Origin of the sequence: Nitrosophilus alvini, from assembly GCF_015100395.1 — a bacterium.
Classification (GTDB): domain Bacteria; phylum Campylobacterota; class Campylobacteria; order Campylobacterales; family Nitratiruptoraceae; genus Nitrosophilus; species Nitrosophilus alvini.
This window is the reverse complement of record NZ_AP022847.1, coordinates 458474-573816: the sequence shown is the minus strand read 5'-3', so window position 1 is coordinate 573816 and position 115343 is coordinate 458474. Positions and strand designations below refer to the sequence as shown.

Below are 115343 nucleotides of genomic sequence, written 5' to 3'. Positions count from 1 at the left end.
ATAACCCGTTTTACATATCTTCTTATAGCTGCTGATGTCAACAGTACCGGCGATACCTGATTTAAAACAAACTGCTCCATATGAGTACTGATATCTTGTATAATTTTATGCAGTATTTCGGGCTCTAAAGGGGGAATACTCCCTTCATACTCTTTTATTTTTGAATGAATATAGTTTTCCGCTTTCACTCCCAATGCCAATGCATAGAGTGTACCATCTTTTGCATAAATAGAAGTTATAAGCCTTGAAAGCGACTGTCTTACAAGTTCAGTCAAAATATCAGGATCGTTTGTTTTGGAAATATTGTCAGAAAGCGCTTCTATGATAGAGAGAAGATCTTTTATAGGAATATTCTCTCTCAAAAGATTTTGCAAAACTCTGTGCAAAACAGAATAAGACACCTGCTCTGGAACAATATCTTTGACTATCGGATATTTCTTTGCCAGCCCTTCTACCAGTTCCTTTGTCTCACTTCTTCCGAGTATTTCGAATGCGTGCTGCTTTATGGTCTCTGATATATGAGTTATTATTACAGTCGGAATATCTACTACCGTATAGCCCAACATTTTTGCTTTATCTTTAAAATCTTCGTCAATCCAGTATGCCTTTAAACCGAAAGTGGGCTCCTTTGTCTCGATTCCTTCTATTTTTCCCTTGGTAGAACCGGTGTCTATAGCCATCACTTTCCCGGGAATCACTTCAGAACTCGCAACCTCTATATCTTTTATGAGAATCCTGTAGCCACCGGGTTTTAGTTCAAGATTATCTTTTATATGTATGAGAGGCACGAGCAGTCCCAACTCTTTGCTCAACTGTTTTCTCAAGGATTTTATTCTTTTAATAATCTCCCCGTTTTGTGTCTCGTCAACAAAGGGAATCAAAGAGTATCCGATCTCCAAAGTAATAGTTTCGGGCTGAGCGATAAGATCTTCCGGTTTCTCTTCCTCTCTTGCCTCTTTTATAAGCTCTTTGGCTTTCTTCTCCGCCTCGGCTTTTTCTCTGACTTTTATATTTTTTTCCATCATATAAGCCGAAAGAGCTATTATGGAGCCCAGTATCATAAAGGGAAGAAACGGCATTCCGGGAACCAGTGCCATTACGATTATGGCAAATGCAGCCATATAGAGTGCTTTTGGATATCCGGTCAACTGTGAAAATATCTCTTTTCCGAGATTCTCTTCGGAAACTGCTCTTGTCACCATAAGTCCGGCGGCAGTGGATGTAATGAGTGCAGGTATCTGACTAACAAGCCCGTCACCGACTGTCAGAAGAGTGAAGTTTGCTGCAGCCGTTCCAACATTCATACCATGCTGGAAAACACCTATGGCAATACCCCCTATAATGTTAATCAGAGTTATTATGATACCGGCAACCGCATCGCCTCTTATAAACTTGCTGGCACCATCCATCGCACCATAAAAATCAGCCTCTTTTGCAATATCTTCTCTTCTTTTTTTGGCCTCCTGCTCATCTATAACGCCTGCATTTAGATCCGCATCTATACTCATCTGCTTACCCGGCATCGCATCAAGGGTAAATCTTGCTCCCACTTCGGAGATTCTTTCCGTACCTTTTGTAATAACAATAAAGTTTATTGTCACCAAGACAATAAAAACAATAATTCCCACTACATAGTTACCGCCGACTACAAACTGACCAAAACTCTCTATCACTTTACCTGCAGCATCTGGCCCTTCATGCCCATGCAGAAGTATTCTTCTTGTAGATGCAACATTCAAAGAGAGTCGAAAAAGCGTAGCCATAAGTAAAAGGGAAGGGAAAGAGGTTATCTGCAAAGGATTGCCCACATATACGGTTGACATCAGCATTATAAGAGAAAACGTAATACTGCCGGTTAGCAAAATATCAAGCATCCATGGAGATATAGGAAGAACCATAGATGCCAAAATAGCCAGGATCAAAACTACAATAATAGCATCTGAATGTTTCTGAACTTTATTGAAAAAAAGAGTCAAAGTTTCTGCCATCTATTTCTCAACTCTTTTTACTGTTTGTCTCATACGCTTTTATAGCCTCTTCTATATACTCTTTGATTCCAAGTCCCGAGCTGTCTGCAATTGTCTTTGAAAGCTGCATATCAAACATATCAAGATACATTTTTGAGGAAAAAGAGGACCCGACAACTCCTGAACCCAACTCTTTTCTTACCTCTTTTAAAAACATCCTGATAAATTCTGTTTCAAAGGCTTTTGCCGCTTCTGATGCGCTTTTTATCTGTGAAACGCTCTGTATATCCCAGTATGACGGTGAAACTTTTTCTATCATAAAATCCCCCCTACATTATGACTATTTTGGCGTGAAGTTTGCCGGCATTTTTGATAGCCTGAAGAATTGCTATAAGGTCTCTTGGAGAAATTCCAAGATCATTTAGAGCTTTTACCAGATCTTTCAAAGATGGGGACTCTATGGCAAAGATTCTGCCACTCTCCTCTTTTACCTCTGTGACCACCTCTTCTGCCTGTACCGTTTGACCTCCTGAAAATGCCGGAGGCTGTGAAACAACCGGTTTCTTTGTTATTGAAACATAAATATTTCCGTGAGACACATAAACTGGAGTATCTATCTTGATATCACCGCTCATTATAACTGTACCGGTTCTTTCATATATAACCACAGTGGGCTCCGACCTGCTTTCAACTTCGATGTTAAGTATACGTGATACAAAATCGACTCTGTCTGAACTTTCGGGAAACTTCACTGCAACGGTTGCCGAATCTTCAGCTTTTGCCAACTCTTTTCCAAACTTTTCATTTATACTTTTTGCAATAGTATCCGCTTTGGAAAAATCTGGGTGTTTCAGAGTCAGAACGAGCCTGTTCATCTCATAAAAATCAAAAGGAAGGTCTCTTTCTATAATCCCTCCGTTTGGTATAACACCCGTTGTAGTAAAATTCTTCTGAACTTTGCCGCCTTTGTTGGATTCACTGAACCCCCCTCCGGTAGAGACAGGACCCTGTGCAAAAGCATATATTTTCCCATCCGGACCTTTTAGAGGAGTTCTTATCAAAACACCGTTTCCTATATCTTTTGCATCTCCCAAAGAAGAGACCGTAACATCAAATGTCATTCCACTCTTTGCAAATTGAGGCATATTTGCAGTAACAATAACCGCAGCGGCATTTTTGGTTTTTACATCTCGTGGGTTTATATAAATACCCATCTTTTTAAGCATATTTGCAATACTCAAAAGTGTATATTTGCTTGTAGTACCGTCTCCACTGCCGTTCAGACCGACTACTATTCCGTATCCTGTAAGGTAGTTGGTTCTGACTCCGACAATATTGACTTCGCTTCCAATTTTTACTTTTTCGGCAATAAGAGTTACGGAAAAAAGAAAAAACAGTAAAAAAAGAGTTTTGGACAATCTTTTCATTTTGACCTTTACAATACTGTCTTAACACATTTTTTTATAAATTATATCTAAAACGGCCATATTTTCATAATAAACTGGGAAAGCCATCCGGGCTTTTGATTATCCGCCATAAAGCCTTCTCCGTTATATTCCACATACATATCAGAAATTTTTGACGAATCCACAGAGTTGTCCTGTCCAATGTCATTCGGTTTTATTATACCTGAGATCACAAGAACCTGTGTATCCTCGTTTATTTTGATATATTTTTTACCTTTTACATAGAGGTTTCCGTTCGGATAGACCTTTATTACCCTTGCAGAAATTGTTGCTATAAGTTTTGCGTTTCTTTTTGTATCTCCTGAACCCTGAAAACTGTTTTTTGATCCCTGCTTAAGCCCAAAAACTGTTGTTTTGTTTGGTACCTGCTTATCCATAACGGTAGCGGAAGGAAAACTCATGTCCATATTATGGTCCCTGGAGGCTTTCGTATTTGCACTACCCGAACCGCTTATATTTTCAGAAATTTTTATCGTTATTATATCTCCCACGTTATGTGCTTTGTCATCAGAAAAAAGATTATCATACCCGCTATACAATGAACCAGGCGTTTTGTCTCTTTTTTGTTCCTCTACTTTGGGTGGAGTCAGATCTACCGGCGCAGGAGGATTTTTTTTTGAAGAACATCCGGCAAATAAAAAAGATAATGCCATTATGGCCGATAAGCAGAAAACTCTACTTTTCCGGGTCCCGTAACTTTGCATAGTAAAACCTTGTTCGTTGAAATATTTTTAACCCTTATTATATCCCCTTTACTTCCGTTTTCCAAAGCAAGTCCTACAGTTTCTATATGTATCGGGCCGTTGATATAGACTATTTTTACGTTTTTTCTTTTAAAAACAAGATAATTTGGAGATATATGGTAGGTTTTTATAACACTTCCCCTTTTTATATCTCTTTTTGCTCTTTTACCCACTATATCATCTACTTTCAGATTTGTATCTCTTCTGCCTTTGCTGATTACTTCAATACTTTCTATATCCGCCGGGTCTATCACTTTTCCTTTTGGTATATCCCTTTTTGCCACAACTTTTTTTACAACTTTTTCTACCTGTACGGTTACGGGAACCAATTTGTACAAAATTCCGTCTGCATATATTCTGTATTCAAGATAAAGGTGTGTAGAGGTAACCGATTTTGTCAAAATCTTATTTGAAATTTTTTCACCGGAAATTTTAAACTCTTTTCTCGGAACAGAAATGGAGACAATTTTTATATTGGGGTATTTTTTTACAATAAACCTCTCTATATCTTTTTTTATATTTTGAGGCGTTATATTTTTTGAAACTCTTGATACTATAGCATAGTCTGAGCCTTTTAAAACCACATTATTCAATTCTATATAATTTTTTTTCAGAACCTCTGAAACGCGTTTTTTTTCTATTTTTATCTTTTTTCCGGTTTTGGGAGCTTTTGAGATTTCAAGATTTTTTATGAAATCTACAAAATTTCTTTTCTCGGGAGCTGCTTTTATATCTGCGATATCACCTATATAAACAGACTGTTTTTTTACTTCTGCAAAAGGTTTTATCACTATCTCTATTTTTGCAAAAACAGATGTGTTGAAGATTAGCAGAAGGAGAAAAACAAAAAATGTTTTTCCCCAAAATATATTACGATTTGAGTGTAGATACAGTTCTAAGCATTTCATCTGCAGTCGTTATACCTTTTGAGTTTATCTCATATGCCCGTTGTGCGACGATCAGGTTTACCATCTCATCGACTATATTTACATTCGAGTTTTCCAAAAAACCCTGAGAAAGTTTACCAAAACCGTCTGTATTGGGATCCCCTTCAATGGCTTCTGCGGAAGCTTGCGTAGGTACGAAAAGATTTTGTCCCAGAGCTTTGAGACCGGCAGGATTTATAAACCTGTAAAGTTTGATATCGGCAAGTTCTTCAACCGTTTGGACTCCACCTTCATTTCTTACAACTGTCACTTTTCCATTAGGGCTGATTGAAAGACTTATCATCGTCTCGGGAGCATTTATCTGAATATTGGGTGTCAACCTGTATCCTTCCGGATTTACAAGGTATCCTTCGTTATCTATTTGGAAATTACCAGCTCTGGTATAAGCTTCGCCTCCTCCCGGCAATTCTATCTTGAAAAATCCCTTTCCTTCTATCGCCACATCAAGATCTCTATCGGTTTTTTTAAGACTCCCCTGCGAAAATATCTTGCTTACATCGGAAAGTTTTACACCCAGACCTATCTGTATGCCTGAGGGCACTCTATTCTCATTCGAACTCATTACGCCCGGGTCTTTTATATTTTGATATATAAGATCTTCAAAATTCGCCCTGCTCTGTTTGAATCCTACCGTATTTACATTTGCTATATTGTTCGAAACCACATCCAGATTTGTCTGCTGTGCCTGCATTCCCGATGCGGAAGTCCATAATGCCCTGATCATCTTCTCTCCTTTTTTACTGTCTGTTGTCTACTCACACCCACACTCGATTTACGCTCTTCCTATCTCGTTTGTTTTCTGCTCAAGCGCATCCAGTGATTTCATCAGAGTTGCATATATGCCAAATCTTCTTTGCGCAGTTATGAGATTTGTCATCTCCGTTAACGCATTCACATTGGAACCTTCCAAAAATCCCTGAAGCATTTTAAAATCGGCCTCGGTCTCTTCTCCCTTGGGTCTGTAGTATGAGTCTCCTACAGCTTCAACACCATCATAGTTTCGTACCGCTATTTTTGATATAACTTCACCCTTTTGAAAAAGAGTTCCGTCTTCGGTAACCGTAAACTCTCCTTTGAGTTCAAGCTGAATGTTTTCCCCCTCTTCATTCAAAACGAAATTTTCTTTAGCATCTATCAGATAACCCTCTTCATTTAGGAAAAAGTGGCCGTTTCTTGTAAGCATCTCTTCGTTTCCCGCTTTTACTACAAAAAAACCGCTTCCTTCAATCGCAAAATCAAGCCGATTTTCTGTCTTTTTCAGTGCTCCTTGTTCAGTTATCACAGGAGTATCTTCAAATCTGGAAAAAACAAAAAGATGGTTTGTATCTCCACCATTTTGCGGAATTCTCTGGCTCATCTCTTTAAGCAGCAGTTTTTTAAAACCCGGAGTATTTACATTGGCTATATTGTTTGCGGTAGTATCGGCCTGCTCCATAGCTCTTGCGCTACCGGTTGCCAAAACATACAATGACTGGATATTGAGTGCCATTTTTTTCCTTATTCTCTGTCGAGGAGTTTCATTCTCTCCTCAGGTGTTATAACATTTGTAATTTTAATACCGAAACTGTTTTTTACAGTATAAAGCTCACCTTTTGCTATCAATTTCCCGTTTACTTTAAGATCAACAGGCTCACTGATAAACTTATCAAGTTCTATAACGCTGTTTGGATTCAATTTCAATACCTCTTCTATAGGCATTTTGGTTGAACCTATCTCTACCGTAACTTCAAGAGGTATATCCATAAGGAGCGAAAGTCTTGAGTTTTCGCTTTTTTCATATCCTTCATAAGAGGGAGCTGCTTCCTGCCCCAGCGCTTCCTTTTCCCATTGTGCAGCAAGATCTTCCTGAGAGACCTCTTCGTTAGATTCTGTAACGGCTTCCTGTTCCCACTGGGCAGCAAGAGCTTCTTGATCAACACCCTCTTCTTCTGTACTTTCACTCATCTGCTCTTCCCATTGTGCAGCAAGATCTTCCTGGGAAATATCTTCGCTGCTCTCTTGCTCTTTTTCTTGCGTATCGTTTTCATTTATATTTTTTTCTTCACTCATCATTTTCCTTCACAATGGGTTCTTTAACAAGTGCCGCATATCTATCTTTTATTTTTCCCATCTTACAGTAAAATTTCGGGCTCTCTTCTATTCTAAGTTTAAGATCGCTATCTTTATCTTTATTGAGAATAAGCTCATCACCTTCATTCCAGCGGAGTATCTCTTTTAAAAGAAACGTCTGTCGGCAAAGTTCCAATGTTACATTTACCTCTAAAGAGTTTAGCTTGCCGATCAGATTCTCTTTCCATAAAGTATCTTCTTCACCGCCCATCTCAGTATAAACAATATCTTTTATAGGCAGAAACATGCCTTGCGGAAAACAGAAAAAAAGAGGAGCTTCATATCCGTCAATATCTATACTGCATTCAACTACTACAACTTTTTCATTTGGTGAAGCTATTCTTGCAAGTGTAGGATTTAGCTCTATAGCCTTTTTTTCAATCTCTATGGGATAGATTTTTTTCCATATCTCTTCAAAAGTAGAAAGAGCCGTATCAATAAAATCTGAAATAATCTGTATTTCAAGCTTGGTAAACTCTCTTCCTTCCACTTTGAAAGGCTTTGCAGGACCTCCAAAAAGCACACTTACAACAGTAAATACAAGTCTTGCATCAACAACAAAAAGTGCGTTGTCTTTAAGAGGTTTCATAGTAATATTTGTATAGCTTGAAGGCATAGGAATTTTTGACATGAAAGTATTAAATCTGGTTATATAGATATTCTCTTTGGAGACCATATTGATTCGCGGAAGAATTTTTCGGACTTCGTCTCTAAATAGTTTTATCCATCTCTCATAAATAAGTTCTAGACCTGGCAACCCGCCTTTTTTGATACTTTCGATTTCACTGAAATCAAAAGGAGCGGTATCGCTTTTCTCTTCAATGGTCTCTTCTTGGTCAGTGCCAAGAAGTGCGTCTATTTCATCCTGGGAGAGGAAATCCTGTTCAGACATTAAAACCCTTGCGAATTCTCAAAATTAACTTTATTATACAGATAATTTGGGGCATTTTCAAGGGTTTTAGGGGGAAAAACGGCTATTTTTCTTAAAAAAATCCACTATTTTATCACATTTTGTCTTTTTTATGTGAAAGTTGCTGTGAATTATCCGGATTTATTATATATACTCTTCGCCAGAACCGTAATCTATGATGCCTTTGTTGATAAGAGATTTTATCTCTTCTATGATTTTTTTCTGCGCTTTTTCTACATCACTCTTTTTCATCGGTCCAAGAACTTCCATATCTTCTACAAACATCTCTGCTGCACGTTTTGACATATTGGATAGGAATTTATTCAAGATTTCGTCAGGAGCTCCTTTGAGCGCAACGAGAAGCTCATTTTTATCAACATTTTTAAGAATTTCAATAATGGCTTTATTGTCAAGTTTGATAATGTCTTCAAATTTGAACATTCTCTCTTCGATATTGTTTGCAAGTATCTCGTTCTCTTTCTTGATATCGTCAAGAATTTCCTGTTGAATATCTTTCGGCAGAGAGTTCACAATCTCCGCTGCTATGTCTATACCGCTTAAAGCCTCCTCTTTTCCGGCACCTATTGTAAGAAGCTCTTCTTCTAATGTGCTCGCTACAACTTTTAGAGTTTGATTGGAGATTTTTTCTATGGAAGCGATTCTTTTTATAACCTCTTCCTGAACATTTGTAACACCAACTCTTTTGGGTATATATTGAAGTATTTCTGCCGCCTTGGAAGATTTTATCTGAGACAAGATAAGCGCAACCACCTGAGGGTGTTCATCTTTTATGATATTAGCTACTACTTTCGAATCAAGACGTTCCAGCTCTTTGAATATCTCTTTGCCTTCCTGAGAGTTGAAAGTATCTTCTAAAAGTTTTTCAAGAACATCGGGAGGAAGGGCTCTCTCTAAAATATTTTTAAGATGCTCCGGAGCCAGCTTTATAGGTGAAACCTCTCTTAAAAAAGCATAGGCCTCTTCCAGTATATTTTTCAATGTCTCTTTTGAGGGCGTTTCTATCGAAAGTAACGTTTTTATAATACGCTCTATCTCATGCTCTTTTAAAAGTTTAAAAATTTTTACGGTTTTCTCCTCCGGCAGTGCGGAAAGAAAAATCGCCGCTTTTTCTATTCCCTTCAGATTCGAGGTTTTGTTCTCTTCAGCCAATTTTATACCCTTTTTTCATAACATCTTTTGACATTTCTATATAAACTTCCGCCAACAGTCTCATCATATTTGTATTGGAAGAGAGTATTTTACCCCTTATAATAGTTTGGTCTTTATCTTTTTCGTATGATACCACATCAAGTTGAAGATTTATACGAAAATCCTCTTTTTTATTGTAAATATCTATCCTATCAACACTCTCAAGATCCAGTAACTCCTCTACGCGTATCTTAACACCGCATGCGGAGATATCATCGATATAACCTTTGTCAGTTAGTTTGATTCCTTCTTTGAAAATCTCTATAGCTCCAAACCTTTCGGGACATAAAGAAAATCTCTCAAACTCTCTTCTTTCTTTGAAAGTTCCGGAATCTGACATTTTGGCTTTTATCTTTTCACTCTCCTTATCCAATAGAATAAATTCATAAAATCTCTCTTCTTTTGGTAGATAAACATAAAATTTACTATTTTTTTTAAAAATCTTTATACTCTCTATGGGGTTTAGTGCAGTAAAAACAATAAAATCACTCTTTATATCGTAAACCTTGAGACTGAATAAAAAAACGAATTCTTTTAAAATATTTAACTCGTTGCACTTTCTGGGGATAAAAAATTTCGCACTGTATCTCTTTCCTATCTCAAACTGCATAAAATCCCTCTATCTTTTTTTCAGAATAGACTCTGTCTTTTCAAAAATATTTTCCACATTCTCTATTTGGGATCTTAAATCTGAAAAAACTTTTTTATCTCTTTTTACTTCTGTCTCTTTAAAACATTTTGATATTTTGAAAATGTTTTTTTCTATTTCATTAAAACTGTTTTCTAACTCATCAAAAAGATTCTCTTTTTCAGGCATATTTATAAAAACAGAGCTAAACTCTGTTCTGAGCCATTTTTCAAATTCGTCAATTTTCTCTTTTAAAACTTTCTCATCTTTCATAATTTTTGCAATAATCTCTAAAAAAAGAATTTTCCCTTTTGATACAACTTTTTCGTCAAAAGATTTATATTCTGATACTGTTTTTTCCAAAACAGCCATCCCATTTGCTATCTGAATTATTTCCTCTTCAAGAAAACTTAAAACATCAGCAAATTCACTCACTTCTTCTCTAATAGTGATTACACTGTCTTTAACAATGTCTAGCGCCCCTTTTTGTTCATCGACAAGTTTTGTTATATGTTCCGCAGTATGTGTAACTTTATCAATATTCTCTTCGATGGATTCAAAAACGTCACCGGTACTGTTAATACTCTCTTTTACTTCAATAGCTTCATTGCTTCTTTTTTCAAGTTCATCAGAAAGATTTACTATAGCTTCCGTTACGGAAACTATAATATCCGCAATCTCTTGAGCTGACACAGATGTACTGTTTGCCAGATTTCTTACTTCATCAGCCACTACGGAAAAACCTTTTCCATGTTCTCCGGCTCTTGCTGCTTCTATTGCAGCATTGAGGGCCAGTAGATTTGTCTGGTCTGCGATACTTTTTATAGTATCAGCCACTTCTTCTATTTTTTCAGACTCTTTTGTAAGTATTTGTGCCCTTTTTTTAAGCTCTATTACCTCGTCAGCAAGATTTTGTACATTTGAAATAGAGTTTTCTATAACTTTTGAACCGGTTTTTGCTTTGAGGTTTATATCTTTTACTGTATCAAAAACACTCTTTATCTGCCTGTTTACGTTATTTACGGAGTTTGACAACACTTCTGAAGACAATGAAAGTTCAAATGAGCTTGTATCTATCGCTCTGTTTTTCTCCTTCATATCGGCAAGGGCGTTTATCATCAATAAAGAGTCTTTTGAGACTCTGTTCAAGGTTTTGGAGACGGAGTTTAAAAAACCGCTAATCCATTTAAGAAAGGACTCGATCTCTTTTTCGAAAACTCCGCTTTTTTTACTATTTTTAAGCGTAAGATATTGTGAAATTTCTCCTTTTTCTATGTTTGATAAAAGATCTATGAGTTTTTTCTCGCTGTTTTGAGACTCTTTGGAAAATAATAAAAAAATGATTGCCATAAAAACGATAATAACAATAGTAAGCACGATTAAAATAAAATCGGCAACAGAAAATATCCGCGAACCATCCGCTTCTATTTTTTGCTTCAGTTTTTTTGTCTTTTGCATAAGATTTGATAGCTTGTTTCTGGCGTCAGCAGCGCTTAAATCACCATTTGCATAATTTTCAAGAATCGTTGATGTTTCTTTAAATAGATTGTGGATTTTTTCAGTATATTCGTTTTTTTCCAGTCTATCTATCTTTTTTACCAATTTTTCACACTCTTGTGATACATTTCTTGCAAACCTTTTATCTAAGACGGTTGTAGCAATTTTTCCTTTTTGTATTTCATGTTCCGTCAGTTGTGCTATTTTCGACAGATTCTCGATATACTTATATTCAGTAAATTTTATATGGACAAAACCTACAAGAAATAAAACCGCCAAAATTCCAGTTAACCAAAAAAATAACGCTCTGCTCCTGGTTTTCATAACACTAATTTTCCTTATATATTAGACTCTAAACATTAAATCACTGCTTTTCAAAAATTATACTGATTAAAAGTTTCAATATAATTTAAACATATAAAAACTCGTGCCTTTAGTTAAAAAAGTCTCTTTTTGATACTGTTTCCTTAAAACAACAATATATTCTCTTGATTTAATTTCAAGAAAATTTGTCTGTTTTATTTAAAATTAAATCTAATTATCCGATAATAGGGTAACCTACATCACATTTAGAGGCATTAATGGAAAATATCAAAAACAGCAACTCTTTGCCGCCTGTGGAAAAAATTGAAGATTTTAAAAAAATTTTTCTATCTCTGGCAAAAGAAAAAGAGTATATTGAAACGGCCTGCAGTCATCTGCAGCAAGCGGCACAGGAGAGTGAAAAAGCGGCTGAAAATATTTTAAAGTGTACAAATGAAACTTTAACACTTCTAAATAGCATAGAAAAAAATTTACAAAACACCCACACTGACAGAGAAAACTCCGAAGATATAGAAAAAATGAAAAACAACCTTACACGAATTTTATCGGAAGCACAGTTTCAGGACATATTTGCACAAAGACTCCTTAAAATCGACTCTTTTTTAAAGAGACTTGAAAAATTGATTGATGAAACAGGTACGCAAATTGGCATCTCAGAAAAAGACGTAGATACAAAAAGCAAGGAGTTTATAAAAAGCAAAGAGGAGTTTGCCTGGGAAAATGAGGTGGAGCAAAAGGACGTTGACGATATTTTAAAAGAATTTGGAATATAAAGGCGTATTATGAGAGTAGAATTTAGCGAAGATATGAAAGAAATTTTTGACGAATTTATGCTTGAAGCAGAAGAGATACTGGAGAGTCTGGACCAGGATCTGGTTGAACTAGAAGAGAATCCTACCGATAAAGATCTACTCAACAAAATATTCAGAGGAATGCATACGCTTAAAGGCGGAGCAGGATTTTTGGGACTCGAAAGTATAATAGAGCTTGCACACAAAATAGAAGACATCTTTAACAAATTAAGAAATGACGAGATGGAACTCGACTCCGATAAAATGGATATTATTCTAGAAGGTATAGATACGCTAAAAAACGGTATCATATCCCTTAAAGAAGAGGGGGTGATCCCTGATAAAGAGGATATCGCAGAAATTTTGAATAAGCTTGAAAAACTTCTTTCAGGAGAGATAGTCAGAACAAATCCCGAAACCAATTCTCAAGAAGAGATATTTTGGTCCGGTGATGAACGTATAGAAGAAAAAGTTGGCACAAAAGAGAAAGAGGAGCAGAAAAATATAAAAATTGTTTTCAAAGAAGGAGTTGATCCGGATATACAAAACCTCATTATTAAATATCCAGGTAAAAATTTTGCCCAGATACTAGATGAAATCATACTTCTTCCTCCTGATGAAAGGGATATGAGCGTAGTTGAAAAACTCGAAAAACTTGTTGAAGAAGGAAAAGAGGTTGAAGATCTGATCGAAGAAATGATAACCGAAGAAACAAAATCTGAAGAAACTCCTGAAATATCAAAGAAAGCAGAGGTAGAAGCCGTAGAGAAAAAAACTCCGAGTACCGAAAAAAAGAAAACAAAAAAACAGCCTAAAAAAGAAGAGGTAGAAACAATAAGAATAGATATTAACAGAGTTGAAATTTTAATGAATCTTGTCGGGGAACTGGTTTTGGATAGGAACCGCATAATTAAACTCGCTTCCAGGTTTTCCAATGTTCAGGGAGATATGGAAACAGCGGAAGAGCTTTCAGAAGCCATAGCCGGCATGAGCAGATCAGTGAGCGATCTTCAAGAAGCGGTTATGAAACTAAGAATGCAGCCGGTAAAGAAGATTTTCAGCAAATTTCCGAGAATCGTCAGAGACCTCTCTAAAAAACTTGGCAAAAATATCCGTCTTGAACTAGAAGGTGAAGATACGGAAATAGACAGATCAATTCTCAACAAACTGGAAGACCCGCTTATTCATTTGGTAAGAAACTCTATAGACCATGGTATTGAAACGCCTGAGGAGAGAAAAAAAGCAGGTAAAAGTGAAACCGGAACGATAAAACTCTCGGCTTTTCAGGAAGGCGACAGAATAATTGTAGCAATAGAAGATGACGGAAAAGGAATAGACCCAGAAATAATAAAACAAAAAGCTATTGAAAAGGGGCTTATAAAACCTGAGCAAAGTGTAAACATGAATGATAAAGAGGTTTTTGAGCTTATTTTCCTTCCCGGTTTCTCAACTGCTGAAGAACTTAGCGACGTATCGGGAAGAGGGGTAGGAATGGATGTTGTAGCCTCAACCATTCATTCTCTGAGAGGAACCATAGAGGTTGACAGTGAAAAAGGCAGAGGTACAAAAATTGTTATGAAGCTGCCGTTGACAGTCGCCATTATCAGAACACTTATGGTTGGTGTAAACAACAGGATTTTTGCAATTCCGCTATTTTCTGTGGCGGAGATAATAAAATATGACTCAGAAAAAATAAAAAACGTGGGACACTTTAAATCATTGATGCTTAGAGATGATGTATATCTTATGTTCAGTCTAAATGAACTGTTTGATATAGAAGAGAGCGGTAAAAGCAAGTTTATAATAATAGTTAATGTGGGAGAAAAAAGTCTGGCAATTGCGGTAGATGAACTGTACGGTGAAGAAGAGATAGTTATAAAACCTTTAGGTGAACTACTAAGTGATGCAAAAGGAATCGCAGGTGCAACAATTACGGGTGACGGTAAAGTTGTACTGATTCTGGATATTAACTCTCTTATAAACGACAAAAAAAGCGAACTGACAGGAGTGGTCTGATGACGGAAACGGAAGTACTCGGTATTAAAGAGGATATTGTTGAAGAGATCAATACAGAAGAGCGTGTCATATCCTTTAGATTAAATGATGAACTCGTAGGAATCGATATAAAAAACGTTATCAAAATTACTAAACATATGGATATTACTCCTGTCCCTAAAACAGAAGAGTATATTTTAGGAGTCATGAATCTCAGAGGAAGCATAGTTCCTGTTGTAGATCTTAAAAAGATGCTCGGGCTTGAAAGCGATAGCGAAGAAAGCAGAGAATTCATCCTCGTAATAGATTCTGATCTGGGAAATATTGGACTAACTGTAGATGAGATTGTGGGAGCAACTTCCATAAATCCTGAAGATATTCACTCTCCTCCTATGAACTCCATCGGTATAGACCCCAAATATATAACCGGCGTCGTTTTGGCAGACAATGAAGAGGGAAACCGGGATCTTCTGATAATGCTCGATATCGAAAAGCTTTTCAGCAAAAAAAACGAGGAAGAGGAATAGAAAAATTCACGGAAGAGGTTACTGATGAAAAATAAAGATCTTTTGCCAAAAATATTGGAAACAGGTGCAAATGAACTTGAAATTATCGATTTTAGAATGTTTGAAGTTATTGAAAACAACGATATTTACGAATGGGTTCTTGGAGTAAACGTTGCTAAAGTCAAAGAGGTGATACAAAAACCGGAAAATATCTTCAAATCCCCGGGAATGCCTGATGAAGTCGAAGGACTGGCAAAAATAAGAGACAATGTCATACCCATTATCAATCTAGCAAAATGGATGAAGATAAATGAACCTGAAAATGCCGGAAAATATGTAATTGTTATGGAGTTTTTAAGAGAAATAATGGGTATCGTTATTCATGAAGCAAAGAGAATAAGAAGAATAAAATGGACCGATATAAAAAAACCTCCGGCAAGTATAGATGAAAAACTGGGAGGAAAAGTAGTTGGTGTAATAGAGATAGAAGACGGAAAACTTCTGTTGCTTCTTGACTTTGAAGGAATACTCGACGAACTTGGAATGATAAAAGTATTCAGTTTAAGCGAAGAGATAGCTGAAGGAATAGAGAGAAAAGGACACTACAATATTCTTATTCTTGACGACAGTCCCGTAGCAAGAAGAATAATAAAAAATATTTTGGAAAAAGACGGCCACAAGGTATATGAGGTACAAAGCGGACTTGAAGGACTCGAATTTTTACAAAATATATATGAAGAGGCACAAAAAGAGGGAGTAGATATTACCGACAAGATTCAACTCATAATAAGTGATATAGAGATGCCCGGCATGGACGGACTCACTTTTACAAAAAAGATAAAAGAGCATCCGGAATTCTCCAAAGTTCCGGTTGTAATAAACACATCTCTATCAGATAAAGCAACTGTAGATAAAGCAAAATATGTAAAAGCAGATGCGCATTTGGTTAAATTTGACACAAAAGACCTATTACATATAGTACATGAATATGCAATAAAAAAATGAGAAATTCAGGAGGATAAATTGGCACTGCCCGATAGAAATATAAAAATTCTTGTAGTTGATGATATGAGCACAATGAGAAGAATTATAAAAAATCTTTTAAATCAACTCGGTTATAAAAATATAGACGAGGCGGAAGATGGACAAGTAGGTCTTCAGAAACTTCGTACAAAAAAATATGACTTTGTTGTTACAGACTGGAATATGCCCAATATGACCGGACTTGAAATGGTTCAAGAGATCAGAAAAGACCCTAATCTAAAACATCTGCCTATATTGATGGTAACTGCCGAAGCAAAGAAAGAAAATGTAATAATGGCTATAAAAGCCGGAGTTAACAACTATATAGTCAAACCATTCCCTGCAGAAGTTTTGAAAGAAAAAATGGAAAAAATCTTTGCAGCATTTTCTAAAAAATAAGGAGAAGTCATGGCAAAAACAGAAAAAGAGATGCAAGAAACTATCGACAAACTAAAATCAAAACTGGAAAAAAAAGAGTATGAGATAGAGCATCTGAAAAGGAAAATTGCCCAATTAGAAAAAGAGAATCAGGAACGACTGGAAGGAAACGAAGATATTGCCAAAAGCATATATAAAAATGCTGTTGCCTGTATCGATATTTTTCAACTCAAAAACAGATTTGACGGGTTTGAAAATATGTTTCAGAAAATAAACAATCTGTCAGGAGAAAACAAAAGCGTCTCTGAAAAGCTGCTCTATGCTATAAACGAAATAGGAGAGTCTCAGAAAAAAGCCAACGACCTTGTATCAGAAGGTGAAGAGACTCTACAGAAAACAAATAACAATATACTCAACTCTGTAGCGGTTATGGACAATCTAACTTCAACTACAGAAGAGCTAAAAAGAAGAATAAGCGGAATAGACCATGTTCTGAATGTAATACTGGAAATTACCGAACAGACAAACCTTCTTGCTCTAAACGCGGCTATTGAAGCTGCTCGTGCCGGAGAAGTGGGAAGAGGTTTTGCAGTTGTTGCTGATGAAGTTAGAAAACTTGCGGAAAAAACTTCTAAAAGCGCTTCAGAGATAAGGGATGTAACAATTTCCGTTATGGACGAAATGGACAACACGGCAAAGGTCGTATCCAAAGCGAAAAATATTGTTGAAGACAGTGCCGAAGGTGCCGCAAGCGTAGCAAAAATCTTCTCCAAAATAAAATATTCAAACAATATAGTAACGGATCTTATCGAACACCAGGTAGATCTTACATCAAAACAGAAAGAGAATGCAAAAGAGCTTCAAGATAACGTAAAAGTTCTTTATGATGAACTCAAAAAAGTAGATGAGCTGGCAGAAGATATAGAAGAGAAAATTTTTGAGTCAATAGATGAAACAAAAAATGCATGGGACAAATTTTCAAAAGCGGATGAAGAGATAGAAACAGAAATATTGAACGCTATAATAGAACACTCAACATATATCTCCGATCTGGCAAAAGTACTCGAAGGAGGCGCCGGTATCGATCTGGTTGACTATACTACATGTAAATTCGGTTCTTGGTTCTACTCAACAGAAGCTGTAAAACAGCTACAAAAATATGGTGACGAAGTTATATCCTTACTTGGCGAAACAGAAGATTATCATAAAAAAATACATAACCTTAGCCAAAAAGCAATATCAGAAAAAACAGATAAATATAGCGAAAAGGTTTTTTCAACAATTGATGAAATCACCAAAAATACGGAAAAACTTGTAAATATACTGACAAAAATATATATGATTGTCGCTACAAAAAAATAACAGAGGTTTACAATGTTCAATTATAACAGAAGAGGAATAGCTCCAAAAAATATCGAGTCAAAATTCGAAATAGATGAGCTTTTCTTTTCCACTACCGATAAAAAAGGTATCATTCTCTCAGGTAACGATGTCTTTATAAAAGTATCTAAGTTCCCTAAAGATGAGCTATTCGGAAAGCCTCACAATATCATAAGACATCCGGATATGCCAAGAGCTGTTTTCAAAGCGGTATGGGATACGATAAAAGATGGCAAACCTTTTGTCGGATATGTAAAAAATATGGCAAAAGACGGAAGCTATTACTGGGTTCTGGCGGTTATTTTCCCTCTCTTTGACAAAGAAGGGGATATAGAAAAATATCTCTCAATCAGACTTAAACCATCTTCTGAATACTTCAAGCTTATACCTTCGCTTTATGAAAAGATGAAAAATATAGAGATAAGAGAGGGTATGGAAAAAGCTCTCGAATATCTTATCGAGACATTAAATTCTCTCGGATTTTCAAACTATGAAGAGTTTGAAAAGAAAATCTTTTTTGAAGAGATGAAATCGAGGCAAATGCAGCTTGAAAAAGAGAAAAAAGACAAGCTATGTGGAATCGTAAGCCAAAAATCTATTGAAAGTGAAAAATTTGTAGATCTTCTCTGTTCAATTCAAACGGTTTTTTCAAGATTGGGAAGATATTTTGAAACAATCTTTTCAAAAGTAGAGATGTTTCTGGAACTGAACAACACTCTGGATAAAAAATCGAAATTTATATATGAACTCGCAGAAGAGATAAGACTTCTCTCTTTAAATGCTTCCATTGAATCATACAAAATCAAAAAAGAGGGTGTCTCTTTCTCTACACTTTCACAGGAAATGCGTAAAAATGCCGAATACAGTGAAAAAATCATACAAAAAATGAGTAATATTATAAAAGATGCCAATTCCGATATCGAAAGTATCGGATTTGAGATTTTAGCTTCAAAACTCCAGATTGAGATGATCCTCTACTTTATACATGAAATGCTAGAAATGGCGTATGAGGGAAATATAAATGAAGAAGAAGAACTTGAAGTTTTAGAAAATATTACAGATCTTTTCAAACTTCTAAAAAGCTATACAAGCGCCCTATCAAAGAGTGTAGATACTGCAAAAAACAAACTAAGAACTATATATTACAACCTCAAAGATCTCAACGTTATGATAAACAGACTCGATTTTATCCATATAAACGGTCTTATCGAATCTGCCCATACCGGCCAGGACGGCGGAGGTTTTACCATTATCTTTTCCCAGATGCTTTCACTTGTAGAAGCTGCAAAAAAAGAGACGATAAATCTCGAACAAAATATTTTTATGGCAAACGAAGAAAATCAAACAATAGATATCATAAACGAACTAATAGACCAGAGACTACAAAAAATGCAGAGCCAATACGAAGATGTATTATGTATGCATCATGACTGTTAAAAATCATGAAGATAAAATTTTTGGGAACAAAGGGAAAAATAGAGATAAAAAACAGATTCCACAAGTTTGAGAGTTCAGCTCTTATCTATTCCGGTAAAAAAAAGATAATGATCGATTGTGGAGAAGATTGGCTTGAAAAACTTCCCGAAATAGGACCCGACGCCATCATTATCACTCACGCACACCCAGATCACGCCTTCGGACTCAGGTGCGGCGCTCCCTGTCCTGTATACGCGACTAAAGAGACTTGGGAAATTTTAAAAAACTTTCCCGTAGAAAAAAAAATATCGATAGAAAAAAAGAGACCCTTTGAAATTTTCGAAACAAAATTTGAAGCATTCGACGTACTTCACTCTATCAGAGCCCCGGCAGTAGGATACAGAATAACACAGCAAAGTTCTATCTTTTACGTTCCCGATGTTGTCTACATTCCTGATATGGAAAAAGCGCTTAAAAATGTCTCATTGTATATCGGTGACGGTGCAGCACTGAAACATTCACTTGTCAGAAGAAGAGGAGATACGCTTTTTGGACACACTACCGTAAGCGCACAGATAGGATGGTGTGCCAAAAACGGTGTAAAAAAAGCTATTTTTACACATTGCGGTACCGAAATTGTCTCTATGGACCATAATGATGCTGAGGAGATTGTAAAAGATATGGGAAAAAAGAGAGGTGTGGAAGCAAAGATTGCATATGATTCTATGTTGGTTACGATCAATTAGTCAAAATTTTATCAAGGTCCCTAAAAGCTTTTTTCAGAATTCTTTCTTTATAACTTTCACAATCTTTTTTCAAAGCTTTTTTAAAGCTGATTTTTCTTATCTCATCTTTTGAAGCACCGTTTAAAATAGCTTTTTTCAACTCTTCATCTATATTTTCTTTGATATTTGCAAGTTCCCACAGAGTTATACCGAAACTTCTGCTGTATTTTATAGCATCACTATCCGCCAAAACACAGTAGTTTCTATCCTCTTCCTTTATATAGTTTATTATACCTTTTGTATCAAAAAGTCCGTACTTATCTCCCAAAAAAAGATCAAACTGAGAGTGTAAATCTCTTGTTTCATTCCATCTGTTGAGAACAAAAAGCGTTTTTATATCAGGATTTGCATCTTTTACTTTATGATAAATATTGAGAGCACTTACTGCGTCAAGTTCTCCATCCATAAGAGGTATCACTATAAGATCAAGCGTGTATATCATACCGCTGTCTATAAGCGCATCAAGAACATATACAGCGGTTTTATTTGCTCCAACATCCATACAGATGCAGTTTTCCAAAAGAAGAATATCTCTTAACTGATCTCTTAGATCATTTCCTTCCACTCGCACTTTTTCAAGCCATACAAGAGAGCATTTATCAAATGATATGGAATCTTCGTTTTCGTCATCAAACTCAAAATAAGAGACGGGCTGTAAAGTTTTTTGAAAAAGATAGGGAACCAGCAATTGCATGCTTATCGTACTTTTGCCAACTCCACCTTTCGTATTGAGAACAGCAATTTTGAGGTTTTTTCCCATTAAAAACGCCTCTTGAAGATTTTTCATATTTTATCAGGTTTTTATTAAAAAGGCTTTAGAGTGTTTACGCTGAAAAAAAGTAAATGAGTGATAATATACAAAAATATAAAAAACAAAACTAGAAGGGTCTCTTTGTCAAGACTTAATGAAAAAGTGTTGGTATAAAACCTGTAGCAAATCATAAATACTGGCGAGAAGGATTTCTCCTTCTAGCCTAGCTGCATCCGCCACCGTGTCCACCGGTCGAACAAGCACTTACACCAGGAGGGGTTGTCGGCTGTATCATTTCATTGCTCGACCCACCCTCTTCATTGACTTTTTCGATAAATTTCCAAAGATTGTCCGCCGCTTTGTGAAATCTCTTCGCCGTTTCGCTGTCCGGATAGTGATATACCACTGGCTTGCCGGTATCGCCGCCTTCTCTTATTGCAGGCTCTATCGGAATTTCGCCAAGCACTGTTGTCTGATACTCATTGGCAACCTCTTGAGTTGTACCTTTGCCGAATATATCGCTTTCTGTCTGACAGTTTGGACAGATAAAACCACTCATATTTTCTAAGATTCCGGCAATAGGGATATGAAGTTTTTTAAACATATCCAGACTTCTTCTGCTGTCATCAAGTGATACCATCTGTGGAGTTGTAACGGTTACGCCGGCTGTTACCGGAACGCTTTGTGCAAGAGTAAGCTGAGCATCACCCGTTCCCGGAGGCATATCTATAAAGAGAACATCAAGGTCGCTCCATAAAATATCTCTAAGGAACTGCTCGATAGCTTTCATTATCATAGCGCCTCTCCAGATAAGAGACTGACCCTCTTCCATCAAAACACCCATACTCATAACTTCAACGCCATAAGCCATGATGGGTTTTACCTTGTTCCCGACAACTTCAGGCTGAGCCCCTACTATGCCCATCATTCTGGGAATGTTTGGTCCATATATATCAGCATCGAGAATTCCCACTTTTTTGCCCTGCATTGCTGTTGCTATCGCCAGGTTTACCGTTGAAGTGGATTTCCCCACACCGCCTTTCCCGCTGCTGACCATTACAAAGTTTTTTATCTGCGGGGCTATATTTTTTCCTCTGCTGGACGTTTCTCTCGGCATTTGAGGCTGTTTGATAGCCACAACGACCTCTTTTGCCCCTTTCAACTCAAGTTTCTTTGTTATCTCATCTCTAAGCTGCTGGGCAACTTCCGGTGAGCTTGATGTAATATCAAGTTCAACCATAACCCTCTCACCAGAAACCTCTACAGCCTTTAGAAAGCCGAATGTAACGATATCTTTTGTAAAACCAGGATATGTTACGGTGGATAATACCTCTTTTACCAATTGCTCATTCAGCATTATGTATGCTCCTTCTGTTTTTAATTAGGAGTAATTTTATCCTATTTTATTTTAAACTTCATTGATTTTAATCAATTATGCACCATGCTCTTCCATAATAGTCTGCGTGATTTTATAGCTGCAGAACTTAGGACCGCACATAGAGCAGAATTCCGCCTCTTTGAAAACATCCTGAGGCAGAGTTTCGTCATGATACTCTTTGGCACGATCCGGGTCAAGTGCCAGTTCAAACTGCCTGTTCCAGTCAAATTTGTATCTGGCATCACTCATGGCATCATCTATATCTCTTGCCCCTTTTCTGCCTCTTGCTATATCCGCAGCATGTGCGGCTATCTTGTAGGCAATGATTCCTTCCCTTACATCCTGAGCGTTCGGAAGTCCCAGATGCTCCTTGGGTGTTACGTAACAAAGCATACTCGCTCCATACCATCCGGCCATTGCAGCACCTATCGCACTCGATATATGGTCATATCCCGCCGCTATATCGGTTACAAGCGGTCCCAAAACATAAAATGGAGCTTCATGGCAGTAGTCGCGCTCTATTTTTATGTTTCTCTCTATCTGGTTCATAGGAACGTGCCCAGGCCCCTCAATCATAACCTGAACATCCTTTTCCCAAGCTCTGAGAGTAAGTTCGCCCAAAACTCTCAATTCGCCTAGCTGTGCTTCATCGCTTGCGTCATAAAGACATCCTGGTCTGAGCGAATCGCCAAGAGATAGAGCCACATCATACTGTCTGCATATATCGAGTATCTCGTCATACGCCGTATAAAAAGGGTTCTCTTTATGGTAGTGCATCATCCATGCTGCCATCAAAGAACCGCCTCTACTCACTATTCCCATCTTTCTTTTTGCAACCAAAGGCATGGACCTTAGCAAAAATCCTGCATGAATAGTAAAATAACTGACCCCCTGTTTTGCCTGCCTTTCTATAACTTCAAGCATTTTATCGATTGTCAAATCTTCTATTTTATTATTACAGTCGTGAAGTATCTGATATATCGGAACAGTTCCGATAGGTACCTCCGCATACTTTATAACCTCTTCTCTGATAGCATCAAGATCTCCGCCGGTTGAAAGATCCATAATGGTATCGGCACCGTATTTCTGACAAACCTTTACTTTTTCAATTTCTCCCTCTATATCACTTGCAAGAGCGGATGAACCGATATTTGCGTTGATTTTACATTTGGCAGCAATTCCAATCGCCATAGGTTTTTGGTGTGTATGATTTATATTGGCAGGAATTATCATCCTTCCTCTTGCAACTTCTCTTCTTACAAGTTCCGGTGACAATCCTTCCGTTTTGGCCACATAATCCATCTCTTCGGTTATAATGCCTTTTCTTGCATAATACATCTGAGTTCTTACTTTATCATTTTTTCTTTTTTCTACCCACTCTTTTCTCATCTCTTTCATCCTTCGAACAATTTTTATCAATCCAACCTGTGACTCTTGCAAAATCTAACACAAAAAAGATAAAACAAAGCTTTAGTTGTGTATAATTTCGTAACAGTTTTTAGAAAAAGGATAAAATTTGTCTGATTTGTCTTTGGTGCTACTTGGAGCAGGCAGTTCGACAAGGTTCGGAAGCAGATGCAAGAAACAGTGGCTTATTATTGACGAAAAGCCTCTATGGCAATTTGTAGCTGAACGATTCGAGTCCTGGTACGATTTTGACAAAACTGTAATTACCGCCAGTGCTCAAGAGATTGATATAATGAAAAGCAGAGCAGGTTTTTGCTTTGTAAAAGGCGGTGAAACAAGACAAGAGTCGCTTAAAAATGCACTTGAACATATAAACACCCCATACGTTCTTGTAAGTGACATTGCCAGAGTCTGCATAAAAAAAGAGATAGTTGAAAACATGATATCTCAAAAAGAGGAAGCAGACTGCATAGTACCATATCTCAAAGTCAGCGATACTGTAGTGTATAAAAACGAAACAATAAACAGAGATGAAGTAAAACTGATTCAAACTCCTCAGCTTTCAAAAACAGAAATACTAAAAAAAGCCCTGGATCAAAAAAGAGTATTTACAGACGACAGCAGCGCCGTAAAATCGATAGGAGGAAAAGTAAAATATATTCCGGGTGACAAAGACCATATAAAACTTACATATCCTCATGATTTGAAAAACATGCCGTGCCTCAATCCGCCGGCAAATCTCTTTTTTACAGGTACAGGTTTTGACGTTCATCCTTTCTGCAAAGACAGAGCGCTTATGCTAGGAGGCGTTGAGATAACAAAAGAGTTCGGCCTGAAGGGCCATTCTGACGCCGACGTTGCTATTCATGCTCTTATAGACGCACTGATGGGTGCAGCGGCAATAGGGGATATAGGGGAGCTGTTCCCCGATACAAAAAAAGAATATAAAGATATAGATTCAAAGATACTTCTTCAAAAATGCGTTAAGCTTATCTATTCTATCGGTTATGAGATAGTAAATGCAGATTTGACGATAGCAGCTCAAAAACCGAAAATTTCGCCTTTTAAAACCGAAATGCAAAAAAGGCTATCCGAAGTTTTACAGATTCCCAAAAGCAGAATAAACATAAAAGCTACAACAACCGAAAAACTGGGATTCATAGGGCGAGAAGAGGGGATCGCTTGCCTGGCAACGGCAACACTGAAATTTTATGACTGGAGTAAGAGATGAGAATACTCATAGTAGAAAACGAAATATATCTTGCTCAGAGCATCGCATCAAAACTGACCGAACTGGGTCACACATGCGAAACGGCTGCAGGTATAGTAGATGCTATAAAAAACGAACAGTTCGATGCTGTTTTGCTGTCGACAAATATCAACGGACAGGATTTCTATCCTGTAATTGAACATTACAATAACTCAATAATCATCCTGCTTGTCTCATATATAAGCAACGACACCGTTTCCAATCCTCTTAAAGCCGGAGCCAATGACTATATCCTAAAACCCTTCATGATGGAAGAACTTATAAGAAAAATCGAACATTTCAGAGATTATGAAGCGCTTAAAAAACAGAATGAAACATACAGAGCCTATATAGAGTATACACTTAAAGGCATAAGTATCGAAAATATTTCCACCAAAGAGAAATTGCCTCTTTTTATAAAAACAGACTACCAGAAAAATGCCGACCTTTACGCCTTCAGATACGCCGAAAAGACAAACACGCCTTTTGTTTTTATCTCTTTGAACGATTCGAACGCTTTTAGCAGAATAAAAAAAATTTCAGACTCTTTAATGTATATAACAGATTTTCAAACATTGAAAAAAAGTGAGAAAAAGCTCTTTTTGGAACTTATAGAGGATAAGAATGCAATTGTTTCCACAACAGATTCCAGTGAAGAGCTTCCTTTCAACTCCATTGAGATAAAAAGTGACAACAAAATATTTGACAGAAACGATATTTTGCCTATCGACGATTATGTAAAATACATTATTATGAATTATCAAAGCAAATTCCCCGATACGACACTTGCAAAGAAACTTGGTATTTCAAGAAAAAGTCTTTGGGAAAAGAGGAAAAAGTATGAAATTTTCAAGAAAAAATAGAGCACTTTTTATTGACAAAGAAGCCATAGCCACTCTAGCTCTCGTACAAGAAGGTCTGCTTAACCCTGTTGTAGGACTTATGAATAAAAAAGAAGCAGATGAAGTCGATCGCACCGGAATATACAAAGGCAAAAGCTTTCCATTCTCTTTTATTCTCGCTCCAAGCGGAAAAAGAAACGAAGAGGTTTTAAAAACCGCACAAAAAGGCGAAACTCTAGATCTTATTATGAACAATACAAAATACGGAGAGCTGACTGTCGAGGAGGTCTTTGAGATAGATCCGCTAAAAAGAGTTGAAAAAATTTACGGCACAAGCGATATTTCACATCCAGGAGTCGTCGAAACTCTAAAAAGACTCGGAAAATATGCCATAAGCGGAAACTATTATGTTGATTTTGAAGATATCAAAAAGACAAAAGATATAATAAAAAAAGCAAAAAAAGAGATAGGTGCAAAACATGTCACCGCTATCATGATGGCGGCGAAACCACTTCACAGGGCACACGAACGACTTATAAGACTGAGTCTTGAAAAAACAGACCTTGTAGTCATTTTTTTGCTGAAGCCTTATAAAAAAGACAACTTTTCGTATGAGCTTAGATATAAAACCGTTGACTATTTTGTAAAAAACTATCTTCCAAAAAACCGCGTTATTGTCGTACCTTTGGAAAATACCTATATTTTTGCGGGATTCAATGAAGTTATCCTGGATGCAATCGTTGCACAGAATTTCGGATGCAACAAACTGGCAATCGGCCAAAACCATGCAGGAGTGGGTCTGTTTTATGACAAAAACTCCATAAAATCTGTTTTCGATACTATAAAGGGTCTTTCTATAAATATAGAAACGATAAGCGAGTTCGCATACTGTAACGAATGCAAAACCCTTGTAAGCACCAATACCTGCCCGCACGGAAGCCATCACCATATCTCTTACCACTCCGAGTCCATACTTGAACTTCTGAAGCTGGGAATTCTACCGCCTGCAGTATTGGTAAGAAAAGAGATTTCGGCCATAATACTAAGCAATCTCTTTCCAAACAGATTCAAAAACCTTGAAAAACTATATTACAATTTCGTTCCCTTTCCGGGCATCATGGAAGAACACAACGAAAAAGACTTCTATATAGAGCTTATGAAGCTCTACCAGACAACGTCTCTGACTTGAGTAAGGAGTGTGAGTGTGAGTGTGGGTGTGGGTGTGGGAGAAAACCAATCACAAATCACGAATTACGAGTTACGAATTACGAGACAGAGCAAAAAGGGGTGAAATGGATTTTCGAAAATGTTTTTTGACGGGCTGCTACAGCGGGCTTCTGCCTAAAGCTCCCGGAACCTGGGGAAGTCTGTTCGGTCTGGTTACAGCCTTTGCAATATTGCTGTTTCTACCGCAATCAACACTTTTTTTACTCTCTGTACTTTTAACGGTAATTGCTATAAAAGAGATAGACAAATATGAAAAAAAGACACGCAGGCATGACGGAAGCGAAATTGTCATAGATGAGATTGCAGGCATCTGGATCGCCGTGAGTATCCTGCCGGATACCTCTTTTGTATGGCTGGCATTTGCATTTGTTTTTTTCAGAATTTTTGATGTATTAAAACCCTCTTTGATAGGAAAAGCGGAAAAGAGACTAAAAGGCGGTCTTGCCGTAATGGCCGATGATATTCTGGCCGGATTTGCAGCTGGAATTTCCACAGGGCTTGTCTATGTTATCTATATGAAATTTTTCTGATCATATCTTTCTCTTTCCCCGTCTTTGCTACAAAATCGGCAAACTCTTTTTTGAAAGAGATTTTCAACTCCTCTTTTCTTTTCTGCATGTAACACAAAAGGCATCCTGCAGTAACCAATCCCTCTTTTTTTAAAAAATGCGGATTTTTTAAAATGTCGCACAGCAGATTATATTCAATATTCATATCATTGTATTCGCCTAAAATATCCTGTATACCTTTCAGTCTGGATATCAAACGCTTTGTTTTTTTGGTACTTAGAATAGAATGAAAAAACTCCAAAAGATATCTTAGTTTTTTGCATTCGATTCTGAGTTTATGAAAATCATTCTCATTGAAACTCTGCAGTTTCTTTTTCATTTTTAAAATTTTTCCATACCTCTTTTTTATATGTTTATGGACAATTTTTGATACAGGTATATTTTTCATATCCCTTTTTATCAATTTTTTTCCGAATATCATCTCTTCGTAATCTTTTTTAAAAGATGAAAACTCCCTACCTGATATTATATTTTTCAGTTTTTCAAACTCCTCTTTTTCCAGAAAATACAGCTCTTTTAAAAACTCTTTATATCCGTATCTGCACCGGTCTGGAAGAGAAGGGATAATGCTGTGCGTCTTCTGGATAAAAACATCGATATCTCTCTTTTTGTTTGTCGCTTTCGCTACCTGAGTCAGGCCCTTTTTGAAATGGGCTGTTTCGGTTTGGTCAAAAACCTCTTTCATCTCATTTACAAGCGTCCTGACTCTTCTAAGTGAGACTCGAAATCTATGTAAAAACTCCGGGTCTTCGTTTTTCAAAACTCCTTTCTCTTCTCTTGTCATCATAATATACAGATAGTATAGAAGTATACTCAATGCTTGGCCTACCGGCATTTTGGGATCTAATTTTATATCTTTGATAATTGAAGGTTTTGATGATATTTTCAGATATTTCTCAAAATCTTCGACGGAGAGTTTTTTCATCGCTTCTCCTCATATAATAAATTTATAAAACAGTCTACACCAAAAACAGTGTAGATTGCTTAAAAGTTTTAAATTGTATGGTAAATGATAATCGGCTTTTCCTTATATGCTTTTGGCACTATCTAAGAAAGCATATTGCGTTTGATTTGAGTAACTTGACCTTTGGGTAATAGAGTGATCATCGAGCCAACTTTCAATAGTTACAAGGCTTAAAATGTACCTTATTTCCTCCTCTTTCTTGCTTAACAACCAAGCTCACCTGCCACTATGAAGCGCCAGCGGAATAGCGATCAGGTGTAGCGATTTGTTATGTGTTTTATTTGAATTTTTCAAAATATTTGTCTATTTCTGATCGCAGTTCAATACCAACTTTTTCAAAACAATTTAATAGTTCTTTATAAGCACCAGTACCGCCTAAAAAATCCCAAAATTCATCAGCAACTTTTAATTCTTGATCTAAATCAAGCATTCCTTTTAATGTCCATCGTTCGTAGGGTTTGGGTTCATATGGATTATAAGGGATTGCAATGTATGAATGGACATTTGCTTCAGGATTTTCAGCTAAATAAATTGCTATCCATTCTAAAAGAGTGCGTTTGAAGTCTTTAAAATTACTAATATTAGGTTTTGCTGTTTTTATATCAAATAAATGAACATGGCCAGTTCTATCTCTTAAAAACAAATCTACTTTTACAGTTTTTAATTTATTCATTTTCCCAATAGTAGCAACATTGCGTATTCTCTCAATCTCAGTTGTTTTATCAGGGTCTTTACCGGTAGTTAATTCATTTATTATATGCTGAATTTCAAGTTGAGCTTTCTCACTAATATTCGTTCCTAAAACATATTGTTTTTTAGCTTCTGAAAAATTTTTGCTTGCTAAGGTCTCTGCAACTGGTTCAAAAATTGATGTTCCAAATGTTGTATTAAGAGAATGTATAAAAGAAAATAAAGCCATTCTATCTCTACCTAGTAGTCGGTAATGAAATGGCATATTTTTTGTCTCAGGGTTATAGTTTTGAAATTTTTTTCTTAAACTTTCTTTTATTACTTCTCCAATTTTGTAAACTTGTTCTTGAGTTAAGCTCACAATTAGTTCTCCTTTAGATGAAATATTATTTCTGCATAGGCTGATCTATCCTTTTCAACTCTGTTAAGAACTGGTCTTTTATATTGACTAACTATTTTCATACCAGCCAATTCAGCAATTCGTGGATATAGATTGTATTTGTCATTTGCTACGAGAAACACATTGTAATCTTTTCTTAAAAACTTTTTACAATTAATAAGCACATTAGCTATACCTTCAATGTATGACTCTCTCGCTTCTTTTCCCTGCCCTTTGAATAGAGGACCTATTTCTAACTCGTCTCTTCGCTCAAATCCAAAAATTTCATATGCATAAGCATGTTGCTCGTGATAATTTATTAAACCAACGTACGGTGGCGAAGAAAAAATACCTGCTATTTTTTGCTTGGAAATCAGCTCAGCAAATTGGGGGTTGTTTTTTCTAGCTTCCTCAATTATATTAATATTCCTACTATCACCAACAAGACAAATTTGCATTGTATTAGTTCGCAGTTTGTCAAATTGACTTAACCGATTCAACGTATCAATAGAATATCTACGCCACCATCCTATTATAGAAAATATTGGCTTGCAAATTTTGCCATGTTTTTTACAATAGTAAGTTGTAGTGACAGGTTCTTTCAAGGTTGCCAAATCTGCATGAGTTGTTGCTCTACAAGAGCGTACAGTTCTACTTAGAATTATTGCTAAAACTTTTTTTATTTTTGCATCTTTTATCTCCTTAATTTCTTCAAACAAAAAATCTATCTCTTCTCTTACAGGCGCTAAAAACCATTTATCAAGAAAATTTTCATCTTTATTCTGCTTAATCTGAATATTATATTTTCTGACCAAGTCCCAATAAATTGATAAAAATTCTTTTTCTTTTTTTGTAGAATAGTCTTTTTCATTTATTAATCCCTGCCTGATTTTTCTTTTATAATCAGGTGACGGAAAATATTTTTTATTAAATTCAGCCAACTTATTCAGTAACTGTTCTTCAAATTTTACATTATTTCTGTTTTGTTGAAAATTTTCTAATTTGGCAGTTAATTTTAAAATATTTTTATGAAGTTCGGCAAAATTTTGCTTTTCTATTTTTACATTGCTAATCATTACATTAAATGTGGAAATATCTATTCCAATTGCATGTATTCCAAGTTCATTTGCTTGAACAAGTGTGGTTCCACTTCCGCAAAATGGATCTAATACAATATCACCTTCTCTAAAGAAAACTTCCCTTTTAAATTCATCTGTATGTCCATCTAAAAAATATTCAACTAATTGAGGAATAAACTTTCCCTTATACGAATGCAATCGATGAACATGCTTTGTTCTTTCAGACTCTTTATATTCAACAAAAGACAGATGCCAATTAAGGTCATCTCCTAAAGCATTCTTCCATTCATTTTCTTTTTCGTTAATTTTATCGTAATATTCTTTTAATTCATTCTTATTGATTAGCGGATTACCATTATTACCATATTTTTTTATCCTTCCATATTGAATTAAATAAGAAATATTGGATACAGTTACTTTACGATTTAAATATTGAGAAGCCCATTTGCTTGCTTCTCGTAAATTTAATAATTTTTCGTCTTGTTCAAACAACAGCAATTGATTCATAGTTTTCTATTCTCCATGTCATATACACATAACAACTGAGTTTAGAAATATTTGAACCTAAAGTTCAAATATTTCTTTCCAATAAAAAGAATTTGTTATTATGTTAATATTTATCTAAACTTAAGATGTAGTTAGCTTTAAATACACCTTTTGAAATACCAATTTCTGCCACCTGACAATATCAATGCTGCTACTAATGCAATGATTGTACCACAAAATACCATTTTTAATGGTGAATGTTTCCAAGTTCAAAAATCAATAAATCATTGGAATATGAATATATTTTTCCTGAATAACTAAAATAATCATTTATTGTAAATTTAAATGAAATCGTAATTCTTCTTTCTGATTGATAAGATTATATATATCTACTTCATCTATATTGTATTCTAATTTAAATTTCATATAAAACATATTAAATAAAAAGCTTTATAAGTCGTTTGTTCATATAGAATCTTCCTCAGAAAATACTATTAACTGGCATTTATAAAAGTCGGTTTTATGACATTGTTATATTCATAATTCCCCTCGGTATGATATAGGGCTTTTATCTATTCCTATATCTTTCCGTATTTCATTAAGCAGATTGATTGCCAATTCTCTGACTTTTTTCCATTCATAGTCTACTGAGCCATTCGCTATCTTTATTAGATGATCCATAAGTTGATCCTGCGCATCCATTACAGATTGTGGTGCAAGCATTGCAAGATACCCATATACCCTCAATCTTTGTTCATTGAATTCATCAAAGCGGCTTCCAGCATCTTGTGGTTGTAACCTTCCCGTCTGGTATGCGTCAAAAGCGGAAAGAATTCGTGCGACGACATCAACTATGGTACGATAGATGAGAATTTTGTCGTTTTGAAACCTAAGAGTTGTTTCTTTAATAATATCTAATTCTCTTTTTGTCCTTTCCAATTCAGATTCTAATTTATGTTTTTCGCTACTTAGAATCCTATTAGCCCATAACTTTCCAAGCCATGATGACAAAGCAAATATTATTGCTCCACCTGCACCTATTGAGGTGACAAATGCGGTTACAAACTTAAAAACTGTTTCCCATTCCATTTATGATTCTTCTCGTAAATATAACAACTTATTCATAACAGATACTATCCTGCATATACTTAAATATACGTAAATAGTTACTTCATATGTATAAAAAATACTGATAATTGATAAGTAAGTAGTTTTGGTTAAAATAGACCATAATATGGAAGAAATTTTGAAAAAGAGAGAAAGCTTCTTGACCGACTGAAAGATAAAATTATAAAAAAGGCTATAGCCGTGCTACAGAAAAACATACGTATACTAGAACAAAGAGTTCATTTTATTTCATAACAAAAAACATCCTGCTAACATGGGTAAAGATGAGATAGAAGAGTTTTTGACACATTTAGCCGTAGAAAAAAGTGTTTCACTGACAACACAAAATCAGGCATTTAACGCTATTTTGTTTCTTTATAGAGAAGTACTTTGTATCGATACCGGCGATTGGAACATCCATGCACTTCAGGCAAAAAGAAAAGAGCATTTGCCAACAGGAGAGTTTTTTCATCGCTTCTCCTTTTGGCATACATTTTATAATAGTAATTTAAATATTTTAAAAGTATACTGACAGAAGATGCTTAAAAGGAAGCAAAATGAAAAAAACGCTCAAATCACTTCAACTCCTTTTGGCAGCTATGCTTCTGATACCACTTTTTTCATACGCTTCAGATTATAAAGGTTTTATGAAGCCAAAACCCGGTGCTTGGGCAAAGTATCTATCTATGTTCGGCCAGGACCGAATAGAGATAAAAAATATTTATGTTGGCGAAGAGGATATAGGCGGTAAAAAAGTCTATGTTATAGAGACTAGGACCAGAGGCGGATTCGGAAGCTCAACTTCACAAATATGGATGGATAAAAAAGATGAAAAAATCATCAAAATCGTTATGAAAAACAACGGTCAAATAAGTTGTATCTCAGGCAGTATAATGGATATGGGAGTCTCTGCAAAAAATGACAAACCATCTGTTAAGACTCCGAAAAAATTTGATCCAAAAAGGGCAAAAATAAAATATAAAACATACAAAACACCAAAAGGCAAAACCGTTAAAGCTGCAGTTTTTGAAGATAAAGATAATAAATACTGGGTGAGCAGTTCGGTTCCATTCGGTATTGTAAAGATATATGACAAAAAAAGAGGAAAAGATATAATGTATCTTTACGACTTTGGACTCTCGGATGCAAAACCTTCAATACCGATCTTAAAAGCCAGAAACTGCAAACCTATGAATTTTCCGGCAGGTATAATGGAGGGAAATATTCAGATACCGACGGATACGAAAAACCTACCCGGACTGCCTGATTTTTAAAAGTTGTCAAATTCATTTAAAATCTTTCTATACCTATCTTTGAGTTTTTCGCTTTTTTTGACCATATCCTCAAACACAGGTGCAGATGAAGGAAAGTTTTCAACAAGCTCTTTGTAAACGGAAACTTTCGAATCTATATGCTCACTGAAAATATCAAAAAGCTTTTTTAGGTCATCTTTTGATTTTATAGACTTCATAAGGTCTTTGAACATCTTTTTTCTCTCACTCACCTGTATAGATTCGCCAAATCTTCCCGCCATTACCTTTATATCCCATCTGGAAAAATAGAGACCACTTTTAGCCGGTGCCAGCATGTTTTCTATCAACTCATCCGTAAAACTCGGATACTCCTCTTCGATATCTTCACTCTGAGTAGTACAGCACTCCTGAATAAGGTTTTCAAACTCCTGTCTCAAATCATCATATTGACCCATTTTCTTCTCCTATTTTTTCTATAATTTTTATGAGCATACCGTCATCCACTATCTGTATCTCATCATTCAAAATGTGAAAAAAACCCTCCTCTTTTTTATACACAGCGCTTAAAAAACCCTCTGTTTTAAAATATCCGGCAGCCTTTTTTTGAAATTCAGGCATAAAAATCGTCGCTTCCACTTTTGAGTTTTTCAGATTCGATATAAAAAATCCGAAATCATCCTCTCTTATGTTGATGCCGATTATGCGCACATTGATATCTTTTTGCATCAACTCCCTGTTTACAATCTGTGCCGCTTTGTTCTGAGTGGCATTTTCGCCTGCAAGTGCCACTATTTTAACCCCTTTGGGCATAAAATTGTCATTCATGTCTCTATCCCCCACAAATTCATTGCCTCATCCTCTTCGATTTTGCATCTTTGGCATATTCTTTCGCCGCCAGTATATGTAAAATAGTTTCCGCACTCATCACATTTGACTACATTAAACTCTTTCAAAACTTTCACACTCGGCTCGAAAAGCTCTTTTGTGTCGAAATGTTCTGTTATATTTATTGAGTCTTTATCGCATACGTCATGGCACAAAGAGCATTTTATGCACAAATGGCCTTCAAAAAATATCCTGCTCTGCTTTTTGTCACTGCCTAGCGCTCCAGTCGGACAGATACGGTAGCATATGGAACAGTTATCGCAGCTGTCATCTATATTTTTGGATGATATAAAACTCAAATGTTTGTTTTGCAAAAATTTGTAAACATCGGGTTTGGCGGTTTTTTTCAATGCAACAAAAAGTATCTTTCTTTTGTCCGGAATCTTCTTTTGCCTAAGATTTTTTATATCCTCGTTTTTTATCTCTATCTTTGAAAATTCGCCGGCATTTAACGCTTCGTCAAACTCTTTTTTGCTTTTCAAAGCACCCTTTAACGTAAATCTGTTCAGAAAATCTCTTCTGCTGCTTTTCTTTTCGGATTCTTTTTTTTCGGCTCTGATATGTTTTGCTTCTATTTGTCTGTCTGAAATTGCACTCAAAACATAGTTTGCTTCGCTTATTTTGTTTTCTATCTCTTGAAAAAGCGGTACTTTTACCGGGCACTGGAAACAGTAGCCGATATCTATGACCAACTCTTTAAGCAAAGCGATTGATATCAGGTGTTCTGTACTCAAAGCAGCTATGCAGGGAACATTGGTTCTGCAAGAGATAACATTTTCGTTTGACTCAAGAAAGTCAAAAAAGAACCCGGTTGTATCAAAGCTTTCAAGACTTAATGCTTCTGTGGGACATACTCCCAGGCATCCTCCGCACTCTACGCAGTTATCCTGCTTAATCATCAAAGATGACTCTTCGGTTTTTATCGCCTTTTCGGGACATACCTTTTCACATAGATTACAAGATGAAAATTTTGAAAAATATCTTACACACTCTGTAGGATTTACTCTAAGTTTCATCTTTGGCTCAGATATTCATAATCTTCCAGTAAAAATTCGATTGCGAATTTTGCACTATCCTGGTAAAAAGGTGTTGCCGCTTCATTGGCAACATTTATCAGATACATGGGTGCCCACTTTAAAAGATGCTCTTCGAGAAACTTTTTTTCTATTTTTTTAAGCTCTGTAGCCGCGGCAAAATCTTCGGACTCTTCCGCTCTTATCTGTGATTGGATCAGAAGATGCATAAATTCGAGCTCAACGCCGATATGGTCGGGAGAAACGACTCTTGCTCTGTCCAGTTCCACTCTGAAACCATACTCATTATATATCTGAACCACCGGATTTGCCCCGCCGGACTCTATCATCTGGTCGTCCCTTGTATAAAATGTTTCATACGGTATTAGATGAAGAATAGCTATATTGGTATAGTCAACATTTAGATACTCTTCTATCAGCCTCTTTTTACCAACCTCTTTTCTAGTCTTCCAATCTTTGAAAGTTGGAAACAGGGAATCAAAATTTTCATCCTCTTCTATCTTTTTCAAAACCTCTTCGTCAATTTCTTGCAAAAAAATTCTTGAAGCGAGTGAATATAGAGAGTTTCTTTTTATTGTATCTTGAAATGCAGTCATCAGGCAGCCTTTTAATCGATATTGAAATGAATATTATAATATACTGTAATATACATTCAAATATCGATTGGACGGGGAAAACCCGCCAATCCTCACTCTTTTATCTCTACCTCATACGCTTTTCTGCTTAAAGGCACCCACGGCCTTTTTATATGCATCGGACGTCTGAGTTTGTCTTTTGCCGTAAGAGGACGAGTCAGTTTGTCTCTCCACGCCTGGTATGTTTTGAAATTATTTTCATAGTTAACATACACATCACCGATTTTATCTCCCGGTTGTGCCGGTTCCAAAAGGACTTTCTGATGCCAGCAATGCATACCGCTTATAGGGTCAGGATGTGTAGGTGCCACTGCATTTTGCCAGCTTCCAGTCAATCCGTCCCACCATACATCGTCAGCATCTTTGTTGTAGTCTTTGAACTGCCAGATGTTGTTTCTTGGATGTATGCCCTCTTTGTATTTAAGCTGACCGACTTTTCCGTCCATTTTCATATCTGCAAGAGGCGCACCAAATCCCAAAACACCTAACTCATGCTCAAATCCCGGGATTTTTACGCTGTTTTTTAGTTTCCATCTGCCCGCATGGTGAGAGTTTGCAAGAACTCCCGGTCTCATACCCTCTGTAGGCACTGCCATCGCTACAAAATAACCGCTCTCAAGACCGCTTACAGTATCAACAATCCTTACTCTTACAGGATCTCCTTTTTTTATGCCAAGCCTTTTTGCATCCTGCGTATTTATCCAGATAGGATTATGGTTCTGGCTTATCTCCATAAGATGTTTGGAGTTTACGCTCCTTGTATGTATATTGTAAGGCAGCCTGAATATTGTATTGAGCGCAAAAGAGTTCGGCTCTTTCATATATCTGTGATGTACATGGCTTACGATATGAACATACTTGTCCTTTTCACTCTCGGTTCTCGGATAAAAAGGAACAGCATATTCAGGCCATTTCCACTCTTTTGCGAGCCACTGACAGTAAAAATCCAGTTTTTTGTCCAGTGTTGCAAAACCTTCCATTTTTTTACCGTCTATTTCAATACCTATAGGTTTTTTCTCACCGTGATGCTCCACATAAAGAACACCTGTAGTATCGTCTTTTTCGACTTCGTCTGCCGGATATTCATGTCCATGCGAAATATAGGCATTCTTTTCAGGGTCGTACTTTATCTCTCGTTCCTGGGCATTGTAGATATTATCCTCCTCCAGCCATGTCCCCCTGTCTCTCATAAATTCATATACAGGATATTCGCTGTTTGGATATGCCGCTTCGGCAGCTTTTGTCAGATTTGGCAGATTTCTAAAAGCCGCATCATACCACTCGGCAATTGTAACAGGTCTTCCGGGATGTTTTTTGGATTCCCACTGCTCTCTTACGCCAAGGCTACCGTCAGGGTCGATTTTAAACGCCATATTAAACCAGAACTCGTTCTCTTCCCATACTTCGCCAAGTCCCGCTTTTATATGTGCTTCGAGTGTTGCTCTGGTCGGGTCTTTTGGTTTCCATCCCATTTTCTCAAGCGCAACCCTCAAAACCGGCTGTCTGAAAGATGTCCAGCGCGCAGGCATTGTAGCTTCCGAGTGCTGGTCGTGTCTCTCTCCTGCAAGACCGACAGGAAGTATATAGTCGACAAACCAGTTTGTTTCGCTCCAGATAGGGCTGAGATTAAATGTAAGCTCCATTTTTGACTCATCTTTGAGTACTTCTATCCATCTGAAACCATCTGGATTTATCCATACGGGATTGTACATTCTCGGAATCCAGACCGAAAGTTTTTCTGGAACTTTAAGTCCTTTGTTTCTCCATTTTTCCTGCCACTCTTTATCACTCAGTAGATGTGGAAGCAGATAACTCATCTCATATGTTGAAAGAGGCCACTCAGGAGGCCATGCAAGTTCATTCCACACATCTACTTTAGGCGCATTTTTACCATATACAGTTGATTTGTATCCTTTTCCGGCCACACTTATAACGTGCCAGTGGTGGAAGAAAGTACCTCCTTCACCGCCGATAGATCCTCTTAAAACGAGCGGTAGATAGCCTGTTCTTCCCGCATTCATCCATCCACCTCTGTTTCCTGCGGCAGTAGCCCTCCAGAAATAGGAAGTTACCTGATTTCCGCCCCAGATAAAGATATCATACAACTCTTCAAGTTTCTCTTCGGGCACCCTGCACTCTTGCGCAGCAAAATTGAGCGTATACGGAGCATAAAGGTCTTTTAAAAGCTCTATGAAACTCTCGTAACTTCTATCTTTCGGAAGTTTTGTGATATAGTTGTTTTTGAGCATATACTCAAGATACTCGTCATCATTCATAAGCACTTCCCAGTTGACCCATTTTCTTACAAATTCGTGGTCGACTTTATCTTCCTGTAGTATCCTGTTCGCAAGATACAGATATATCGCTCCTTCTGTTCCAGGCCAAGGCGAAATCCACAGATCCGCTATTCCCGCCGAGTTGGAGAGCCTGTTGTCCATAACTATAAGTTTTGCACCCGCTTTTCTTGCATCGGCTATGAATCCGGCAGACTGCTGGAAGTAGTGTCCGGCATCTGCTGCATGTGATGAGTTTAGAAAAACTACTTTCGATTTTGCCCAGTCCGGGCTAGTTCTGTCATCGTTTGCCCATTGAATGGTACCGGTCCTTCCACCGGAGCTACAAATATTTGTATGCGAATTGAATGCATCACATCCCAGTGTATGCCAGAAATGGCCGGTAAAACCGTTTTCATTCGGTCGCCCCACATGGAACATTACGGCTTTTTTGGATATCTCGTCGCCGCGTCTGAGAGTATCTCCCATCTTCTTTCCGATGGTATCCATAGCTTCGTCCCATGTAGTTCTTACCCATTTGCCTTCGCCTCTTTTACTTCCGGGGGCGCGTTTCAGCGGAAAAGGGATTCTGTCCGGGTCATACATCTGAGACTGTGCAGCATAGCCTTTTGCGCAGTTTCTTCCTCGACTCCCGGCATGTAGAGGATTTCCCATATATTTTTTGACAGTCATAGTATCTTTATCTATCCATGCCGTAAGTCCGCAGGATGCTTCACAGTTGCTGCAAGCCGTAGGAACTATCATATAGTTGTTAACTTTTATTCCATCCGGATTACTGTCGCTTTTTATGCCATGGCGCTCTATTCCGCCTCTTTTCCAGTCATCTCCATCAAGCTCTTTGAAATCATCCCACTGCTCAAGAGGAGGATAAAATTCAAGATTTGTAGGTGTATTCGTAAAGTTTTGGGCAGCAACCGCGTCTGTTTGGATAATAGTGCTGAAAACTCCCTTCGCAACACCTATTCCTGCAACCGCAGCGGCCGTTCCTTTTAGAAAATTTCTTCTGCTCTCTATAAACATATCAAAGCTCCTTTAGCTCAAAGGTAGTAGTTGTGGGATAATTAGCCACACATGTTTTGTCAGCCAAAGTCCGGCTATAGCCGAAACCGAAGCCAGATAAAGAAGCGGCGTGCTTCTGCTTTTAAGGCTGAAAAGTACAAGAACCATCGGTATGATGAAAGCGAGTGCCTGTGCAGCCCAAAATACCGAATGCATCACACCTCCCTCTTTTACATATGAGATGATTGCTCCTACTTCTTCGGCTTTCATCGCTCCGAAATAATACTCTCCCATATAGATAACAAAGGACAAAAACGCGCTAAGTCCCAATATAGCCGCCAGGTCTCTTCTCACCTCTTCTCCCCAGTTGCCACTCATAAGCAAAAACACCGCTGAGCCGCATAAAGTTGCGGCAAGCATCATCTGTACAAGCTCTGTGGGTGTCTGCCAAAGCTCTCTTGCAGTTGATTCGCCCATAATAGTCGCCGTATAGAGAGTAACGGGAATAGCGAGTATAACGGCAATAGTAAGTAACTTGTCATATAAAGGCTCAAGTTTGCAAGAACCGGTAAATTTTTTCTTGAGGACTATCAGTGCCATCAATGCAACTATACCGGTAAAAACAGTTGCAATCCATGCTCCTACCGTAATTGCCGAAGTAAAATTTGGATACAGGAATATATGCCACATTCTAAGGGGCTGATGCAAATCAAGAAGCGTAAAAAGAAGGAAAATATTTAAAAATATAAAAGATATTATAGGCATTGCAAATCTGACCGCCTGGACTCTGTCACGATATTTATACAGAAGATAAGCGCCGATAAATATTACGCCTGTCCCTATACTTTTTGCCCACATATTAAGTGTTATCATCCATCCCCAGATTATTTGAGGTATGGCAACATCGAGAGTTACCACTGCATTTGTTGCAGGAATTGCATGCTCAACCATTAGTGACCTCCGATATGTTTTAAGTGCGTAATATTGTTAAAGAGGCTGAAACCCTCTTCTCTTCTTGATGCCAAAGGATTGAGGTTCACCTCTCCCGCGCCTACATAGAAATGTTTCGGATTGGTGTTTTTCTCCGGTTTTCTCACCTTCACCCCTTTGCCGTTTTGATGCCTCATAATGTATTGGCTTATAGAGCTTGCCGGGTCTTCAATGTCACCGAAAATGTTCGCTTCGACAGGACATGCAACAACACATGCCGGCATCATACCGCCGGCTACCCTGTGCGCACAGTAGGTGCACTTATCCGCAGTGTTCGTTTCAGGATCCATATAAATCGCACCGTAAGGGCATGCCATCATACATCCGGCACAACCGATACATCTCTCTTTGTCTATATTGACAATACCGTTGTCCAGATAATGCAGAGCACTTACAGGACATATTCTCTCACAAGGTGCATCCTCGCAGTGATTACACCTTAAGGGAGTGAATGTTCTTTTTGTTTCAGGGAAAGTACCAACATCAACATACTTTACCCTTAGCCTCCAGCTGCTTAGCGGAACATTGTTTTCCACTTTGCAGGCTATTTCACACCCCTTGCATCCCATACAGAGGGAAAGATCGACCAAAAAGCCTAGCTTCATGAGCTTCTCCTTTCATTTTATAAGCAAAACTTACGAAAAACATAAGAAGCACTATAGCGCGTCGTTAAGCGTTTTCCTGTGCCTGTTTATAGTCTATCAGAGAAACTTTAACGATAACTAAAAATTATAAAATTTCCAAAAACATTTCCATTACAGTAAGAAAAAAACGGGTTTTTGGAGTGTGGGTTAAGATAGTTTTAATTCATCCATCAAAAAAAATGATTAAAATAAATAAAACTATTTAATTATTTTGATTTAAATGGAGGCAGCATTAAAAGCAGATATATTTTTTTGTTATATCTTAAAAGAAAATTCAGAACCCTCGCCAAAACGGCTTTTGATGAGTAGTTCGCTATTGTGCAGTTTCAGGATATAGGTGACAAAATAGAGACCCAGCCCCATGGAGTTGTCCCAGGTATTCCTTCTTGCCCTGTAGAATTTTCGGGTAATTTTCTCTATGTCACTCTCTTTTATGCCTATACCTTTATCAATTACTTTTACCCAATTTTCATCTACTTCTACAATCACCTCATCTTCCGAATATTTCAAAGCATTGTCTATCAGATTTATCAAAACTGTCTCTATCATTGTTTTGTCGGCCTCAACGATTCTGCTTTTGCAATTAAGCACAATCTTTCTCTCTTTGTATTTGTCTCTGAGCATTTTAACCGCTTCATTTGCAACTTCACATATATCAAACTCTGTTTTTTGCAAAGCCAGATCGTTGTTTTCAAATTTTATGGCAATTGCCAGTCTGTCTATCATCGAAGAGATTTTTTGAGCGTTGTCATGGATTTTTTGAAGAAATTTTTTTCTTATTTTATCGTTCATGTTTTCATCTTCTAGAAGCGTTTGCGAATATCCGGATATTACAGCAACAGGATTTTTGAACTCATGGCTTATGGCAGAGATAAGTTCGCTTCTTTGTCTGCTGATATTTTTCAGCTTTTCTGTATATTTTTTCTTTTTCATCTCCCTTTTTTCAAGTTTTTTGGCAAGATTTTTAAGATGCTGGATAATCTCTTCAAACTCTTTTGCAAAACCGGCAGAGATTTTTGCCTTATAGTTTTTGTTGGAAATCTCTATCAGATAATCGAGGATTTTGTCTATCTCTCTTTTTATATTTTTACTGAGCAGATAGGAAAGTATCAGTCCTACAAATATAGAAAAAGCGAAAATCAGCGTCAGTTTTATCCATAGTCTATAAAAATCGTCAAGTATCTTGTCTGTAGATATGGCGAGTCTGATAAAAATCTCTCTGTTTTTGTATTCGCTTTTTTTGGCTACATATAAAAACTGGCTGCGAAGAGTGGAAGAGTATCTCAAAGAATAGCCGTAGCTGTTTTTTCTCGCACCTATTATCTCCGGCCTGTTTGCATGATTTTCCATCTCTTTTTTGTCAAAATGGCTTTCGGCAATAACCTTACCGCTTTTATCTATGATGGTTACCCTGTCGCCTGTTTTTTCTCTGATTTTTTTTGCAAATTCGTCAAAATTATCAACAAAAGGGAGCTCTGTCTCTATAATCTCCACATTTGTAATAAGTCTGTTTTTGAAATGCTCTATCTCTATCTCTTTTAGAGCGAAATAGCTTACAATGGAAGATACTATAAGCGTAGCGACAAAAAGTATTACGAGATTTACAAAAAAGAGCTGGTGGAGTCTCAGCATAGTTTATATCCGACTCCCCTGACAGACTCGATGTAGTTCTTTGTCTTTTGCGGGTCTATTTTTTCTTTAAGCCTTTTTATAGCCACATTAACGGTTTTGTCCTGAAAAACTTCATCTTTTCCCCACACTTTTTCAAGCAGATATTCTCTGTTCAAAACGATATTTCTGTTTTTTATAAATTCAAACAAGAGGTCAAACTCAAGTTTTGTCAGATCGACCTCTCTCTCCTCTACAAAAACTTTTCTGCTTTTGGGAAACAGTTTCAGGTCTCTATACTGTATGACTTCACTGTACTTTTGGGGATTTGCTCTTTTCAAAAGAGCTTTGATTCTCAAAATCAGTTCGTTCACATTGAAAGGTTTTGTAATATAGTCGTCACCGCCTCTTAAAAAGCCTTCTTCTATCTCTTCGTCTTTTGATTTGGCGCTTAAAAATATAACTGGTATATCCACGCCCTTGAGTCTTAGCTTTTTTACAAACTCGCTTCCTTCAACTCCTGGAAGGTTTCTGTCAACTATAAGAAGATCGGCTTCCTCTTCTTCAAGAAACTTTTCTACATTTTTGACTGAGAGAAAACCCTCCGCATCAAACCCCTCTTTGGAAAGTCTGTATTCGAGAAGTTCCAAAAGATCTTCTTCATCTTCTATTATAACTATTAAAGGCTTTTCCACCTTTTCTCCTAAAAACTGTAATAGCCGGCAAAAAGGCTAAATTATCTCCCGCACACTGTGCCATGTTTTTAAAAACTCTCCAGTTCCCCGCCTTTTTTGGCAAACAGAAGAAGTTTTGCAATGTCTACGGCCCTATCTGCAGCGCGCTCTATCTTTCTTGCAGTTGAGATAATATTGAGATAATCCAACATTTTATCGGGATCGTCGCATAGATTTGCAAGAACCTCTTTTTCCAGAAGTTTAAAAATATCGTCGGTTTTGCTCTCCTCAACCATAGTGATGCGGTAGCACTCTTCAAATTCGTCAACCTCTTTTGCATTTATGGATTTCAGCGAATTTGAAAGTGCTTTTATAGCGCTTTGATGAAGCTGTATTATAAAATTGTCAAGAGTGGCAAAGTCAACTTCGCTCTGGATATGCGCTCTCATGCTTTTTGCATATGTTTTGGCATAGTCACCCACGCGGACTAGTTCGTTGGTTATTTTCAAAAATGATATCAGTTCTCTAAGCTCAGTAGCTTCCGGACCGTAAAGAGCCAATGTCTTTACTATAAGATTATCTATATTGTTTGCTTCGGAATGGATGTTTTTTATAATCGGAAAAACTTCATCAAACTTTTCAAGCTCTCTGTTTTTAAAAGCGCTTAGGGCCGTTTTATGAGCTGTAAGTACGTTTTGCCCCAAATCTTCTATCAGAGACTTTATCTCTTTGAGTTTCTGTTCGTAATTTGTCAGCATTTTTTTCCTTTTCATTATTATATTAAAAATTTCGGTGAAGTATAAAAAATTTTGGTTACAAAACAGTAACCTGAGACAAAAAGAGTTGTAACCGTATCGTTACCCTTTATTTATACAATTTCGATGATAAAAAAAACGGTAACCATGAAGGAGAAAAAATGTTGAAAAAAAGTTTACTGGCTCTGCTCATTGCAGGAAGCGGCCTTGTTGCAGGCGATAGGATAAGCGGCGCAGGCGCATCATTTCCGGCACCGCTCTATTTTGACTGGGCATATGAATACCAAAAAGTCACAGGAAACCAGGTAAATTACCAGTCTATAGGTTCCGGAGGCGGAATAAAACAGATAAGCAAAAGAACAGTAAACTTCGGCGCAAGCGACAAACCTCTGAAACCGAAACAGCTTGACAAAAAAAGACTTTATCAGTTTCCGGCAGTCATAGGAAGCATCGTCGCGGCATACAATATACCTGGCATAAAAGATAATGAACTTAAACTCGAAAATAAAGATTTAGCAGATATTTTCCTCGGAAAGATAGAATACTGGGACGATAAAAGAATCAAAGAAGACAACCCCTCACTCAATCTTCCTCATAAAAAAATAACTGTTGTAAGAAGAAGCGACGGCAGCGGCACAACATTTAATTTCAGCTATTTTCTAAGCCATGTGAGCGATGAGTGGAAAAACAACGTGGGTATAGGAAAGTCTCTCGACTGGCCTGTAGGTCTCGGGGGTAAAGGAAACGAAGGAGTCTCCTCGCTTATCGCGCAGACTCCGTACAGCATCGGATATATAGAGTACTCATACAAACTCAGAAACAATCTCTCCGCGGCTGTTCTGCAGACAAAAAGCGGCAAGTGGGTTGAAGCGAACGAAGAGAACTTCAAAGCGGCGGCAAAATACGCCAAATGGTCGCCAAAAGAACACTTCTATCAGATACTCGCTCTTCAGCCCGGGGACAACAGCTATCCAATAGTTGCGGCAACATTTATCCTTCTTCCGAGAGAGGCGACCCAGATGAACAGAAAAGTTACCGCATTTTTCGACTGGGCATTCAGAAACAAGGACGATTCTGCAAAAAGACTCGGATACATTCCTCTTCCCGAAGAGACCAAAAACATGATCAGAGCATACTGGAAAGAGCACGGTATAGAACCCAAATAAGAGAAGATATCACGAAAACCAACAATACGAAAGGAGCTTAAATGAAAAAAATCGTACTATCAATGGCAGCGGCGGCTCTTACAGCCGGCAGTCTGAGCGCAGGAGCGATAACGCTTTATCAGGACAAAGATACAGGAGCTATATATACAAAACCGGGACCTAACAGAGTGGAACTGGGAGATTTTATCTCTGCAAAAGAGGTCTATATCCAGAACGAAACCATAAAAAGCAAAATGGCGAAGGCTTTGAAAGGGACAACAGTCAAGTCGAAAGTAAAAACGCTCAAATTCAGCGGAAAACATTATCTGGGATTTACAAGTATAAATTATGACGATAATAGAGACAGTATAAACAGATTCGAGACAAGAAGAAACTACCTACAGGTAAAAGCGTACTGGAACAAGAAAGATTATGCAAGAATCACCCTTGATACTTTTCAACAGTATAAAGATACTGGTTCAAAAGATGACGGAAGCTGGCTTGTAAGACTCAAATATGCCTATATATATCTTGACAATATTCTTCCCTACACCGGAGTGGAGTTTGGTCAAGCCCACAGACCGTGGATAGACTGGGAAGAGCATCACGGATGGTGGTATAGAAGCATCAACAAAGTTTTCGTGGAAGACAAATATATGGGCGCACATATGACAAACTCTGCCGATATAGGTTTCAATCTTAAAACAAAGACCGAATATTTCTCAAGTGAAGTGGGCCTTTTCAACGGCGAAGGGTATCATGACGCTTCAACTGAAGAAAATCAGCAGCTCTCTTTCGAGTGGAGACTCACCGCAAATCTTCTCGGAACAGGCAAAGAGAAAGTGCATATGGATGATGAATACGCCGATATCTCTTTCTTCGGACAGGTAAATCCGGAATATAAAAACAATGTAAAAGATTTCAAATGGTACGGTATTCACGGTGTATACAACAGACCTCTTTTCCTTGTTGCGGCACAGTATGTAAAGTCTGACTATGAAGGCGACGGAGCGTATGAAGGAAACGGATGGAGCGTCAACGGTGAGTTCAGACCTGTCAAAAAGTGGTCGATTCTCGGAAGATATGACAACTGGAACGTAGAAAACGACGATCCTGCAGTAAAAGATTATACAAGAAAAGGCTACATTGCGGGTGTCGCATACAAATACAACAAAAACGTAAAATTTATAGGGAACATAACTCATGTAGATAACAGAGATCCAGCATATTTTGCAAAATACAATCATTATAATAAATACAACCAGTATATGTTTACTGCGGAAGTAAACTGGTAAAACCTGCCCCTTGACCGCACCTGCGGGAGGGCATGTGTACTCTTAAACCGGCATCAGGCGGCTCAAAGCTGCGCTTCAGATATCAAGACGCCAAAGCGAGCCTACTCCTACTCCCATACTCAAATATCGGGACATGAAATCCCGGTATTTGATTTTCTATTTTGTTACCGCTTTGTAACTTTAGATGTTTATAATACGCAAAATTTTCAGCAGCGAGGATATTGATGAAAAACATTGCGGATATGATATTCAAAAACCTTGTAACCTTTTTTGCAATCTCTGTTTTAATCATTCTTGTTGCTATATTTACCGTACTTTTTAATGAAGCCAAACCGGCCATCGACGCTTTTGGATTCGATTTTATAACTAACGAGAAATGGGCTCCCAACCTTGAGATCTTTGGGGGATATCCGGCCATTTACGGCTCTATTGTATCCACTTTCATAGCTATGATCATAGCGACTCCCATAGCCATAGGTATCGCGATATTTTTGAGCGAAATATCACCCCAGTTTCTAAAATCTCCCGTAGGAACATCCATAGAGCTGCTTGCGGCGATACCCTCCATCATATACGGAATGTGGGGGCTTTTCTATTTTGCACCGATTCTTAGGGATATTTTCGGAGGGACGGGACTGGGTCTGCTTACAGCCGGCATAGTTCTTTCCATCATGATACTTCCGTTCATAGCTGCAATTACAAGAGATGCCATGAACACCACTCCGGACATTCTCAAAGAGTCCGCATACGCACTTGGTGCCACAAAATGGGATGTGATAAAAAACATCATCATCCCTTACGCAAAAGCGGGAGTCATAGGCTCCATCATTCTCGCTCTGGGACGTGCTATCGGAGAAACGATGGCGGTAACGTTTGTTATGGGAAATGTCCATAAAATTCCAAAACAGCTGACCGACCCCGCAACGAGCATTCCAGTAACTCTTGCAAACGAATTTGCAGAAGCGGATACAGACCTGTACTATTCGGCACTTTTTTATCTGGCTTTGATTCTTTTTCTTATCAGTTTCGTTGTTATCGGACTTGCAAAATTTTATTTCCTTAGAAAAGTGAGAAAAGCGTCATGAAAGAAGCGACAAAAAAAAGAGTTCTTGTAAATAAAATAGTTCTTACACTGGCGACTCTCTCTGCCGTTGCCGGACTGATGTTTCTGGGATGGATACTTTTTGTTCTGGCCTACAACGGAATAGAAGCTCTCAATTCAAATATATTCATATATGACGGTGCGCCTCCCGGATACAAAGAGAGCGGACTAAGGCACGCTCTGGTAGGACAGGCGATGCTTGTTGTCACGGCAACTCTTATAGGGGTGCCGGCAGGCCTTTTGGCGGGAACATATCTGAGCGAATATGGACAAAATTCAAAATTTGCAAATTTTATAAGAGATATATCCGATATTATGATGAGTGCTCCTTCCATCGTCATAGGCGCCTTTGTGTACGCTATTTTGGTGGCTCCCGTAGGACACTTCAATGGATGGGCCGGATCGTGCGCACTGGCTATCATGATGATACCTATTATCTTGAGAACTACGGACGATATGCTCTCTCTCGTTCCCCAGACTCTCAGAGAAGCGGCGGCGGCTTTGGGAGCGCCAAAATACAAAGTGATTTTACAGGTGGTATACAGAGGCGCCAAAACAGGCATCATAACAGGTATACTTCTTTCAATCGCAAGAATAGCGGGAGAAACCGCACCTCTGCTTTTTACATCATTTAGCAACAGCTTTTTCAGTACCGATATGAACCAACCGATAGCATCACTTACCGTTACGATATACAACTACGCCACAAGCCCTTATGCAGACTGGCAAAAACTCGGATGGGCGGCGGCATTTATACTTGCCCTTTTTGTACTGGGAACAAATATCATCGGAAGATTAATAATCAAACAAAGGAAAAGATAGTGGCAACGATAGCAAAAATTGAAGAGCAAAAAGCGATAGAAGTAAAAAATTTCAGTTTCTACTATGCCAGCAAGGATGAGCCGAGTCTCAAAAAGATAAATATGCCTATCGCAAAAAACAAAATTACAGCTCTGATCGGCCCCAGCGGATGCGGCAAATCGACACTTCTAAGGTCTATGAACAGGATACACGACCTCTATCCGGGAAATCGATACGAAGGCGAAATAATCTTCGAAGATAGAAACATCCTCTCCAAAAAAGAGGATTTGATAAGCCTAAGAATGAAAATAGGTATGATTTTTCAAAAGCCTACGCCTTTTCCTATGAGCATCTTTGACAATATCGCCTACGGACTGAGACTTCAGGGCATAAAAAACAGAACCGAGCTTACTGACAGAGTAGAAGAAGCTTTGAAAAGAGCAGCGCTCTGGAACGAGGTAAAAGATAGACTCAAAGATGACGGAAACTCTTTATCAGGCGGGCAACAGCAAAGACTCTGCATAGCTAGAGCGATAGCGGTAAAGCCGGAAGTTCTTCTTTTTGACGAACCTACCTCCGCTCTTGATCCCATATCAACACAGGCCATAGAAGAGCTTATAGTTCAATTGAAAGGAAGTGTTACTATAGTTATAGTTACGCACAATATGCAGCAGGCTGCAAGAGTCAGCGACTATACCGCATTTATGTATCTGGGAGAGCTTGTGGAGCTGGGAGTTACGGAAGATCTTTTCGTAACGCCGAAAGAGAGACTTACTGAAGAGTATATCACTGGAAAATTCGGTTGATTACTACTCTACTGCTCGGAGAGCAGGAATTTCTTCTCTTTGGAGTTTTTAAGTCTCGTCACGACTACAAGCTCATAAGTCGAGCATCCGCTTTTTCTCTTCTCGTTTCTCAGATAGGAAAAGTTTTTTATCACTTCGGCAAACTCTTTTCTTCTCATTTTATCCTCCTTTTAAAAGATATATTATTTTTGCGCATCAAAGTTACCTGAAGGTTACAGAAACAGCTTACTCTGTAGTTTTGCTGTAACTTGTGGGATATAGAATTCGTCAAAAAAAAGGAGGCGATGTGAGATACAAAGAGATCTTTAAACATTACGATTTCGCAACCGCTGTTCTTATATTTGGCATTGTACTCTTTTTGAAAATAGACTTTTACAAAGCGGTAATTTTGCTGCTGGAACTTATCGTTATAATAGAAGTGGTGCAAATGATAGTCGTATTTTTGAGAAAACAGAGGGTAAAACTGAGATTTATGGTCGACGCATCCATTATATTTACCATAAGAGAGATTTTGATAGCCGTTACTGACAAAAATACCGCTTTTGAGAGGATATATATGCTCCTTTTCGTCGTTTTGGTATTTTTCCTCTTCAGACTCTTCGCACTTAAAATCACCCACTCCTCATTTACGAAAAAGCAACGAACTCTTTAAATAAAATAAATCTGTTGATATTATTTTTCAGTTAAGACCGTACCAATAAGCAAAATGATACACTCTTTGTCAAAAAAGAGGATTTTACTATGAAAGAGCTAAAAAGATTTCGATTTATAAATAAAGTTGAAGGCTACTCATACCTTGTTCTGGTTTTTGTTGCCATGCCTTTGAAATATATATTAGGTTTCGAGATGGCTACAAAGTTTTTCGGAATGGTTCACGGGATTCTTTTTATAGCTTTCGTCTATCAGCTTGTAAAGGCTGCTTTGTCCGTTCCTTTTTCAAAAAAAGAGAGTACAGTTTACTTCATAGCCTCTCTGATACCATTTGGAAGCTTTTACACAGACAGGCTCTGCGCGGTAAAAGAGATGGAAAAGTCAAAACCTGTTACCGTAAAAGCGCCGTAATCACCACCGGGCATAAATGCAAGTAACTTAGACTCGGCTTATTTCTTTTTTGCATCTGCACTCTGGCGAATCTTCGCCAGATAACTCTGTTTCATATCCAGTTCGAAACTTTCGTTGGTAGGATACTCCCTGCCAAAAATCTCTCTCCATAAAGAGTGCTCCTCCATGCAGAGATAGAAAAAAACTTTCCCGTGCCATTTTCTGAGCGAATCGTATGCAAAACCGAACATCTCTTTTTTTATCTCTTTGGGATATGACAGTTTCCCTGCCGCATCGACCAGGGGCATTTGAAGTATTTTCGACCTGAATGATCTGAGTCTTAGTTTTTTGATGACCGGTTTTATGAAAGTAAGTGTTCCCAAAGAGACAAGCGCCACTCTTTGGGGATCGAAGTTTTCCAAAAGTATGTCGAATATCTCTTTATACTCCTCCTTCCAGTTTTTGTAATATATCATAGGATGAAAATGAAAACCGACTATGACACCTTTGTCATGAAGTTTTTTTGCAGCGTCTATCCTCTCTTTCAAAGAGGCTGTGAGCCTCTCCTCTTTTTCTATAATTGTCTGCGGATTGAGAGACCAGGTGACTATGATATTTTTTGGAACACCGTTTTGAAGAAGATATCCCACGTTATCCGATTTTGTTTTGAGTTCAAGTATGACATTTGGATTTTTTCTTGCAAATTCGAAAAGGGCCTCCAAAACTCCGCCTCTGTTCCCCCACATAAGGCTGTCGCTGGACTGTCCCGTTCCTATGTGATATATTTCGTCCGGGTCGAGTTTCAAAGATAACAGTTTCTCTTTCAGATTGGTATTGAAAGTTACAGTATCTTCATTGTAAAAGGATTGGATAGAGCAGTAACTGCAGTCATATCCGCAGCTCTCCACCATATCCAGAGTCCAAAGATTGCAGCATCTGGTCTTTTCGCTTGCAACAGGACACATTCCGAACCCCAGTTTTTTATCAATCCGGGCAAACCTGATTTTATGAGTCTTCTCTTTGTCTATATCAAATTTTTCATAACTTTTGGGGCTGTTTTTTATCTCTTCATATCTCTGTTTCAGCTCTTTTAAAAGCTGCTTTCTGTTTTTGCCATAAGGCCAAATATCGATAAGGGAAGACTCCTGCCACATATTCAGATCGATGGCTATATCGACTATCTGTTTCAGCTCCTGAAAAGAGAAACGGTTTTCATAAGCCCTCTTTCTTATGAAATCCTGCTGGTTTTGAGGAAGGTTGAAGTAAAGAGTCTTTTTTATCTTCTCTTCGAAACTCTGTTTTGTCTCCTTCAAGCTTCTGCCTTCAACCTCTGCCTATGGCAAAAGTATCCCTCTGAGCATAAAGAAGAACATTGCTGCAAGGGTCGCTGCGGCAGGAACGGTGATGAGCCAGGCGGCAACTATCATTTTCAGAGCGCTTCTTTTTACAAGCTGATGTTTTTTTACCACTTTCAGCGCCTTTTTCTCGATCTTGGTCAGCTTGATTTCACCGTTGACGATGTTGGCTATCACCTCTTTTTCGCGGTTTATTTTCTCTATCAAAGCTTTAACCACGAAAGGATCCGCTTTTTTCAGATCACCAAGGGATTCGAGAGCTCTTTCGTACTCATTGAGTTTTTCCATCTCCGTATCCAGATGCACCTGCTGGATACTCTCTTTAAGCTCTTCATCTTTGTTCTCGAGTCTCATGAGATACTCACGCAGAAAACCGACTCCGAAAACTCCTCCTACGGCTATATGGGTAGAGCTTACGGGAAGTCCAAGCTGAGAAGCTATGATAACGGTAATAGCCGCCGCCAGAGCTATACAAAAAGCCCTCATCTGGTCAAGCTCCGTTATTTCGCTCCCCACCGTTTTGATAAGCTTGGGACCGTAAAGCGCAAGGCCCAGGGAAATACCCACAGCGCCCACGATCATAACCCACATGGGAATCTCAGCTTTTTTTGCTATCTCACCGCTCATTATCGCATCGTTTATACCGGCCAAAGGACCGATGGCGTTTGCAACGTCGTTCGCCCCGTGAGCGAAACTCAGAAGTGCGGCAGCGAAAATAAGCGGCACATTGAAGAGTCTTCCTATGCTCTCTCTGCTGTTTTCAAGGTTTGAACTCTTTTTATAGATATATCTTTTTACATAGAAAAAGACGGCGACAGAAACAAAAAAACCGAATATCAAAGCCACAAGGAAAGGCGGTTTTTTAGTTACGGGCAGTATGGCGATTATGGAGTTTACAAACGCGACTATATCGGGCCAGACCTTTTTAAGCCCTTTTATGGTCAGATAGGTTACGAACGCCCACGACATCAGAGCCACATACAGAGGTATCCACTTCTTTGCTGCGGTGATTTTATCTTCCTGGAAAATGATGGTCTTTTTAATCGCGAAAAGAAAAGAGGCCGCTATAACACCTCCCAAAACAGGAGATATAACCCAGGAAGCGGCGATTTTGCCCATGGTTCCCCAGGAGACTATGGCAAATCCGGCAGCTGCGATCCCCGCGCCCATAACACCGCCCACGATAGAGTGCGTGGTTGAGACGGGAGCGCCCATGGCGGTTGCGAGATTGAGCCATATCGCGGCGGAGAGCAGAGCCGCCATCATCAGCCATATAAATACATCCGCATTGTTTATGAGAGCCGGATCGATAATACCTTTTTTTATGGTGCCCACAACGTCTCCTCCCGCTATCAGAGCCCCCATGGCTTCAAAAACGGCGGCAAGAAATATAGCGCCCATCAGCGACAGAGCCCCGGAGCCCACTGCCGGACCCACGTTGTTCGCAACATCGTTCGCGCCGATGTTCATCGCCATATAGCCGCCGAATATCGCGGCAACGATAAGAAGCGTACTGTTTGGAAGACCGGCGGAATTCATGGAGACATATATCATGATTCCCGCGATAAACAGAAGACTTATCAATATTCTACCGGCATCTTTTACATCAAACTTTTTAGCCCTTTTGACTTCGGGATAAGCTTTGAGATCCATCCGTAGCCTTTTGCAATAAATTTTCGATATTTTATTACAAAAGAGTTTATGTTTCGATAATATAAAGCCTTTTTATCAGAAGTTTGAAACAATGTTTCAAAAAAGCTGTTTAGAGGTCTTCATCTTCCGGGCACTCTACGTTTGCGGCATACTCATAAACAAGCTCCCCGCCGTCTTTGCCCTGTTTCAAGGTAGCCCCCACATAAACAAAAAGAAAAGCTATAAAAAGAATATTCAGCGCTTTACGATTCATTTTTGAAACAGCTATTTTGAGTATTACCATAAAGATTGAAGCTATCATAAGGTAAGTTCCAAGGGCTTTATGTTCCAAAAGCTCTTCTTGCCCCTCTTTGCTGAGCAGTATATACGCCTCGCTTCCGGCGGCTTTGCCCGTTATAAATGCGGCTACAACAAAAAAAACAGTCACTATAAGCGTAACGGTGGATATATCGCTATATATTTTATTTTTTTTGACAAGAGCCAAAAGCTCAAATACCAAAGCCACTATCGGCAAGACAACCGCAAAATGCACAATTGGCGGATGCAACTGCATGAGTTCCATTTCAGCCTCCTTATAAGGCATAATAAAAAATTATATCAAAGAACTCTTACCAATTTATTAATTCTTATACTTGACAGATTTATGAAAGAAAACGGAAGCTAAGGCTTCTATTTTCTTTCGAGTCTTATTTCTACAGATTTCGCATGCGCCTCAAGTCCTTCTGTATGAGCAAGCAGAGCTGTCGCCTCGCCGAGTTCATCAATGGCATTTTTGCTAAAAGAGATAATGGAAGATTTTTTAAGAAAATGCTCCACATTAAGGGGGGAGTAAAACTTTGCAGTACTTCCGGTAGGAAGAGTATGATTTGGTCCAGCCATATAGTCGCCTATGGGTTCGGGGGTATTTTCACCCAAAAATATCGCACCTGCATGTTTTATTAGAGGAAGCAGTTCAAAAGGCGCTTTTGTCATAACTTCAAGGTGTTCAGGAGCGATTTCATTCATAAGCCTGACACACTCCCTCATATCTTTTGCCACAATTATAGCTCCCCTTGTCTCTATCGATTTTTGTGCGATTTCGCGTCTGGAAAGGGTTTTTAAAAAACTCTCCACCTCTTTTGCCGTCTCTTTTGCTATATTTTCGGAAGTCGTTATAAGTATGGAGCTGGCCATTTCGTCATGTTCGGCCTGACTAAGGAGATCTATCGCTATATATTTTGGATTTGCACCATCGTCCGCGATAATTCCTATCTCGCTGGGGCCTGCTATCATATCGATATTCACATCTCCGTAAACCATTTTTTTTGCAGTCGCTACAAAAATGTTTCCCGGACCTGTTATAACATCCACTTTCGGAATGGTCTGTGTCCCGTAGGCAAGAGCGGCAATCGCACTCGCTCCGCCTACTTTAAAGACTTTTTTTATGCCGCACAGATGACATGCGGCAAGCAAAAGAGAGTTTATCTCGTTGTTTGGAGTGGGAGTAGTGACTACGATATCTTCCACCCCCGCTACGATAGCCGGAATCGCGTTCATCAAAAGAGAGCTCGGATATGCCGCCTTTCCTCCGGGGATATAGAGACCTGCCCTGTCTACGGGAGTGACTTTTTGTCCCAGAATCGTGCCGTTCTCTTCAAAATCTATCCAGGATTTCGGCATCTGTTTTTCATGAAAAGCTTTAATCCTGTCATAAGCGATATGAAGAGCCGATTTTAGTTTTTCATCCATCTGCTCATACGCTTCTTTCATCAATGCAGGGTCTACTTCAAGCTCTTCATCGCTTTTTGGTATCCAGCCGTCAAATCGGGAAATATGCTCTTTAAGCGCTTCGTTTCCTCTTGTCTTTATATCATCTAAAATATCGTTGACGATAGAAGTTACGTTTTTTATATCTACTTTCGCTCTCTCTAAAATCTCCTGAAACTCGCTTTGAAAATTTTTATCTTCCGAATTTAGAATTTTCATCTCATGCCTTTTTCTCTTTTTAAGGCTATTTTACCAAATTTTTCCTCATATCTTTGCCTCATACTCTCATTACCTTTGAGGCCGCCCTGATGGATATAAAGAAGCGGTAAGTCACAGGTCAGAAGCGAAGAGTTCAAAAGAGCTTTCCAGCCTACCGGGTCATAAAGCAGATCAAACTCTATACCGGTCTCATTTTTAAGCTCATACCAGATTTCATAAAGTTCTCTGTAAAGTCCGGCATATCTGTATTTTTTGGGAGGTTCGACAATAGCGGGATGATATCTCTCTTCTTCCAGAGAGAAAAATTGCTCTTTCAGATATTTGCCGTCACCAACACAAGCAGCAGTATAGACATTGAAGACCGGATAATGAATATCACAAAGATTCTTTTTCAGATATAAAGCTGTTGTTCCGGTACCTGAAGGCAAAAAGATATTCAGTTTTTCGATATTTTTTTCTTTTGCCCATTCAATTATCTCTTTTGCCAGAATCTTTATGCCATATTCAGCCTCTTGACATCTTCCGCCTTCAGGAATGATCAAAGAATCACCGATAATTTTAATTTCACTCAAAAGATTTATATCCCCTGCGTCAAATCTCCACTCTTTGATATCTATCAACTTCATCCCGTTTTCAAGAGCGGCCTTTAGATTTCCGGTAGGATTTTCCAGAAGTTTTTTATTTATTCGGGCATAGTATTCGAACTTCCATCCTTTCATTTTTGCAAGTACCGACAGAGAATACATGGCATTTGACTGCATAGAACCGAAAGAGACAACTTTTTTGATATTGGGGAAATCATTTTTTAAAAAGAAGTGAAATTTTCTCGCTTTGTTACCGCTGAAGTGAGGATGAATAAGGTCGTCTCGTTTTATAAAAAAAGGGCGGCCCTCAAAGAGAGCCTCATGAACGGGTGAATTGTCAATTTCTGTTAAGAGCATTAAGGTCTTCGTATGCCTTTATGACCCTTTTTACCATAGATTTTTCACCTTCTCTGAGCCATTTTCTCGGGTCATAGTATTTTTTGTTAGGCTTGTCTTCGCCTTCAGGATTTCCTATCTGACTCTGCAGATAGTCGTGATATTTTTCGGTATATCCTTTTACACCTTCCCAGAATGCCCATTGAGTATCGGTATCTATATTCATTTTTACCACGCCGTAACTGATGGCTTCGTGTATTTTTGAAAGCTCGCTTCCACTGCCTCCGTGAAATACAAATCTTACCGGTTTCTCTTCTTTAAGTCCAAATTTCTCTTTTATATACTCCTGGGAATTTTTCAAAATAACCGGCTCAAGTTTTACGTGTCCCGGTTTATAGACACCATGAACATTTCCAAAAGAAGCGGCTATCGTGAATTTGTCGCTGATACGGCTGAGTCTTTCATAGGCTTCAGCCACCTCTTCGGGCTGCGTATAGAGTCTTGCATTGTCTATACCTGTGTTATCCACGCCGTCTTCTTCCCCTCCGGTCACACCCAGTTCTATTTCGAGGGTCATTCCTATTTTGCTCATTCTCTCAAGATACTTTTCGCATGTGCTTAGATTCTCTTCCAGAGGCTCTTCGGAAAGGTCTATCATATGAGAGCTGAAAAGCGGTTTTGAGTGTGTTTTATAGTACTCCTCGCTTGCAGCCAGAAGACCGTCTATCCAGGGTAGCAGTTTTCTTGCAGCATGATCGGTATGCAGAACTACAGCGATGCCATACGCTTCGGCAAGTATATGTACATGCTTTGCCGCAGATACAGCTCCCAGGATTGCAGCTTTTTGATTTTCGTTATCAAGACCTTTGCCTGCATAAAAATGGGCTCCGCCGTTGCTGAGCTGAATGATTACCGGTGAATTGGCTTCGCGTGCAGCTTCCATTACGGCGTTGACAGAGTTGGTTCCTACCACGTTGATGGCCGGCAATGCGAACTCATGCTCTTTTGCATAATCAAAAAGCCGGGTCAGATCATCGCCGGTAACAACACCGGGCTTTAGAAAACTCATCACCCCCATGCCCTCTCCTTATATTTTCTTCTCTATTTTTGCGCTCTTCTTAAGCTCCTGAGCCTTTTTGGAAACAATTTCCTGGAATTTCTCCATCTTAAGTTCAGATTTGATTTTGTTTTTTACATCTTCAAACGGTATTTTTCCGGCCTCTTTTTTATCTTCAAGATAGATGATATGGTACCCGAACTGCGTTTTTACAGGTGATGTGGTTATTTCGCCTTTTTTAAGTGCAAATGCGGCGTCACTGAAAGGTTTTACCATCTGTCCTTTTCCAAACCATCCCAGATCTCCTCCGTTTTTGCCGCTCGGTCCGATTGATTTTGTTCTGGCAAGTTCTATAAATTTTTCTTTGAGCTTGTCTTTGGGAGTCTTTTTGAGCTCTTCGATTATCTTTTTTGCCTCAGCTTCATCTTTTACAAGGATATGTCTCGCATGCACCTGCTGCGGTCTTGAAAATTTGTCTATATTTTTGTTGTAAAACTCTTTGGCTTCCTTATCGCTTACGGTTATGGAGTCATACTGCTTTTTCATCCATACTTCTACAGCCAGATCGTCTTTTATTTTGGCAAGAGCTTTTTTATACTCTTCATCTTTTTCTATGCCGCTCTTTTTGGCATACTGTTTAAGAAGTTCCCTTTCTATCGCCTGATCAATTACTTTTTGCTTCAACTCTGGTGTCAGTTTTTCAAATGACAATCCCGGCATCGCTTTTAGAAGCTGGTTCACATCCTGTTTTGTTATCTCTTTTCCGTTAACTACGGCAACCACTTCGGATGCGTTTGCAACTCCCGCTATAAGTGAAGCCGCCAATATGCTTTTTAACAAAATTTTTCTCATCTATTGTCCTTTTCAAATTTTGGTTTGGTTTTGATTATATCTAAATTTATTTCATATTATGATAAACATTCTGGACATCATCGTTTTCTTCCAATACATCTATAAGTCTTTCAACTTTTTCGGCCGTAGCATCATCGACTTCCATCTCATTGTTCGCTACAAGCCCCACACTGCTCTCAAGTATATTGACGCCTGTCTCTTCAACAGATTTCAGCAGTTCATTAAAATCCGAAGGCTCGCACTCTATTACCAATACTTCATCAAATTCAAGAATATCGGATGCGCCGCTTTCAAGTGCACTCTCCATCACTTCATCGTCTTTCTCGCCTCTTTCAACGGTTATAACACCTTTTTTATCAAACATCCATGCAACGCTTCCGCTTGTCCCAAGACTTCCGCCCGCCTTGCTGAATGCATGTCTTACCGCTGCGACGGTTCTATTTTTGTTATCCGTCAGACACTCTACCATTATCGCGACTCCTCCCGGACCGTAGCCCTCATAAGTAATCTCTTCGTATTTCACTCCAGGAAGGTTTCCGCTCGCCTTGTCGATAGCTCTTTTTATGTTGTCCTGTGGCATAGATACGGCTTTCGCCCTCTCTATCGCAAGTCTCAAGGCCGCATTCGTCTCGGGATTGGGTCCCCCGTCTCTGACGGCGGTCATGATATCTCTTACGGCTTTTGTAAAGAGTTTGCCTTTTTTCGCATCCTCTTTTGCTTTTATATGTTTAACTTTGGACCATTTATTATGACCTGCCATATACACTCCCGTTCTTAAAAAATTGTTAAGATTATACTAAAAAACCCATTAATCAAAAATGAAAAAATAAAAGTGTAAAATAGCTAAAATCTGAACAACAAAAAAGGATGAGAGTTGAAAAAAGCGACAAAAAAAGAGATAGAAGAGATAAAAAAAAGACTTATAGAACACTATCCGCAGGCAAAGACTGAACTGCATTACAAAAATCTGTATCAACTGCTCGTTGCCGTAATACTCTCGGCACAGTGTACCGACAAGAGAGTAAATATGATAACACCGGCTCTTTTTGAAAAATATCCCGATATAGACTCTTTGGCCGAAGCAGACGTAGAGGATGTAAAAGAGCTGATCAAAACCTGTTCATTTTTCAACAACAAAGCAAAAAATCTTGTCGCAATGGCAAAAATGGTGAAAGAAAAGTTTAACGGCAAAATTCCGGAAGATGAAAAAGAGTTGGTAAAACTCCCGGGTGTAGGACAAAAAACCGCTCATGTGGTTATGATAGAATATTTTGGCAAAAATCTGATGGCTGTGGATACACATGTATTCAGAGTTTCACACAGACTCGGACTAAGCGATGCAAAAACGGCAAAAAAAACGGAAGAGGATCTGGTAAAGGCTTTCAAAACGGATCTAAGCGCCGTTCATCAGGCAATGGTACTTTTTGGAAGATACATATGCAAAGCGAAAAATCCCAAATGTGACGAGTGTTTTTTAACAGAATTTTGCAAAAGCAAGGATAATTTCAAAGCCAGCTAAAAAGTTTCTATCTAAGATTTAAAGTATCAGATTATCCGTATAGTATCTGCCGATGAAGCTTATCCATTGAGTTTATGTTGAGTTTTTTCAGATTGTAAACTTTTACTGAAAGCTCAAGCCCCGCCTCTTCAATGTTCAGTAATTTTTTCATACTATCCGTATCGATTTCAATCTCTTTATCCGACAAAACAATAAAACTATCCCCTTTATATCTAAAAATCTTTTCCGTATTAAAAAAAGAGGATATTTTTTCTGCAGTTTTTATAAGAAATTCATTACCTGATCTCCAGCCATGTGTTTTATTGAAAAGTGTAAATTTATGAAGTGAAAAAAGATATAGATAAGAAAATCTGTCTATTGTCTCCTCTCTTGCAAAAATAATTTCAAGATATTTTATATTGTAAGTATTTGTCAGTTGGTCTTTGAAAAAATAGGCAAATCTCTCTTCTTCAAGCCTGCTTTTCGGCAATTGATCTATTTTTTGCTGGAGTGAAACATCTTTAAAAACTTTTAAAGCAGCTTCGACCACTTTCTCGTCAAACAGAATGCCCTTTGCCTTTTCAAGCTCTTTTAGGGCGTTTTCAAGATTTTTTCTAGGCTTATAAATTCTATCGGTTGTCATTCCGTCAAAAGCATCAGCTACGGCGAGTATCTTTGACAAAAACGGAATTTCAGAACAGCCGATACCGTAAGGGTATCCACTGCTGTTACATCTTTCGTGATGATATAGAACTATTTCGGCAAGCTCTTTAAACTTTGATATTGAAGACAATACTTTATATCCCGTTTCGGGATGTTTTTTTATTATGCTGTACTCTATATCATTCAACTTTCCGGGTTTCAGCAAAATCGTATCCGGAGTCTCTATCTTGCCTATATCATGCAAATAAGCGGCTTCTGTCAATTTTTTTATAGAGCTAACGTCCAATCCCAGCTCTTTTGCCAGCATTTCACTATACATAGCTACTCTTTTTGAGTGACCGGCGGTGTAAGGATCTCTGGCTTCGATCAGTTCTATCATGGATCTTGCTATCTCTTTATAGCTTTTAAGACTCTCATTCAATAATCTCTCTTTATCTTCAGCAAGCTTGTGATGATACAGAACAAATCCTATATCTCCAGCGAGCTCTTCGAGCATCGCTATCTCCTCTTTTTTAAACCCCTCTTTGTTATCGGTATAGACCGTTAAGACACCAAAGATCAGTTTGTCCTTATATTTCAACGGCGTTGCCATACAGTAGGTAAATCCGCTTTTTTGTGCCCTCTCTTTCCAGGGCTCGAAATTGTTGTCTTCCTGCGTATTCTCAATAACGGTCTTTTTTGTCAAATAAGCCGTTCCGGTTGGTCCTTTGGAAAATTTTGATTCAGGATTAATATCTACCCGAAAACTATTTTCCAAATAGCCTGTATTGTCTGTTGATTTATATGCAACTTTTACCGAATTTCCATCCGGTATGCCGATCCACGCAAGCTTATAATGGATATTACCCGCCAGTTCCTCACAAACTTTTTTTAATATAGTATCTATATTTTCATTTTCAATCAGAATCTGGTTTATATTTCTAACAGTATTTATAACAGACCTTAAATATGCTTCTTTTTTGTAACTTTTAACAGCCTTTTCTTTCTCTTTCTTATACAGAGAAGTCCTTTTGTCCACTTCTCTTTTCAGATAGAGGTTAAACAAAAAAAGAACTGACGCAAAAATAAGAAATATTCCGAAAACCGAATATACCCATTTCGGAATCTTCTCCATTACGGTAACCGATAGATGTTTTTCAAGCAGTCTTTTAAATTCAGAACCTGCATTGTTTTTTAATATACGAATATTTTTATCTATCACATTTAGCAACTCTTTTTTATCTTTCGGGGCGGCAAACGTAAGTTTTATAGGACTGAAAATAATCGGAGTCGCTACAATAGAAGGGTATTTATCATGAATTTTATAAAACAGAAGTCTTGTAGCTACACCGGCATCCACTCTGTTTTCATCTATAAGAGTAAATATTTCGTCATAGCTGTGTGCATAGACAATCTTTGGATCAATATCGAATTCACGGATGAGAGAAAAAAACTTGTCATTATAAGCGTCCCCTTTCAAAAGGGCAACAACTCTATTATCAAGATCAGGTATATTATGAATACCGGTTTTCTCTTTTGCATATACAACAGCCCAGTTTTCAATGATCTTCTCTTTTGCAAAGGAAGCATACTGTAAGCGGTCATGAGTTTGTGTTACCGCACATAACAGATCAAATTTTTTCTTACGAAGTCCTTTCAGACATCCGTCAAGCGTAGAAGGAAAATATTCTAAAGAGAACTTTTCTTTTTCCGCTATCTTTTCGAGCAGATCAACAAAAAGGCCTTTGGGCCCCTCTTTTTCATCATAATAATAAAGAGGCCAGTCTTCATATATACATACTTTCAAAGATTTATACTCTTGCGGAAAGAGTACCGAAACATATATGATGAGCAGTAAAAAAAACCTCTTCATACTCTTTTTTCCTCTTAACCTTTTTAAAAAATTAAATCTTTGCCATGAATATCTCTATTGAATTTTTAAATTAAATTTCTACTCCTGCATAAAAATTTTGCATTATTAGAGTAAGGAGCGATAAGTTTACATGAAACAATACTATGAATATGTATTCATTTACATATAAGTATACATTATTTTATCTGAATATTTGATTTTTTTCATTTTTTTTAGAAAAGAAGGGAAGATCTCTTTTTAACTGTTACTCTAATAAGTAACTTTTTTAACTAAAATCATTTGCCAGTTTTTCCGTAATTTCGGCAATTTTCATTATCGAGTCTATTGAGACTTTTTCTCTTGTAGAATGGGGGTATAGGATATCGGGGCCGATAGATACAATCTCCAAATCAGGGTATTTCTGGCTTATCACAGCACATTCAAGTCCTGCATGGATTGCTTTGAATCCGGCTTTGATACCCTCTTTTTCATAAATTTTTTTAACTTTTTTTGCGAACTTAGATATTTTAGGCTCCCATGGCGGATAATATCCGTAACTTTCTACTTTGAACCCGGCCATCTCAAAAAAAGCCTTTGTCTGGATTTTTAGACGTTCAAGCCCCTTTTTTTGCATCGACCTTGCAGAAACTTCAACAACTCCTTTTTTCGAATCAGTTTTTACAATGGAAAGATTTACACTATCAAGCGGTATCATAAACTCTTTGTCATATGCTCTCACTCCGCTTGGAAAAGCTGCAAGAGCATGAATAAGTCTTTCTCCGTCTTCTATTATAAAATCGAAGTCGCCACATTTCCTGACAGTTATATCATCACGGCTAGCAGGAGGTGTTTTTGCATTTATAACAGCTTTGGCACGTGACGGAATGGAGTTGATCCTTTCTCCTCCTTCAAATGAGACAAGTTCAAAATCATTTTCATAAAGAAACAATGAAAGTTCTTTTATGGCATTGGGAATATTTTTATCTATATCGACTCCCGAGTGTCCTCCCGGCAAGTTGCAAATTTCTATTTCGTAAAAATTTTGAAATTTTGGTTTCGCAAGCTTTATATCGCAAAGTGCTTTTATATCTAGACCTCCCGCACATCCTATAAAGATATCTTTTTCATCTTCGCTGTCCAGATTAAGCATATATTTTGATTTCAGTTCAAACTGCAGATTTTGGGCTCCAATCATCCCTACCTCTTCATCGGCGGTAAAGAGATATTCTGCCTTTATGCCTTTTTCCATAAGCCAAAGCATTATAGCGACGCCGATACCGTTATCAGCTCCCAAAGACGAGTTTTTTGCCGTTATATAGCCGTCTTTTTTTACTATCTCTATATCCGGTGCCTCTCCTACACAAACCATATCATAATGAGACTGTAAACAAAGAACGGCAGAATCTTTACGGCAGAGAATATTGCCTGACTTGTCGCATATCGTCTCAAATCCATGTTTTTTTGAAAATCGGGATATATACTCTTTTAGTTCAGAAGATTTATGAGAACAATGTGGAATTTTGCAAATTTCATAAAATATCTCTAAGACTCTCACCTATTCCCTTTTGACCGTAACCGGCTTACGCCGGTATTTGTATGTCAGGGACGTTTTCCCTCTTTTTGGAAGATATCTGGAATTTTGTTCTTATCCTCTTTTGTCAAATCTTTTTCGATATATTTAAAAAGACTGTTTTTAGCTTCGGCTGCTATTTTTTCATAAACTCTTGAAAAGATGTTTTCAGGCAAAGCCAAAAACCATTTCGGAGGATTTGATTCTGAAATAATTTTCGATATATCATCTGCTATAGCTTTAATGACATCTTCTTCCATCTTGTTTTCCAATTCGTGCCTTTGGCCGATACTTCCTCCCATTTTTCCGGTATCAGCTTTAAATCTTCCTGCCTCATCGGTTACTATATCCTTAAGATTCCAGTGTGCTTCCACATAATCAATCGTATTAATAAGATCAAGCTTGACGTTTTGCGGTTTCAGACCGGCTTCAGCTTCAAGATCCCTTGGCTCAGCTTTGTAAATTTTCATTTCGCCTAGGTTTGAAGTAATAACCAAATCACCTACTCTCATTTTATTTCCTTTTTTAAGTTTTGTTATATTCTTTATTTATATATTTTATCATCAGTTTTTTAATTTACTATAAAAGTAATTCGTAGCCTCAACGTAACCGTCAGGTGTTCCGCAGTCAAAACGTTTCCCTTTGAATCTGTATGCTATAACCATTCCGTTTTTTGCCTGTTTCAAAAGTGCGTCAGTCAGCTGGATTTCGCCGCCGAGTCCCGGTTCAGTGTTCCTTATTATCTCAAAAATATCCGGAGTGAGAATATACCTGCCTATAATTGCCAGATTGCTTGGAGCATCTTCCGGTTTTGGTTTTTCAACCATATTTGAGACCACAAATACATTCTCTTCAAGCTCTTTGGCTTCCACAATGCCATACTTGTGGGTAAGGCTTTTGTCAACCTCTTCGATAGCTACTATGGGACATCTGTATTTTTTGTAAAGCTCCGTCATCTGTTTCAAAATTCCCTCTTCTTCACCAATACATAAGTCATCCGCCAGCAAAACCGCAAAAGGCTCGTTGCCGATAAGCACTTCCCCCGTCAGAATGGCATGTCCCAGACCTTTCATCTCTATCTGTCTGGTATAAGTAAATGTACATCTATCTATCACTTCTCTTATTTCTGTAAGATAGTGCTCTTTGGAAGTTCCTTTTATCTGATGTTCAAGCTCATAGCTTTTATCGAAGTGATCCTCGATGGCTCTTTTGCCTCTGCCTGTAACGATAGCTATTATATTTATTCCGGCTTCAAGAGCCTCTTCCACACCATACTGTATAAGCGGCTTATCGATTATGGGCAGCATCTCTTTTGGTATAGCTTTAGTAGCAGGTAGAAATCTTGTTCCGTATCCCGCAGCAGGTATCAGACATTTTTTAATCATGCAACTCCTTTGAAGTCAACAACTTTAAAGAAATTCTATCCTAATGCTTCTCTTTTTTTGCTAAAAGAGCTGACAAACAGCCATATTATCAGAAATTCCACCGCAAAAAGTATGAAGTGCAGATCATAAACCTGCTCTTTTTTCGCCGTCAGACCCCACTGTTCCAAAATTTTGTAAAAAATATACGAAAGAGCCATTCCTGCAAGATAACCCTTCTGCTTGCTTACATCCACAAGAGTAAGCAGCCTTTTTTTGCGCACTATCAGTGTCTCCGCCCTGACGAGATAGGCACCGAACATAAAAGTGAGCTGATATCCGCTATATACAAAAAGAGCTGTCTGGTAGTCGTAAGGTTTTACAAGAAAGATAGTCACCAGCATCAGGATCACAACTTCCACAAAAAGCCCTATTATAAAATATTTTCTTATGTTCAGAAGCACCTCGTAAAATTTCGCGATAATCAGCATTCCAATAGCCAGAATAATACCGCCGACAGAGTAGATGGAGGGTTCAAGAGGCTCGTATATGACAAATATGGATCCGATTGAGAGACCTGTAAAAAGAGAATTGAAAAATTTGTAGCGTAAGTAGTTTTTCGGGATTAGTTTCATCTGCTTCCATTCAGGCGGGCAAAGCCCGCTTTTTTAATAACTGGCGCTTATGCCGATATAAAAACTTCTGCCCGGAGTTCCGTAACCGTCAACTTCCTGATAAAATCTGTCAAAAAGATTGTCAATTTTAACAAAACCGGTAAAGTTCGGCGCAAAATTGTGACTCAGTTTTACATTTGTTACGTTGTACTTGCCTGTTTGAGCTCCGTTTTTGTCAAATCTTTCTCCTACATAGTATCCATAGAGTGCAACGGTGTGTTCATGGGTGGGATACCATGTGATATCGTAGCCATATTTGTTTTTTGCACGCCTGGGAATATCCTCATTGTTGCTGTCGGTAGCATTGAGGCGTGTATAAGTCACACCTGCGATAAGATTTTCCATAATATCTTTCATAAAAGAGACTTCAAAACCTTTAAATCTGCTTGTACCTTCAAGATTTGAATATCTCCATGTTGCATAATCGTAATCTATAAAATCTTTTATCTTTGTCTCAAAATATGTGACTTTTAAGTTATCGTATCCTGCTGAGATATTGAATCCTTTTGTCTTTTCCGGTTTTAACTCTTCATTTCCAGCCCAGACATCATATAGCTTGTACGGTGTAGGAACATTATATCCTGTGCCATAATTTGCAGCAAGGTAAAAGTTGTCGAGAATATAGTGTTTTATGCCTACTTTTCCTGTAACTTTATCTTCAAAAGCATCATAGTTGTCACTTCTTAGTGTCTGTGTAAGTATCGTTTTTCCACCAAAAAATCTGTTGTAGTTTGTTAAAAAAACGTAACTGTTATGATAATCTTTGTTTAAATCGCTTCCTCCAGAAAGCCCCTGATAAAATCTCTGATAACCGATACTAGCTTGTAAAAATCCGTTTTCCTCGTAATCAAAGCGGTCCTTTATCTCATACTCCTTTACGCTTCCTGTATATCCGCCATACAGACTCCTGTCAAATTTTGAATATTTAAAAACCAGGTCTACTTTGTGCCTATCTGTTTTTTTAGTATAAAGTGCTTTGTAAAATCTGTCATTTATATTGTTCAGCGTATACGGTCCATCCGGTGCATCAACACTGGTCCCGCTTATATAATCGTATGAATCAAAATGTACAGTTGCATCTATAGTAGTAACAGAAGCTTCTATCCTATCACTATCACTGATGTCATATCCAAGTTTCAGATTCATTGTACTGTTTTCATATCCGTCATCTTCCCAGCCAAGCTCATCTCCTCTTTTCCCATAATCTTGACTGCTATGACCAGGTTCTGCAGCCGAAAAACCGTCTATATCAACTCTGTCGAATCCCAAAGATATATCAAAAGCACCTCTTTTTTTTGCAAAAAGTAAAGATATGTTTTTTGTGCCGTATGAGCCGCCTTCAACTTTGATATCGGCTCTTACGCCCTCTTTTGCACCTTTTGTAATGATATTTATGACACCTGCTGTGGCATCCGCTCCCCAGATACCGCTCTGCGGCCCTTTTATTATCTCGATCCTCTCTACATTATCCAAAGAGATCAATTCAAACTGGGCACCGCTGAGTCCTGTTATGTCATTTACCCGAATACCGTCGATAAGTACAAGTGTTCTGTCTGATGGAAGTCCCTGAAGATATATTGAAGTAGGCTGTCCGTAGCCGCCACTGGATGCAAACTCTATTCCTGCAGATGCAGTAACTGCATCTTTAAGTGTCCTGTAACCTTTACGCTCTATCTCCTCTGCGGTTATCACCGTAACCTCATCTGTAACATCCTCTTCGGCCTGTAAAGTTTTTGAAGCCGAAACAACAACCTTCTCTATCTCGACCACACTGCTCGCAACTGCACTGATCTGCACAGCAGATACTGTCGCTGCTATAGCCGCAAGAGAGAAGTACTTTCTCTTGAAACCTTTTGCCATTTTTACTCCTTGTTGGTTTTTAAAAACAAAATAGTATCAAATTATCGCATACAAACCAATTAGCACAACCATCAACCATCCACTGCTACTAAAACTCTATTCCCCTTCTTGCCCCAACTCCTTTGTCAAAATAGTGTTTTACAAGTCTCATTTCGGTTACCAGATCGGCAGCTTCTATAAGCTTTGGCGAAGCGCCTCTTCCGGTAAGAATGATCTCTTTTTTCTCAGAGCTCTTTTTTACCTCCTCCAAAACTTCCTCTTCATCCAGCAGTAAAAAATCCATAGCAACAATAACCTCATCGAAAACTATAAGGTCATACTCACCCTTTATCTCCTCTTTTGCGGTTTCGAAAAGCTCCTTTGCCATTCTTTTTTGCTTCAATGTGGGCTCACCCTTTACAAAACTCTCATCCCAGTTCCTCAATATTTTTATCTTCCCGCCCCCGAGGGCATCATCCAGCAGCTTTAATGATACGATTTCTCCTGTAGGCCTCCCTTTCATAAACTGGATAAAACATACTTTAAGACCGTTGCCAAGAGCCCTGACAGCAAGGCCGACTGCCGCGGTGGTTTTTCCTTTTCCGTCGCCCGTATATATCTGTAACACGGTAAAATCCTATATGTTAAAGTATTTCGCATCGGGATGATGAACTACAATCGCACAGGTCGATTGTTCCGGATGTATCTGAAAGGTCTCACTCAGTTCTATTCCAAACTCTTCGGGTTTTAAAAGGTTGAATATATTTCTGTTCAGTTCAAGGTCCGGACATGCCGGGTATCCTGGACTATATCTCGCCCCCTGGTATCCCCTTGTCTTCACGTCTCTTAGATCCGCTTTTTCATTCCTCAATATTCCAAGATCTATCCTTATCTGCTTATGGGCAATTTCTGCCAAAGCTTCCGCAAGCTCGACGCTCAGTCCATGTACAAGATGGTATTCGTGGTAACGTCCCTCTTTGAAAAGCTCACTCTCATACTTTGCAAATCCGCTTCCGGCACTGACACAGGTAAACGCCGCCACATCATGCCTATCTTCATGGAAATAATCGGCGATACATCTGTGCGGCGGTTTTTTCTGTCTCGGAAAAGTCATGATCTCTACAGCTCGTCCTATCACATCCTCCAGAGGCTCTCTGTTTGCATCCTCATCTTTTGAAAATCCCTCATTTTCGCCGAAAATCAGAAGCGAATTGTCATCTCTTCTTGCAGGCCAGAAGCCGTAAAGAATGACCGGTTCAAAAACCTCTGCCAACTCACTTTTAAGCCTCTCGTAAGCCGGAATGACCTTGGAGTTCAGAAGCTTTTCATACTCCTCTTTTTCCATTCCTTTTGACTTGTAACCCCATCTTTGCTTGAAGAGCATCCTTTTGTTGAGCCACTCATACGCTATATTTTTATCGATCTGAAGCCTTTTTCTGCCCCAAAAAGGCGGTACGGGTACCGGTGCAGGTTTTGGCAGAACGATGTTTTTGGCATCTATTGCAATCTCTTCTTTTGGGGTCTGCACAATGACCTCTTCCTCATTGTCACTGCCAAGGGAGGTATCAAAGTTACCCTCCTCTATCCGGCTCATTGCAGTTATACCGTCAAATGCATCGCGGCAGTAGAATATCGGCCCATCATAAACGGGACGACAAAAGTCATCTATGAATTTTTTTGTAAGAGCAGCACCCCCCAAAAGAACAGGAACGTCTATTCCCATCTTTCTCATCTCTTCAAGATTTTCTTTCATTACCTGCGTCGATTTGACCAGAAGACCGCTCATACCTATGGCATGAGCACTGTGTTCACGGTATGCTTTGACAAAATCCTCAAGTTCGACTTTTATACCGATATTTATAACCTTGTATCCGTTGTTTGAAAGTATGATATCCACAAGGTTTTTACCCACATCATGAACATCTCCCTTTACAGTCCCCAAAACCAGAACAGTATCGCTGTTTTTCTCTTTTTTGGGCAGATAGGGCTGCAGATAATCCACAGCGGCTTTCATAACTTCTGCAGACTGAAGCACAAAAGGCAGCTGCATCTGTCCGCTTCCGAAAAGCTCACCCACCACTTTCATAGCCTCGATCAGTATCTCGTTTACTATTTTCTCAGCTGCTATCTCATCTTTTGCCTTTTTTAAAAGAGGCATCATCCTATCTTTGTCTCCGTCGATAAGAAGCTGCTTTATCTTCTCTTCAAGAGGAAGCTTTTCAAATTCATCATCGCTCTGAATCTCTTTTTTTTCAGCCTTGCTGAAATGGTCTATAAATTTAAAAAGAGGGTCTGTCTCTTCTCTTCTGTTAAAAAGAAGGTCTTCGCATACTTTTATATCTTCTTCGCTTATTTTGTGGTAGGGAATAAGGTTTTTCACATTCACTATGGCCATTGTCAGACCGGCTTTTACGCAGTGGTGCAAAAATACGGAGTTTAGATACTCTCTTGCATGCTTGTCCAGACCAAATGAAATATTGGACACTCCAAGAACCGCACCCACTTCCGGATGTCTTGTTCTTAGCTCTTTTATAGCCTCTATTGTCTCGATTGCCGCAGTGTAATACTCCTCGTCACCGCTTCCAACCGTAAAAGTCAAAAGGTCAAATACAAGATCGCGAGGATCAAGTCCATGCAAATTTACGGCTCTTTCATACATTCTTTCGGCAACTTCGACTTTTCTGCTCTTTGTCTTTGCCATTCCCTCTTCGTCTATCGCCAGGCAGACAAGAGCTGCTCCGAATCTTTTTGCAAGATGACATATTTTGTCGAACTTCTCTATACCGTCTTCAATGTTAGCCGAATTTATAATAGGTCTGCCGCCGATATTTTTCAGAGCAGCTTCCAGTGCCGGAACCTGCGTAGAGTCAGGCATAAGAGGAAGAGTGATCTTCTGGTTGTAAAGGCTTATGACTCTTTTCATATCCTTTGTCTCATCCCTGCCTGCAAACCCAACACTCACATCAAGCCCGTGAGCTCCGCTTCGCACCTGCTGCTGAGCCACTGACAGAGTGCCCTCATAGTCTTCATTCAAAAGAAGTTCCCTGAAAGCCTTGGAACCTGTCGCGTTGCTTCTCTCGCCTATCAGGAAAGGAGGCGGATTTTGTACAAGAGTCCTGCTTTCAAAAAGGCTTGCTAGCGATTTTGGCTGGCTTCCTGTAGGTGGTTTGGGAGATTTGCCTTTTACCGCATCTGCAAGGGCTTTTATATGCTGGGGAGTCGTACCGCAGCATCCTCCCAAAAATGCAACACCATCTATTGCACTGAATCTGGCTTCGAGTTCGGTAAACTCTTTGGGTCCCATCGGATAATAGGTATACCCTCCCCTGTTTTGGGGAAGACCGGCATTTGCATGTACCGAGATAAGGCCGTTCCATACACTGCTTAGAGTCTTTATATGTTTTTCTACCTCTTCCGGCCCCGTTCCGCAGTTAAATCCCAAAGAGAGTATTTCGAAAGGTTCCATTATGACAGCGAGGGTCTGGGCATCGGTACCTATAAGCATCGTGCCGTTTAGCTCAATAGTTGCTGAGACCATGATAGGAATATCTTTCTTGGCCTCATCGGCTGCATCGCCGCATGCGTGAAGGGCCGCTTTTATCTGGAGAGGATCCTGGCATGTCTCAAGCAAAAAAAGGTCAGCTCCGCCTTCTATACAGGCCTTGGCGGCAATTTTATATCCTTCGTACATCTCATCATACTCTATATGGCCAAGAGAGGGCAGTTTTGTTCCGGGCCCCAAAGAGGCTGCCGCAAATCTCGGTTTCTCTTCTGTGGAGTATTCTTCGCAAACCTCTTTTACAATCTTTGTTCCAAGATAGGCCAACTCGTAAGTCATATTGGCCAGACCGTACTCATCTAAAACCCAGGGAATTGTTCCGAAAGTGTTTGTTTTGATGATATCGGCGCCCGCTTTTGCATACGCTTCATGTATTGACCTTACAATACCCGGAGCAGTTTTGTTAAGAAGCTCGTTACATCCCTGCTTTCCCTCCCATGCACTTTCGGGTATATCGATATTTTGCAACTGAGTGCCCATAGCTCCGTCAATAACAAGAATTTTTTTGCCCGCTGTCTCTCTAATTTTTGATTTTTTCAAGCAACTGCCTTTGAATTTTTAAATATGAATATTCATAGAATTAAAATGTAATATTTTATCAAAATTTGTGATGATTGAACTTTAATATTTTTTTGTTATAATTTTACCTAATATCACAAATTTGTCACTGTTGCAATCAAGGGGTATGGGATGAAAATAGTTAAAAACATCAGAACAGGTGAAGAGATTGTCAAGCCGCAACCGGTAAATATGGAGGTTTTATTCGAAGGCGGGGTGATGATAAGTGAAACAGATACCGCTGGCATTATTACATATGCAAATAGAAAGTTCAGAGAGATGACCGGTTATAGCAAAGATGAACTTATAGGCAGTCCACATAATATAAACAGACATCCCGACATGCCAAAAGCCGCATTCAAACAGATGTGGGAAACGATAAAAAAAGGGGAAATGTGGGAAGGATATGTCAAAAATATGAGAAAAGACGGAAAATACTACTGGGTAATTGTCTGGATAAAACCCAAGTTTGACGAAAACGGCAACATCGTAGGATATATAGCCGGCAGGAAAGTTCCAGAAAGAAATATGATCAAAAAAATAGAAGAAAAATATAGACATATGCGAAAAAATGAGATTTAAGAAGTCCCCTTTATAATAACCCTGTAACCATTTATAATTTCCATTAGCTCAGCGGTAATCTCTTCCTGTCGCAGCATATTGAGCTCATTATAAAGACGGATTCGCTTTTTTTCGATATTTTTCGAGGCTGTCTGCATTCTTAAAAATCTCTCTTGGTTTTCACTGCTGATTCTTTCAAGAAAAGCGCCGTATAAAGAGATTAGGATATACTCCTCCACAAGAGAGTGTAGAATTTCCTCTTTTTGCAGATATAGAAGGGGTTCTGTTTTTATCTTTTTTCTTCTGAAGGCAGAAAAATCCGGAGGCAGGACTTTTTTAACCTCTATTTGCGAATCCCCTTTCTCCGTTAATTTATAATAGATAAGATAGAGCGAGCCAAATTCATCTTTTTCGTATGCTTCACTAAGAAGCAGAGCAAGGTCTGCGACTTTTGTCTCTATACTCTCGACCGTAGAAGCTCCCGAAACTATCCATTGGGTTTCTATACCGAAACTATCAACCTCTTCCGCAGCTTTTCTGCCGACTATAGCCGTTTTATAGTCTCCATGGGCTATTTTTGAAAAAAATCGGAAAAGTTTTTCATTATATCCGCCGCAAAGGCCCTCTTCCGAGCCAAAAACAATATATATCTTTTTTCTGCTGTGCCCGCCTTTGAGTGTTATAAGTTCAGGAAAAAGAGAGATGATATCCTCTATGGACTCTTCTATATTTTTTTTATAGTTTCTCACATAGGGGAGTTTGTCTTTTGATTTTTGAATAGCAAATTTTGCAAATGCTTTCATTGAATTGACTATCTCATATATATCTTTAAGGCTTTCTAGTTTTTTTTGCAGCAGGTCCGAAGTTATCACTTGTTAAACTCCTCAAAAAACTGAGCGGCAACTTTTTCAAGAGTTGAAAGTGTGCTCTCATCCATATCACCCGTATCTGCTATAAGAGTAAGAATGTCGGGATAGCTTATCTCCAGATATTCCAAAAATTCGTTAACAAAATCACTGATTTTGTCAATTTCAAGCTTTTCAAGAAAACCGTTGTTATAAAGGAAAAACGTAACAGCCTGTTTTGGCATATCAAGACGCACGGATCGTCCCTGTTTCAAAGTTTCTCTGAGAGCCTCCCCTTTTTTTATAAGATTCATTGTTTCATCTTCCAACTTTGCCCCGAATTTTGTAAAAACTTCTACTTCCAAAAACTGAGAATAGTCCAGTTTCAGTCTGGAAGCCATTTTTTTAAGAGCCGGCACCTGTGCTTTGGAACCAATTCTTGATACAGATTTTCCAATATCGATAGCCGGAAGAAAACCCTTGTTGAAAAGCTCTCTGTCCAAATATATCTGTCCATCGGTTATAGATATAAGATTTGTCGGGATATATGCCGATATTTTGCCTGCCTGCGTTTCTACTATGGGAAGTGCAGTGATAGAACCACCTCCGTATTTGATATCTCTTTTGCCTGCTCTTTCAAGAAGTCTAGAGTGAACAAAAAATATATCTCCCGGATAGGCCTCTCTTCCTGGAGGAATCTGTAGAAGTAAAGAGAGCATTCTGTATGAATCGGCATGTTTCGTAAGATCATCATAAACGATCAGTACATCTTTTCCCTCGTCTCTGAAAAATTCGGCTATAGCTGATCCGGCATAGGGAGCTATAAATTTGAGTCCAGCACTGTCATCCGCAGTTGCAGCTACTACAACAGTATGGCTTAAAGCCTCGTTTCTTTGCAGCTCTTCGATAATTCTTGCAACCTGTGCTTTTTTCTGCCCTATTGAGACATATACACAGTAAACATCTTTGTCATACTGGTTTATTATCGCATCAATGGCAATAGATGTTTTTCCTGTAGAACTGTCACCTATTATGAGCTCTCTTTGTCCTTTTCCTATCGGAATCATCGCATCCACTATTTTTATTCCCGTATACATGGGTTCTTTTACGAAATCTCTTTTAAAAAAAGGTAGGGCTTCAGACTCAATAGGATATTTCAGTTCATACTGCGGGGTATCTCTCTCATCAAGAGGCTTTCCTAAAGGATCGATTATACGGCCTAAAAGATTATATCCTACCCCTACCGAAATGCCTTTGCCCGACTTTTCTACTTCGTCGCCAACATTGAGCAGCGTATAATCTCCCAAAACAACAGCTTTAATACTCTTTTTTGAGATATTAAGCACCAGTGCCTCTAGATTGTGCGGCAATATCAGAAGTTCATAATAGGATGCATCGAGATTTTCCACATCTATTATGCCGTCTCCTATATCGCTTATAATGCCTGTTTTTTTCACTATCGGTTCAAAAGAGGCTTCTTCGGCGCTTTGAAGTATGTTTTTAAAACTCTCTTCAATCAGTTTTTCATATCTCATTTCTCTTTTCCGATCGATTCTGCAATCTTTTCAACCATTCCTCTGAGTGAACCGTCCAGACTCAAACCTTCGATTCTTATTTTCACACCTGCTATAAGAGACGGGTCTGTTTTTGATTCTATATCAAACCCGCTGCATCCCAAAATCTCTTCAAGTTTGGATAAAATCTCTTCTTGTTCGGAGGAATCAAGCCCAAAAGCAGAAATGATTTCGGCTTTGCACTCTCTTTTTTGAATCTTCTTTTTTATCTGTTCCAGTTCTTTAAAGCTCTCGGAAGATAATTTTTTGATAAACTTTTTCACCGTGATTTTATGGAGATTTTCATCTGCAATGCTGCTCAAAAGATTTTCGGTGTAAAGAATAGCAAACTCTCTGGACCTTTTTTTAATATTTTGCAAAATTCTGTTTTCCTCTTCAAGAAGAATCGCTTTTGTCTTTTCAAACTCTTTTGCTGCTTCCTCTTTTGCCTCTTTCAATATTCTCTTTTTCTCTTTGAGAGCCTCCTCTTTTGCCTCTTTTATTGCTCTTTTTTTAAGCTCCTCAGCCTCTTTGACTCTTTTTTTATACTCTTCAAGTAATTTTTGGACCTCTTTCTCTTTCTTTTCTATCTCTTCAATTTTATCTTTGATATATCTCTCTCTTTTTTCAATGATATTTTTCACAGGTCTGAAAAGAAGTCTGTACAAAATAAACAGAACTACGAAAAAGTTTATAAGCTGAAAGCCGAAACTCCACCAGTCAAACATCTACTGCACCACAAGTTTTATCAAAGGATTTGCAAAAAGTATAATCAGCGATATAACAAGCGAATATATGGCAACAGATTCCACCATCGCCATTCCCACAAAAAGCAGTTTTGTTATCTCACTGGCCGATTCGGGTTGTCTTCCTATGGTCTCTATCGCTTTTGTCAAAGCATCGCCTTCTCCTCTTGAAGGGCCGTATCCTCCAATTGCAATAGTTATGCCTGCTGTAAATATCGAAACTGCCACAATTATCGTCAAACTATCCATTTTCATTCTCCTTGATATTTTTTGTCTCCGCTTTTATACCGCCGAGTATAAAGATGAATGTGAGCATTCCGAAAAGATATGCCTGTATAACATCGCCGACAATACTTAAAAGCATCATGGGAACAGGGACCAAAAATCCGGCCAGAAGTAAAAGTATCGCAATGATAAGTTCCCAGCTTAGCATATTTCCGAAAAGCCTTATCGCCATAGCGAAGATTCTGGAGATATCTCCGAAAATATTCAGAGGCAAAAGTATAAAAACAGGCTCAGTATACTTTTTCAGATAGTTTTTAAGTCCCGAATATTTTATACCGTAATAGTGAATGGATAAAAAAGCAACAGTCGCAAGAGCTGCCGTAGTACTCAAATCTTTTGTAGGATTATGCAGATAGGGGATAATTCCTATGAGATTGAGCATACCTATATATATCCACATAGTACCTATAAGAGGAACAAGGTCCCAGGCGTTTATCGGCGAAGCGGATTTCAAAGCTCCATATATCGCTTCTACCACTCCTTCCACTGCTATCTGTATTTTCGACGGATTTAGAACACGAAGTTTTCTTGTAAGCAAAAAAGAGACAATGGCAATGAAAACAATAACTCCCCACGCTGTAACAACACTTTCTGTTACAGGTATGCTTACTGAGCCTATCTGAATTTTAAAAAGTTCGACGGAGGCAATGCTTTCATTCATGCCGCTTCCTTTTGCTCATATATAAGTTATAATAGACAAAAAGAGATTAATCTATTTTAAAAGAGAAGAAAATGTACGGAACTGTCACTGCACTTAGTGCAAATGTGTGTGATATATACTTTGAACAGAGCCTGCCGGAAATTTTTGAAGCTCTTGTTATTGAGATGCCTGATAGAAAAATATTCCTTGAAACTCAAAGACAGATAGATTCAAACAATGTAAGAGCCCTGGCACTCGGTTTTTTGCAAGATGTTAAAGCCGGTATGAAAGTAAAAAGACTTTTTTCACCGATAAAAGTACCTGTAGGAAACAAAGTCTTAGGTAGGGTGCTGAATATTTTCGGAGAGCCTATAGATGCAAAACCTGCTGACTTTGATGAGTTTGAACCTGCCAGAAAAAGCTCCCCTGCAGTTTCCAGACTCGAAGGAACAATAAAAGTCTATGAAACCGGAATCAAGATAATAGATCTGCTTGCACCTTTTATACTTGGCGGTAAAATCGGCCTGTTCGGAGGAGCAGGAGTCGGTAAAACAGTTCTGCTTATGGAATTTATTTACAAATCGATCTCTCTTTATCAGGGGATTTCGGTTTTTGCAGGTGTGGGAGAAAGAGTTAGAGAAGGGCATGAACTATATCACGAAATGATAGACTCAAATGTTCTTGAAAAAACTGTTATGATTTTCGGACAAATGAATGAAGCCCCCGGTATCAGGTACCTGGCCCCTATGACTGCCCTGACAATAAGCGAATACTTCAGAGACAAAGAGCAAAAAGATGTTCTTCTTTTGATAGATAACATTTATAGATTTATACAGGCTGGACAGGAGGTTTCCACACTTCTTGGAAGAATACCGTCGAAGGTGGGCTATCAGCCTACACTTTCAAATGAAATTGCCGAACTTGAAGAGAGAATCGCTTCTACAAAAGATGGCTCTATAACATCGGTACAAGCAGTTTACGTACCCGCTGACGATATAACCGACCCAGGAGTTGCCGCAGTTTTTTCACACCTGGACACATCCGTGATACTTTCCAGAGAAAGAGCGGCAAAAGGATTTTATCCGGCCATCGACCCTCTCGCCTCACACTCAAAACTTCTTGACCCTGCAATCGTAGGAAGCGACCATTATGAAACCGCAAAAGCTGTCAAAGAGGCTCTGTCAAAATATAAAGAACTTCAGGATATCATTGCAATGCTGGGAATCGAACAGCTAAGCCCCGAAGACAGACTAACCGTCATGAGAGCAAGAAAACTGGAAAAATTCCTTACACAGCCCTTTTTCGTTACGGAAGCTTTTACGGGACGAAAAGGAAAAAATGTAACGCTTTCAGAAACCATCAACGGCTGCAGAAAAATATTGTCCGGAGAGATGGATGATATAGACGAACACTCTTTTTATATGATAGGATCAGTCGATGAAGCCAAAATTTGATGCAGTTTTAATCACTCCATATGAGACTGTAAATATCAGGGAGATTCTTTTTTTCAGAGGGGAAGATAGAAGCGGCACATTTGGAATACTTCCGAAACACTGCTACTTTATAACGGTTCTCGAAGAATCCGTTGCAATCTTCAAATATGAAGAAAAAGAAGAGTTCTTCGCTTTCAATAAAGGTATTCTTGTTTTCAAAGACAATTTTCTGAAAATCACTACCAGAGAGTTTATCAGAAGCGATAATCTTGAAAATCTCAAAACTGAAATAGAAAAAAGATTTTCCGCTCTCAGACAAAAAGAGAACATTTTCAGGGAAAATCTCTCAAAACTTGAAAAAGCCTTTATGCAAAAGCTTATAGAACTGGAGAGAGAAGTTGAATAAAAACCAAAAGCAATTTAAAAAAAAGATAGAGGAAAAAAGCTCATTGTTACAGAAATGGAGAAAAAAAGGCCTCTTTTGGGGAACATTGGCAGCTGTCGGTGCAGTGGGATGGATGATAGTACTTCCTGCAGTCATGGGTGGATATGCCGGCAGATATATCGACGAAAAATACAACTCACCCGGAAATATCTCCTGGTCTATCACTCTGCTCCTTCTTGGTCTGGCAATCGGCCTCTATTCTGTATGGAGATTCTTTTTTTATAAAAAATGAACGGATATACTCTTTTTATCTTCGGAGCACTCCTCTCTTTGCTCTATTTTTATCATCTCTATCTACAACTAAAACTTTTGAAATCAAAAAAGAGAAATATTTTCTTTTCCTTCTCTTTCAGATTTGTTCTTCTATCTGTAATTTTGGGCTGGCTTTTTTACAGTTATGAAATATCTGCTCTATATTCGGCTGCAGGATTTATAACTGGAAGATTTGTAGCTATCAGGCTTATAAAACTATCTTAATTTTTTGATTTTTCTTTGTGAGAGTCTCAAAATTTCGGAGGCTTTTCCTTCAAAAAAACCTCTTTGGTCTTCCACTATTACGTCTGCTTTTTCAAAAGCAAACTCTCTTTCAAATCTTTTTCCGCTCCTGTTTGCAGAAGTGGAATACATCCATCCGAATTTTTTTAAAAAAGAGATATGTCTGTCGTCTCGCACCACACGGACCGCTTTGCCGTTTGGGTATACAAATGTGGTTTTTTTAGCTCTTCGGACCCGTTTTTTAAATTTTTTGGGAACTCTTGCAAACTTTTTGAGGGGTTTGAAACTATCAACCGAGATCAAAAAAGGTTTTTCAACAGGCCTGTTTTTAATCTCGGAGAGTCTCTTTCTGTTCTGAGACAAAAAACCGACTGTTGTGTCGGTCTGAACCAGATAGACTTTCCTGGGATCTAATATATTCCCTCTATAATTCCCAATTCCCAATTACTTATTCCCAATTACTTATTCACTCAAATAGTCCTGCAGCGCTTTGGGCTCGAAATGCCCCTCTTTTTTCAGCTTCGCTATAGCTTCTGCAGCAACTCTGGCAGCAGCGAGTGTCGTAAAATAAGGTATCTGAAATCTAAGAACAGCCTGTCTTATTCTTCTGGCATCATCTTTGCTCGCTTTATTGTCGCTTGTATTTATCACCATAGATATTTCGCCGTTTTTTATCATATCTTCGACGTTTGGTCTTCCCTCGCTGATTTTCAGGACCTTTTTGGATTCTACGCCTGCCTCTTTAAGAACTCTGTGTGTCCCGTCGGTAGCAACAATTTCAAAACCGAGGTCTTTATATATTTTTGCTATCTGGGGAGCATGAGGTTTGTCGTAATCGGTCAAAGATAGAAACAGCGTTCCTTCAAGAACCAGCCTGTTTCCGGCACTCACCTGGGATTTTGCAAAACTTACGCCAAAGTTGTCGCTTATACCCATAACTTCACCGGTAGATTTCATCTCCGGTCCGAGTATCAAATCGGCACCTGAAAGTTTGTTAAAAGGAAATACCGCTTCTTTTACGGATATGTGTGATTTCAGCTGAGGCTTGAGGATACCATTTTCTTCGGTAACAACATTGAATTTGTCGTAAAACTCAAGAGCGCTTCTGAGATCTCCTTGCATCATAACTCTTGTAGCGACTTTTGCCATAGGTATGCCGGTTGCCTTGGAAACGAAAGGAACCGTCCTTGAGGCTCTTGGATTTACCTCGATAAGGTATACCTTATCTTTATATATAGCGTACTGGATATTAAGAAGTCCCTTTACTCCAAGTCCCAGGGCTATGGTTTTTGTCTGCTCTTCGATTATTTTCAATATAGCATCTTTAATGCTCACGGTAGGCAACGAGCAGGCGCTGTCGCCTGAATGGATACCCGCTTCTTCGATATGCTGCATAATTCCGCCGATATAGACATTCTCACCGTCGCTTATAGCGTCTACATCTATCTCTATGGCATGGTCTAGAAATTTATCTATAAGTACAGGCGATTCGTTGCTGACACTTACAGCCTCTTCCATATAGGATTTTAGCTCATCTTCGTTGTAAACTATTCTCATAGCCCTGCCGCCTAAAACATAACTCGGCCTTACAAGAACCGGATAACCTATCTCTTTTGCAATTTCAAGCGCATCTTGTTCGGTAAATGCTGTTCCGTTTTCAGGCTGCAATAGACCGTTTTGGGTGATAAATTTTGCAAATTTCTCTCTGTCTTCGGCAAGATCGATGACTTTTGCGCTTGTACCTATTATTTTTGCCCCGATTGCACTGAGAGGTTTTGCAAGTTTTAAAGGCGTCTGCCCGCCGAAATGAACGATAATGCCGTCTGGATTTTCCCTCTCAATCACACTTCTTACTCTCTCAAAATCGATTGGTTCGAAATAGAGTATATCGCTTGTATCGTAATCTGTAGATACGGTTTCCGGATTGCAGTTGTACATAATGGTTTCGCATCCCATATCTTCAAGAGCAAATGCCGCATGTACGCAGCAATAGTCAAACTCGATTCCCTGCCCTATCCTGTTGGGTCCGCCTCCAATGATCAAAACCTTCTTTTTATCGCTCTGTATACTCTCCTCTTTTTTTGTAAGTTTCGTTATGTTTGTAGTAGAGTAAAGATAAGGAGTCAAAGCCCTGAATTCCGCTGCACAGGTATCAACTTCGTTATATTCAAGCTCTACACCCAACTTTTTTCTTGCGGAATATATGTCGTTTTCGGTAAGTTCGGTATTCTCTTTTTCATTTATCAGTTTTGCTATCATTTTGTCTGAAAAACCGTAGGTTTTGGCAACTCTGAGAAGCTCTTCGTTTTGTAGGATATCCAGGTCGATTTTATCTTCGAAAGATACAATCTCCTCTATCTGATACAAAAACCATCTGTCTATTTTGCTAAGTTCATATATATCTTCGACACTGAGACCCTCTCTAAAACCCTGCGCTACATATAAAAGTCTGTTTTCATTCGGTCTTCTTATCTCTCGTTTTAGAGTTTCTGGGTCGGTTTTTATCTTTTCAAATCCGCAAAGACCGGTTTCAAGAGAGCATAGCCCTTTTTGAACGGATTCTTTGAATGTTCTTCCTATAGCCATAACTTCCCCGACACTTTTCATAGAAGTGGTCAGAGTGCTTTCGGCCTGCGGAAATTTTTCAAATGTAAATCGGGGAATTTTTGTAACTATATAGTCGATTACAGGTTCAAAAGATGCCGGTGTTCCAGTTATGTCATTTTTGATCTCGTCAAGAGTATAACCGACTGCCAGCAGAGTTGCGACTTTCGCTATGGGATACCCTGTGGCTTTTGATGCAAGAGCCGATGAGCGGCTGACTCTCGGGTTCATCTCTATGACTATCATTCTGCCGGTTTCAGGATGGACTGCAAACTGAACGTTTGAGCCGCCGGTATCCACACCGATTTCTCTTAATATCGCAAAAGAGGCATCCCTCATCCTCTGATACTCTTTATCGGTAAGAGTCAAAGCCGGTGCAACGGTTATAGAATCTCCCGTATGCACACCCATGGGGTCAAGATTTTCTATGGAACAGACAATTATACAGTTGTCATCCCTGTCCCTTATAACCTCCATCTCATACTCTTTCCATCCAAGAAGTGACTCTTCTATAAGAATTTCATTTATGGGACTTGCTTCAAGACCTTTTGCAGCAAGAGTTTTAAACTCGTCTATATTGTATGCCACACCGCTTCCGCCTCCCGCAAGTGTGTAGCTTGCTCTGATAATAAGCGGAAACCCTATCTCTTTTGCAGCCTCCATCGCTTCATCAAGAGAGTATGCATAGCGGCTTTTTGGAAGATCCATACCGATTTTGAGCATGGCCTCTTTGAATGCCTGTCTGTCTTCACCCTTTTTTATCGCTTCAGGATTGGCTCCAAGGAATTTTACGCCTTCGAGCATTCCTTTTTCGAACATGCTCATAGCCACATTCAAAGCTGTCTGTCCCCCCATTGTGGGAAGAATTGCATCGACTTTCTCTTTTTGGATTATCTGTGATATCACATCTTCGGTAATAGGCTCTATATATGTCCTGTCTGCAAACTCAGGATCGGTCATAATAGTCGCAGGATTTGAATTGACAAGAACAACTCTGTAGCCAAGCTCTTTGAGAGTCTTGGTAGCCTGTGTACCCGAATAGTCAAACTCACAGGCCTGTCCTATGACAATAGGTCCCGAACCTATAAGCAAAATAGTTTTTATATCTTCTCTTTTTGGCATTCTCCACCTTTACATTTTTACAGAAAAATTTACCTATTTTACTGAAAAGTTGATAAAAAACCGTTTAGAGTATTGAAAGCGAATAACTGCCGACCATTTCAGTATGGGGAGAGTATCAAGGTAAAATATCTTGGACTTAAAATATCGGCATATGTCCTGACGAGTGCGGTTTTGTAGCTGCCGCTTTTTTTTATGCGCGCCACTTTGCCTACTTTTATCCCGTGAAAAAATATCATATCAAGACCGCTGGTAATTACCTCATCTCCGACTTTTATCTCTTTCCACATGGGAATAAACTTTACTTCCATCTCTCTTTCATTTTTTCCCGTTGCGATTCCGGGAGCCTTCACCTCACCTATCTCAACTGCGTAGGAGCATTTGGGATCACCGTTTAAAAGAGCAAGGGGTTTGCCGTTTTTCGATACGACTATTCCGGCCGCATACCCGTTTTTTGTGATGCCGTAGATTTTTTCAGGCTCAAATTCCTCAAAATCTATCCAAAGCCTCATAAAATCGCCAAATTTTGCATATGACAATACCCTTACAACTTTTGTCTCAAAATCAAAAGATGCAGATGCGTTGCATTCGTTTTTCAAAGCAAAAAGCTCATTTTTGTATGCCGGATATTTCAGATGCGTCTCTTTGAGTTTTAGGTTTTCGTTATAGAGCTTTTGTATAGTCTCCTGCTGTTTGATATGTTCAAAGATCAGATTTTCGAAATATCCGCTTATATCAAGATAGGTACTTTTTAAAAAATTGGTAAAAAAGAGAAGTCTGCTCTGCAGGGCATCGGAGAGTTTGACCGAGCCGATAAAGAGCAGAAGAAAAAGAAGAGAAAAAAGAACTTTTTTATTCATTGGATAGCTGTTGAAGAAGTTCTATCTCTTCAAGGGCTTTGCCTGTACCTTTCGCAACGGCCAGAAGGGGCTCTTCGCTTACAAATACAGGAAGCCTGACAATTTCGGAAAGATATCTGTCGAGATTTCTGATAAGCGCTCCGCCGCCGGTGAGAACTATACCGTTTTCAACGATATCGCCGGCAAGCTCAGGAGGCATTTTTTCGAGAACATCTTTCAAAGCATCGGCTATCTCTTTTAACGGATCTTTCATAGCCTCGATAATATCTTCGCTGGTAAGCTCAATGGAGCTTAGAAGACCGCCAACCTGGTCGCGTCCGTTTACTATCATTTTGAGAGGTTTTTCTAAAGGCATGGCCGTACCGATATTTATCTTTATCTCTTCGGCTAGCCTGTCGCCAATGAGAAGGTTGTATTTCTTTTTAATATAGTCGATGATGGCTTTGTCTATCTTGTCTCCTGCCGTTCTGACCGACTTGCATATAACAAGTCCACCCAACGATATGACGCCTATCTCGGTAGTACCGCCGCCTATATCTACAACCAGATTTCCCTGGGGCTCTTTTACCGGCAGCCCTGCTCCGATTGCTGCTGCCATAGGCTCTTCTATCAGAAATACTTCTCTTGCTCCCGCACTCAGAGCCGATTCCCTTACCGCTTTTCTCTCAACCTGCGTTAGCCCGTATGGAACACATATAATGACTCTGGGTCTGATAAAAGCCTTTCTACTGTGTGCTTTTTCTATAAAGTACCTTATCATCTTTTCCGTCATATCAAAGTCTGCAATGACTCCGTCTTTCATAGGTCTGACGGCATTGATATCTCCCGGTGTTTTTCCCACCATCTCTTTGGCTTCGTGACCTACCGCCAAAATCTTCTGTCTTCCGAACTTGTCTTTTTTTACTGCTACAACCGAAGGTTCATTTATGATGATACCCTCTCCTTTTACAAGTACTAGAGTATTTGCAGTCCCCAGGTCTATGCCCATATCGTTTGAAAACATACCCACAATTTTGTCGAATATCATTATTTAACCTTTATGCACTCTTTTTTTGGCTCTTTTTTATATATACAGGTTTAACTCTTTTTTCCACAACATCTTTTGTAATAACAACTTCATATCCTTTATACTCGGGCAATTCGTACATAATATCCACCATTATCTCTTCCATTATGGCTCTAAGCCCTCTTGCCCCAGTTTTTCTTTTTATGGCAAGTTCGGCTATAGCTTCAAGGGCTTCAGGCTCGAAAGTGAGCTCAACATCATCAATTGCAAAAAGTTTTTTATACTGTTTGACAAGAGCATTTTTGGGTTCAGTCAGAATTCTTACCATATCCTCTTTTGTTATCTGATTGAGAGTGGCAATCATATGCAGACGTCCGATAAGTTCAGGTATAAGACCGTATTGGACCAGATCATCGGGTTCTACATAATTTAGAAGTTCGGCTTCCTCTTTTTTGCTTTTCTTCTCCTGCCCAAAGCCCAAAACGTTTCCGCCGAGTCTTCTTTTTATAATATCCGACAGTCCGTCAAATGCTCCTCCGCATATAAAAAGTATACCTGATGTGTCTATCTGGACAAACTCCTGATTCGGATGTTTTCTTCCTCCCTTAGGAGGGATATTGACAACGCTTCCTTCTATTATTTTTAAAAGTGCCTGCTGTACGCCCTCACCGGATACGTCTCTTGTTATAGACCTGTTTTCTGAAAGTCTGGATATTTTATCTATTTCATCTATAAACACAATCCCCTGCTCAGCTTTTTTTACATCTCCGCCTGCTGCCTGAAGAAGGCGTGTAAGGATATTTTCCACATCTTCTCCCACATATCCGGCTTCAGTAAGACTCGTAGCATCGGCAATTGCCAGAGGAACATCCAAAAACCTGGCCATTGTCTGAGCCATCAGTGTTTTTCCGCTGCCTGTGGGACCAATAAGCAAAATATTTGATTTTGCTATCTCCGTATCGTCTTCTTCCACATTTTTCTGTTTAAAAATTCTTTTGAAGTGGTTATAAACCGCCACGGCAAATATCTTTTTTGCCCTCTCCTGTCCTATGACATATTCGTCCAGAGCGGTTTTAAGCTCTTTCGGCGTCATCAGTGTTTTGTCAAGAACCTCTTCTTCAATCTCCTCTTCGTCTCCAAAGAGAATTTTATAGGCGGATATTACACAGTTTTTGCATATATATACACCGTTTCCTGCTATCAACGGATTTTCTTCTGTTTCCACCGAATTACAGAAACTACATCTTCTATTCATAAATTTTCCTCTATCTTATCTAAATGGTATTCCTCTTTTTGTCTGTATAACAAAAAGAGCGAGTTTTTTCACATGTTCGTTTCCAGCATTTTCATAAAGATCTTTGGCCGCTTCCTGCAGAGGCTTTCCGCTTTGAAAAAGCTCTTTGTATGCCTTTTTGAGTTCATTTATATCATCTCTTTTCAGATGGCGTCTAAGACCTGTGAGATTGAGACCTTTAAGTTTTGCACGGTTCCCTTCCGCGAGACAATAAGGAGGGATATCCTGTGCAACGGCAGAAGCACCTCCCACCATAACATAGTCGCCGATTTTAACAAACTGATGAACAGGTGTCATACCCCCTATGACAACAAAATTGCCAAGCTCCACATGTCCTGCCAGGGTTGCTGCGTTTGCCAGTATACAAAAATCCCCTATTTGACAGTCATGCGCTATATGGACATACCCCATAAAAAGATTGTTGTTTCCTATCACTGTCTTGCCGCCGCCCCCAACAGTGCCGGGATTGAAGAGTGTAAACTCTCTTATGATGTTGTTATCTCCTATAATCAGTTCTACCTCTTCGCCTTTGTATTTCAAATCCTGTGGCTCGGAACCTATAACAGCATAGGAGTATATCTTATTATTTCGGCCTATTATCGTTTTACCGTATATGCAGGCACCTTGCTCTATAACGGTACCGTCGCCTATTACCGCATCTTTTGAAATAAAAACATTATGGCCGACTTTTACATCCGCCCCTATTTTTGCACCTTCTTCTATAAGTGCTGTTTTTGCAATATTGCTCATTATTTATCCACTATCATTGCTTTAAGTTCCGCTTCTGCAACCAGTTTGTCATCTACGTATGACTTGCCCTCAAGAACCCAGATTGCACCCTTGTGTTTAATGACTTTCAGTTTATAGACAAGTTTGTCTCCGGGTTTGACCGGATTTCTGAACTTTGCTTTGTCTATGCTCATAAAATATACAACTTTATCTTTGGTGCTCTCCTGCTCATCGGCACCCATACTTTTAAATGCGAGGATACCTCCGGCCTGCGCCATACCTTCTATAATCATAACACCGGGATATATAGGGTGTCCTGGGAAGTGTCCCTGAAAAACATGTTCTGCTATGGTAATATTTTTATATGCTTCGATAGACTCATTCTCTTTTATATCCGTTACTCTGTCAAGCAGAAGAAAAGGGAATCTGTGAGGCAGAATATTCTGAATTTCAACCACATCCAACATTTGCAACCTTTTTAAGTTTAATCATCGATATCTATATAAAAAACTGCTCTATTTTACCTTAAAGTTACTAAATTTTCTCTAACGTCAACATATATTTTGCTTTGAAGGAAAACTTCCACTTTTGAATCCGGTATCGTATCTGTCACTATAACGGGTGAGAGGTCATATTCGCCGAAAACAACAGCTCTTCTTGCTTCCACCTCTTTTTCAAATTCAACTCCTTTTAGCATAAGCTCTTTTGTATCTTTAAAATCGCTTCCGGTCAATTTGTTGAATTTCTCTATGGTAATGAATTTTGCCTCATCTCTGTTCATATAACCCACATCCTCTACTTCAAACTCTATTTTTCCTTTTGCATACTCTCTCTTCATAATGGAATAGGCCAAAAAATATGAAGGAACAGTCTGTTTGGATACTTTTACAAAACCTCTCAAAATTCGCCAGTTAAGAAACTTCTCCTTTATTATTTTATAGGGTATGCCTTTTTCTTCGAGCCGGATACGCTCCCGGTAGAGAGCCAGTCTCTCTTCGATAGATGCCGGAAGGATCCTGTTTGTCAAAGGAGATATCATTTCGTCCAGTAACTGCGAACTCTCCGCATATAAAAACCGGTTTTTCTGCTCCTGCTCGGCTCTTTGTTTTGCAAGTCCAAACAAGCATCCGCAGTAGTCCTGTCTATAAAGCTGCTCTTCTTTGCTGACCCTGGCCTGTTCCTGCGTTCCGCCTCTGCTTCTGTAATCCACAAAAACAAATTTCAGCCCAAGCTTCCTGTCGATTCTTTCTGCCGAACTTTTCAGCTGCTGCTGAGACTTCAGAGGGCTTACAAGAAGCGTTGTGGTATATTTCTCTTCTCCCAGCTCTTTGGCTTTTTTTGCAGCTACTTCAAGCCGTCTGTCAAAACAGACCTCGCATCTTTTGCCTTTTTCGGGCTCATTCTCGAGCCCTCTGACAGCTTCAAGCCAGTTTTCAAAATCGTACTCTCCCTCTATTAGTTCAATACCAAGTTTTTTGCAGCTTCTCTCCACATCAAGAAGCCTCAATCTGTATTCACTGTAAGGGTGGATATTTGGATCGTAGAAAAAACCTGTAAGTTTTTCGTCCGGAAAATCTTTTTTGAGTCTCTCAAGAAAAAAATGGCTGTCAACACTGCAACAGATATGAACTAACAATAAACTCCTTTTTTCGTAATTCGTAATTCGTGATTCGTGATTCGTGAATCGTGATTGGTGATTAGTATTTGGTGACTCACACCCACACTAACACTAACACTAACACTTTCTAAAACTACTCCAACTCCCTGAGCCACTCATCTGCTTTCGCATCGCTCGGCATCCTCCAGTCTCCACGCGGACTCAGAGCGATAGTTCCCACTTTCGGACCGTCCGGCATACAGCTTCTCTTGAACTGGTTTGCAAAAAATCTTTTTACAAATAACCTAAGCCAGCTTTTTATCGTCTCTTTATCATAAATTCCGTCAAATGCCCGGACTGCCAGATAGAGAATCTTTTTCGGATTCGCCCCGTATTTGACCATATGGTATAAAAAGAAGTCGTGCAGCTCATACGGACCTATGATATCTTCGGTTTTTTGAACTATCTCTTCATTTTCACCTTTTGGCATAAGCTCCGGCGATACCGGTGTACTTATGATATCTTCAAGGATTTTAGAAGTCTTCTCATCGCTTTTTGAAGCAACCCAGTGTATAAGATATCTCACAAGGGTTTTAGGTACACCGGAGTTCACGTTATACATAGATATATGATCACCGGCATATGTGGAAAAACCGAGAGCTATTTCACTCAAATCACCTGTCCCTACTACCAGACCTCCCTCTTTGTTTGCCAGGTCCATAAGTATCTGAGTTCTCTCTCTGGCCTGTGTATTTTCGTAAGTAACATCATGAACCTGTGGGTTGTGACCTATATCTTCGAAATGCTGCATGCAGGCTTTCGTTATATCGATTTCTCTCAGTTCTACACCGAGGCTTTCGGCAAGGGACTTTGCATTTTCATGTGTTCTGGACGTAGTACCGAATCCCGGCATCGTAACGGCAAGTATATCTTTTTGGCTTCTACCGAGAATATTCATGCATTCGCTGCATACAAGAAGGGCCAGTGTAGAGTCTAGACCGCCAGAGAGTCCCAAAACAACCTTTTTGACCCCTGTATGTTCAACTCTTTTAGCAAGCCCTGCAGCCTGAATGGCAAATATCTCTTCGCATCGTTCGTCTCTTTTGGCGGGATTGGACGGAACAAATGGATGAGGATCAAAAAACCTGTCTATATTTTTCAACGTTTTCGTTTTGTAAGTTTTTACTATCCTGAAACTCTTCGTTTCGCTGTCTGCAAAAGATGTTTCGGAAACTCTTGTAAATTTAAGCCTCTCAACATCTATATCTGCATAAACAACGGCCCCTTCTCTTTCAAATCTTCTGTTTTCCGCAAGAACCGCTCCGTTTTCCGCTATGATACAGTGCCCTCCGTAGACAACATCTGTCGTCGACTCATGAACACCGGCCGAAGCGTATATATATCCTCCTATACATCTTGCACTCTGTGTTTTTACAAGTTCTCTTCTGTACTCATACTTTGCAACAAGGTCGTTACTGGCTGAGAGATTGAAAAAAAGCAGTGCACCTGACGCCGCCTGATAGAGACTTGGCGGAATTACCGTCCACAAGTCCTCACACACTTCAACACCAAAATCAAAATCATATGTCCTGAAAAGCAGATCCGTTCCAAAAGGCACTTTTTTGCCGTTTATCTCTATCTCTTCGTCTCTTATACCTTTGCCTTCGACAAACCATCTTTTTTCATAAAACTCTTTTTTATTGGGAATGTAACTTTTGGGAACTACTCCAAGGAAATCCCCCTTCTGGCAAACGACGGCACAGTTATAAAGCCTGTTTTTGTGCCAAAGAGGTGCACCGACAATAAAAACAGTCTCAAGTGAAACACTTGATTCCAAAATATCTTCAAGAGTGCGGTAAACACTTTTTAACAGATTGTCCTGAAAAAAGAGATCCGCGCAAGTGTATCCGCTGATACAAAGTTCGGGAAACAGAGCTATAGCAGTATCGTTCTCTGCGGTTTTATTTAAAACCTTCAATATCTCTTCACCGTTTTTTTGGGGCTGTGCTATATATACTTTCGGTGATACGGCAGCGACTCTAACAAATCCGTACATTTTTTTCCTTCATCTTATTCTAAATTTTCCAAAATTTCTATATGCTTTATTTTGTCGCCCTGGTCTATCATATCAAGCACCATAAAACTCTCCCCGTCATCTTCCGAAATTTCTCCAAAAACCGTATGAACACCGTCAAGATGCGGACAGTCTACAAAACAGATGAAAAACTGGCTCCCGCCCGTATCTCTTCCGGCATGAGCCATAGAGATGGTACCTCTTTTGTGTCTGTGGATATTTTTTTCAGTCTCGCAAGGTATCGCCCAGCCAGGACCTCCGGTACCTGTTCCTTTGGGACATCCTCCCTGCGCCATAAAACCCTTTATAACCCTGTGGAAATTCAGTCCCTCATAAAATCCGCTTTTTGCAAGATGGGCAAAGTTAGCAACGGTATTGGGTACCTCTTCCGGAAATAGTTTTATTATAATATCTCCTTTATCGGTCCTGATTTTTGCCCATTGGTATTTTTTTATCTCATCTTCCGGCAAGTCGTATATTTTGAGTCTCTTTTTAAACATTATGTTATATCTCCATTATTCATTTTTGTATGATTATACCAAATTTAACGGTACTCTTCCTTTCAAACGGTTTTTCATAAAAATTTGATAAAATTTTGAAAACACCAGCGAAAGGAAACAAAATGAAGAAAAAGATACAGCTTTCAGCCGCACTGCTGCTATGTGCTTCATCTCTTTTCGGAGCCGCATACAAAATACCGGAACAATCAACAAAATCGATTGCCCTCGGCGCAGCATACGTTGCCGGAGCCGAAGATGCAGATGCATCCTATTTCAACCCGGCCAACATGTCTTTTATGAGTGATGGAGCAAAATTCGAGGGAGGAGTAACATTTATCTATCTTCCTAAAATCGAGTTCAAAGGAACCGTAGCCGGAGCACCTGCCGATGCAAAATCAAAATCTGAAAAATTCCTGCTACCCTACTTTCATTACGTCAGTCCGGCAAAAGGCAATCTGAGATTCGGACTCTCCTTTACCGAGCCGGCCGGCCTTTCAAAAAAATGGACGGATACGATTCAAAAATGGAGCGCAGAAGAGTTTACCCTGAGAGTCTTTGAACTTAATCCAACCGTATCTTATAAAATCAGTGATACTATGTCGTTTGGTGCCGGTATCAGAGCGATTTACAGCGACGGAAAAGTAAAAATCGTTAGAGACGGACTATATCAGGAAGATCTGGAAGGAAATACCGATATAAAACTGGGCTATAACCTTGCGCTTACCATAAAACCGGTTCAAAATGTAACCCTCGCTGCCACCTACCGCTCACGCGTAACCCTGAAAGAGAAAGGAAGCGCAAAAGGGTATGTAAATCTTGCTCTCATTGGCCTAAGCGGAATACACAACTACGATACAAATGCCGATGTTTCCGTTCCTCTGCCGGCAACACTGGCCGTTGCTGCCGCCTATGATATAGACGAAACCACAAAAGCGGAAGTAGTATACGAAAGGACGTTCTGGAGCAGATACAGAACGCTTGATTTCAATTTTGACGATCAGTATGCCGAAGCAATACTCGGACAGCCAAAACCCAAAAACTGGGAAGACTCAAGCACCATAAGAGTGGGGCTAAGACATCTTCACGCTGCACTGCCTATAACCACATTTGCTTCGATAGCGTATGACGAAACTCCTGTTCCTGCAAAATATGTAGGTTTCGAACTTCCCGATTCAGACGCCATCATAGCTTCCATAGGAATGCAGTATAAAGTCAATGAACAGTTTGATTTCGGCGCAGCCTATCTGTATGATTACAAAAAGAAAAGAACTATTACCGCTGCTGATGCAAATATCAACGGAATTGTGGGAGAATTTTCAAAAGGCGGAGCACATCTTGTAAACATATCTTTAAATTACAGGTTCTGATATGTTTGAATACAAATATAGAAACTTTTATGAGGTATTGAAAAACAATGCCCAAAAGTACGGCAAAAATATCGCATATTTTGACAATGAGAGAAAGATAACTTTCAGCAGGCTGAAACTGAAGGTGGATACTTTTGCAAGATTTCTGGAGTTTATAGGGGTCAAAAAAGGCGACAAGGTAGCTCTTGTGGTCGCAAACTCTCCGGAATTTGTCATAGCTTTTCTGGGAACCGGAAAACTTGGTGCAATTCCGGTCCCTATAAACACCTTTTTGAAAGAAGAGGAAATTGCATTTATAATAAACGACTGTGAAGCGAAAGTACTGGTTTCATCTTCAAAATATGCAAAAGAGACAAAAAACCTGCCGCAAAAAACAGGCATCAAAAAAACTATCTGGGAAGGCGATTTTGAAGATCTCGACGAAAACAATATAAGTTTTGCCGAAATACTTTCAAATCTGGAATCTCATGAGAAAATAAGTTATGAGCCCAATATTGACGATGTTGCTACGATAATCTATACATCCGGTACAACAGGCAAACCAAAAGGCGCAATGCTGAGCTACAAAAATATTTTTGCCAATATCTACGGGATAAAAGAACTTTTAAATATAACTCCAAAAGAGAGATTTATCGTCTATCTTCCGATGTTTCACTCTTTTACACTCACAGTTACAGTACTTTTGCCTCTCTTTTTTGCCTGTCCCGTTGTTATTATCCGCTCTATCATGCCTTTTTCAAACATCATAAAACAGACCCTACTGAAAAGAGTTACAATTTTTACGGGTGTCCCGGATGTTTACAATGCACTCAGCAAAGCAAAACTGCCTTGGTACTTCCATTGGTTTAACAAAGTGAAATTTTACGTCAGCGGTGCCGCTCCTTTGCCGCAGGATACACTGAATAGATTCAGAGAGAAGTTCAAAAAAGGAAAACTTCTTGAAGGCTACGGACTTAGCGAATGTTCTCCCGTAGTGGCTGTAAATCTTCCGAACAAACAAAAACCGCTCTCTGTGGGACCGGCAATTCCCGGAGTGGAAGTGAAAATAGTGGATGAAGAGATGGTGGAAGTTCCGACAGGTGAAATCGGCGAAATAATCGTCAAAGGCGACAATGTTATGCAAGGTTACCTCAAACGTCCCGAAGCTACGGCTGAAACTATCATCAACGGATGGCTTAAAACAGGTGATCTTGGCAAAATAGACGAAGAGGGTTTTATCTATATAGTTGACAGAAAAAAAGACCTCATAATTTCGAAAGGTATAAACATTTATCCAAGAGAGATTGAAGAGGTACTAACTAGCCTTCCAGAGATAAAAGCAGCAGCAGTGATAGGGAAAAAAGACCCGAATCATGGAGAGGTTCCCGTCGCTTATGTTGAGCTCGAAGATGATGCCCGGATTTCAGAAACAGAAATAAAGCAGTACCTGAAACAAAACCTTGCCAACTTCAAAATACCAAGAGCGATACATATCGTACAGGAGCTGCCCAAAAATGCAACCGGAAAAGTTCTCAAAAGAGTTTTGAAGGAGAGAATCGAAAAAGAGGAGAGAGAAGAACAATGAAAATTGCCGTTGTAGGCATAGGAGGAGTCGGCGGATATGTGGGAAGCAAACTTGGCCGGATAGCAGAGGTTGATTTCATCACCCCACATCCGGAAAACTTCAAAAACGGCATAAAAATCATTGAAAACGGAAAGAAAAACAGCTGTCATCCGGCAAATATCTATAAAACCCCGCCTGAAAACATTATATATGATGCCGTGATATTTGCGGTTAAAAGTTATTCCCTTGAAGAGGCTGCCAAAAATATTGAAAAAAACGTCTCAAAAAATACGATAATCATTCCGCTTTTAAACGGAGTGGAGCCTTATGAAATTTTGAAAAATATTTTCCCGGATTCAAATGTTGCAAAAGGGGCAATATATATAATATCAAATAAAACGGCCAAAGACGAAATAACACTGAAAGGCAAAGGAGCTTACACAGTTTTCGGCAAAAACGATGAAATAAAGTCACTCGAATGGCTGAAAGATATTTTCGAAAAAGCTGGTATAAAAACGAAACTGACAAAAGATATAGACAAAGAGATATGGAAAAAGTATCTTTTCATAGCGGCAACTGCGGCTTTGACCACATACTACAAAAAGAGTTTCGGCCAGATCGCCAAGGAGAATAAAAAAGAGTTTGAAGAGATTTTGGACGAGATTATCCAAATAGCGAATCAAAAAGGTATACCTCTTGATAAAGCGGATAAAAAAAGAGCTGTGGAACTCCTCGAAAAGTCCCCGTACGAAGCCAAAAGCTCCATGCAACTCGATTTTGAAAACAGAAAACCTGCTGAAATTGAAAATATTCTCGGTTATATTATAAAAGCCAAAAAAGGAGACAAAACCCCTCTTCTCGATAAAATCTACAATGAACTCAAAAATTCATAGTACTGCGTTTAACCTTTTTACAAACCCCTCAAATGAGGGAAGCTCAAGCTTTGCTTCTCTCTGTCTCTTTCCCCACACAGGTTCCGGGAAAAAACTGTCATTTTTAAATCTTGCCATTATATGAAAATGGACCTGCGGCAGATAGTTTCCAAATGATGCGATATTTATCTTTTCCGGCCTGTAGTACTCTATCATCTCTTTTTCTATCAGATACAAAAGCCTGAAAATTTCTTCTCTCGTCTCTTTCTCGCAGTCGCTGAACTCCTTGCAGACTTTTTTCGTAAAAATTTTCAGCCAGGGAATCTCACTCTCTTCCTTTTGGATATATACCAGTTCGTTTTCAAAAATTTTCATAACACCTCTATACCGCTCAGTTTAAGTATGGCTTCGATATCGGGTTCTCTTTTCGCAAACGCTTTGAAACTCTCCATAGCTTCCCTGCTGCCGCCACGGCTCAAAACCTCGGCAACAAAGCTTTCGCTTATATCTTCATTGAATATGCCATTATCCACAAACATGAAAAATGCATCTGCGCTGAGTACTTCCGCCCACTTGTAGCTATAATACCCCGCAGCATATCCTCCGGCAAATATGTGGCCAAATCCCCACTGAAATCTGTTATATTCAGGCGTGCGGATAACAGAAACCTCTTCCCTTACCTCTTCGAGAATTCTTTGCACTCCGTCGGCATCATATTTTCCCATATGAATAAGCATGTCAAAGAGTCCAAACTCAATCTGCCTCAGCATCGCAAGAGCGGAATGGAAGTTTTTTGACTCTTTCAGTTTTTCTACCATAAAGTCCGGCATAGGTTCGCCGCTCTTGTAATGTCTTGCAAAACTTTTTAAAATCTTTTTTTCATAGGCAAAATTTTCCAGAAACTGACTCGGAAACTCCACTGCATCCCATTCCACTCCGCTTATTCCGCTTACAAACGGCTCTTTTACACGGCTCAGCAGATGATGCAGAGCATGTCCCATTTCATGAAAAAGCGTCTCTACATCGTTTGGCCGCAGAAGTGCCGGCATATCGGCTGTAGGCTTTGAAAAATTTGCCACTATGAAAGCTACAGGCGGGATGATACGCCCTTTTTCATCTTCATGGTATGTCACCCACTCGTCCATCCAGGCGCCGCCCCTTTTTCCCTCTCTTGCCTCAAGGTCCATATAGAGCCTTCCTACGACAGAACCTTTTCTGTATAGGTGAAAAACCTCTACACTCTCATCCCATACCGGAACCTTGACTTTTTCAAACTCCAGTCCAAACAGTTTTTTCAAAAATTCAAAAAGTCCCTCTACAACACTTTTCTTTTCAAGATATGGCATATAGTCTTCGTCATTGAGGCTGAATTTATGTTTTTTAAGTTTTTCACTGTAATAAGCGATATCAAAAGGCTGGAGTTCCTCTTTGAAACCCTCTTTTTTGGCAAACTCTTTCAATTCTTCAAGCTCTTTTTGGGCCTGCGGTCTGCTTTTTTTGCTAAGTTCTCTTAAAAAAGAGATGACCTCCTCAGGAGTTTTCGCCATTTTTCTTTGCAGACTGAGCCTGGCATAGTTTTCAAATCCAAGCAGTTTTGCTTTTTCGTCTCTGAGTGAGAGTATCTGCGTTATAAGCTCATCATTTTCCGGTGCCCTTGTAACATATGCTTTGTAGAGTTTTTCTCTAAGAGTTCTGTTCGAACCATAAGTCATATATGCAACATAGCTGGGCTGTTTGAGAGTAAACCTGTACACGCTCTTACCCTCTTTTTGTATTTTTGCAGCTTCAATGTCCGATTTTGGAAGCTCTTTTACATCCTCTTCGTTTTCGACTATCATCTCATAGGCATCTGTCGCTTTAAGCAGATTTTGCGCAAACGAATTTGTAAGAGTGCTGAGAGTTATACTAATCTCTTTGATTCTCTCTTGTTTGCTCTTTTCAAGACCTACGCCGCTGAGCTCGAAATCTTTTATCGAATCTTCCAAAACTTTTTTCTGTTCTTCGCTTAAAGAGGGCTCTTTTTCTTTTATCTCTTTGAAAGCTTTGTAAACTCTCTCATCCTGGCCGAGCTTCGCATAATATTCGGTCAACACCGGAAGTATCTCTTCATATATTTTTTCTGTGGTTTCCGAGTTTTTTACGTAGTTTAGATGCGAAATGGGACTGAAAAGAAAATCGAGCTCCTCATGCATCAACTGGTAGGGTTTTATAAAATTTGAGTAGTTTTTATCTGGATTTTCAAGAAGTTTTTCGACGGCTTTCCTGTTTTCCTCTATCTTTTCAAGTACTTTCTCTTTCTGCTGCGGCAGATTTTCCTCATTTACTGTAAACTCTGCAAAATCGTTTGTCATTCTCTCCTCCTTTGAAAGCAAAATTATATCCAAAAGAGGCGACTATACTAAATGACTTCAGATTTTTACTCCTCTTTGCTTTTCATCTCTTTATACAATATTTCGTATCTTCTGATTTCGGGTCTTGTAGGAACACGTCTTGCAGCGATATACCCTATGATGTTCCCGTTTTCATCATATTTAGGTTTTATATAAGACATCACCCAGTAGTATTTTCCGTCTTTTCGAAGATTTTTTATGAGCCCTTCCCAGTTCTTTCCGTTTTTTATGGTCTCCCACATATCTTTAAAAGCAGCTTTGGGCATATCCGGATGTCTTACTATACTATGAGGCTGCCCAACAAGTTCCTCTTTTTTATATCCGGAGATCTCGCAAAACTTTCTGTTTGCAAATGTTATTACTCCGTTTGTATCCGTTTCGCTTATGATTACGCCATCTGTAAATATATACTCTTCGTTTACCGGAACAGGTTTTGACATATTGTACTCCATTTTATGTTTGCATTGTCGTTAGATTATATTTAAATATTTTTAAACTGTTTTTAATATGTATCAAATACTTAAAAAATATATATTCTTATGAGCCTAAGGAAAAAAATATACCGGATTGGCTAACATTATTGTCAAATTATTAAAAATTCTGTTTTGAGGTGAATTATGTTTAAAAAAGCCCTTGTTATGGCTATAATTGCCATATTTTCATATGGAGCACAGATAGAGTGGTTTTATGACTATCAAAAAGCACTGCAATACTCAAAAAAAGAGAATAAACCTCTTATGATATTTATGGAAAGTGACTACTGCAGATGGTGCAAAAAGATGAAAAGAGAGACATTTACAGACACGAAAATAGTTCAGATAATAAACAGATATTTCATAGCTTTACAGCTAAACAGAGAAGACAAAGATTATCCGGTGGACAAAATTACCGCAAGAGTCGTACCTACGACATTTTTTCTCACACCCGACGAAAAACTTATAATCAGACCGGTAGAAGGATACTGGGATGCGGAATCGTTTATATACGACCTTAACAGAGTTATTGAAAAATACGTAAAACCAAGAGTCGGAAAATAATAGTTTTCAAGTAATACAAACTATATTTAAAAAGTGAGATAATGAGTTGCAAAATATCCTAAAAAATCTTAGCTTTATTAAACTGAAATATTACACACTCATCATTCTTACTATTTTCACTACTCTTTTTACCTCTCTGATTATTTTTGAAGAGTACAGTCAGTTTCAAAAAGATATAAAAGTATTTGAAAAACAGTATCTCAAAGACCAAAAAGAGCTTATTAGAAAAGAGACGCTAAGAGCCATAAAATATATAGAATATAAATACAAAAAAGAGTTCGGCAAAAAGAGTCTGGAAGAGATAAAAGAAGAGATAGTTGATGCCATAGAACAGATGAGAAACGAAAGAGACGGAACCGGATATATTTTTATATATACCTTTGAGGGAGTCAATATTGCCGACCCTATACTCAAACAAAATGCCGGCAAAAATCTTATAGATTTTACAGACCCAAACGGCAAAAAAGTTATAAAAGAGCTGATCGAAGTCTCAAAAAGACCAAACGGCGGATATGTAGAATATGTATGGAACAAACCGATAGAAAACATACTGGCTCCAAAAATCTCATATGCAAAGGCGTTCAAACCTCTAAAATGGATGGTGGGAACAGGGGTCTATCTGGATGAAATTGAAAAGATTGTAAAGAAGAAAAAAGAGCAGCATCGAGACAAAATGATAAAGTATATTATCAATATAGCTACGCTCTCTTTTATACTTTTTGGCATAGTTTTGGCGATATCAAGATATATATCCACACTGATCGAAGGATCTTTGAACAGGTTAAGAACAAGATTTATATATGCTTCAAAAAATAACTCATATATTTATACCCAGGACCTTCTTTTTAACGAATTTAAAGAGATTGCAAGCTATGCAAACAAAATGATAAAAACCATAAAAAAGAGAACGAAAAAGCTTAAAGAACTAAATCTTACACTTGAAGAAAAGGTCAAAGAGAAAACCAAAAAACTACGGTTGAAAAACCAGGAGCTCGAAGCTTCAAAAAATTTTACGGAAAATCTTCTCCAAGCACAGGAGAAATTTATCAAAACGGCAATTCATGAAATAAACACGCCTCTTAGTATAATTTTGGCAAACATAGACCTTTTAAAAATGGAGGGTATAGATAAAAAAGAGATCACAAAAATAGAATCCGGTGTAAAAATCATTCATAATATATATAATGATCTTTCATATATGGTAAAAAAAGATATTATCGAATATAAAAAAGAGACAATCGATTTCAGTCAGGTTTTAAAAGAGAGGATAGAGTTTTTTGACGAGGTTGCCAAAGGAAACCTGCTCGATTTTGATATTTCAATACAAGATGACTGCAAAGTTTTTTTTAATAAAACGGAGCTTCAAAGGATAATCGACAATAACCTGTCAAATGCCATAAAATATAGTTTTCCCTATTCGAAAATCTATATAAATTTATCAAAAAAGGATATTTTTATAGAATTTTGTATAAAAACAAACTCAAAAAAGATAGAAGAGCCCGGCAAAATATTTGATTCATATTACAGGGAACACAGTGCAAGAGGAGGCTTCGGACTGGGGCTTGCTCTTGTTAAAGAGATTTGCGATAAAAATAGTGTTATGATAGAAGTTGAGTCCAACGAGAAAACAACATACTTTAAATATCGTTTCAAGAGGCAAAAATGAAAATTCTTTTATTGGAAGATGAGATTATGCTCTGCCACTCCATAACAGACTATCTCGAAAAAACAGGCCATTTGGTCAGATACTGCTATGATGGCAAAGAAGCACTGGATATCGTTGCAAAGGAAGAGTTTGATCTTCTTATTTTGGATATAAACGTACCCGCTTTAAGCGGCTTTGAACTTTTGGAAAATTTGCAAAAAAGCAAAATTTTGACGCCTGTTATATTTATCAGCGCATTGACAGATATAGAAGATATTACGAAAGCTTTTGAACTTGGATGCAAAGACTATATAAAAAAACCTTTTCATCTAAAAGAACTGGGGCTAAGAATAGACAGAATATCAAAACTTATTGAAGAGAAAAAACATATAATACTCAGCAAAAACTATAGATACTCAAAAGAGAAAAAAACCCTCTACTTTAACGATACTCCTGTAGAACTGACAAAAAGACAGTTGCAAATTATTGATCTTTTGGCAAAAAACGCCGGTCTTGTAGTAGATTTTGATATGTTCAAAGAGTATGTCTGGAATGAAGAAGAGATAGATAATGCATCTATCAGGGCTGAAATAAGCAGGCTCAAAAAGATACTGAAAGAAAATATCATACACAATATCAGGGGTCTGGGGTATAAAATAGAAAAAATATCTGCATATTAAAGATATCTTCACTACTGTTTCTTTTCTTCACACTCCGTTTTTTTAAATTCCGCCTTTTTCTCTTTCTTGTTTAATGCTACGTTGGTGCTATGTTTTGTTTTTACAATGCAGAAAACCATTTACAGGAGTGGACATGAAAAAATTTGCTTACTCGATTATTGCTGCTTCACTGCTGCTTAATTTAGGTTATGCAGCAGACTCTTTGGAAGAAGCCGTAGCAAACGGAAAATTCAAAGGCCATATAAGATCTTTCTATATAGATAGAAACTGGGAAGGCGCTTTGGAATCAGCCAAAACCGACTATAGTGCTTTTGCCGTCGGAATTGACTTGAAATATGAAACTGCCTCTTTTTACGGGCTAAGTGCGGGTATCGCTCTATACAGCGATAACGATTTTGGGCTGAACAGTTCTGATCTTAGCAAGGTACATAAATCAATACTTGGAGACAACGCAGACGGATACAGCTTTGTGGGAGAAGCCTATTTGCAATACAAACAGGGCAACACCACTTTTAAAGCAGGGAGACAGAGACTCGATACTCCTTTGGCAGCTGCAGACGATGCAAGAATGATTCCCACGCTTTTTGAAGCCTATGTTTTGACAAACACAGATTTGCCGGATACTACACTTGTAGCAGCACACGTTACAAAGATTGCACCGGGAACATTTTTCAATCAATACCGCTCAACCTCAGCTACCGGCCAGGCGTTGGCCCTGACAGCAGGATATGGTGCCAATGCGGATGCAAGTATCGGAAAATTTCAAGATATGGGATGGTATGCGATAGGCAAAGAGACAAACGGTGTGACAGCCGGTGCTATAATCTATAAAGGTATCAAAAATGTCACCCTTCAAGCCTGGGACTACTATGCACATGATATCCTTAATGCTGTCTATCTTCAAGCGGATTTCAAATGGAATTGCCTCATCAGCGACCAAATCAAGCCTTTTGCCGCAATACAGTATATCAATGAAAAAGATGTAGGAGATAGATATGCCGGAGAGATTGACGGCAGCTATATGGGTGCAAAAGTCGGCGCCTCTTACAACAATTTCACTCTGTATGGCGCATACTCTGCATCCGATTCCAATACAGATGCAGCGGTCAACGGAGGAATCATCACTCCATGGGGAGGCATGCCTGCATTCACCCAGGGAATGGTCACAAGACACCAATTTTTTGCAGATACAAATGCCTGGAAAATTGCCGGAAGTTATAAATTTAAAGAGCCGAATTTAAAAACTGTACTTTACTATACATCTTATGATGTAGGCAAAGACAATGCGTATTCCAACGGACATTCATGGATTGCAACCGAGGCGGGATTTGATTTTATCTATTATCCAAAATCGGTAAAAAATCTCCAGTTAAGATTTAGAGGCAACTTCCCAAGAAGCTTCTATGAAAGTGCAAATGGCGATGATTTGGGATGGAACGAATACAGATTTATCGTAAATTACAACTTCTAAAGGAGCAATAATGAAAACCGAAATTATAAAAAGGCTAAAAGAGAATCCAAGACTACAGGAACTTATAGAAAAAAGAGAGCGCTTTGCATGGACTCTGGCCATTGTAATGCTTGTAGTCTATTACGCTTTTATATTAACCATAGCATTCAGCCCTCTTACTTTAGGAACTCCTTTAGATGAAGGCATGGTAACAACCATAGGTATTCCTGTGGGTATATCTATCATTATTATAGCCTTTGCTTTAACAGGTATCTATGTCAACAGAGCAAACAGAGAGTTTGATCAAATCACCAGAGAATTAAAAGAGAGCATAAAGGATCTGGAATGAAAAAAGGGATAATGTTGTTGATTCTCCTTGGTGTTTCGCTTTTTGCCGGCGGAGCAATTGATGGAGACATGGGAAAGAGAGCTCTTAATATATCTGCCATTGTTATGTTTTTGCTGTTTGTTGCCCTCACATTGGGTATAACATACTGGGCAGCAAAAAGAACAAGAACAGCAAAAGATTTCTATACTGCAGGCGGCGGTATTACAGGATTCCAAAACGGCCTTGCTATTGCGGGCGATTATATGTCTGCAGCTTCCTTTTTGGGAATTTCCGGACTGGTCTATCTTAAAGGCTTTGACGGTCTGATATATTCAATCGGTTTTTTGGTAGGCTGGCCGATAATTCTCTTTTTGGTCGCTGAAAAACTGAGAAATCTGGGAAAATATACATTCGCGGATGTGGCATCATACAGACTAAAGCAGACTCCTATAAGAACACTTGCCGCATTTGGGGCCATAGCTACAGTAACACTATATCTTATTGCTCAAATGGTAGGCTCCGGTAAGCTTATACAGGTTCTTTTTGGACTTCCTTATGAGATAGCGGTCATATTGGTAGGCATTTTGATGATTTTATATGTTACATTCGGGGGTATGCTGGCAACAACCTGGGTTCAGATTATAAAAGCCGTTCTGCTGCTTTCAGGAGCAACATTTATGGCAATCGCTGTTATGGCACACTTTGGCTTTAATATGGAAGATCTCTTTAAAGAAGCTGTCAATACCCACAAAGACGGTCTAAAAATTATGTCGCCGGGAGGCTTGGTAAGTGATCCTGTATCAGCCATATCTCTGGGAATAGCACTGATGTTCGGTACCGCAGGCCTTCCACATATTCTGATGAGATTTTTTACTGTAGCCGACGCCAAAGAAGCAAGAAAATCTGTATTTTATGCAACAGGATTTATAGGGTATTTTTACATACTTACATTCATCATTGGTTTTGGCGCCATTGTACTTATCTCCACAAATCCGGAATACCTCGATGCAGCCGGCAAACTAATCGGAGGCAACAATATGGCAGCTATACACCTCTCTCATGCTGTTGGCGGAAACTTCTTTTTAGGATTTATCTCTGCTGTTGCTTTTGCTACAATCTTAGCAGTTGTTTCCGGTCTGACACTGGCAGGAGCGTCAGCAATATCGCACGATCTGTATGCAAGCGTATTCAGAAGAGGCAAAGTAGATGAAATTACCGAAATGAAAGTTTCAAAAATAGCAACTATTGTTATAGGTATTGTCACTATTTTACTGGGAATTGCATTTGAAAAACAAAATATTGCCTTTATGGTCGGGCTTGCATTTGCGATAGCCGCAAGCGCCAACTTTCCTGTACTTTTCCTATCGATGTACTGGAGCAAACTTACTACGAGAGGAGCAGTGCTGGGAGGAGCGCTTGGTCTTGCAACTGCTATAATATTGGTAATTTTGGGCCCGACTGTATGGGTAAGTGTTTTGGGCAATCCAGAACCGATTTTCCCATACAAATATCCGGCTCTCTTTTCAGTCAGTGTGGCATTCATAGGAATATGGATATTCTCTTTGCTCGACAATAGCGAAGATGCCAAAAAAGAGCGGGAAGCTTTTGAGGCTCAATACCTGAGAGCACAAACAGGCATAGGCGCCGAAGGAGCGGCCAAACATTAAAAGCGGCTTTTTTGCCGCTTTAATCGAGGCAAATAATGAATGATATAATAAAATTTTTATCTTCAATCCATCCTTTTGATGAATTAAATGAACAGGAACTGGATTTTATTGCACAAAATATCGATATCGGCTATTATAAAGAAAACAGCGTAATACTTGAGAATGATGATATTCCTGAATTTTTGTATATTATTTTAAAAGGAAATGTCAAAGAGGTGGACAGATATGACGAAACTGTCTACATTTATCATGAAAAGGATTTTTTCGATACAAAAGGATTGCTTGAAGATAAAACGAAAAACAGATTCGTAACTATAGAAGAGACCATAACCTACGAGCTTTCGAAAACCGTTTTTAAAAAAATCATATCTTCAAATAAAAACTTCAAAACTTTTTTCTATGAAAGCGTTGCGCAAAAACTTCAAAGGCTGAAAAATATAGATAAAAACAGAGAACTCTCCGGTTTTTTAACTGCCAGAATAAATGAAGTAGTTCTCAAATCACCTCTGATAATAAAGTCCGACACCTCTATTTTTGATGCAATCAGCAATATGCAAAGTTGTAGAAAAGAGATAGCCATCATTGAAAATATTGAAACTTACGGGGTGGTTACAGATAGAGATTTGCGAAAAACGGTTTTAAAAAAGTTGGGTTTTGATGAGCCTGTAGAAAAAATTGCAACTTTCCCTGCTATTACAATCAACAGTGAGGATTTTTTATTTAACGCTCTTTTAAAAATGACAAAAAAAGGCATTAAACACCTTGTAGTCAAAGATAAAGGTCAGATTATAGGTACTTTGGAACTTGCAGAGATACTGAGTTTCTTTTCAAATCAATCTTATCTTATTACTACAAGAATAGAAAGTGCCCGGACTTTGGAAGAACTAAAGAGTGCTTCACTTAATTTTATAAATGTTATAAAAACACTCTCGGCAAAGGGAATAAAAATAAGACATCTTTCAAAACTTTTGCATGAACTTCACAAAAAAATATATGAAAAAGTTTACATTTTAAGTTTTCCGAAGAGTTTTAGAGAAGCTGCAACTCTTTTGGTTTTGGGCAGTGAAGGAAGAGCAGAACAGCTTATAAGAACAGACCAGGATAATGCACTCATTATCAAAAACGGCTATTTTAAAAATGAAATTTTAGAATACGCAAAAGAGTTTTCACTAGGTTTAATGGCTCTTGGCTACCCAAAATGTCCGGGAAATATTATGGTTTCAAATCCCTATTGGTGCAAAGAAGAGAAAAATTATAAAAAAATGATAGACAAATGGGCAATGGAACCCCGTGAAGAAGATTTCATCAATATATCTGTTTTTCTTGATGCCTACGTCATTTCAGGTGATTTAAAGATTTTGGAGGAGCTGAAAAATTATCTTTTTGACAAAGTAAGCGAGAATTTTTCATTTTTATCAAATTTTGCAAAACAGGTTTTGGCTTTTGATACTCCTCTTGGATTTTTCAATAATTTTATGGTTGACAAAAGCCATAATGACGAAATTGATATAAAAAAAGGCGGTATTTTCCCCATTGTCCATGGTGCAAGGGCTCTATCTTTGCAATATAGAATAGAAAATACAAATACTGTCGAAAGAATCAAAGAGATAAACAACCTAGGGATAATAGACAGAGAGTTTGCAACAGAACTTATTGAAGCCTATGATTCGCTGCTAGATTTCAGGTTGAAAGCAGCGTTTGATAAAATAGACAAAACTTTGGAAATTGACAACTTTATAGATCCCAAAAAGCTGTCCAAAATAGAAAGGGATATTTTAAAAGATTCATTCAAAATAGTAGATGAGTTTAAAAAATTTTTGACATACCACTTTAAATTAGAGATGGTGAGCTGATGAACAGGCTTTTAAAATGGTGGTTCAGAAGAAGATTAAAAAGAAAAGAGTTTGAATTTCTGTTTGATAAAGAGGTAGAAAATGAATATGTTGTAATAGACACCGAAACAACAGGACTGAATATAAAAAAAGATGAAATTATCTCAATTGCAGCTATTGTGATTAAAGATAACAGGCTTTTAACAAGCAAAGCATTTTATATAACATTAAAACCAAGTGTGGAACTTAAAGAAGAAAATATTAAGATTCATAAACTGAGATATTGCGATTTAAAAGATGGAATGGAACCGGAAGTTGCAATTGAGAGGTTTTTATATTTTATAAAGAACAGACAGCTTGTAGGATATTTTCTGGAGTTTGATATTGCTATGCTCAATAAATATGTAAAAAGGAGTATAGGTGTACCTTTGCCAAACAGACAGATAGAAATATCCGGCCTATACCATGACAGAGAGCAAAAGATTATACCGCAAGGTTTTATAGATTTGAGATTCAATACAATTTTGGAAAAACTGAATATACCGAAATTTTCAGCTCATAATGCGTTTAATGATGCGATTATGAGCGGTTTGGCATTTTTAAAATTAACCAATTAAGGAGGAAAAATGGAAACAAAAGTTTTTGAACCAGGCTCTGAAATCAAAGAAAGAGCAAGAATCAAAAGCATGGAAGAATACAGGGCTTTGGTAGAGGAAGCCAATAAGGATTATGAAGGATTTTGGGGTAGACTCGCAAAAGAGAAGATCGATTGGATAGAGCCTTACAAACAGGTATTGGACGATAGCAACGCACCTTTTTACAAATGGTTTATCGGAGGAAAACTCAATGTCAGCTATCAATGTATAGACAGACACCTGGATAAAAGAAAAAACAAAGCTGCTATCATATGGGAAGGGGAACCGGGAGATAAAAGAATTATTACCTATCTTGAACTCTACTATGAAGTAAACAGATTCGCAAACCTTCTTAAAAACAGATTCGGTATCAAAAAAGGGGACCGGGTAGTTATCTATATGCCTATGATTCCGGAAGCTGCATTTGCAATGCTTGCCTGTGCAAGAATAGGCGCTATTCACTCTGTTGTATTTGGCGGATTCAGTGCCGAGGCTTTAAGAGACAGGATTATTGATGCCAAGGCAAAACTTGTAATAACTGCCGACGGAGCATACAGAAGAGGAAAACCCTATCTTCTAAAACCTGTTGTTGATGTTGCTTTGGCAAAAGATTGCGAAAGTATAGAAGCTGTTTTGGTCGTTAGAAGAAACAATGAAGAGATAAAGTGGCATGAAGGAAGAGACTATGACTATAATGAGCTGATCGTACAGGAGTCTCCAAACTGCGAACCTGAAATTATGGATAGCGAAGATCCTCTATTTTTACTATACACTTCCGGAAGTACCGGAAAACCTAAAGGTGTTCAGCATTCACAAGCCGGCTATATTCTTTGGGCACAAACAACTATGGAGTGGGTATTTGACGTAAAAGAGAACGATACATACTGGTGTACGGCTGATGTTGGCTGGATAACCGGACACACTTATATCGTTTATGGACCCTTGGCAGCAGGTGCCACAACTATGATGTATGAAGGGGTTCCTGTCTATCCTGATGCGGGAAGATGGTGGAGAATGATAGAAGAGTACAGAGTCAATCAATTCTACACTGCACCTACAGCGATCAGACTTCTTCACAAAATGGGAGAGAATGAGCCAGACAAGTATGATCTAAGCTCTCTAAAGATTTTAGGAACTGTGGGTGAACCTATCAACCCCGATGCATGGATGTGGTACTTTATGAAAATAGGCGGTGGTGAATGCCCTATAGTCGATACTTGGTGGCAAACAGAAACAGGCGGACATATGATCAGCCCACTGCCCGGCGCCACACCTATAAAACCAGGATCTGCCACATTCCCTCTTCCGGGAATATTTGCAGAGATTATCGACCAGGAGGGCAATAAAAAAGAGCCAAATGAAAAAGGATACCTATGTATCACAAAACCTTGGCCAAGTATGATCAGAACTATTTGGGGAGACGACGAAAGATTTGTAAAAAGCTACTATAGCACATGTAAAAAGAACGGAAAGCCTGTCTACTTCTCAGGCGACGGTGCACTCTACGATGAAGAGGGATATATCTGGATCACGGGAAGAATGGATGATGTTATCAACGTTTACGGCCATAGACTCGGTACCGCTGAGATTGAAGCTGCCATAGGACACCATCCGAGAGTTGCTGAAGTTGCAGTTGTCGGCAAACCTGACGATATTAAAGGAGAGAGTGTTTTTGCATTTGTTGTGTTAAAAAGCGATGAAGGTGTTGCGGATGAACTGGAGATAATGAAAGAGATAAACAAGGTCATAGTAAAAGATATAGGCCCTATTGCCAAAGCTGATGAGATAGCCTTTGTTCCTGGACTTCCAAAAACAAGAAGCGGAAAAATCATGAGAAGGATTCTAAGAGCTATCGCAAAAGGAGAAGAGATCAAACAAGATACTTCAACACTTGAAGACCCAAGCGTGGTAGAAAAAATTATTGAAGTAGTCAAAAGATAAGAGGGGTTCCCCCTCTTACATCCTGCAGCTTCCCGAGCAGCTGCCTGAATTTACGTTGAAATCTTCTTCGAAACCGCACTTTTCACATTTGTAGACAACACTCATAGTCCCGCTGCACCCGCCGCTTTTGCTTCTTTTTACAACAATACTTTTTTCGTCGCACTCAGGACATATTCCCTCAGTGATTTTGAGAAGCTTTTCACTTTTTGCTTTCAGATAAAGAAGATAGGCAACTACACAAAGCGCACTTAACAGAAGTAAAACTATTACGGTGTACACAACAAGTCCTTTGGGGTATCAATAATCAGCCGCACAGCAGCAATGTCACTCTTTTCCGAAAACCGAGGATGATGTTGAGATGGTCTGCAGCATATATTTTGCATCCAGATTTCCTCTTTTGTCCGCTTTTTTCCACCATTTTATGGCCAGGTCTATATCTTTTTTGGTTCCCTGCCCCTCATAATAGATCAGCCCAAGAAAATACATAGCCTCATCGTCACCACTTTTTGCCAATTCTTTAAACAGGGGCAAAGCCTCTTCAAATCTGTCTTTTTCATACAGCTCTATAGCCTCTTGCAGCATCTCTTTCCTTTTTGATTCGCAATTTACAATTTTAAATTGTTAACCGTTATAAAATTTATCTCTAACCCATACTAACACTCACACCCAAACTTCTACTCCATCTCCGTAAAATGTAGTTTAAGCCCCTCTTCAGTCATAACAAAACCGTTAACTATAATCTTTCCTTCATGAACCATCCTGTGATGTTTGGCACACAAAGGAATAAGGTTAAATCTATGGTTTGCTTTGAAGTGCTCTATCATTCCTTTTTTATCAGCTTTCGATTTTGGCTCGATATGGTGCACCTCATCCACTATATCGTTGCATATGGCGCATTTGGTCAGGTAAACGGATCTGTTATATCTGCTTCTTCTCTTTTTTTTCAGAAGCTCAGCTTCGCTGAACTCTTTGGTAAGTTCCTTTCTTATCCTGTAAGCCTCTTCCAGAAATCTTTTGTCTATATGCAAAGCTTTTGCAAACTCAAGACCGTAAAGAGTACTTCCGCTTCCGATTTCCAGTTTTCTGTTATATATAAGCCTGTCGTTTTCTTCATCATAAGTGACACCCAGATGCAAAAAGACAAGAGACTCTATCTCTTTGACGCTCCTAAGCTCCGTCAACTGATGCAGGTGTGTAGCAAAAATAAAAAAGCTTCCTATTTCACCTAGCCTCTTTATCGCAGCACCTACAATTGACAGAGCCGAATATGTTTCTGTCCCATGGCTTATCTCATCTCCCAAAATCAAAGAATCGGATGTGGCCCGATTGAATATGTTTTTAAGCTCCAGCATCTCTATCGCAAAAGTTGAAAGCCCTTTATATAGATTGTCTTTTGAAACAATTCTGGTAAAAATTTTGTCAATCAGAGAAAAACGCATACTTGCAGCCGGAACGAAAAACCCGGCCTGTGCCATGATAACGGCAATACCTACACTTTTCATCAAAGAGGATTTCCCGCTGGAATTGATTCCGTACAGCAAAACACCTCTGACCTCTTTGCCCCCGCTTGCTTCCATCGTGATATGTTCGTGAGAGAGATTTTCGGGCTTCTTTCCAAAAAGAAGATCATTGGGGATATATATGCCGTTTTCCTCTCTCGCCTCTATAAGCGGATGCCTGAGCCCTATAAATTCCAAAGTCTGCTCATCTGCTATTTCAGGTCTGTTGTATCCGTTCAACACAGCGCTTTTCGCACCACTGATAGCAACATCGAGCTCCCCTATGAAAACTATGAGTTTTTCCAAAAGCGCACTGTATCTGACTTCCAACTCTTCCAGGACATCCGAAAAACTCTTTTTTACAAGCACGATAAGCCTGCTGTGCAGTGCCGCATACTCTTTTGATATAGCATCAATCAGTTCCGAACTTATTTTAACACTGTTTTTAAGTTTTCTGAAACTGAAATCTTTTAAAAAGTGGTGTTTTCCGTCAATCGTGACAAAACTCTCGAGAAGCTCTTTTTCTATCATGGAAAATCTGTTTTTCGTAAGAGTAAAGTAGTATCCCTCGCTTTCAAGCCATGCAAGGCTTACATATCCTTCCTCGGAACTGAAAAAAGAGGAGATATGCTCCTGAATTCTTTGGAGTTTCGAAAAAAGCTCTTCCATCTCGCCTTCAATCCTGTCTATAAAGATATCTATGCCGGGATTGAAGATATTGCTCGATATCTGGTCTCTTCTATATTTTGCACTCTCTTCAAGATCAAATATCTCTTCAAGTTTTTTTCTGAATCCATACACTTCATCTATTGAAAAATTGGCGATTTCAAGCCCCTTTTTCTCCGCTTCGGCAAAAATTTTCTCTATGGAGTATAAAGAGGAGTGCAGATAGTTTATCTCGAAAGGATGTATCTTTTTCAGCTTTATACGGCGCAAAATCCGTTCTATGTCATATACCTGCTTCAGCAGTTTTTCAAACCTCTCGTAAGAATCTGTCAGATTTTCTATCAAAGAGTATCGTCTAAGAAGCTCTTTTTTATCTCTTATCGGATTTAGAAGCCTCTCTTTGAAGAGCCTTTTGCCCATAGGGGTAGATGTGTTGTCAAGGAGCTTCAAAAGAGTCATTTCGTCAGGATCCCTGGAGACTATATTCAACTGTTCTATGGCATTGTTTCCAAGATATACAAAATGTCTGTTACCCAGAAAAAGAGGCCTGTTGAGTTTTTCTATGATCGCAGGATCGTGGTCTATGATGAAATCGAGCAAAAATGCCAGAGTTTCGCCGGCATACGGATACCTTTCAAGGTCAAGATACTCTATAGGAGTCAAAATGGAGTTTATAGAAAAGATCTTTGCAAAAAGCTCGTTTTGATAATTTATTTTAAGCCTCTGTCTGTTGATACTGTATGTGTAATGTTGTTCTATCTCGAGATAATTTAGAACAAACTCCCTGTCGATACCTTCGCAGTCGAAGGTCAAAACGATTTCGGATGTATGATATGTCTGCAGAAGATTGAAAATCTCATCCAGTGCAAAAGTCTTGTCATCTCTGCTGCCGCACACTTCGTTAACGAGACACTTTCCGGTAGTTACATCCACCGCTGCAAAACCTGCATAGTATATGCCTCTGTTTTCACCTATCAGCAGGGATACTATATAGTTTTCGGTAGGTTCTACCTGATAGTCAAAATTTGTTCCGGGCGATATGATGTTTGAGATATATCTTTTTACATTGGGTGGTTCGCCTTTTTGCCTGACAATGACCAGAGTATATTTTTTACTCTGTACCAGTCTGTTAAGATAGCGCTCAAGTGATACAGAGGGCACTCCCGCCATCAAAGGGTTTGAGACGGAATTTTCCAAAATAGCTTTGTTTTTTCGAGTCAGCTGGATATTTAGAAACTCCGCTATCTCTTTTGCTTTGCCGATTTTAAGCTCATCGTTATTGACTTCGTAAACTTCGAAAAAGGAGCCTATCTCCATCAATACAACGGTGTTTGAGCCATATTTTTTCTCAAAATATCTTTGCAGTTCAAAGTATATATCTGTAAGAAGTCTTTTTCTGTTGTTCAGCAGTTCGTTAAGCGCTTTTGTATCCAGATCCAATCCGCAGTGCCCTTTTGAATTTTACTTTATTATACCCAAGGTTTGGTATAATCGCCTTTAACAAACACCAAAAAAGGCATAAAATGAAACTGTGTGTCGCTTTGGACCTTCCAGACAAAAAAGAGAACTTGAAACTGGCAAAAGAGATAAAAGATTTCGATATTTGGCTAAAAGTGGGCCTTAGAAGTTTTATAAGAGACGGCAGAAATTTTCTAGAAGAGCTCAAAAGCATCAATCCGGATTTCAATATCTTTCTGGACCTCAAGCTCTACGATATCCCCAACACTATGGCAGACGCAGCCGAAGAGATAGCCAAAATGGGCGTTGAGATGTTCAATGTTCATGCAAGCAGCGGCAAAGTGGCGATGGAAACGGTTATGAAAAGATTGGAAAAATTTGAAAAAAGACCTATCGTTTTGGCAGTAACTGCCCTTACATCTTTTGATAATGAAAGTTTTAGAAAAATCTATGGCGAAGATATAGACAAAAAAGCATCAGAATTTGCAGTTGATGCCTACAGATGCGGACTTGACGGTGTAGTATGCTCGGTTTATGAGAGTAAAAAGATAAAATCCGCCACTTCAGAAAAATTCATCACCCTTACACCTGGTATCAGACCTTTCGGCGAAGAGGCCGGCGACCAAAAAAGAGTGGCAGATATCAAAACTGCAAAAGAGAATATGGTTGATTTCATCGTTGTGGGAAGACCGGTATACAAAGCCGACAATCCCAAAGATATTGTGGGAAAAATATTGACAAAACTCTAAATATTGCCTATAATTTCATTCCGTTTCAAGGACAGGTGGGTGAGCTGGCTGAAACCACCTCCCTGCTAAGGAGGCGTATCCATTACGGGTACCGAGGGTTCGAATCCCTCCCTGTCCGCCACTATAAAACTCGTATACAAAATATTTTCCCACACTTTTTTTTCTCCGGTTTCTGCAAAATCTGGCTAATATGATATAGTATACATAAATGAATGGAGTATTTCATGAAATATATGATTCTCGGTATCGCAACTTTTTTTCTACTCTCCGGCTGCACAGTCAAATATGAGAATATCTATTCAAAACTACCAGCTTTTCAGGAAGGCTATAAAGATGGTTGTGAAAGCGGCGAAGAAGCAGCATCAAACAGCTTCTCGCAAAAGAAAATCGATATAAAAAGATACAATAACGATTCTGTGTATAAAGAAGGATGGGATGAAGGCTATTATGATTGTTATTCTGACAGAGAACTTGAAATCTGGATGAGACATCCTGCCATATTCGGATATTGATATATGAAAATATACGTTGACGGGGATGCATTCCCAAATCTTCTCAAACCTATACTTCATCGTGCAATCAAGCGTCTAAATATAACCGCCTTCGTTGTATCCAACAAACGCATCAATATAGGCAAATCGAAACATATCACCTACATTATCGTTGGTAAAGGTATAGATGAAGCCGATCATTATATAGCCGAAAATGTCAAAAAAGGCGATCTTGTCATAACAGCCGATATTCCGCTGGCTGATCGGGTCGTCGAAAAAAAAGCACACGCCATTGACCACCGCGGCGAGCTCTACAGCGAGGAGAATATAAAACACTATCTTGCGATGCGAAATCTCATGGAACAGATTCGCGACTGCCAGGAGATCACCAAAGGGCCTGCACCGTTTACACAAAAAGATGCACATGCTTTTGCCAACCAATTGGACAGATTTTTAACAAAACACTATATCAAGAGAGTCTCTGTACAATTTAGAGGAATTTATGAATAAAAAAATTGAACCTACTCTTTTGAAGACTTTAAAAATGCTCCGAAAATCATCAAAACAAATCCTGCAGCAAACAGCATATATGACGCACTTTTTTCCACTTCTATACATCCAACAAGAAGCTGATTGAATGCTATCACCATAAAAGCAAAACCCAGTAGATAGACAAACTCTCCTCTATGACATTTTTTGCACTTCATCGCATTCCTCTTTAATTAAAGTTTTGTTATTATAGAACCCTATAAATAAAAAAACAAGAGTTGCAATGCCAAAACCTAAAATTTTGCTTTTGGAAGACGATATCAATCTCAGTGAAACGGTAGCCGAATACCTTGAAGATGAAGGATATGAAGTAGATACCGCCTACAACTCCGACGAAGCCGAAGAGAAAGCATACGAAAAGAATTACGACATTTTTCTGCTGGACGTCATGGTCCCGGGGATAAACGGATTTGAACTTCTGAAAAAACTGCGTAAAGAGGATGATACGCCGGCTATTTTCATAACATCGCTAAACTCTATTGACGATCTTTCGAAAGGATTTGAGAGCGGATGTGACGATTACATCAAAAAACCTTTTGCACTCAAAGAGCTTAAACTCAGGATAGATACTCTTTTGAAAAGAGGATTCAAAACAAGAGGAAAGAGAGTTAAAATCGACGAAAACTTCTCTTTTGATATAGAAAATTCAGAACTATATAACAAAGACAAAGAGATACCTCTAAACAACAAGGAAAAAAAACTGCTGAAGCTTTTTTTACAGCATAAAAATGAACCTTTAAGTCACGAGACTATATATGACCATCTATGGGAATACCCTGAAACTCCAAGTGATAGCTCACTCAGAACATATATAAAAAATCTCAGAAAAATACTCGGGAAGGACAGAATTGTCAGTATCAAAAAGTTTGGCTACAAATTTACTGCCGATTGAAAGACGAACGCTTCTTGCGTTTTTGTCTCTTTACACTTTTTTGACTCTGGTAATTTTGATTCTCGTTTCGGTCATGTATTACAATTTTCAAAAGGATTTGATGCTTAGCAAAACACGCCCAAAACTTCAGGAGTATGCAAAAGAGCTTATCTATAGACTCAAAGAGATGCATTACAACTTTCCCGAAGACAATCACTATCCCAGATACAGCAGTTTCAAATCCGCCATATATGACGCAGACTATGTAAAAATTTTTTCATTACTTGAAAAAGAAAATGTCAGATTTGACAAGTCGATATATAAAATCGGAGATAAAATTCATCTCATAAAACAGCCCGACGCATACTATTTGGGAACAAAATATGTCGTCATAGAGGTAGATGATGATGAGTCGTGGCTTAAAGAGACAAAAAGAAATATCATTTTTTACGGCTCTTTGTTTCTTCTTTTCATGGTAGGCCTGGGTCTGTTTTTAACCAAACTTTTCTTAAAACCTATGAGAGATACTCTTATGCTTCTTGATAACTTTATCAAAGACACAACCCATGAGCTCAATACTCCGGTAAGCGCAATTTTGGCAAATATCGAGACAATAGACAAAACAAAACTCGATAATAAAACGGCAAAGAAAATAAACCGTATAGATATAGCGGCAAGGACGATTTCAAATATCTATCACGACCTGACTTTTTTAACACTGAACAGAGCATTTGAATCTCTAAAAGAGAAAATAGATATGAAATCTCTGATAAAAGAGCGTGTAAATTTCTTTAAAATTTTAGCCGATTCCAAAAAAATAGATTTTGAACTCTATCTGGATGATTCTTTCATCTTCGCCGATAGAAAAAAGATAGCCAGACTTATTGACAACATCTTATCAAATGCAATAAAGTACAACAAAATAGGCGGAAAAATCAAAATAACGCTGAAAAAAGGATATCTTTGCATAGAAGATACAGGTATCGGCATAGAAAAAGAGAAAATGGATAAAATATATGACAGATATATAAGATTTGACAAAAGCGAAGGAGGATTTGGTATCGGACTCAATATAGTCAAAATGATAGCCGATGAATATAATATAGATATAAAAATTAAATCAGAAAAAGACAGGGGAACAAAGGTAATACTAAAATGGCAAGAGTAGTAACTGTTTTGATTTTACTTACAATTCTTTTGAATGCAAACGTATATGAAAAAAACTGTGTCAAATGTCATCAGAAAAACGGAGTCTCTTTAAAAAAACTTTTCTACGAATACCTTCTCAGATACAGCAGCGAAAGAGGTGTAAAAAGAAAAATATACGAGTACTTGAAAAATCCGGATGCAAACGCTTCTCTTATGCCAA

113 protein-coding genes, 1 tRNA gene and 1 pseudogene (2 of these 115 running past the window's edge) are annotated in these 115343 nt (G+C 38.6%); 47 read left to right on the top strand and 68 right to left on the bottom strand.

Annotated features, from left to right (window positions below; all coding sequences use genetic code 11):
- The 12 genes from flhA to EPR_RS09360 form a co-directional block, all read right to left on the bottom strand.
- Positions 1 to 1988: the 5' portion of a flagellar biosynthesis protein FlhA gene (flhA, locus tag EPR_RS03015; RefSeq protein WP_200763805.1), read on the bottom strand. Its footprint begins 100 nt before the window's first position; only the first 1988 of its 2088 coding nucleotides appear in the window; the start codon lies at positions 1986 to 1988; its stop codon lies beyond the left edge, outside the window.
- Between the two features lie 7 nt (positions 1989 to 1995).
- The gene (locus tag EPR_RS03010) at positions 1996 to 2286 is read right to left on the bottom strand and encodes a rod-binding protein (protein ID WP_200763804.1); all 291 of its coding nucleotides are present in this window, start codon (positions 2284 to 2286) and stop codon (positions 1996 to 1998) included.
- Positions 2287 to 2296: 10 nt separating this feature from the next.
- A complete protein-coding gene (locus tag EPR_RS03005; protein WP_234697166.1) occupies positions 2297 to 3394 on the bottom strand; it encodes a flagellar basal body P-ring protein FlgI in 1098 nt (365 codons plus the stop codon).
- A 47-nt stretch (positions 3395 to 3441) separates the two neighbouring features.
- Positions 3442 to 4086, bottom strand: a complete 645-nt coding sequence (locus EPR_RS03000) for a flagellar basal body L-ring protein FlgH (protein ID WP_200763803.1) — start codon at positions 4084 to 4086, stop codon at positions 3442 to 3444.
- Complete coding sequence (gene flgA / locus EPR_RS02995) at positions 4086 to 5084, bottom strand: flagellar basal body P-ring formation chaperone FlgA (protein ID WP_200763802.1); 999 nt, start codon at positions 5082 to 5084, stop codon at positions 4086 to 4088. The genes EPR_RS03000 and flgA overlap by 1 nt, the downstream gene beginning before the upstream one ends.
- Positions 5047 to 5847 carry a flagellar basal-body rod protein FlgG gene (flgG, locus tag EPR_RS02990; RefSeq protein ID WP_200763801.1) on the bottom strand — a complete coding sequence of 267 codons (801 nt, stop codon included), beginning with the start codon at positions 5845 to 5847 and terminating at the stop codon, positions 5047 to 5049. The genes flgA and flgG overlap by 38 nt, the downstream gene beginning before the upstream one ends.
- 48 nt (positions 5848 to 5895) lie before the next feature.
- Positions 5896 to 6612, bottom strand: a complete 717-nt coding sequence (locus tag EPR_RS02985; RefSeq protein ID WP_200763800.1) for a flagellar hook-basal body protein — start codon at positions 6610 to 6612, stop codon at positions 5896 to 5898.
- An 8-nt stretch (positions 6613 to 6620) separates the two neighbouring features.
- The gene (gene fliN, locus EPR_RS02980; protein ID WP_234697165.1) at positions 6621 to 7172 is read right to left on the bottom strand and encodes a flagellar motor switch protein FliN; all 552 of its coding nucleotides are present in this window, start codon (positions 7170 to 7172) and stop codon (positions 6621 to 6623) included.
- A complete protein-coding gene (gene fliM, locus EPR_RS02975; RefSeq protein ID WP_200763799.1) occupies positions 7165 to 8124 on the bottom strand; it encodes a flagellar motor switch protein FliM in 960 nt (319 codons plus the stop codon). Before fliM ends, fliN begins: the two co-directional genes overlap by 8 nt.
- A gap of 162 nt (positions 8125 to 8286) precedes the next feature.
- Complete coding sequence (fliG, locus tag EPR_RS02970) at positions 8287 to 9312, bottom strand: flagellar motor switch protein FliG (protein ID WP_200763798.1); 1026 nt, start codon at positions 9310 to 9312, stop codon at positions 8287 to 8289.
- Positions 9305 to 9961, bottom strand: a complete 657-nt coding sequence (locus tag EPR_RS02965; RefSeq protein WP_200763797.1) for a hypothetical protein — start codon at positions 9959 to 9961, stop codon at positions 9305 to 9307. The genes fliG and EPR_RS02965 overlap by 8 nt, the downstream gene beginning before the upstream one ends.
- Before the next feature lie 9 nt (positions 9962 to 9970).
- A complete protein-coding gene (locus tag EPR_RS09360) occupies positions 9971 to 11077 on the bottom strand; it encodes a methyl-accepting chemotaxis protein (RefSeq protein ID WP_267905530.1) in 1107 nt (368 codons plus the stop codon).
- Between the two features lie 980 nt (positions 11078 to 12057).
- Here EPR_RS09360 and EPR_RS02955 point away from each other — a divergent pair.
- From EPR_RS02955 to EPR_RS02920, 9 genes and pseudogenes are all read left to right on the top strand, one after another.
- Entirely contained in the window at positions 12058 to 12573 is a 516-nt protein-coding gene (locus EPR_RS02955) for a hypothetical protein (protein ID WP_200763795.1), read from the top strand.
- A 9-nt stretch (positions 12574 to 12582) separates the two neighbouring features.
- Positions 12583 to 14607, top strand: a complete 2025-nt coding sequence (locus tag EPR_RS02950) for a chemotaxis protein CheA (RefSeq protein ID WP_200763794.1) — start codon at positions 12583 to 12585, stop codon at positions 14605 to 14607.
- Positions 14607 to 15113 carry a chemotaxis protein CheW gene (locus EPR_RS02945; protein ID WP_200763793.1) on the top strand — a complete coding sequence of 169 codons (507 nt, stop codon included), beginning with the start codon at positions 14607 to 14609 and terminating at the stop codon, positions 15111 to 15113. Before EPR_RS02950 ends, EPR_RS02945 begins: the two co-directional genes overlap by 1 nt.
- A gap of 24 nt (positions 15114 to 15137) precedes the next feature.
- Positions 15138 to 16097 carry a chemotaxis protein gene (locus tag EPR_RS02940; protein ID WP_200763792.1) on the top strand — a complete coding sequence of 320 codons (960 nt, stop codon included), beginning with the start codon at positions 15138 to 15140 and terminating at the stop codon, positions 16095 to 16097.
- Between the two features lie 18 nt (positions 16098 to 16115).
- The gene (locus tag EPR_RS02935) at positions 16116 to 16514 is read left to right on the top strand and encodes a chemotaxis response regulator CheY (protein ID WP_200763791.1); all 399 of its coding nucleotides are present in this window, start codon (positions 16116 to 16118) and stop codon (positions 16512 to 16514) included.
- Between the two features lie 9 nt (positions 16515 to 16523).
- Positions 16524 to 17309 (top strand): annotated as a pseudogene (locus tag EPR_RS09355) (methyl-accepting chemotaxis protein); the annotation flags it as partial.
- 195 nt (positions 17310 to 17504) lie between these two features.
- Positions 17505 to 17855, top strand: a complete 351-nt coding sequence (locus tag EPR_RS09350) for a CZB domain-containing protein (protein WP_234697190.1) — start codon at positions 17505 to 17507, stop codon at positions 17853 to 17855.
- Between the two features lie 12 nt (positions 17856 to 17867).
- The gene (locus EPR_RS02925) at positions 17868 to 19310 is read left to right on the top strand and encodes a methyl-accepting chemotaxis protein (protein ID WP_200763789.1); all 1443 of its coding nucleotides are present in this window, start codon (positions 17868 to 17870) and stop codon (positions 19308 to 19310) included.
- A gap of 5 nt (positions 19311 to 19315) precedes the next feature.
- Positions 19316 to 20035 carry an MBL fold metallo-hydrolase gene (locus tag EPR_RS02920; protein ID WP_200763788.1) on the top strand — a complete coding sequence of 240 codons (720 nt, stop codon included), beginning with the start codon at positions 19316 to 19318 and terminating at the stop codon, positions 20033 to 20035.
- Here EPR_RS02920 and EPR_RS02915 read toward each other — a convergent pair.
- The 3 genes from EPR_RS02915 to thiC all read right to left on the bottom strand — a co-directional run bounded on the left by EPR_RS02915 (position 20028) and on the right by thiC (position 23592).
- A complete protein-coding gene (locus EPR_RS02915) occupies positions 20028 to 20834 on the bottom strand; it encodes a ParA family protein (RefSeq protein WP_200763787.1) in 807 nt (268 codons plus the stop codon). The genes EPR_RS02920 and EPR_RS02915 overlap by 8 nt on opposite strands.
- A gap of 214 nt (positions 20835 to 21048) precedes the next feature.
- Positions 21049 to 22182, bottom strand: a complete 1134-nt coding sequence (locus EPR_RS02910; protein ID WP_200763786.1) for an Mrp/NBP35 family ATP-binding protein — start codon at positions 22180 to 22182, stop codon at positions 21049 to 21051.
- Positions 22183 to 22257: 75 nt separating this feature from the next.
- Complete coding sequence (thiC, locus tag EPR_RS02905) at positions 22258 to 23592, bottom strand: phosphomethylpyrimidine synthase ThiC (RefSeq protein ID WP_200763785.1); 1335 nt, start codon at positions 23590 to 23592, stop codon at positions 22258 to 22260.
- 127 nt (positions 23593 to 23719) lie between these two features.
- Between thiC and EPR_RS02900 the strand changes: the two genes are divergently transcribed.
- The 4 genes from EPR_RS02900 (at position 23720) to EPR_RS02885 (ending at position 27458) form a co-directional block, all read left to right on the top strand.
- Positions 23720 to 24841: a bifunctional 2-C-methyl-D-erythritol 4-phosphate cytidylyltransferase/2-C-methyl-D-erythritol 2,4-cyclodiphosphate synthase gene (locus EPR_RS02900; RefSeq protein ID WP_200763784.1), complete on the top strand. Its 1122-nt coding sequence runs from the start codon at positions 23720 to 23722 to the stop codon at positions 24839 to 24841.
- Entirely contained in the window at positions 24838 to 25722 is an 885-nt protein-coding gene (locus EPR_RS02895) for a response regulator (protein WP_200763783.1), read from the top strand. The genes EPR_RS02900 and EPR_RS02895 overlap by 4 nt, the downstream gene beginning before the upstream one ends.
- Entirely contained in the window at positions 25700 to 26890 is a 1191-nt protein-coding gene (locus tag EPR_RS02890) for a sulfate adenylyltransferase (protein WP_200763782.1), read from the top strand. The genes EPR_RS02895 and EPR_RS02890 overlap by 23 nt, the downstream gene beginning before the upstream one ends.
- A 103-nt stretch (positions 26891 to 26993) precedes the next feature.
- Positions 26994 to 27458, top strand: a complete 465-nt coding sequence (locus tag EPR_RS02885; RefSeq protein ID WP_200763781.1) for a phosphatidylglycerophosphatase A family protein — start codon at positions 26994 to 26996, stop codon at positions 27456 to 27458.
- On the opposite strand, the gene EPR_RS02880 is transcribed toward EPR_RS02885, so the two are convergent.
- The 4 genes from EPR_RS02880 to EPR_RS02865 form a co-directional block, all read right to left on the bottom strand.
- On the bottom strand, positions 27436 to 28422 hold the full coding sequence (locus EPR_RS02880) for a CHAD domain-containing protein (RefSeq protein WP_200763780.1): 987 nt from the start codon (positions 28420 to 28422) through the stop codon (positions 27436 to 27438). The two genes, EPR_RS02885 and EPR_RS02880, sit on opposite strands and share 23 nt — an antisense overlap.
- Positions 28423 to 28738: 316 nt before the next feature.
- Positions 28739 to 29512 carry a TdeIII family type II restriction endonuclease gene (locus EPR_RS02875; RefSeq protein WP_200763779.1) on the bottom strand — a complete coding sequence of 258 codons (774 nt, stop codon included), beginning with the start codon at positions 29510 to 29512 and terminating at the stop codon, positions 28739 to 28741.
- A gap of 2 nt (positions 29513 to 29514) precedes the next feature.
- Positions 29515 to 31116 (bottom strand): DNA methyltransferase, encoded by a 1602-nt coding sequence (locus EPR_RS02870; protein WP_200763778.1) that lies wholly within the window; start codon positions 31114 to 31116, stop codon positions 29515 to 29517.
- Positions 31117 to 31632: 516 nt separating this feature from the next.
- A complete protein-coding gene (locus tag EPR_RS02865) occupies positions 31633 to 32184 on the bottom strand; it encodes a hypothetical protein (protein ID WP_200763777.1) in 552 nt (183 codons plus the stop codon).
- 259 nt (positions 32185 to 32443) lie between these two features.
- Here EPR_RS02865 and EPR_RS02860 point away from each other — a divergent pair, with 259 nt between their 5' ends.
- On the top strand, positions 32444 to 32734 hold the full coding sequence (locus tag EPR_RS02860) for a site-specific integrase (RefSeq protein WP_267905529.1): 291 nt from the start codon (positions 32444 to 32446) through the stop codon (positions 32732 to 32734).
- Between the two features lie 25 nt (positions 32735 to 32759).
- Positions 32760 to 33476: a hypothetical protein gene (locus EPR_RS02855; RefSeq protein WP_200763775.1), complete on the top strand. Its 717-nt coding sequence runs from the start codon at positions 32760 to 32762 to the stop codon at positions 33474 to 33476.
- Here the strand turns inward: EPR_RS02855 and EPR_RS02850 are convergent.
- The 10 genes from EPR_RS02850 to EPR_RS02805 form a co-directional block, all read right to left on the bottom strand.
- The gene (locus EPR_RS02850; protein WP_200763774.1) at positions 33473 to 33910 is read right to left on the bottom strand and encodes a hypothetical protein; all 438 of its coding nucleotides are present in this window, start codon (positions 33908 to 33910) and stop codon (positions 33473 to 33475) included. The two genes, EPR_RS02855 and EPR_RS02850, sit on opposite strands and share 4 nt — an antisense overlap.
- The gene (locus tag EPR_RS02845; protein ID WP_200763773.1) at positions 33897 to 34280 is read right to left on the bottom strand and encodes a hypothetical protein; all 384 of its coding nucleotides are present in this window, start codon (positions 34278 to 34280) and stop codon (positions 33897 to 33899) included. The genes EPR_RS02850 and EPR_RS02845 overlap by 14 nt, the downstream gene beginning before the upstream one ends.
- Complete coding sequence (locus EPR_RS02840) at positions 34277 to 35356, bottom strand: 4Fe-4S dicluster domain-containing protein (protein WP_200763772.1); 1080 nt, start codon at positions 35354 to 35356, stop codon at positions 34277 to 34279. The genes EPR_RS02845 and EPR_RS02840 overlap by 4 nt, the downstream gene beginning before the upstream one ends.
- Positions 35353 to 35970 carry a TorD/DmsD family molecular chaperone gene (locus tag EPR_RS02835; protein WP_200763771.1) on the bottom strand — a complete coding sequence of 206 codons (618 nt, stop codon included), beginning with the start codon at positions 35968 to 35970 and terminating at the stop codon, positions 35353 to 35355. The genes EPR_RS02840 and EPR_RS02835 overlap by 4 nt, the downstream gene beginning before the upstream one ends.
- A 92-nt stretch (positions 35971 to 36062) precedes the next feature.
- Positions 36063 to 39323, bottom strand: coding sequence for a molybdopterin-dependent oxidoreductase (locus tag EPR_RS02830; protein WP_200763770.1), 3261 nt, complete (start codon positions 39321 to 39323; stop codon positions 36063 to 36065).
- A gap of 12 nt (positions 39324 to 39335) precedes the next feature.
- Positions 39336 to 40253 (bottom strand): NrfD/PsrC family molybdoenzyme membrane anchor subunit, encoded by a 918-nt coding sequence (gene nrfD, locus EPR_RS02825; RefSeq protein ID WP_200763769.1) that lies wholly within the window; start codon positions 40251 to 40253, stop codon positions 39336 to 39338.
- Positions 40253 to 40897, bottom strand: coding sequence for a 4Fe-4S dicluster domain-containing protein (locus EPR_RS02820; RefSeq protein WP_200763768.1), 645 nt, complete (start codon positions 40895 to 40897; stop codon positions 40253 to 40255). Before EPR_RS02820 ends, nrfD begins: the two co-directional genes overlap by 1 nt.
- Positions 40898 to 41191: 294 nt before the next feature.
- Positions 41192 to 42568, bottom strand: coding sequence for a sensor histidine kinase (locus EPR_RS02815; RefSeq protein ID WP_200763767.1), 1377 nt, complete (start codon positions 42566 to 42568; stop codon positions 41192 to 41194).
- Entirely contained in the window at positions 42562 to 43239 is a 678-nt protein-coding gene (locus EPR_RS02810) for a response regulator transcription factor (RefSeq protein WP_200763766.1), read from the bottom strand. The genes EPR_RS02815 and EPR_RS02810 overlap by 7 nt, the downstream gene beginning before the upstream one ends.
- A gap of 68 nt (positions 43240 to 43307) precedes the next feature.
- Positions 43308 to 43976, bottom strand: a complete 669-nt coding sequence (locus tag EPR_RS02805) for a phosphate signaling complex PhoU family protein (RefSeq protein ID WP_200763765.1) — start codon at positions 43974 to 43976, stop codon at positions 43308 to 43310.
- A 158-nt stretch (positions 43977 to 44134) separates the two neighbouring features.
- Between EPR_RS02805 and pstS the strand changes: the two genes are divergently transcribed.
- The 5 genes from pstS (at position 44135) to pstB (ending at position 49122) form a co-directional block, all read left to right on the top strand.
- Positions 44135 to 45139, top strand: coding sequence for a phosphate ABC transporter substrate-binding protein PstS (gene pstS, locus EPR_RS02800; RefSeq protein WP_200763764.1), 1005 nt, complete (start codon positions 44135 to 44137; stop codon positions 45137 to 45139).
- A 41-nt stretch (positions 45140 to 45180) separates the two neighbouring features.
- Positions 45181 to 46413 carry a porin family protein gene (locus EPR_RS02795; RefSeq protein ID WP_200763763.1) on the top strand — a complete coding sequence of 411 codons (1233 nt, stop codon included), beginning with the start codon at positions 45181 to 45183 and terminating at the stop codon, positions 46411 to 46413.
- A 224-nt stretch (positions 46414 to 46637) separates the two neighbouring features.
- Complete coding sequence (gene pstC / locus EPR_RS02790) at positions 46638 to 47498, top strand: phosphate ABC transporter permease subunit PstC (RefSeq protein ID WP_200763762.1); 861 nt, start codon at positions 46638 to 46640, stop codon at positions 47496 to 47498.
- Positions 47495 to 48337, top strand: coding sequence for a phosphate ABC transporter permease PstA (gene pstA, locus EPR_RS02785; RefSeq protein ID WP_200763761.1), 843 nt, complete (start codon positions 47495 to 47497; stop codon positions 48335 to 48337). Before pstC ends, pstA begins: the two co-directional genes overlap by 4 nt.
- The gene (gene pstB, locus EPR_RS02780; RefSeq protein WP_275944508.1) at positions 48337 to 49122 is read left to right on the top strand and encodes a phosphate ABC transporter ATP-binding protein PstB; all 786 of its coding nucleotides are present in this window, start codon (positions 48337 to 48339) and stop codon (positions 49120 to 49122) included. The genes pstA and pstB overlap by 1 nt, the downstream gene beginning before the upstream one ends.
- A gap of 8 nt (positions 49123 to 49130) precedes the next feature.
- On the opposite strand, the gene EPR_RS02775 is transcribed toward pstB, so the two are convergent.
- The gene (locus EPR_RS02775) at positions 49131 to 49280 is read right to left on the bottom strand and encodes a hypothetical protein (protein ID WP_200763759.1); all 150 of its coding nucleotides are present in this window, start codon (positions 49278 to 49280) and stop codon (positions 49131 to 49133) included.
- A 128-nt stretch (positions 49281 to 49408) separates the two neighbouring features.
- Here EPR_RS02775 and EPR_RS02770 point away from each other — a divergent pair, with 128 nt between their 5' ends.
- Both EPR_RS02770 and EPR_RS02765 read left to right on the top strand, forming a co-directional pair.
- Positions 49409 to 49774, top strand: a complete 366-nt coding sequence (locus EPR_RS02770; RefSeq protein WP_200763758.1) for a phosphate-starvation-inducible PsiE family protein — start codon at positions 49409 to 49411, stop codon at positions 49772 to 49774.
- Positions 49775 to 49863: 89 nt separating this feature from the next.
- Positions 49864 to 50184, top strand: a complete 321-nt coding sequence (locus EPR_RS02765) for a DUF3817 domain-containing protein (RefSeq protein ID WP_200763757.1) — start codon at positions 49864 to 49866, stop codon at positions 50182 to 50184.
- A gap of 38 nt (positions 50185 to 50222) precedes the next feature.
- Here the strand turns inward: EPR_RS02765 and EPR_RS02760 are convergent, their stop codons facing one another.
- The 8 genes from EPR_RS02760 to EPR_RS02725 form a co-directional block, all read right to left on the bottom strand.
- On the bottom strand, positions 50223 to 51476 hold the full coding sequence (locus EPR_RS02760) for an SPL family radical SAM protein (RefSeq protein WP_200763756.1): 1254 nt from the start codon (positions 51474 to 51476) through the stop codon (positions 50223 to 50225).
- A gap of 21 nt (positions 51477 to 51497) precedes the next feature.
- A complete protein-coding gene (locus EPR_RS02755; protein ID WP_200763755.1) occupies positions 51498 to 53171 on the bottom strand; it encodes an inorganic phosphate transporter in 1674 nt (557 codons plus the stop codon).
- Between the two features lie 109 nt (positions 53172 to 53280).
- A complete protein-coding gene (locus tag EPR_RS02750) occupies positions 53281 to 53733 on the bottom strand; it encodes a DUF2231 domain-containing protein (protein WP_200763754.1) in 453 nt (150 codons plus the stop codon).
- A 107-nt stretch (positions 53734 to 53840) separates the two neighbouring features.
- Positions 53841 to 55136 (bottom strand): histidinol dehydrogenase, encoded by a 1296-nt coding sequence (hisD, locus tag EPR_RS02745; RefSeq protein WP_200763753.1) that lies wholly within the window; start codon positions 55134 to 55136, stop codon positions 53841 to 53843.
- Positions 55133 to 56077: a 1-aminocyclopropane-1-carboxylate deaminase/D-cysteine desulfhydrase gene (locus EPR_RS02740; protein WP_200763752.1), complete on the bottom strand. Its 945-nt coding sequence runs from the start codon at positions 56075 to 56077 to the stop codon at positions 55133 to 55135. The genes hisD and EPR_RS02740 overlap by 4 nt, the downstream gene beginning before the upstream one ends.
- The gene (gene fbaA / locus EPR_RS02735) at positions 56058 to 57134 is read right to left on the bottom strand and encodes a class II fructose-bisphosphate aldolase (protein WP_200763751.1); all 1077 of its coding nucleotides are present in this window, start codon (positions 57132 to 57134) and stop codon (positions 56058 to 56060) included. The genes EPR_RS02740 and fbaA overlap by 20 nt, the downstream gene beginning before the upstream one ends.
- A 9-nt stretch (positions 57135 to 57143) precedes the next feature.
- Positions 57144 to 57965 carry a peptidylprolyl isomerase gene (locus EPR_RS02730; RefSeq protein ID WP_200763750.1) on the bottom strand — a complete coding sequence of 274 codons (822 nt, stop codon included), beginning with the start codon at positions 57963 to 57965 and terminating at the stop codon, positions 57144 to 57146.
- A 46-nt stretch (positions 57966 to 58011) separates the two neighbouring features.
- Entirely contained in the window at positions 58012 to 58725 is a 714-nt protein-coding gene (locus EPR_RS02725) for a YebC/PmpR family DNA-binding transcriptional regulator (RefSeq protein WP_200763749.1), read from the bottom strand.
- Positions 58726 to 58839: 114 nt separating this feature from the next.
- On the opposite strand from EPR_RS02725, the gene nth reads away from it, so the two are divergent.
- Positions 58840 to 59484, top strand: a complete 645-nt coding sequence (nth, locus tag EPR_RS02720) for an endonuclease III (RefSeq protein WP_200763748.1) — start codon at positions 58840 to 58842, stop codon at positions 59482 to 59484.
- A gap of 31 nt (positions 59485 to 59515) precedes the next feature.
- Here nth and EPR_RS02715 read toward each other — a convergent pair whose 3' ends face one another.
- The 8 genes from EPR_RS02715 to metH all read right to left on the bottom strand — a co-directional run bounded on the left by EPR_RS02715 (position 59516) and on the right by metH (position 71500).
- Positions 59516 to 61978 (bottom strand): HD domain-containing phosphohydrolase, encoded by a 2463-nt coding sequence (locus tag EPR_RS02715; protein WP_200763747.1) that lies wholly within the window; start codon positions 61976 to 61978, stop codon positions 59516 to 59518.
- 265 nt (positions 61979 to 62243) lie between these two features.
- The gene (locus EPR_RS02710; protein WP_200763746.1) at positions 62244 to 63512 is read right to left on the bottom strand and encodes a M20/M25/M40 family metallo-hydrolase; all 1269 of its coding nucleotides are present in this window, start codon (positions 63510 to 63512) and stop codon (positions 62244 to 62246) included.
- Between the two features lie 44 nt (positions 63513 to 63556).
- Entirely contained in the window at positions 63557 to 64039 is a 483-nt protein-coding gene (locus tag EPR_RS02705) for a host attachment protein (RefSeq protein ID WP_200763745.1), read from the bottom strand.
- A 51-nt stretch (positions 64040 to 64090) separates the two neighbouring features.
- Positions 64091 to 64912 (bottom strand): UTP--glucose-1-phosphate uridylyltransferase GalU, encoded by an 822-nt coding sequence (galU, locus tag EPR_RS02700; RefSeq protein ID WP_200763744.1) that lies wholly within the window; start codon positions 64910 to 64912, stop codon positions 64091 to 64093.
- 35 nt (positions 64913 to 64947) lie between these two features.
- Positions 64948 to 65523: a hypothetical protein gene (locus tag EPR_RS02695; RefSeq protein WP_200763743.1), complete on the bottom strand. Its 576-nt coding sequence runs from the start codon at positions 65521 to 65523 to the stop codon at positions 64948 to 64950.
- A 33-nt stretch (positions 65524 to 65556) separates the two neighbouring features.
- The gene (locus EPR_RS02690) at positions 65557 to 67422 is read right to left on the bottom strand and encodes a TonB-dependent receptor plug domain-containing protein (RefSeq protein ID WP_200763742.1); all 1866 of its coding nucleotides are present in this window, start codon (positions 67420 to 67422) and stop codon (positions 65557 to 65559) included.
- Between the two features lie 88 nt (positions 67423 to 67510).
- Positions 67511 to 68029, bottom strand: coding sequence for a cob(I)yrinic acid a,c-diamide adenosyltransferase (locus EPR_RS02685; protein ID WP_200763741.1), 519 nt, complete (start codon positions 68027 to 68029; stop codon positions 67511 to 67513).
- Between the two features lie 9 nt (positions 68030 to 68038).
- Complete coding sequence (gene metH, locus EPR_RS02680) at positions 68039 to 71500, bottom strand: methionine synthase (RefSeq protein WP_234697164.1); 3462 nt, start codon at positions 71498 to 71500, stop codon at positions 68039 to 68041.
- A gap of 150 nt (positions 71501 to 71650) precedes the next feature.
- Here metH and EPR_RS02675 point away from each other — a divergent pair, with 150 nt between their 5' ends.
- The gene (locus EPR_RS02675; protein ID WP_200763740.1) at positions 71651 to 72100 is read left to right on the top strand and encodes a PAS domain-containing protein; all 450 of its coding nucleotides are present in this window, start codon (positions 71651 to 71653) and stop codon (positions 72098 to 72100) included.
- On the opposite strand, the gene EPR_RS02670 is transcribed toward EPR_RS02675, so the two are convergent.
- Genes EPR_RS02670 through EPR_RS02650 form a run of 5 tightly spaced genes read right to left on the bottom strand, consistent with a single transcriptional unit; the run spans position 72097 to position 76169 of the window.
- A complete protein-coding gene (locus tag EPR_RS02670) occupies positions 72097 to 72951 on the bottom strand; it encodes a F0F1 ATP synthase subunit gamma (RefSeq protein ID WP_200763739.1) in 855 nt (284 codons plus the stop codon). The two genes, EPR_RS02675 and EPR_RS02670, sit on opposite strands and share 4 nt — an antisense overlap.
- Complete coding sequence (locus EPR_RS02665) at positions 72948 to 74459, bottom strand: F0F1 ATP synthase subunit alpha (RefSeq protein ID WP_200763738.1); 1512 nt, start codon at positions 74457 to 74459, stop codon at positions 72948 to 72950. The genes EPR_RS02670 and EPR_RS02665 overlap by 4 nt, the downstream gene beginning before the upstream one ends.
- Positions 74456 to 75205: a F0F1 ATP synthase subunit delta gene (locus EPR_RS02660; protein ID WP_200763737.1), complete on the bottom strand. Its 750-nt coding sequence runs from the start codon at positions 75203 to 75205 to the stop codon at positions 74456 to 74458. The genes EPR_RS02665 and EPR_RS02660 overlap by 4 nt, the downstream gene beginning before the upstream one ends.
- Complete coding sequence (gene atpE, locus EPR_RS02655) at positions 75206 to 75472, bottom strand: ATP synthase F0 subunit C (protein WP_200763736.1); 267 nt, start codon at positions 75470 to 75472, stop codon at positions 75206 to 75208. It abuts the gene before it with no gap.
- Positions 75465 to 76169 (bottom strand): F0F1 ATP synthase subunit A, encoded by a 705-nt coding sequence (locus tag EPR_RS02650; RefSeq protein ID WP_200763735.1) that lies wholly within the window; start codon positions 76167 to 76169, stop codon positions 75465 to 75467. The genes atpE and EPR_RS02650 overlap by 8 nt, the downstream gene beginning before the upstream one ends.
- Before the next feature lie 71 nt (positions 76170 to 76240).
- Here EPR_RS02650 and atpD point away from each other — a divergent pair, with 71 nt between their 5' ends.
- The 4 genes from atpD to EPR_RS02630 are packed head-to-tail and all read left to right on the top strand — an operon-like array spanning position 76241 to position 78503.
- Positions 76241 to 77602, top strand: a complete 1362-nt coding sequence (gene atpD / locus EPR_RS02645) for a F0F1 ATP synthase subunit beta (protein ID WP_200763734.1) — start codon at positions 76241 to 76243, stop codon at positions 77600 to 77602.
- Positions 77586 to 77987, top strand: a complete 402-nt coding sequence (locus EPR_RS02640) for a hypothetical protein (RefSeq protein ID WP_200763733.1) — start codon at positions 77586 to 77588, stop codon at positions 77985 to 77987. The genes atpD and EPR_RS02640 overlap by 17 nt, the downstream gene beginning before the upstream one ends.
- A gap of 43 nt (positions 77988 to 78030) precedes the next feature.
- On the top strand, positions 78031 to 78258 hold the full coding sequence (locus EPR_RS02635; RefSeq protein WP_234697163.1) for an AtpZ/AtpI family protein: 228 nt from the start codon (positions 78031 to 78033) through the stop codon (positions 78256 to 78258).
- Entirely contained in the window at positions 78255 to 78503 is a 249-nt protein-coding gene (locus EPR_RS02630; protein WP_200763731.1) for an N-ATPase subunit AtpR, read from the top strand. The genes EPR_RS02635 and EPR_RS02630 overlap by 4 nt, the downstream gene beginning before the upstream one ends.
- Here the strand turns inward: EPR_RS02630 and EPR_RS02625 are convergent.
- The 10 genes from EPR_RS02625 to EPR_RS02580 form a co-directional block, all read right to left on the bottom strand.
- Positions 78495 to 78965: a Sua5/YciO/YrdC/YwlC family protein gene (locus tag EPR_RS02625; protein ID WP_234697162.1), complete on the bottom strand. Its 471-nt coding sequence runs from the start codon at positions 78963 to 78965 to the stop codon at positions 78495 to 78497. The two genes, EPR_RS02630 and EPR_RS02625, sit on opposite strands and share 9 nt — an antisense overlap.
- A gap of 18 nt (positions 78966 to 78983) precedes the next feature.
- Positions 78984 to 82247 carry a carbamoyl-phosphate synthase large subunit gene (gene carB, locus EPR_RS02620; protein ID WP_200763730.1) on the bottom strand — a complete coding sequence of 1088 codons (3264 nt, stop codon included), beginning with the start codon at positions 82245 to 82247 and terminating at the stop codon, positions 78984 to 78986.
- Positions 82248 to 82345: 98 nt separating this feature from the next.
- Positions 82346 to 83104: a rod shape-determining protein MreC gene (mreC, locus tag EPR_RS02615; protein WP_200763729.1), complete on the bottom strand. Its 759-nt coding sequence runs from the start codon at positions 83102 to 83104 to the stop codon at positions 82346 to 82348.
- Entirely contained in the window at positions 83097 to 84131 is a 1035-nt protein-coding gene (locus EPR_RS02610; RefSeq protein ID WP_234697161.1) for a rod shape-determining protein, read from the bottom strand. Before EPR_RS02610 ends, mreC begins: the two co-directional genes overlap by 8 nt.
- Before the next feature lie 10 nt (positions 84132 to 84141).
- Positions 84142 to 85365: an ATP-dependent Clp protease ATP-binding subunit ClpX gene (gene clpX, locus EPR_RS02605; protein WP_200763728.1), complete on the bottom strand. Its 1224-nt coding sequence runs from the start codon at positions 85363 to 85365 to the stop codon at positions 84142 to 84144.
- A 15-nt stretch (positions 85366 to 85380) separates the two neighbouring features.
- Positions 85381 to 86154 (bottom strand): acyl-ACP--UDP-N-acetylglucosamine O-acyltransferase, encoded by a 774-nt coding sequence (gene lpxA, locus EPR_RS02600; protein WP_200763727.1) that lies wholly within the window; start codon positions 86152 to 86154, stop codon positions 85381 to 85383.
- Complete coding sequence (gene fabZ, locus EPR_RS02595; protein WP_200763726.1) at positions 86154 to 86600, bottom strand: 3-hydroxyacyl-ACP dehydratase FabZ; 447 nt, start codon at positions 86598 to 86600, stop codon at positions 86154 to 86156. The genes lpxA and fabZ overlap by 1 nt, the downstream gene beginning before the upstream one ends.
- 53 nt (positions 86601 to 86653) lie before the next feature.
- Positions 86654 to 87769, bottom strand: coding sequence for an epoxyqueuosine reductase QueH (locus EPR_RS02590; protein WP_200763725.1), 1116 nt, complete (start codon positions 87767 to 87769; stop codon positions 86654 to 86656).
- Positions 87770 to 87884: 115 nt separating this feature from the next.
- Positions 87885 to 89786, bottom strand: a complete 1902-nt coding sequence (locus EPR_RS02585; protein ID WP_200763724.1) for an NAD(+) synthase — start codon at positions 89784 to 89786, stop codon at positions 87885 to 87887.
- A gap of 14 nt (positions 89787 to 89800) precedes the next feature.
- Complete coding sequence (locus tag EPR_RS02580) at positions 89801 to 90304, bottom strand: peptidylprolyl isomerase (RefSeq protein ID WP_200763723.1); 504 nt, start codon at positions 90302 to 90304, stop codon at positions 89801 to 89803.
- 122 nt (positions 90305 to 90426) lie between these two features.
- On the opposite strand from EPR_RS02580, the gene EPR_RS02575 reads away from it, so the two are divergent.
- Genes EPR_RS02575 through EPR_RS02565 form a run of 3 tightly spaced genes read left to right on the top strand, consistent with a single transcriptional unit; the run spans position 90427 to position 94107 of the window.
- Complete coding sequence (locus tag EPR_RS02575) at positions 90427 to 91671, top strand: OmpP1/FadL family transporter (protein WP_200763722.1); 1245 nt, start codon at positions 90427 to 90429, stop codon at positions 91669 to 91671.
- Between the two features lies 1 nt (position 91672).
- Positions 91673 to 93235, top strand: coding sequence for a fatty acid--CoA ligase (locus EPR_RS02570; RefSeq protein WP_200763721.1), 1563 nt, complete (start codon positions 91673 to 91675; stop codon positions 93233 to 93235).
- Positions 93232 to 94107 carry a ketopantoate reductase family protein gene (locus EPR_RS02565; protein ID WP_200763720.1) on the top strand — a complete coding sequence of 292 codons (876 nt, stop codon included), beginning with the start codon at positions 93232 to 93234 and terminating at the stop codon, positions 94105 to 94107. Before EPR_RS02570 ends, EPR_RS02565 begins: the two co-directional genes overlap by 4 nt.
- On the opposite strand, the gene EPR_RS02560 is transcribed toward EPR_RS02565, so the two are convergent.
- From EPR_RS02560 to EPR_RS02550, 3 genes are all read right to left on the bottom strand, one after another.
- A complete protein-coding gene (locus EPR_RS02560; protein WP_234697160.1) occupies positions 94102 to 94461 on the bottom strand; it encodes an HIT family protein in 360 nt (119 codons plus the stop codon). The genes EPR_RS02565 and EPR_RS02560 overlap by 6 nt on opposite strands.
- Positions 94458 to 96437: a M3 family metallopeptidase gene (locus EPR_RS02555; protein ID WP_200763719.1), complete on the bottom strand. Its 1980-nt coding sequence runs from the start codon at positions 96435 to 96437 to the stop codon at positions 94458 to 94460. The genes EPR_RS02560 and EPR_RS02555 overlap by 4 nt, the downstream gene beginning before the upstream one ends.
- Before the next feature lie 65 nt (positions 96438 to 96502).
- Positions 96503 to 96916: a PAS domain-containing protein gene (locus tag EPR_RS02550; protein WP_200763718.1), complete on the bottom strand. Its 414-nt coding sequence runs from the start codon at positions 96914 to 96916 to the stop codon at positions 96503 to 96505.
- Between the two features lie 177 nt (positions 96917 to 97093).
- Between EPR_RS02550 and EPR_RS02545 the strand changes: the two genes are divergently transcribed.
- From EPR_RS02545 to acs, 9 genes are all read left to right on the top strand, one after another.
- Positions 97094 to 97513 carry a thioredoxin family protein gene (locus tag EPR_RS02545; protein WP_200763717.1) on the top strand — a complete coding sequence of 140 codons (420 nt, stop codon included), beginning with the start codon at positions 97094 to 97096 and terminating at the stop codon, positions 97511 to 97513.
- A 46-nt stretch (positions 97514 to 97559) separates the two neighbouring features.
- Entirely contained in the window at positions 97560 to 99179 is a 1620-nt protein-coding gene (locus tag EPR_RS02540) for a sensor histidine kinase (RefSeq protein WP_200763716.1), read from the top strand.
- A complete protein-coding gene (locus EPR_RS02535; protein WP_200763715.1) occupies positions 99176 to 99838 on the top strand; it encodes a response regulator transcription factor in 663 nt (220 codons plus the stop codon). Before EPR_RS02540 ends, EPR_RS02535 begins: the two co-directional genes overlap by 4 nt.
- Before the next feature lie 133 nt (positions 99839 to 99971).
- Positions 99972 to 101309, top strand: a complete 1338-nt coding sequence (locus EPR_RS02530) for an OprD family outer membrane porin (protein WP_200763714.1) — start codon at positions 99972 to 99974, stop codon at positions 101307 to 101309.
- 10 nt (positions 101310 to 101319) lie between these two features.
- The gene (locus tag EPR_RS02525; RefSeq protein WP_200763713.1) at positions 101320 to 101637 is read left to right on the top strand and encodes a DUF485 domain-containing protein; all 318 of its coding nucleotides are present in this window, start codon (positions 101320 to 101322) and stop codon (positions 101635 to 101637) included.
- Positions 101634 to 103283, top strand: coding sequence for a cation acetate symporter (locus tag EPR_RS02520; RefSeq protein ID WP_200763712.1), 1650 nt, complete (start codon positions 101634 to 101636; stop codon positions 103281 to 103283). Before EPR_RS02525 ends, EPR_RS02520 begins: the two co-directional genes overlap by 4 nt.
- Positions 103284 to 103318: 35 nt before the next feature.
- Positions 103319 to 105136 carry a putative nucleotidyltransferase substrate binding domain-containing protein gene (locus tag EPR_RS02515; RefSeq protein WP_200763711.1) on the top strand — a complete coding sequence of 606 codons (1818 nt, stop codon included), beginning with the start codon at positions 103319 to 103321 and terminating at the stop codon, positions 105134 to 105136.
- Entirely contained in the window at positions 105136 to 105732 is a 597-nt protein-coding gene (locus EPR_RS02510) for a 3'-5' exonuclease (RefSeq protein WP_200763710.1), read from the top strand. Before EPR_RS02515 ends, EPR_RS02510 begins: the two co-directional genes overlap by 1 nt.
- A 9-nt stretch (positions 105733 to 105741) precedes the next feature.
- The gene (acs, locus tag EPR_RS02505; RefSeq protein ID WP_200763709.1) at positions 105742 to 107691 is read left to right on the top strand and encodes an acetate--CoA ligase; all 1950 of its coding nucleotides are present in this window, start codon (positions 105742 to 105744) and stop codon (positions 107689 to 107691) included.
- A gap of 15 nt (positions 107692 to 107706) precedes the next feature.
- Here acs and EPR_RS02500 read toward each other — a convergent pair whose 3' ends face one another.
- From EPR_RS02500 to EPR_RS02490, 3 genes are all read right to left on the bottom strand, one after another.
- Positions 107707 to 107970, bottom strand: a complete 264-nt coding sequence (locus tag EPR_RS02500; protein ID WP_200763708.1) for a hypothetical protein — start codon at positions 107968 to 107970, stop codon at positions 107707 to 107709.
- Between the two features lie 45 nt (positions 107971 to 108015).
- On the bottom strand, positions 108016 to 108273 hold the full coding sequence (locus EPR_RS02495) for a tetratricopeptide repeat protein (protein ID WP_200763707.1): 258 nt from the start codon (positions 108271 to 108273) through the stop codon (positions 108016 to 108018).
- Positions 108274 to 108365: 92 nt separating this feature from the next.
- On the bottom strand, positions 108366 to 111290 hold the full coding sequence (locus tag EPR_RS02490) for a MutS-related protein (protein ID WP_200764138.1): 2925 nt from the start codon (positions 111288 to 111290) through the stop codon (positions 108366 to 108368).
- A gap of 89 nt (positions 111291 to 111379) precedes the next feature.
- On the opposite strand from EPR_RS02490, the gene pyrF reads away from it, so the two are divergent.
- The 4 genes from pyrF (at position 111380) to EPR_RS02470 (ending at position 113064) form a co-directional block, all read left to right on the top strand.
- Positions 111380 to 112063: an orotidine-5'-phosphate decarboxylase gene (gene pyrF, locus EPR_RS02485; RefSeq protein WP_200763706.1), complete on the top strand. Its 684-nt coding sequence runs from the start codon at positions 111380 to 111382 to the stop codon at positions 112061 to 112063.
- A gap of 29 nt (positions 112064 to 112092) precedes the next feature.
- A tRNA-Ser gene (locus tag EPR_RS02480) sits at positions 112093 to 112184 on the top strand.
- Positions 112185 to 112287: 103 nt separating this feature from the next.
- Positions 112288 to 112575, top strand: coding sequence for a hypothetical protein (locus tag EPR_RS02475; RefSeq protein WP_200763705.1), 288 nt, complete (start codon positions 112288 to 112290; stop codon positions 112573 to 112575).
- A gap of 3 nt (positions 112576 to 112578) precedes the next feature.
- Positions 112579 to 113064: a YaiI/YqxD family protein gene (locus EPR_RS02470; RefSeq protein WP_200763704.1), complete on the top strand. Its 486-nt coding sequence runs from the start codon at positions 112579 to 112581 to the stop codon at positions 113062 to 113064.
- Between the two features lie 11 nt (positions 113065 to 113075).
- On the opposite strand, the gene EPR_RS02465 is transcribed toward EPR_RS02470, so the two are convergent.
- Positions 113076 to 113261, bottom strand: coding sequence for a hypothetical protein (locus EPR_RS02465; protein WP_200763703.1), 186 nt, complete (start codon positions 113259 to 113261; stop codon positions 113076 to 113078).
- Positions 113262 to 113326: 65 nt separating this feature from the next.
- Here EPR_RS02465 and EPR_RS02460 point away from each other — a divergent pair, with 65 nt between their 5' ends.
- The 3 genes in view from EPR_RS02460 to EPR_RS02450 are tightly spaced (each overlapping or abutting the next) and all read left to right on the top strand, a layout consistent with a single transcriptional unit that may run on beyond the window.
- Entirely contained in the window at positions 113327 to 113995 is a 669-nt protein-coding gene (locus EPR_RS02460) for a response regulator transcription factor (RefSeq protein ID WP_200763702.1), read from the top strand.
- Complete coding sequence (locus tag EPR_RS02455) at positions 113952 to 115142, top strand: sensor histidine kinase (RefSeq protein WP_200763701.1); 1191 nt, start codon at positions 113952 to 113954, stop codon at positions 115140 to 115142. Before EPR_RS02460 ends, EPR_RS02455 begins: the two co-directional genes overlap by 44 nt.
- Positions 115130 to 115343: the 5' portion of a hypothetical protein gene (locus tag EPR_RS02450; protein ID WP_200763700.1), read on the top strand. The gene runs 116 nt beyond the window's last position; only the first 214 of its 330 coding nucleotides appear in the window; the start codon lies at positions 115130 to 115132; its stop codon lies off the right edge, out of view. The genes EPR_RS02455 and EPR_RS02450 overlap by 13 nt, the downstream gene beginning before the upstream one ends.

What these genes read in the sequence shown, in the direction of transcription:
- fliM (WP_200763799.1), bottom strand. Translation starts at nt 8,124, where the DNA reads ATGTCTGAACAGGATTTCCTCTCCCAGGATGAAATAGACGCACTTCTT.
- EPR_RS02765 (WP_200763757.1), top strand. Translation starts at nt 49,864, where the DNA reads ATGAAAGAGCTAAAAAGATTTCGATTTATAAATAAAGTTGAAGGCTAC.
- EPR_RS02630 (WP_200763731.1), top strand. Translation starts at nt 78,255, where the DNA reads ATGAACGGATATACTCTTTTTATCTTCGGAGCACTCCTCTCTTTGCTC.
- EPR_RS02515 (WP_200763711.1), top strand. Translation starts at nt 103,319, where the DNA reads ATGAATGATATAATAAAATTTTTATCTTCAATCCATCCTTTTGATGAA.
- EPR_RS02805 (WP_200763765.1), bottom strand. Translation starts at nt 43,976, where the DNA reads ATGCTGACAAATTACGAACAGAAACTCAAAGAGATAAAGTCTCTGATA.
- EPR_RS02650 (WP_200763735.1), bottom strand. Translation starts at nt 76,169, where the DNA reads ATGAATGAAAGCATTGCCTCCGTCGAACTTTTTAAAATTCAGATAGGC.
- fbaA (WP_200763751.1), bottom strand. Translation starts at nt 57,134, where the DNA reads ATGGGGGTGATGAGTTTTCTAAAGCCCGGTGTTGTTACCGGCGATGAT.
- EPR_RS02475 (WP_200763705.1), top strand. Translation starts at nt 112,288, where the DNA reads ATGAAATATATGATTCTCGGTATCGCAACTTTTTTTCTACTCTCCGGC.
- EPR_RS02920 (WP_200763788.1), top strand. Translation starts at nt 19,316, where the DNA reads ATGAAGATAAAATTTTTGGGAACAAAGGGAAAAATAGAGATAAAAAAC.
- pstC (WP_200763762.1), top strand. Translation starts at nt 46,638, where the DNA reads ATGAAAAACATTGCGGATATGATATTCAAAAACCTTGTAACCTTTTTT.
- EPR_RS02880 (WP_200763780.1), bottom strand. Translation starts at nt 28,422, where the DNA reads ATGAAAAAACTCTCCGTCGAAGATTTTGAGAAATATCTGAAAATATCA.
- EPR_RS02915 (WP_200763787.1), bottom strand. Translation starts at nt 20,834, where the DNA reads ATGGGAAAAAACCTCAAAATTGCTGTTCTCAATACGAAAGGTGGAGTT.
- EPR_RS02570 (WP_200763721.1), top strand. Translation starts at nt 91,673, where the DNA reads ATGTTTGAATACAAATATAGAAACTTTTATGAGGTATTGAAAAACAAT.
- EPR_RS02940 (WP_200763792.1), top strand. Translation starts at nt 15,138, where the DNA reads ATGAAAAATAAAGATCTTTTGCCAAAAATATTGGAAACAGGTGCAAAT.
- EPR_RS02640 (WP_200763733.1), top strand. Translation starts at nt 77,586, where the DNA reads ATGAAGCCAAAATTTGATGCAGTTTTAATCACTCCATATGAGACTGTA.
- EPR_RS02820 (WP_200763768.1), bottom strand. Translation starts at nt 40,897, where the DNA reads ATGAAGCTAGGCTTTTTGGTCGATCTTTCCCTCTGTATGGGATGCAAG.
- EPR_RS02535 (WP_200763715.1), top strand. Translation starts at nt 99,176, where the DNA reads ATGAAAATTCTTTTATTGGAAGATGAGATTATGCTCTGCCACTCCATA.
- EPR_RS02945 (WP_200763793.1), top strand. Translation starts at nt 14,607, where the DNA reads ATGACGGAAACGGAAGTACTCGGTATTAAAGAGGATATTGTTGAAGAG.
- EPR_RS02555 (WP_200763719.1), bottom strand. Translation starts at nt 96,437, where the DNA reads ATGACAAACGATTTTGCAGAGTTTACAGTAAATGAGGAAAATCTGCCG.
- EPR_RS02890 (WP_200763782.1), top strand. Translation starts at nt 25,700, where the DNA reads ATGAAATTTTCAAGAAAAAATAGAGCACTTTTTATTGACAAAGAAGCC.
- EPR_RS02715 (WP_200763747.1), bottom strand. Translation starts at nt 61,978, where the DNA reads ATGAAGAGGTTTTTTTTACTGCTCATCATATATGTTTCGGTACTCTTT.
- EPR_RS02460 (WP_200763702.1), top strand. Translation starts at nt 113,327, where the DNA reads ATGCCAAAACCTAAAATTTTGCTTTTGGAAGACGATATCAATCTCAGT.
- EPR_RS02665 (WP_200763738.1), bottom strand. Translation starts at nt 74,459, where the DNA reads ATGAGATATGAAAAACTGATTGAAGAGAGTTTTAAAAACATACTTCAA.
- atpE (WP_200763736.1), bottom strand. Translation starts at nt 75,472, where the DNA reads ATGGATAGTTTGACGATAATTGTGGCAGTTTCGATATTTACAGCAGGC.
- EPR_RS02845 (WP_200763773.1), bottom strand. Translation starts at nt 34,280, where the DNA reads ATGAATGACAATTTTATGCCCAAAGGGGTTAAAATAGTGGCACTTGCA.
- thiC (WP_200763785.1), bottom strand. Translation starts at nt 23,592, where the DNA reads ATGAGAAAAGAGTGGGTAGAAAAAAGAAAAAATGATAAAGTAAGAACT.
- EPR_RS02755 (WP_200763755.1), bottom strand. Translation starts at nt 53,171, where the DNA reads ATGGATCTCAAAGCTTATCCCGAAGTCAAAAGGGCTAAAAAGTTTGAT.
- EPR_RS02740 (WP_200763752.1), bottom strand. Translation starts at nt 56,077, where the DNA reads ATGCTCTTAACAGAAATTGACAATTCACCCGTTCATGAGGCTCTCTTT.
- EPR_RS02520 (WP_200763712.1), top strand. Translation starts at nt 101,634, where the DNA reads ATGAAAAAAGGGATAATGTTGTTGATTCTCCTTGGTGTTTCGCTTTTT.
- EPR_RS02525 (WP_200763713.1), top strand. Translation starts at nt 101,320, where the DNA reads ATGAAAACCGAAATTATAAAAAGGCTAAAAGAGAATCCAAGACTACAG.
- EPR_RS02865 (WP_200763777.1), bottom strand. Translation starts at nt 32,184, where the DNA reads ATGGAATGGGAAACAGTTTTTAAGTTTGTAACCGCATTTGTCACCTCA.
- EPR_RS02695 (WP_200763743.1), bottom strand. Translation starts at nt 65,523, where the DNA reads ATGAAACTAATCCCGAAAAACTACTTACGCTACAAATTTTTCAATTCT.
- EPR_RS02965 (WP_200763797.1), bottom strand. Translation starts at nt 9,961, where the DNA reads ATGCAGTTTGAGATAGGAAAGAGATACAGTGCGAAATTTTTTATCCCC.
- EPR_RS02495 (WP_200763707.1), bottom strand. Translation starts at nt 108,273, where the DNA reads ATGCTGCAAGAGGCTATAGAGCTGTATGAAAAAGACAGATTTGAAGAG.
- EPR_RS03010 (WP_200763804.1), bottom strand. Translation starts at nt 2,286, where the DNA reads ATGATAGAAAAAGTTTCACCGTCATACTGGGATATACAGAGCGTTTCA.
- EPR_RS02580 (WP_200763723.1), bottom strand. Translation starts at nt 90,304, where the DNA reads ATGTTTAAAAAGAGACTCAAAATATACGACTTGCCGGAAGATGAGATA.
- EPR_RS02610 (WP_234697161.1), bottom strand. Translation starts at nt 84,131, where the DNA reads ATGATATTCGACAAAATTGTGGGTATGTTTTCAAACGATATGGGCATA.
- EPR_RS02750 (WP_200763754.1), bottom strand. Translation starts at nt 53,733, where the DNA reads ATGGAACTCATGCAGTTGCATCCGCCAATTGTGCATTTTGCGGTTGTC.
- pyrF (WP_200763706.1), top strand. Translation starts at nt 111,380, where the DNA reads ATGAAACTGTGTGTCGCTTTGGACCTTCCAGACAAAAAAGAGAACTTG.
- EPR_RS02510 (WP_200763710.1), top strand. Translation starts at nt 105,136, where the DNA reads ATGAACAGGCTTTTAAAATGGTGGTTCAGAAGAAGATTAAAAAGAAAA.
- hisD (WP_200763753.1), bottom strand. Translation starts at nt 55,136, where the DNA reads ATGAAAATTCTAAATTCGGAAGATAAAAATTTTCAAAGCGAGTTTCAG.
- EPR_RS02850 (WP_200763774.1), bottom strand. Translation starts at nt 33,910, where the DNA reads ATGGGTCAATATGATGATTTGAGACAGGAGTTTGAAAACCTTATTCAG.
- EPR_RS02465 (WP_200763703.1), bottom strand. Translation starts at nt 113,261, where the DNA reads ATGAAGTGCAAAAAATGTCATAGAGGAGAGTTTGTCTATCTACTGGGT.
- carB (WP_200763730.1), bottom strand. Translation starts at nt 82,247, where the DNA reads ATGCCAAAAAGAGAAGATATAAAAACTATTTTGCTTATAGGTTCGGGA.
- EPR_RS02925 (WP_200763789.1), top strand. Translation starts at nt 17,868, where the DNA reads ATGTTCAATTATAACAGAAGAGGAATAGCTCCAAAAAATATCGAGTCA.
- EPR_RS02565 (WP_200763720.1), top strand. Translation starts at nt 93,232, where the DNA reads ATGAAAATTGCCGTTGTAGGCATAGGAGGAGTCGGCGGATATGTGGGA.
- clpX (WP_200763728.1), bottom strand. Translation starts at nt 85,365, where the DNA reads ATGAATAGAAGATGTAGTTTCTGTAATTCGGTGGAAACAGAAGAAAAT.
- EPR_RS02795 (WP_200763763.1), top strand. Translation starts at nt 45,181, where the DNA reads ATGAAAAAAATCGTACTATCAATGGCAGCGGCGGCTCTTACAGCCGGC.
- lpxA (WP_200763727.1), bottom strand. Translation starts at nt 86,154, where the DNA reads ATGAGCAATATTGCAAAAACAGCACTTATAGAAGAAGGTGCAAAAATA.
- EPR_RS09360 (WP_267905530.1), bottom strand. Translation starts at nt 11,077, where the DNA reads ATGAAGGAGAAAAACAGAGCGATAGATACAAGCTCATTTGAACTTTCA.
- EPR_RS03000 (WP_200763803.1), bottom strand. Translation starts at nt 4,086, where the DNA reads ATGGCATTATCTTTTTTATTTGCCGGATGTTCTTCAAAAAAAAATCCT.
- EPR_RS02855 (WP_200763775.1), top strand. Translation starts at nt 32,760, where the DNA reads ATGAAAAAAACGCTCAAATCACTTCAACTCCTTTTGGCAGCTATGCTT.
- EPR_RS02985 (WP_200763800.1), bottom strand. Translation starts at nt 6,612, where the DNA reads ATGGCACTCAATATCCAGTCATTGTATGTTTTGGCAACCGGTAGCGCA.
- EPR_RS02705 (WP_200763745.1), bottom strand. Translation starts at nt 64,039, where the DNA reads ATGAGAGTAGGTGATTTGGTTATTACTTCAAACCTAGGCGAAATGAAA.
- EPR_RS02775 (WP_200763759.1), bottom strand. Translation starts at nt 49,280, where the DNA reads ATGAGAAGAAAAGAGTTTGCCGAAGTGATAAAAAACTTTTCCTATCTG.
- acs (WP_200763709.1), top strand. Translation starts at nt 105,742, where the DNA reads ATGGAAACAAAAGTTTTTGAACCAGGCTCTGAAATCAAAGAAAGAGCA.
- EPR_RS02550 (WP_200763718.1), bottom strand. Translation starts at nt 96,916, where the DNA reads ATGTCAAAACCTGTTCCGGTAAACGAAGAGTATATATTTACAGATGGC.
- EPR_RS02830 (WP_200763770.1), bottom strand. Translation starts at nt 39,323, where the DNA reads ATGTTTATAGAGAGCAGAAGAAATTTTCTAAAAGGAACGGCCGCTGCG.
- galU (WP_200763744.1), bottom strand. Translation starts at nt 64,912, where the DNA reads ATGATTAAAAAATGTCTGATACCTGCTGCGGGATACGGAACAAGATTT.
- EPR_RS02840 (WP_200763772.1), bottom strand. Translation starts at nt 35,356, where the DNA reads ATGAAACTTAGAGTAAATCCTACAGAGTGTGTAAGATATTTTTCAAAA.
- EPR_RS02895 (WP_200763783.1), top strand. Translation starts at nt 24,838, where the DNA reads ATGAGAATACTCATAGTAGAAAACGAAATATATCTTGCTCAGAGCATC.
- EPR_RS02560 (WP_234697160.1), bottom strand. Translation starts at nt 94,461, where the DNA reads ATGAAAATTTTTGAAAACGAACTGGTATATATCCAAAAGGAAGAGAGT.
- EPR_RS02470 (WP_200763704.1), top strand. Translation starts at nt 112,579, where the DNA reads ATGAAAATATACGTTGACGGGGATGCATTCCCAAATCTTCTCAAACCT.
- EPR_RS02690 (WP_200763742.1), bottom strand. Translation starts at nt 67,422, where the DNA reads ATGGCAAAAGGTTTCAAGAGAAAGTACTTCTCTCTTGCGGCTATAGCA.
- pstA (WP_200763761.1), top strand. Translation starts at nt 47,495, where the DNA reads ATGAAAGAAGCGACAAAAAAAAGAGTTCTTGTAAATAAAATAGTTCTT.
- EPR_RS02885 (WP_200763781.1), top strand. Translation starts at nt 26,994, where the DNA reads ATGGATTTTCGAAAATGTTTTTTGACGGGCTGCTACAGCGGGCTTCTG.
- EPR_RS02545 (WP_200763717.1), top strand. Translation starts at nt 97,094, where the DNA reads ATGTTTAAAAAAGCCCTTGTTATGGCTATAATTGCCATATTTTCATAT.
- flgA (WP_200763802.1), bottom strand. Translation starts at nt 5,084, where the DNA reads ATGAAATGCTTAGAACTGTATCTACACTCAAATCGTAATATATTTTGG.
- EPR_RS02660 (WP_200763737.1), bottom strand. Translation starts at nt 75,205, where the DNA reads ATGTTTGACTGGTGGAGTTTCGGCTTTCAGCTTATAAACTTTTTCGTA.
- mreC (WP_200763729.1), bottom strand. Translation starts at nt 83,104, where the DNA reads ATGAATAAAAAAGTTCTTTTTTCTCTTCTTTTTCTTCTGCTCTTTATC.
- atpD (WP_200763734.1), top strand. Translation starts at nt 76,241, where the DNA reads ATGTACGGAACTGTCACTGCACTTAGTGCAAATGTGTGTGATATATAC.
- nrfD (WP_200763769.1), bottom strand. Translation starts at nt 40,253, where the DNA reads ATGGTTGAGCATGCAATTCCTGCAACAAATGCAGTGGTAACTCTCGAT.
- EPR_RS02815 (WP_200763767.1), bottom strand. Translation starts at nt 42,568, where the DNA reads ATGCTGAGACTCCACCAGCTCTTTTTTGTAAATCTCGTAATACTTTTT.
- EPR_RS03005 (WP_234697166.1), bottom strand. Translation starts at nt 3,394, where the DNA reads ATGAAAAGATTGTCCAAAACTCTTTTTTTACTGTTTTTTCTTTTTTCC.
- EPR_RS02675 (WP_200763740.1), top strand. Translation starts at nt 71,651, where the DNA reads ATGAAAATAGTTAAAAACATCAGAACAGGTGAAGAGATTGTCAAGCCG.
- EPR_RS02725 (WP_200763749.1), bottom strand. Translation starts at nt 58,725, where the DNA reads ATGGCAGGTCATAATAAATGGTCCAAAGTTAAACATATAAAAGCAAAA.
- fliN (WP_234697165.1), bottom strand. Translation starts at nt 7,172, where the DNA reads ATGAGTGAAGAAAAAAATATAAATGAAAACGATACGCAAGAAAAAGAG.
- EPR_RS02835 (WP_200763771.1), bottom strand. Translation starts at nt 35,970, where the DNA reads ATGACTGCATTTCAAGATACAATAAAAAGAAACTCTCTATATTCACTC.
- flgG (WP_200763801.1), bottom strand. Translation starts at nt 5,847, where the DNA reads ATGATCAGGGCATTATGGACTTCCGCATCGGGAATGCAGGCACAGCAG.
- EPR_RS02530 (WP_200763714.1), top strand. Translation starts at nt 99,972, where the DNA reads ATGAAAAAATTTGCTTACTCGATTATTGCTGCTTCACTGCTGCTTAAT.
- EPR_RS02870 (WP_200763778.1), bottom strand. Translation starts at nt 31,116, where the DNA reads ATGAATCAATTGCTGTTGTTTGAACAAGACGAAAAATTATTAAATTTA.
- EPR_RS02730 (WP_200763750.1), bottom strand. Translation starts at nt 57,965, where the DNA reads ATGAGAAAAATTTTGTTAAAAAGCATATTGGCGGCTTCACTTATAGCG.
- EPR_RS02910 (WP_200763786.1), bottom strand. Translation starts at nt 22,182, where the DNA reads ATGCTGAATGAGCAATTGGTAAAAGAGGTATTATCCACCGTAACATAT.
- fabZ (WP_200763726.1), bottom strand. Translation starts at nt 86,600, where the DNA reads ATGTTGGATGTGGTTGAAATTCAGAATATTCTGCCTCACAGATTCCCT.
- EPR_RS02575 (WP_200763722.1), top strand. Translation starts at nt 90,427, where the DNA reads ATGAAGAAAAAGATACAGCTTTCAGCCGCACTGCTGCTATGTGCTTCA.
- EPR_RS02955 (WP_200763795.1), top strand. Translation starts at nt 12,058, where the DNA reads ATGGAAAATATCAAAAACAGCAACTCTTTGCCGCCTGTGGAAAAAATT.
- EPR_RS02950 (WP_200763794.1), top strand. Translation starts at nt 12,583, where the DNA reads ATGAGAGTAGAATTTAGCGAAGATATGAAAGAAATTTTTGACGAATTT.
- pstS (WP_200763764.1), top strand. Translation starts at nt 44,135, where the DNA reads ATGTTGAAAAAAAGTTTACTGGCTCTGCTCATTGCAGGAAGCGGCCTT.
- EPR_RS02585 (WP_200763724.1), bottom strand. Translation starts at nt 89,786, where the DNA reads ATGTACGGATTTGTTAGAGTCGCTGCCGTATCACCGAAAGTATATATA.